This window comes from Halorhodospira halophila (genome assembly GCF_016653405.1).
GTDB lineage: Bacteria > Pseudomonadota > Gammaproteobacteria > Nitrococcales > Halorhodospiraceae > Halorhodospira > Halorhodospira halophila_A.
Genome location: NZ_NHSN01000001.1, coordinates 1 through 114236 on the forward strand (window position 1 = coordinate 1; position 114236 = coordinate 114236).

The 114236-nt window shown below is 66.6% G+C and carries 102 protein-coding genes, 4 tRNA genes, 2 pseudogenes and 1 riboswitch (1 of these 109 running past the window's edge); of the genes and pseudogenes, 60 read left to right on the forward strand and 48 right to left on the reverse strand.

Translation table 11 applies throughout. From position 1 onward, the window contains the following. Nucleotides 1-410 precede the first annotated feature (410 nt). Nucleotides 411-2186, forward strand: a complete 1776-nt coding sequence (locus tag CCR79_RS00005; protein ID WP_201167050.1) for a putative bifunctional diguanylate cyclase/phosphodiesterase — start codon at nucleotides 411-413, stop codon at nucleotides 2184-2186. Nucleotides 2187-2199: 13 nt separating this feature from the next. On the opposite strand, the gene tenA is transcribed toward CCR79_RS00005, so the two are convergent. Continuing rightward, on the reverse strand, nucleotides 2200-2868 hold the full coding sequence (gene tenA / locus CCR79_RS00010; protein ID WP_201167053.1) for a thiaminase II: 669 nt from the start codon (nucleotides 2866-2868) through the stop codon (nucleotides 2200-2202). A 249-nt stretch (nucleotides 2869-3117) separates the two neighbouring features. Here tenA and CCR79_RS00015 point away from each other — a divergent pair, with 249 nt between their 5' ends. Genes CCR79_RS00015 through CCR79_RS00025 form a run of 3 tightly spaced genes read left to right on the forward strand, consistent with a single transcriptional unit; the run spans nucleotide 3118 to nucleotide 4993 of the window. Continuing rightward, nucleotides 3118-3606: an NfeD family protein gene (locus CCR79_RS00015; protein WP_201167056.1), complete on the forward strand. Its 489-nt coding sequence runs from the start codon at nucleotides 3118-3120 to the stop codon at nucleotides 3604-3606. After that, complete coding sequence (locus CCR79_RS00020; RefSeq protein WP_201167388.1) at nucleotides 3599-4576, forward strand: SPFH domain-containing protein; 978 nt, start codon at nucleotides 3599-3601, stop codon at nucleotides 4574-4576. Before CCR79_RS00015 ends, CCR79_RS00020 begins: the two co-directional genes overlap by 8 nt. A gap of 45 nt (nucleotides 4577-4621) precedes the next feature. Next, nucleotides 4622-4993, forward strand: coding sequence for a DUF2237 family protein (locus tag CCR79_RS00025; protein ID WP_201167059.1), 372 nt, complete (start codon nucleotides 4622-4624; stop codon nucleotides 4991-4993). Nucleotides 4994-5144: 151 nt separating this feature from the next. On the opposite strand, the pseudogene CCR79_RS13860 reads toward CCR79_RS00025, so the two are convergent. Together CCR79_RS13860 and CCR79_RS00035 are read right to left on the reverse strand one after the other, a co-directional pair. After that, a pseudogene (locus CCR79_RS13860) lies at nucleotides 5145-7594 on the reverse strand (DNA/RNA helicase domain-containing protein). Nucleotides 7595-7602: 8 nt separating this feature from the next. Continuing rightward, a complete protein-coding gene (locus tag CCR79_RS00035) occupies nucleotides 7603-7965 on the reverse strand; it encodes a nucleotide pyrophosphohydrolase (RefSeq protein WP_201167062.1) in 363 nt (120 codons plus the stop codon). Nucleotides 7966-8895: 930 nt separating this feature from the next. On the opposite strand from CCR79_RS00035, the gene CCR79_RS00040 reads away from it, so the two are divergent. The 4 genes from CCR79_RS00040 to CCR79_RS00055 all read left to right on the forward strand — a co-directional run bounded on the left by CCR79_RS00040 (nucleotide 8896) and on the right by CCR79_RS00055 (nucleotide 12308). Continuing rightward, the gene (locus CCR79_RS00040; RefSeq protein WP_201167065.1) at nucleotides 8896-9867 is read left to right on the forward strand and encodes a DUF2971 domain-containing protein; all 972 of its coding nucleotides are present in this window, start codon (nucleotides 8896-8898) and stop codon (nucleotides 9865-9867) included. A gap of 82 nt (nucleotides 9868-9949) precedes the next feature. After that, entirely contained in the window at nucleotides 9950-11446 is a 1497-nt protein-coding gene (locus tag CCR79_RS00045; protein ID WP_201167069.1) for an RNA-directed DNA polymerase, read from the forward strand. Nucleotides 11447-11596: 150 nt separating this feature from the next. Then, nucleotides 11597-11860, forward strand: coding sequence for a hypothetical protein (locus CCR79_RS00050; RefSeq protein ID WP_201167071.1), 264 nt, complete (start codon nucleotides 11597-11599; stop codon nucleotides 11858-11860). Beyond that, on the forward strand, nucleotides 11847-12308 hold the full coding sequence (locus CCR79_RS00055; protein WP_201167073.1) for a hypothetical protein: 462 nt from the start codon (nucleotides 11847-11849) through the stop codon (nucleotides 12306-12308). The genes CCR79_RS00050 and CCR79_RS00055 overlap by 14 nt, the downstream gene beginning before the upstream one ends. 359 nt (nucleotides 12309-12667) lie before the next feature. Here CCR79_RS00055 and CCR79_RS00060 read toward each other — a convergent pair. Continuing rightward, nucleotides 12668-12742, reverse strand: a tRNA-Val gene (locus CCR79_RS00060). A 121-nt stretch (nucleotides 12743-12863) separates the two neighbouring features. Here CCR79_RS00060 and gltX point away from each other — a divergent pair. Further along, nucleotides 12864-14282 (forward strand): glutamate--tRNA ligase, encoded by a 1419-nt coding sequence (gene gltX, locus CCR79_RS00065; protein WP_201167075.1) that lies wholly within the window; start codon nucleotides 12864-12866, stop codon nucleotides 14280-14282. A gap of 63 nt (nucleotides 14283-14345) precedes the next feature. After that, nucleotides 14346-14421, forward strand: a tRNA-Ala gene (locus CCR79_RS00070). An 85-nt stretch (nucleotides 14422-14506) separates the two neighbouring features. Here CCR79_RS00070 and CCR79_RS00075 read toward each other — a convergent pair. After that, a complete protein-coding gene (locus CCR79_RS00075; protein WP_201167077.1) occupies nucleotides 14507-15049 on the reverse strand; it encodes a CIA30 family protein in 543 nt (180 codons plus the stop codon). 202 nt (nucleotides 15050-15251) lie between these two features. On the opposite strand from CCR79_RS00075, the gene CCR79_RS00080 reads away from it, so the two are divergent. From CCR79_RS00080 to recD, 4 genes are all read left to right on the forward strand, one after another. After that, nucleotides 15252-15629 (forward strand): thiol-disulfide oxidoreductase DCC family protein, encoded by a 378-nt coding sequence (locus tag CCR79_RS00080; RefSeq protein ID WP_201167079.1) that lies wholly within the window; start codon nucleotides 15252-15254, stop codon nucleotides 15627-15629. A gap of 75 nt (nucleotides 15630-15704) precedes the next feature. Next, nucleotides 15705-19199, forward strand: a complete 3495-nt coding sequence (gene recC / locus CCR79_RS00085) for an exodeoxyribonuclease V subunit gamma (RefSeq protein ID WP_201167081.1) — start codon at nucleotides 15705-15707, stop codon at nucleotides 19197-19199. Next, nucleotides 19186-22908 carry an exodeoxyribonuclease V subunit beta gene (gene recB / locus CCR79_RS00090; RefSeq protein WP_201167083.1) on the forward strand — a complete coding sequence of 1241 codons (3723 nt, stop codon included), beginning with the start codon at nucleotides 19186-19188 and terminating at the stop codon, nucleotides 22906-22908. Before recC ends, recB begins: the two co-directional genes overlap by 14 nt. Continuing rightward, nucleotides 22905-24947 (forward strand): exodeoxyribonuclease V subunit alpha, encoded by a 2043-nt coding sequence (gene recD / locus CCR79_RS00095; protein ID WP_201167086.1) that lies wholly within the window; start codon nucleotides 22905-22907, stop codon nucleotides 24945-24947. Before recB ends, recD begins: the two co-directional genes overlap by 4 nt. Nucleotides 24948-25181: 234 nt before the next feature. On the opposite strand, the gene thiC is transcribed toward recD, so the two are convergent. Further along, nucleotides 25182-26792, reverse strand: a complete 1611-nt coding sequence (thiC, locus tag CCR79_RS00100) for a phosphomethylpyrimidine synthase ThiC (protein ID WP_201167089.1) — start codon at nucleotides 26790-26792, stop codon at nucleotides 25182-25184. An 89-nt stretch (nucleotides 26793-26881) separates the two neighbouring features. Next, nucleotides 26882-26986: riboswitch (TPP riboswitch) on the reverse strand. A 74-nt stretch (nucleotides 26987-27060) separates the two neighbouring features. Here thiC and CCR79_RS00105 point away from each other — a divergent pair. Together CCR79_RS00105 and CCR79_RS00110 are read left to right on the forward strand one after the other, a co-directional pair. Then, nucleotides 27061-28329 carry a glycerate kinase type-2 family protein gene (locus CCR79_RS00105; RefSeq protein WP_201167092.1) on the forward strand — a complete coding sequence of 423 codons (1269 nt, stop codon included), beginning with the start codon at nucleotides 27061-27063 and terminating at the stop codon, nucleotides 28327-28329. Between the two features lie 93 nt (nucleotides 28330-28422). Further along, entirely contained in the window at nucleotides 28423-28752 is a 330-nt protein-coding gene (locus CCR79_RS00110) for a 4a-hydroxytetrahydrobiopterin dehydratase (RefSeq protein ID WP_201167095.1), read from the forward strand. On the opposite strand, the gene moaC is transcribed toward CCR79_RS00110, so the two are convergent. Beyond that, entirely contained in the window at nucleotides 28749-29264 is a 516-nt protein-coding gene (gene moaC / locus CCR79_RS00115) for a cyclic pyranopterin monophosphate synthase MoaC (protein WP_201167097.1), read from the reverse strand. The genes CCR79_RS00110 and moaC overlap by 4 nt on opposite strands. A 28-nt stretch (nucleotides 29265-29292) precedes the next feature. Next, entirely contained in the window at nucleotides 29293-29985 is a 693-nt protein-coding gene (gene gpmA, locus CCR79_RS00120) for a 2,3-diphosphoglycerate-dependent phosphoglycerate mutase (protein WP_201167100.1), read from the reverse strand. Nucleotides 29986-30124: 139 nt separating this feature from the next. Here gpmA and CCR79_RS00125 point away from each other — a divergent pair, with 139 nt between their 5' ends. From CCR79_RS00125 to CCR79_RS00145, 5 genes are read left to right on the forward strand one after another with little or no spacing between them, the layout of a single operon-like run. Next, nucleotides 30125-30601: a CYTH domain-containing protein gene (locus CCR79_RS00125; protein ID WP_201167104.1), complete on the forward strand. Its 477-nt coding sequence runs from the start codon at nucleotides 30125-30127 to the stop codon at nucleotides 30599-30601. Further along, entirely contained in the window at nucleotides 30586-31131 is a 546-nt protein-coding gene (locus tag CCR79_RS00130) for a L,D-transpeptidase (protein WP_201167107.1), read from the forward strand. The genes CCR79_RS00125 and CCR79_RS00130 overlap by 16 nt, the downstream gene beginning before the upstream one ends. A 26-nt stretch (nucleotides 31132-31157) precedes the next feature. Then, nucleotides 31158-32198, forward strand: a complete 1041-nt coding sequence (nagZ, locus tag CCR79_RS00135; RefSeq protein ID WP_201167110.1) for a beta-N-acetylhexosaminidase — start codon at nucleotides 31158-31160, stop codon at nucleotides 32196-32198. Nucleotides 32199-32248: 50 nt separating this feature from the next. Next, nucleotides 32249-32842, forward strand: coding sequence for a hypoxanthine-guanine phosphoribosyltransferase (locus CCR79_RS00140; protein ID WP_201167114.1), 594 nt, complete (start codon nucleotides 32249-32251; stop codon nucleotides 32840-32842). Next, nucleotides 32842-33573 carry an S-methyl-5'-thioinosine phosphorylase gene (locus tag CCR79_RS00145; protein ID WP_201167117.1) on the forward strand — a complete coding sequence of 244 codons (732 nt, stop codon included), beginning with the start codon at nucleotides 32842-32844 and terminating at the stop codon, nucleotides 33571-33573. Before CCR79_RS00140 ends, CCR79_RS00145 begins: the two co-directional genes overlap by 1 nt. Nucleotides 33574-33644: 71 nt before the next feature. On the opposite strand, the gene CCR79_RS00150 is transcribed toward CCR79_RS00145, so the two are convergent. The 5 genes from CCR79_RS00150 to CCR79_RS00170 all read right to left on the reverse strand — a co-directional run bounded on the left by CCR79_RS00150 (nucleotide 33645) and on the right by CCR79_RS00170 (nucleotide 40322). After that, the gene (locus CCR79_RS00150; protein WP_201167127.1) at nucleotides 33645-34346 is read right to left on the reverse strand and encodes a CsiV family protein; all 702 of its coding nucleotides are present in this window, start codon (nucleotides 34344-34346) and stop codon (nucleotides 33645-33647) included. Nucleotides 34347-34435: 89 nt separating this feature from the next. Then, entirely contained in the window at nucleotides 34436-37879 is a 3444-nt protein-coding gene (gene mfd, locus CCR79_RS00155; RefSeq protein WP_201167129.1) for a transcription-repair coupling factor, read from the reverse strand. Between the two features lie 4 nt (nucleotides 37880-37883). Further along, a complete protein-coding gene (locus tag CCR79_RS00160) occupies nucleotides 37884-38270 on the reverse strand; it encodes a DUF4870 family protein (RefSeq protein WP_201167132.1) in 387 nt (128 codons plus the stop codon). 64 nt (nucleotides 38271-38334) lie between these two features. Further along, nucleotides 38335-39213, reverse strand: a complete 879-nt coding sequence (locus CCR79_RS00165) for a carbon-nitrogen hydrolase (protein ID WP_201167134.1) — start codon at nucleotides 39211-39213, stop codon at nucleotides 38335-38337. Further along, nucleotides 39210-40322 carry an agmatine deiminase family protein gene (locus CCR79_RS00170; RefSeq protein ID WP_201167136.1) on the reverse strand — a complete coding sequence of 371 codons (1113 nt, stop codon included), beginning with the start codon at nucleotides 40320-40322 and terminating at the stop codon, nucleotides 39210-39212. The genes CCR79_RS00165 and CCR79_RS00170 overlap by 4 nt, the downstream gene beginning before the upstream one ends. Before the next feature lie 124 nt (nucleotides 40323-40446). On the opposite strand from CCR79_RS00170, the gene sfsA reads away from it, so the two are divergent. From sfsA to lolD, 3 genes are read left to right on the forward strand one after another with little or no spacing between them, the layout of a single operon-like run. Continuing rightward, on the forward strand, nucleotides 40447-41172 hold the full coding sequence (sfsA, locus tag CCR79_RS00175; protein ID WP_201167138.1) for a DNA/RNA nuclease SfsA: 726 nt from the start codon (nucleotides 40447-40449) through the stop codon (nucleotides 41170-41172). A gap of 4 nt (nucleotides 41173-41176) precedes the next feature. Beyond that, a complete protein-coding gene (locus tag CCR79_RS00180; RefSeq protein ID WP_201167140.1) occupies nucleotides 41177-42421 on the forward strand; it encodes a lipoprotein-releasing ABC transporter permease subunit in 1245 nt (414 codons plus the stop codon). Further along, nucleotides 42414-43130: a lipoprotein-releasing ABC transporter ATP-binding protein LolD gene (gene lolD / locus CCR79_RS00185; RefSeq protein WP_201167141.1), complete on the forward strand. Its 717-nt coding sequence runs from the start codon at nucleotides 42414-42416 to the stop codon at nucleotides 43128-43130. The genes CCR79_RS00180 and lolD overlap by 8 nt, the downstream gene beginning before the upstream one ends. A gap of 3 nt (nucleotides 43131-43133) precedes the next feature. Here lolD and CCR79_RS00190 read toward each other — a convergent pair whose 3' ends face one another. Beyond that, nucleotides 43134-43694 (reverse strand): DUF2062 domain-containing protein, encoded by a 561-nt coding sequence (locus CCR79_RS00190; protein ID WP_201167143.1) that lies wholly within the window; start codon nucleotides 43692-43694, stop codon nucleotides 43134-43136. Nucleotides 43695-43888: 194 nt separating this feature from the next. On the opposite strand from CCR79_RS00190, the gene CCR79_RS00195 reads away from it, so the two are divergent. The 7 genes from CCR79_RS00195 (at nucleotide 43889) to CCR79_RS00225 (ending at nucleotide 51176) form a co-directional block, all read left to right on the forward strand. Beyond that, nucleotides 43889-45940 (forward strand): ComEC/Rec2 family competence protein, encoded by a 2052-nt coding sequence (locus CCR79_RS00195; RefSeq protein WP_207190251.1) that lies wholly within the window; start codon nucleotides 43889-43891, stop codon nucleotides 45938-45940. Nucleotides 45941-46003: 63 nt separating this feature from the next. After that, on the forward strand, nucleotides 46004-46636 hold the full coding sequence (locus CCR79_RS00200) for a MotA/TolQ/ExbB proton channel family protein (RefSeq protein ID WP_201167161.1): 633 nt from the start codon (nucleotides 46004-46006) through the stop codon (nucleotides 46634-46636). Further along, a complete protein-coding gene (locus tag CCR79_RS00205) occupies nucleotides 46633-47055 on the forward strand; it encodes an ExbD/TolR family protein (RefSeq protein WP_201167163.1) in 423 nt (140 codons plus the stop codon). The genes CCR79_RS00200 and CCR79_RS00205 overlap by 4 nt, the downstream gene beginning before the upstream one ends. 10 nt (nucleotides 47056-47065) lie before the next feature. Continuing rightward, nucleotides 47066-48886 (forward strand): lipid A export permease/ATP-binding protein MsbA, encoded by a 1821-nt coding sequence (gene msbA, locus CCR79_RS00210; protein ID WP_242510333.1) that lies wholly within the window; start codon nucleotides 47066-47068, stop codon nucleotides 48884-48886. A 4-nt stretch (nucleotides 48887-48890) separates the two neighbouring features. Continuing rightward, entirely contained in the window at nucleotides 48891-49874 is a 984-nt protein-coding gene (lpxK, locus tag CCR79_RS00215) for a tetraacyldisaccharide 4'-kinase (protein ID WP_201167165.1), read from the forward strand. Beyond that, nucleotides 49871-50647, forward strand: coding sequence for a 3-deoxy-manno-octulosonate cytidylyltransferase (gene kdsB, locus CCR79_RS00220; RefSeq protein WP_201167166.1), 777 nt, complete (start codon nucleotides 49871-49873; stop codon nucleotides 50645-50647). The genes lpxK and kdsB overlap by 4 nt, the downstream gene beginning before the upstream one ends. 58 nt (nucleotides 50648-50705) lie before the next feature. Next, nucleotides 50706-51176, forward strand: coding sequence for a low molecular weight protein-tyrosine-phosphatase (locus tag CCR79_RS00225; RefSeq protein ID WP_201167169.1), 471 nt, complete (start codon nucleotides 50706-50708; stop codon nucleotides 51174-51176). A gap of 67 nt (nucleotides 51177-51243) precedes the next feature. Here CCR79_RS00225 and rne read toward each other — a convergent pair whose 3' ends face one another. Beyond that, the gene (gene rne, locus CCR79_RS00230; protein WP_201167172.1) at nucleotides 51244-54054 is read right to left on the reverse strand and encodes a ribonuclease E; all 2811 of its coding nucleotides are present in this window, start codon (nucleotides 54052-54054) and stop codon (nucleotides 51244-51246) included. A gap of 409 nt (nucleotides 54055-54463) precedes the next feature. Between rne and CCR79_RS00235 the strand changes: the two genes are divergently transcribed. Further along, on the forward strand, nucleotides 54464-55441 hold the full coding sequence (locus CCR79_RS00235; protein ID WP_201167175.1) for an RluA family pseudouridine synthase: 978 nt from the start codon (nucleotides 54464-54466) through the stop codon (nucleotides 55439-55441). Beyond that, nucleotides 55438-56388 (forward strand): S49 family peptidase, encoded by a 951-nt coding sequence (locus CCR79_RS00240; RefSeq protein WP_201167178.1) that lies wholly within the window; start codon nucleotides 55438-55440, stop codon nucleotides 56386-56388. Before CCR79_RS00235 ends, CCR79_RS00240 begins: the two co-directional genes overlap by 4 nt. A gap of 48 nt (nucleotides 56389-56436) precedes the next feature. Here CCR79_RS00240 and CCR79_RS00245 read toward each other — a convergent pair whose 3' ends face one another. Next, the gene (locus CCR79_RS00245) at nucleotides 56437-57018 is read right to left on the reverse strand and encodes a Maf family protein (protein WP_201167181.1); all 582 of its coding nucleotides are present in this window, start codon (nucleotides 57016-57018) and stop codon (nucleotides 56437-56439) included. A gap of 92 nt (nucleotides 57019-57110) precedes the next feature. Between CCR79_RS00245 and CCR79_RS00250 the strand changes: the two genes are divergently transcribed. The 12 genes from CCR79_RS00250 (at nucleotide 57111) to holB (ending at nucleotide 66990) form a co-directional block, all read left to right on the forward strand. Further along, nucleotides 57111-57626, forward strand: a complete 516-nt coding sequence (locus CCR79_RS00250; protein ID WP_201167185.1) for a YceD family protein — start codon at nucleotides 57111-57113, stop codon at nucleotides 57624-57626. A gap of 50 nt (nucleotides 57627-57676) precedes the next feature. Then, entirely contained in the window at nucleotides 57677-57856 is a 180-nt protein-coding gene (rpmF, locus tag CCR79_RS00255; protein ID WP_201167188.1) for a 50S ribosomal protein L32, read from the forward strand. Between the two features lie 58 nt (nucleotides 57857-57914). Next, nucleotides 57915-58946 (forward strand): phosphate acyltransferase PlsX, encoded by a 1032-nt coding sequence (gene plsX / locus CCR79_RS00260; protein WP_201167190.1) that lies wholly within the window; start codon nucleotides 57915-57917, stop codon nucleotides 58944-58946. Further along, nucleotides 58943-59914 carry a beta-ketoacyl-ACP synthase III gene (locus CCR79_RS00265; protein ID WP_201167192.1) on the forward strand — a complete coding sequence of 324 codons (972 nt, stop codon included), beginning with the start codon at nucleotides 58943-58945 and terminating at the stop codon, nucleotides 59912-59914. The genes plsX and CCR79_RS00265 overlap by 4 nt, the downstream gene beginning before the upstream one ends. A 33-nt stretch (nucleotides 59915-59947) precedes the next feature. After that, complete coding sequence (gene fabD / locus CCR79_RS00270; protein ID WP_201167194.1) at nucleotides 59948-60901, forward strand: ACP S-malonyltransferase; 954 nt, start codon at nucleotides 59948-59950, stop codon at nucleotides 60899-60901. Between the two features lie 35 nt (nucleotides 60902-60936). Next, nucleotides 60937-61692, forward strand: a complete 756-nt coding sequence (gene fabG / locus CCR79_RS00275) for a 3-oxoacyl-ACP reductase FabG (protein WP_201167196.1) — start codon at nucleotides 60937-60939, stop codon at nucleotides 61690-61692. A gap of 134 nt (nucleotides 61693-61826) precedes the next feature. Then, nucleotides 61827-62066, forward strand: a complete 240-nt coding sequence (gene acpP / locus CCR79_RS00280; RefSeq protein WP_011814030.1) for an acyl carrier protein — start codon at nucleotides 61827-61829, stop codon at nucleotides 62064-62066. Nucleotides 62067-62153: 87 nt separating this feature from the next. Next, entirely contained in the window at nucleotides 62154-63398 is a 1245-nt protein-coding gene (fabF, locus tag CCR79_RS00285) for a beta-ketoacyl-ACP synthase II (RefSeq protein ID WP_201167198.1), read from the forward strand. A gap of 13 nt (nucleotides 63399-63411) precedes the next feature. Continuing rightward, a complete protein-coding gene (gene pabC, locus CCR79_RS00290; RefSeq protein WP_238634814.1) occupies nucleotides 63412-64278 on the forward strand; it encodes an aminodeoxychorismate lyase in 867 nt (288 codons plus the stop codon). Then, on the forward strand, nucleotides 64275-65294 hold the full coding sequence (gene mltG / locus CCR79_RS00295; protein WP_345941473.1) for an endolytic transglycosylase MltG: 1020 nt from the start codon (nucleotides 64275-64277) through the stop codon (nucleotides 65292-65294). The genes pabC and mltG overlap by 4 nt, the downstream gene beginning before the upstream one ends. Continuing rightward, the gene (gene tmk / locus CCR79_RS00300) at nucleotides 65291-65938 is read left to right on the forward strand and encodes a dTMP kinase (RefSeq protein WP_201167200.1); all 648 of its coding nucleotides are present in this window, start codon (nucleotides 65291-65293) and stop codon (nucleotides 65936-65938) included. Before mltG ends, tmk begins: the two co-directional genes overlap by 4 nt. Beyond that, entirely contained in the window at nucleotides 65935-66990 is a 1056-nt protein-coding gene (gene holB, locus CCR79_RS00305; RefSeq protein ID WP_201167203.1) for a DNA polymerase III subunit delta', read from the forward strand. The genes tmk and holB overlap by 4 nt, the downstream gene beginning before the upstream one ends. Here holB and CCR79_RS00310 read toward each other — a convergent pair. From CCR79_RS00310 to CCR79_RS00325, 4 genes are all read right to left on the reverse strand, one after another. Beyond that, nucleotides 66966-68117 carry an aminotransferase class V-fold PLP-dependent enzyme gene (locus CCR79_RS00310; RefSeq protein ID WP_238634811.1) on the reverse strand — a complete coding sequence of 384 codons (1152 nt, stop codon included), beginning with the start codon at nucleotides 68115-68117 and terminating at the stop codon, nucleotides 66966-66968. The genes holB and CCR79_RS00310 overlap by 25 nt on opposite strands. Before the next feature lie 193 nt (nucleotides 68118-68310). After that, complete coding sequence (locus tag CCR79_RS00315) at nucleotides 68311-68877, reverse strand: cytochrome b/b6 domain-containing protein (RefSeq protein WP_201167206.1); 567 nt, start codon at nucleotides 68875-68877, stop codon at nucleotides 68311-68313. Between the two features lie 299 nt (nucleotides 68878-69176). Further along, nucleotides 69177-69950, reverse strand: a complete 774-nt coding sequence (locus tag CCR79_RS00320) for an SDR family oxidoreductase (RefSeq protein WP_201167208.1) — start codon at nucleotides 69948-69950, stop codon at nucleotides 69177-69179. 105 nt (nucleotides 69951-70055) lie between these two features. Next, nucleotides 70056-70964 carry an NAD(P)-dependent oxidoreductase gene (locus tag CCR79_RS00325; RefSeq protein WP_345941474.1) on the reverse strand — a complete coding sequence of 303 codons (909 nt, stop codon included), beginning with the start codon at nucleotides 70962-70964 and terminating at the stop codon, nucleotides 70056-70058. Between the two features lie 175 nt (nucleotides 70965-71139). On the opposite strand from CCR79_RS00325, the gene mobB reads away from it, so the two are divergent. Beyond that, entirely contained in the window at nucleotides 71140-71763 is a 624-nt protein-coding gene (mobB, locus tag CCR79_RS00330; RefSeq protein ID WP_201167215.1) for a molybdopterin-guanine dinucleotide biosynthesis protein B, read from the forward strand. 149 nt (nucleotides 71764-71912) lie between these two features. Then, nucleotides 71913-73814, forward strand: coding sequence for a propionyl-CoA synthetase (locus tag CCR79_RS00335; RefSeq protein WP_201167217.1), 1902 nt, complete (start codon nucleotides 71913-71915; stop codon nucleotides 73812-73814). 60 nt (nucleotides 73815-73874) lie between these two features. Here the strand turns inward: CCR79_RS00335 and CCR79_RS00340 are convergent, their stop codons facing one another. Beyond that, nucleotides 73875-74627, reverse strand: coding sequence for a zinc-dependent peptidase (locus CCR79_RS00340; RefSeq protein ID WP_201167220.1), 753 nt, complete (start codon nucleotides 74625-74627; stop codon nucleotides 73875-73877). A gap of 72 nt (nucleotides 74628-74699) precedes the next feature. Between CCR79_RS00340 and CCR79_RS00345 the strand changes: the two genes are divergently transcribed. Next, nucleotides 74700-75899 carry a TraB/GumN family protein gene (locus CCR79_RS00345; protein WP_201167223.1) on the forward strand — a complete coding sequence of 400 codons (1200 nt, stop codon included), beginning with the start codon at nucleotides 74700-74702 and terminating at the stop codon, nucleotides 75897-75899. On the opposite strand, the gene CCR79_RS00350 is transcribed toward CCR79_RS00345, so the two are convergent. Further along, nucleotides 75896-77449, reverse strand: coding sequence for a peptide chain release factor 3 (locus tag CCR79_RS00350; protein ID WP_201167225.1), 1554 nt, complete (start codon nucleotides 77447-77449; stop codon nucleotides 75896-75898). The genes CCR79_RS00345 and CCR79_RS00350 overlap by 4 nt on opposite strands. Before the next feature lie 220 nt (nucleotides 77450-77669). On the opposite strand from CCR79_RS00350, the gene CCR79_RS00355 reads away from it, so the two are divergent. The 7 genes from CCR79_RS00355 to CCR79_RS00385 all read left to right on the forward strand — a co-directional run bounded on the left by CCR79_RS00355 (nucleotide 77670) and on the right by CCR79_RS00385 (nucleotide 83043). Next, nucleotides 77670-78185 carry a DUF4168 domain-containing protein gene (locus CCR79_RS00355; RefSeq protein WP_201167227.1) on the forward strand — a complete coding sequence of 172 codons (516 nt, stop codon included), beginning with the start codon at nucleotides 77670-77672 and terminating at the stop codon, nucleotides 78183-78185. A gap of 175 nt (nucleotides 78186-78360) precedes the next feature. Next, nucleotides 78361-78885 carry a bifunctional 3-hydroxydecanoyl-ACP dehydratase/trans-2-decenoyl-ACP isomerase gene (fabA, locus tag CCR79_RS00360; protein WP_201167229.1) on the forward strand — a complete coding sequence of 175 codons (525 nt, stop codon included), beginning with the start codon at nucleotides 78361-78363 and terminating at the stop codon, nucleotides 78883-78885. 38 nt (nucleotides 78886-78923) lie between these two features. Next, nucleotides 78924-80141 carry a beta-ketoacyl-ACP synthase I gene (fabB, locus tag CCR79_RS00365; RefSeq protein ID WP_201167231.1) on the forward strand — a complete coding sequence of 406 codons (1218 nt, stop codon included), beginning with the start codon at nucleotides 78924-78926 and terminating at the stop codon, nucleotides 80139-80141. 63 nt (nucleotides 80142-80204) lie between these two features. Next, the gene (gene hemN, locus CCR79_RS00370) at nucleotides 80205-81599 is read left to right on the forward strand and encodes an oxygen-independent coproporphyrinogen III oxidase (RefSeq protein WP_201167233.1); all 1395 of its coding nucleotides are present in this window, start codon (nucleotides 80205-80207) and stop codon (nucleotides 81597-81599) included. A 19-nt stretch (nucleotides 81600-81618) separates the two neighbouring features. Further along, nucleotides 81619-82779 (forward strand): LytR C-terminal domain-containing protein, encoded by a 1161-nt coding sequence (locus CCR79_RS00375; protein WP_201167235.1) that lies wholly within the window; start codon nucleotides 81619-81621, stop codon nucleotides 82777-82779. 44 nt (nucleotides 82780-82823) lie between these two features. Then, a tRNA-Cys gene (locus CCR79_RS00380) sits at nucleotides 82824-82897 on the forward strand. 61 nt (nucleotides 82898-82958) lie between these two features. Further along, nucleotides 82959-83043, forward strand: a tRNA-Leu gene (locus CCR79_RS00385). Between the two features lie 183 nt (nucleotides 83044-83226). On the opposite strand, the gene pgsA is transcribed toward CCR79_RS00385, so the two are convergent. From pgsA to CCR79_RS00400, 3 genes are all read right to left on the reverse strand, one after another. Continuing rightward, complete coding sequence (gene pgsA / locus CCR79_RS00390) at nucleotides 83227-83778, reverse strand: CDP-diacylglycerol--glycerol-3-phosphate 3-phosphatidyltransferase (RefSeq protein ID WP_201167237.1); 552 nt, start codon at nucleotides 83776-83778, stop codon at nucleotides 83227-83229. A 9-nt stretch (nucleotides 83779-83787) separates the two neighbouring features. Then, nucleotides 83788-85629, reverse strand: coding sequence for an excinuclease ABC subunit UvrC (uvrC, locus tag CCR79_RS00395; protein WP_201167239.1), 1842 nt, complete (start codon nucleotides 85627-85629; stop codon nucleotides 83788-83790). A gap of 221 nt (nucleotides 85630-85850) precedes the next feature. Next, a complete protein-coding gene (locus CCR79_RS00400; protein WP_201167241.1) occupies nucleotides 85851-86501 on the reverse strand; it encodes a response regulator in 651 nt (216 codons plus the stop codon). A gap of 131 nt (nucleotides 86502-86632) precedes the next feature. On the opposite strand from CCR79_RS00400, the gene CCR79_RS00405 reads away from it, so the two are divergent. Then, nucleotides 86633-87433, forward strand: a complete 801-nt coding sequence (locus CCR79_RS00405; RefSeq protein WP_238634805.1) for a RibD family protein — start codon at nucleotides 86633-86635, stop codon at nucleotides 87431-87433. Nucleotides 87434-87467: 34 nt separating this feature from the next. On the opposite strand, the gene CCR79_RS00410 is transcribed toward CCR79_RS00405, so the two are convergent. Then, complete coding sequence (locus CCR79_RS00410; protein ID WP_201167244.1) at nucleotides 87468-88865, reverse strand: class II fumarate hydratase; 1398 nt, start codon at nucleotides 88863-88865, stop codon at nucleotides 87468-87470. A 107-nt stretch (nucleotides 88866-88972) separates the two neighbouring features. On the opposite strand from CCR79_RS00410, the gene purB reads away from it, so the two are divergent. Beyond that, nucleotides 88973-90340, forward strand: a complete 1368-nt coding sequence (gene purB, locus CCR79_RS00415) for an adenylosuccinate lyase (RefSeq protein ID WP_201167245.1) — start codon at nucleotides 88973-88975, stop codon at nucleotides 90338-90340. 82 nt (nucleotides 90341-90422) lie between these two features. On the opposite strand, the gene CCR79_RS00420 is transcribed toward purB, so the two are convergent. From CCR79_RS00420 to rpoE, 14 genes are all read right to left on the reverse strand, one after another. Then, on the reverse strand, nucleotides 90423-91064 hold the full coding sequence (locus CCR79_RS00420; protein WP_201167246.1) for an NUDIX domain-containing protein: 642 nt from the start codon (nucleotides 91062-91064) through the stop codon (nucleotides 90423-90425). A gap of 17 nt (nucleotides 91065-91081) precedes the next feature. After that, nucleotides 91082-92386 carry a 23S rRNA (uracil(1939)-C(5))-methyltransferase RlmD gene (gene rlmD / locus CCR79_RS00425; RefSeq protein WP_201167250.1) on the reverse strand — a complete coding sequence of 435 codons (1305 nt, stop codon included), beginning with the start codon at nucleotides 92384-92386 and terminating at the stop codon, nucleotides 91082-91084. Between the two features lie 7 nt (nucleotides 92387-92393). Further along, the gene (locus tag CCR79_RS00430) at nucleotides 92394-93167 is read right to left on the reverse strand and encodes a 3'-5' exonuclease (protein ID WP_201167252.1); all 774 of its coding nucleotides are present in this window, start codon (nucleotides 93165-93167) and stop codon (nucleotides 92394-92396) included. 18 nt (nucleotides 93168-93185) lie between these two features. Beyond that, nucleotides 93186-93566: a holo-ACP synthase gene (acpS, locus tag CCR79_RS00435; RefSeq protein ID WP_201167254.1), complete on the reverse strand. Its 381-nt coding sequence runs from the start codon at nucleotides 93564-93566 to the stop codon at nucleotides 93186-93188. After that, nucleotides 93563-94300 carry a pyridoxine 5'-phosphate synthase gene (pdxJ, locus tag CCR79_RS00440; protein ID WP_201167256.1) on the reverse strand — a complete coding sequence of 246 codons (738 nt, stop codon included), beginning with the start codon at nucleotides 94298-94300 and terminating at the stop codon, nucleotides 93563-93565. The genes acpS and pdxJ overlap by 4 nt, the downstream gene beginning before the upstream one ends. Nucleotides 94301-94323: 23 nt before the next feature. Continuing rightward, nucleotides 94324-95028 carry a DNA repair protein RecO gene (gene recO, locus CCR79_RS00445; protein ID WP_201167258.1) on the reverse strand — a complete coding sequence of 235 codons (705 nt, stop codon included), beginning with the start codon at nucleotides 95026-95028 and terminating at the stop codon, nucleotides 94324-94326. Further along, nucleotides 95029-95946: a GTPase Era gene (gene era / locus CCR79_RS00450; RefSeq protein WP_201167260.1), complete on the reverse strand. Its 918-nt coding sequence runs from the start codon at nucleotides 95944-95946 to the stop codon at nucleotides 95029-95031. It abuts the gene before it with no gap. Further along, nucleotides 95939-96643: a ribonuclease III gene (rnc, locus tag CCR79_RS00455; RefSeq protein WP_201167262.1), complete on the reverse strand. Its 705-nt coding sequence runs from the start codon at nucleotides 96641-96643 to the stop codon at nucleotides 95939-95941. Before rnc ends, era begins: the two co-directional genes overlap by 8 nt. A 3-nt stretch (nucleotides 96644-96646) precedes the next feature. Beyond that, complete coding sequence (gene lepB, locus CCR79_RS00460; protein WP_201167263.1) at nucleotides 96647-97408, reverse strand: signal peptidase I; 762 nt, start codon at nucleotides 97406-97408, stop codon at nucleotides 96647-96649. Between the two features lie 9 nt (nucleotides 97409-97417). Further along, entirely contained in the window at nucleotides 97418-99217 is a 1800-nt protein-coding gene (gene lepA / locus CCR79_RS00465) for a translation elongation factor 4 (protein WP_201167266.1), read from the reverse strand. Nucleotides 99218-99311: 94 nt separating this feature from the next. Further along, on the reverse strand, nucleotides 99312-100787 hold the full coding sequence (locus tag CCR79_RS00470) for a DegQ family serine endoprotease (protein WP_242510754.1): 1476 nt from the start codon (nucleotides 100785-100787) through the stop codon (nucleotides 99312-99314). Between the two features lie 63 nt (nucleotides 100788-100850). After that, nucleotides 100851-101840, reverse strand: coding sequence for a MucB/RseB C-terminal domain-containing protein (locus tag CCR79_RS00475; RefSeq protein WP_201167271.1), 990 nt, complete (start codon nucleotides 101838-101840; stop codon nucleotides 100851-100853). Beyond that, complete coding sequence (locus CCR79_RS00480; protein ID WP_201167274.1) at nucleotides 101827-102504, reverse strand: sigma-E factor negative regulatory protein; 678 nt, start codon at nucleotides 102502-102504, stop codon at nucleotides 101827-101829. Before CCR79_RS00480 ends, CCR79_RS00475 begins: the two co-directional genes overlap by 14 nt. Nucleotides 102505-102532: 28 nt before the next feature. Further along, on the reverse strand, nucleotides 102533-103117 hold the full coding sequence (rpoE, locus tag CCR79_RS00485; RefSeq protein ID WP_201167424.1) for an RNA polymerase sigma factor RpoE: 585 nt from the start codon (nucleotides 103115-103117) through the stop codon (nucleotides 102533-102535). Between the two features lie 178 nt (nucleotides 103118-103295). Between rpoE and nadB the strand changes: the two genes are divergently transcribed. Further along, nucleotides 103296-104939 carry an L-aspartate oxidase gene (gene nadB, locus CCR79_RS00490; RefSeq protein ID WP_201167277.1) on the forward strand — a complete coding sequence of 548 codons (1644 nt, stop codon included), beginning with the start codon at nucleotides 103296-103298 and terminating at the stop codon, nucleotides 104937-104939. An 82-nt stretch (nucleotides 104940-105021) separates the two neighbouring features. Here the strand turns inward: nadB and CCR79_RS13935 are convergent. The 6 genes and pseudogenes from CCR79_RS13935 to sdhC form a co-directional block, all read right to left on the reverse strand. After that, nucleotides 105022-105282, reverse strand: a pseudogene (locus CCR79_RS13935) (hypothetical protein); the annotation flags it as partial. 49 nt (nucleotides 105283-105331) lie between these two features. After that, a complete protein-coding gene (locus CCR79_RS00495) occupies nucleotides 105332-105613 on the reverse strand; it encodes a succinate dehydrogenase assembly factor 2 (protein WP_238632575.1) in 282 nt (93 codons plus the stop codon). Continuing rightward, on the reverse strand, nucleotides 105610-106398 hold the full coding sequence (locus tag CCR79_RS00500; RefSeq protein ID WP_201167280.1) for a succinate dehydrogenase iron-sulfur subunit: 789 nt from the start codon (nucleotides 106396-106398) through the stop codon (nucleotides 105610-105612). The genes CCR79_RS00495 and CCR79_RS00500 overlap by 4 nt, the downstream gene beginning before the upstream one ends. Nucleotides 106399-106417: 19 nt before the next feature. Beyond that, nucleotides 106418-108208 (reverse strand): succinate dehydrogenase flavoprotein subunit, encoded by a 1791-nt coding sequence (gene sdhA / locus CCR79_RS00505; RefSeq protein ID WP_201167283.1) that lies wholly within the window; start codon nucleotides 108206-108208, stop codon nucleotides 106418-106420. A gap of 7 nt (nucleotides 108209-108215) precedes the next feature. Next, nucleotides 108216-108599, reverse strand: coding sequence for a succinate dehydrogenase, hydrophobic membrane anchor protein (gene sdhD / locus CCR79_RS00510; protein ID WP_201167285.1), 384 nt, complete (start codon nucleotides 108597-108599; stop codon nucleotides 108216-108218). A gap of 2 nt (nucleotides 108600-108601) precedes the next feature. Next, nucleotides 108602-108991, reverse strand: coding sequence for a succinate dehydrogenase, cytochrome b556 subunit (sdhC, locus tag CCR79_RS00515; protein WP_201167287.1), 390 nt, complete (start codon nucleotides 108989-108991; stop codon nucleotides 108602-108604). A 273-nt stretch (nucleotides 108992-109264) separates the two neighbouring features. Between sdhC and CCR79_RS00520 the strand changes: the two genes are divergently transcribed. Continuing rightward, complete coding sequence (locus CCR79_RS00520; protein ID WP_201167290.1) at nucleotides 109265-110230, forward strand: YgfZ/GcvT domain-containing protein; 966 nt, start codon at nucleotides 109265-109267, stop codon at nucleotides 110228-110230. Between the two features lie 9 nt (nucleotides 110231-110239). On the opposite strand, the gene lysS is transcribed toward CCR79_RS00520, so the two are convergent. Both lysS and prfB read right to left on the reverse strand, forming a co-directional pair. Next, nucleotides 110240-111727 carry a lysine--tRNA ligase gene (lysS, locus tag CCR79_RS00525; protein WP_201167293.1) on the reverse strand — a complete coding sequence of 496 codons (1488 nt, stop codon included), beginning with the start codon at nucleotides 111725-111727 and terminating at the stop codon, nucleotides 110240-110242. 32 nt (nucleotides 111728-111759) lie between these two features. Further along, nucleotides 111760-112858, reverse strand: a protein-coding gene (gene prfB / locus CCR79_RS00530) for a peptide chain release factor 2 (RefSeq protein ID WP_201167296.1) whose coding sequence is annotated in 2 segments (ribosomal slippage) — nucleotides 111760-112785 and nucleotides 112787-112858 — 1098 coding nt in all. Because the reading frame shifts where the segments join, the coding sequence is not laid out codon by codon here. A gap of 157 nt (nucleotides 112859-113015) precedes the next feature. Here prfB and CCR79_RS00535 point away from each other — a divergent pair. Continuing rightward, a protein-coding gene (locus CCR79_RS00535; RefSeq protein ID WP_201167299.1) for an adenosylhomocysteinase crosses the window boundary here: on the forward strand, nucleotides 113016-114236 show its 5' portion. Its footprint extends 45 nt past the window's final position; only the first 1221 of its 1266 coding nucleotides appear in the window; it begins with the start codon at nucleotides 113016-113018; its stop codon lies beyond the right edge, outside the window.

Consider the following 114236-nt stretch of genomic DNA (forward strand, 5'->3'; position numbering starts at 1 on the left):
TGCCGTCCAGAGGACGAGCGCTAGTGTCGGGTAGTGGAGTTCCATGGGTGCTTCTCTTGAGCATCGCCACGGCATAGGAGGGTGACGCTCATCGCTCGCTCCCTGGGCGATTGACAGGATTCCGACGAGCAGCATGCGGGATCCGGTGCGGTCGTGCCAAGCCCATGCAGACCGCCGAGGCGTGATTCCACAAAACCTGTGGGGAACCGTGTGGAGAAAGCCGACTGAGCCCACAGCCGATCCGCTGTGCCGCGCCCTATTTGGTGGACATTAGAGGCGTCGATAACTGCGGAAGAGGGGAGCCAAGGGAGGAGCACAAGGGGCGTGCCCTGACCGCGGTGCTGGTGATCGCGGGATCGGATCATCTACCCTCGGCCGTATCGGGGCGCTGACAGGGAGTCTGACCTGCGATGACCGGGAACCACTCGAACGGCGCCGTGGGGGTGCTCCGGGCGCTCACGGACTCGCTGACGGTACGGGACAGTCAGGGTCTCCTGGAGGCGGCGATCAGCCAGGCAGGCGAGTCGATCGTTATCACCACCGCAGAACTTGAGCCGCCGGGGCCGCAGATCGTCTACGTCAATGAGGCCTTCACGCGCATCACCGGCTATACCCCAGATGAGATCGTGGGGCAGACGCCACGCGTGCTGCAGGGGCCAGACACCGAGCGCGAAGTACTGGACCGGCTCAAGGCGGACCTGAACAGCCACGGCTGGTTCGAGGGCGAGACCTGGAACTACCGCAAAGACGGCTCCCGCTACCGGGTGCGGTGGAACATCGCCCCTGTCGGTACCCCGGACAACGAGACCCGCTACCTGGTCGCGGTGCAGCGGGAGGTCACCGAGCTTCGCCGTCTCGAGGCCGAGCGGCTCCACTACCATGCGAACTTCAACCTCCGCACGGGGCTGCCCAATCGCAAGTACACGCTGCAGCTACTCGAAGATGCGCTGGACCGCGCCGAGCGGTCTGACCTGGATCTCGCCGTGGTAGCCGTCGAGATCCGCGACTTCTCCACCATCACCCAGGGTATGGGCGAGGAGTCCGGCGATGCGCTGCTCGATACTCTGACCTTCGGCCTGCGCAATCAGCTCACTGGCCAGCCCCACTTCCTCGGCGTTGCCGCCCGCGGGCGCATCATCGCCGTCCTTGAGCGGCTCTCGGAGGCGGAGCAGCACTTCACCGGGCTCCTCCACGAGCTGCTCGAGGGGGTCAACCGGGAGCTGGCTATCCACCGCGACCAAGCCCCGGTCGCCTCGGCGTGTGCCGGGGCGGCACTCTTTCCCAAGGACGGCCAGGAGGCTGGCGCGCTCCTCGGCCAGGCCGAAGCAGCCGCGGCCAACGCCCTCGCCACCGGCACCTCCAGCATCAGGCTTGCCGACGCGCAGGCTGGTGTGCGGCTTCGGGAGCAGCTCACGCTCCGCGCCGACCTCCAGCAGGCGGTAGACAACGCGGAACTTTACCTGGCCTATCAGCCGCAGGTCGATCTCGGCTCGGGGCGCATCGTCGGTGCCGAGGCTCTCCTGCGCTGGGACCACCCGGAGCGGGGCCCGATCTCGCCCGGAGTCTTCATCCCGATCCTTGAGGCGTCAGGGCTGATCAACCGGGTTGGTGAGTGGACGCTGGAGACGGCGGCACGCCAGGCCCGGGCCTGGCTGGAGCAGGGGAATCCGATGCAGGTGGCGGTCAACCTCTCGGCGCGGCAGGTGCACGCCGGTGATCTGGTCGGCTCGGTCTCCCGGATCCTCGACGAGACTGGGGTACCCCAGGGCGCCCTGGAACTGGAGATCACCGAGACGCTGCTCCTTGACCTCGACGCGGATACCCAGGCGGTCTTCGAGGAGCTCTCGGCCATGGGCGTCCAGCTGGCACTGGATGATTTCGGCACCGGCTACAGCGCCCTGGCCTATCTCCAGGCCCTGCCGCTGACCACGCTCAAGATCGATCGCGCCTTTGTCGGCGGCATCGGCAGCTCCGCCAAATCCGAGGCCCTAGTTCGCGGGATCGTGAGCCTCTCCCGCGGGTTGGGTATGCCGGTGGTGGCGGAGGGGATCGAGACAGACGCGCAGCGCGCTTTTGTCCAAGGGCTCGGATGCGAGCGCGGCCAAGGCTTCGGACTAGGGCGCCCCATGCGGGCGGATCAGCTTACCGAGATCCTTTTCGGTGGGGGACCATTGGGCGTTTCATAGCGCGGGCCCACGACTAATCGGCGCCATCCAGACCCATCTGCCAGAAATCGATCTCCAGACGGGTCGCATCCCGGAAGACCTCCGTCAACTCGTCGAAGCGGCTGCGGGTCACCTCCGCCAAGCGGGTGTTGAGCCACGCCCGTTCGGCCTGCATGCCCGCCTGGAACTCCTCGCTCTCGTACATGGCAATCCAGGCGTCGTAGGGATTGGCGTCGCCGCGGACGGTGTCCGGCTGCGCATTGAGCCAGTTGGCGATCTCCCCGTAACCCACTAGGCAGGGTGCCAGGGCCACATGCAGATCGAGGAGGTCGCCGCGGTTGCCGGTGTCCAGCACGTACCGGGTGTAGGCCATGGTGGCTCGTGCCTCGGGCAGCTTCGCCAGATCCGCTTCCGAGATGCCCCACTCGCGGCAGAAAGACACGTGCAAACCAAGCTCCACGTCCAGGATCGTCTTCATACCCGCATGGGCCTGGCGGAGATCCTCCAGGTTGCGGCTCTTGTAGGCCGCCAGGGCGTAAGCGCGGGCAAAGTGGGTCAGGAACAGGTAGTCCTGCTTGAGGTAGTGGCGGAAGGCCTCCGCGCTCAGGGTGCCTTGACCGAGCGTGCGTACAAACTCGTGCTCGATGTACGCCCGCCAGTCCTGTTCGCAGGCCGCGACCAGGTCATCGAACGTGAAAGCCATCGTGCTTGCCTCCCTGTGGCGCGGTGCTCCGGGTTCTCAATCCCGCTTTCAGGATACCAGCCCTTGACGCTCTCGCTCGTGAGTGGCCCGAGGCGGTGAGCAGAATCTGTCCATCGCTCGCGAACCCGCGCAGCGCGGGGCTGCACCGGGTGTCTCCACACGGTTTTCCACAATAATTGTGAAAACCCGCCGGTCCATGCTGGTAGGCTCGTAGACCGATAAGCGGCGGAGCGAGCAAAGGGGGGCATGGTGAGCGCATGGAGTCTCTGGTTGGGTGGGGCGATCGTCCTAATCCTGACGGATCTTTTCCTCTTCGGCGGAGCGAGCGGTGTGCTGCTCGCTGCGGCGGGCATGGCGCTTTTCGGGATGGGAGCCGCGCTGTTGGGTCTGTCCTGGGAGCTGCAGATCCTCACCGCCGCGCTCTCCGGGGTGGTGTTGGTGCCGCTGGCGCTGATGTTGCTCCGGCGCTGGACGCCGGGGCAACTGACGCAGGGCGTGGACGACCCGCGGGTGCGGCACCAGACGTTTCGGGTCCACCTCGATGCCCGTGGCGATCCGCGGGTCCACATCCTCGGTGATGAGTTCGGTGCACGCCCCTGGTCGGCGGACATGCAGCTCGAGGAAGGGGCCGCGGTCCGACTGGTTCGCTTTGAGGGCACGACGGCGGTCGTAACCCGTGAGGACGGGGGTGGTTCCGGAACCCCCCAACAAGGACGCAAAGGTGAGCACCATGAATGATGCCGTGGCGATTCCCGAGGTGACCTCGATTCTGGTCGTACTGATGGCGGTGCTGCTCATCGCCATCCTCGTCAAGGGTCTGGTGATCGTCCCGCAACGCCATGCGATGGTGATCGAGCGCCTGGGTCGTTACCACCGGACGCTGGAGGCGGGGCTGAATCTGATCATCCCTATCCTCGATCGGCCCCGTCCGATCACGATTGTCCGCTATCGCGACAACAAGAAGAGTATCGATACGGAGAAGCAGATCGACTTGCGTGAGGTCGTGCTCGACTTCCCCAAGCAGGAGGTCATCACCCGCGACAATGTCGGGGTGCGCATCGACGGGGTGCTGTACTACCAGATCATGGACGCCCAGGCGGCCATTTACGGCGCCGAGAACCTGGTCCTTGCCGTCCAGACCCTGGCGCAGACCTCGCTGCGCTCGGAGATCGGGCGCATGGAGCTCGATCAGATCTTCGAGTCCCGTCAGGAAATCAACGGCCGGCTGCAGGCGACCATGGATGAGGCCGGCAACAAGTGGGGCGTGAAGGTCAATCGCGTCGAGATCCGCGATATCGACATCCCGGATGACATCCGCGAGGCCATGAACAAGCAGATGGCCGCCGAACGTGCCCGGCGCGCCGAGGTGCGCGAGGCAGAGGGCTACAAGCAGGCAGAGATCCTCAAGGCCGAGGGCGACAAGGAAGCCGCCGTGCAGCGGGCCGAAGGCGAGAAGCGGGCCATCAAGCAGATCCTCGAGGCTGCCGACGACGCCGACGGCCTGGAGTCGCGGGATGCGATGCGCTACCTGATCGCCCAGGGCTACATCGAGGTGCTGCCCAAGGTCGCGCAGGACGGGGAGCGGGTGTTCCTGCCGCTGGAGGTCACGAGCCTGATGGGATCGGTGGGCGGTATTCGCGAGCTGCTGGGGCCAGCGACGGGGGCTGCGGCGGCTTCAAGCCAGTCCGGTTCCGGCGCCGGTGGATGAGCGGCCCGGCCGGACGATCCCCCACCTGCGGAGTTGGAGATAGCCATGAGTCAGCCTTTCGAGTCCGTCAACGTCCTCGGCCAGCCCCTCGCGCCCTGTAGCACTCAGCCTTTGACCGGCTTCTACCGGGACGGGTGCTGCAATACCAGCCACGAGGATTTCGGGATCCATACGGTCTGCGCCCAACTGGACGAGGCGTTTCTGGCCTTTACCCGGGAGCAGGGCAATGACCTGACGACCCCCAACCCCGTCATGGGGTTTCCCGGCCTTCAGCCTGAGGACCGGTGGTGTCTGTGCGCGGGCCGCTGGATGGAGGCCTACCGCGCTGGAGTGGCTCCCCGGGTGGATCTGCACGCCACGCATGCCGAGACCCTGGCCGTGATCGACCTCGAGACGCTGAAGGCCTACGCGCTGTGAGTGAGGGGCAAAGCCCACGGGCTCGGCGCTCCGGTTTGCGCTTGGCAACCGGAGCAGGCCATTGTGCCCTGGCGGCGCGCCATCTGGGGCAGGGCGTGCTGCTGGCGGTGGATCACGCCGGTTGCGAGAACCGCGTCGATACCTATAGCCGTCAGGCCACGGTGCCCTTGAACTCTCCCAGTATCCGAAGGTCCTGCGCCTGCTCCTCCTCAAGCACGATATCCTCATAGCCTGGGCTCAGGGTGTCGCAGGCCAGGGTAATCCGTGAGTGCTGCCATTGGCCGTCGGCCGAGGTGATCTTCTCGCTGGAGTACCGTTTTACGGTCAGCGCGGAATGGTTGTCCGGATCCTGGATGTCCCGGTGGTACGCGAGCACGACCCGGCCTTGCCGCGATCCACCAGGGTTGGCCTCGAAGAGGCACAAGGCGCCATTGGGGATGCGCCGATTCATGGACTCTCCTTTGATCCGCGCGACGAACAAGCCGGGGCGGGCGCGGTAGAGTTCCGGCAAAGCAATCCAGGTCTCGGTCCCTTCAAGGCGCTCCGCCTCGGCGAATCCCTCCCGAAACTCTCCGGCAGCGACCTCTAGTTCGATAAACGGCACGGCGTTATCTGCTGGTGTGACCGCTTCGGCGGGAATCGTACGCGGTTTCCCGTCTGTTTCGGTCGATGGCTGTTCATCGAGATGGATGACCGGCGGCGGCTGCCACGCCGAGGCCTCCGTCTCGTCCGAGGATTGTGAGAAAGCGGCTTCGATCTTCTGCCGGAAGTAGGCCTGTGTCTCCGCGTCCGTGCAGTGGATCAGGCACCCCTTGAGGCCGCGGCTCATCAGCGTCCGATAGGTGTTCTTGATAATCGCGTCTGCCCGGGCATCGCACTCTTCCGGAGCCTCCTTGCGAGCGGTCTTGTAGCCGTGAAGGGATCGGTCCGTGCGGGCCCGTTTCGAGGGCTGAGTCACGACGTGGCCGTTGCGCACGATCAGGTCGGGGCCAATGATGACCCCCACGTAGTCCATCTCCAGGCCCTGCACTGTGTGAATACAGCCAACCTGATCGATCGAGTGCGCCTTCTCCAGGTAGCGCCCCTCGTCCTCGTAAAGATTCCACCGCATGAAGAAGTTTTCTTCCGGGAACGTGATATCCCACGCGCTGGGATCCTTCTTGCTGGCCCAGTCCCAACAGTAGCCGGCAACCAAGCGAGCCCTGGAACCGTTGCCTTCCAGTTCCAGAATGCGCTGATAGAGGGTGCTGGGGGAGTCAACGGCCTCAAGGTGGTAACGGATACCTTGCAGGTCGTCCTGGGCCGTATCGCGGAGCTGAAGAACCTGATCGAGCCACGCCAGGTAGCCATCAGAACCGCTGCAGCGGAACTGGGACTGCAGTACGGCGCGGTGGATGGTGGCCCCTCGGCGCGTGCCCAGCGTTCGATTTCCTCGATGGAGCCGGTATCGTTCCACGTTACCTGCTGCGCCTCATCGACGAAAAAGACGCTGGTCCGGGCCGCCCGGATGATGTCCCGGATTTGGTTGGTTCCGGCACGCTGCCACTGCGAACGCTCCTGTAGGCGGTGGGCTTCGTCGACGAGGAGCCCATCCAGTTCGTCACGCTCCGCCTTGTCATAGGCGGCAGACCCTTTGAAGAGGTTGCTGAACCGGGTCTTGGTCAGGGTGCCCGTCAGTCGGCCTTCATAGACCTGCCGCGGTGCCCGGTTTGGGGTGACGTAGTGGACGGTCTGGTGGCGCCTGGTCAGTTCAACCAGCAGGTTGATGGCGACTACGGACTTTCCCGTGCCGGGGCCGCCTTCAACGATCAGCACCTGCTTGTCGGATCCCTGGGCGATGGTCGCGACTTCCAGGGCGGCCTCGTAGGCAACCTTCTGGTCGTCGATCATCAGGAAGTCTCGATTGCCGCGGATCAGGCGGGCGAGGGAGCTGGCCAGGTCTTTGGACGGTCGAACGCGTCCTTGCTCGATGCGATACAGGACGCGGCGATGGTCACCGTGCCGGACGTGCCTTCGAATGAACTCGCGCAGCCGTTGTATATCGTGCCGGAGGAACAGTGGTGCGCACTGCAGATAGCGGTCGTAGAGGGGGTCCTGAAGGCCGCTGCCGTCGGTGCAGTTGTGCAGATATGCGCACGGGGTCAGCCGGATCTCGTCGTTCTGCACCGTTTCGTTGTAATCCTCCAGCAGGGTGCTGTAACTCCACGCCTGGTAGGAGGGGTGAGTGGTCTCCCGGATCCCACCGCCAAGGCGGGTGCGAACGATGGCATCCTTACCGGTCGCCTCGGCGTGCTGCCATTGCTTGAGCTCGATGATGACGCAGGACTCGCGGTGCTCCTCATCGAGGCCGGATATGATCACGTCCACCCGCTTGGATGTCTGCGGGATGCGGTACTCCACTGCGATGCCAGCGTCATCCGGGATGTGCGGGTCCTCGACCACGTTCTTCATGTAGTTCAGGGACTCCTCCCAGGATCTGCGCTCGCTCTTGCTGACCCCGCCCATACTGCGTCGGGTCATGGCTGTGAGGATGCGATCCGAAATCCGGTTATCCGCCACATCCGTGAGGAAGGTGCTCTTGTCGCCGCTATAGACAAGCATCAGGGTCGTTAGAGATCGGTGTACTTGTCAGACCGCCCGAAGGCGCGGTCCGGCGGATACTTGGTTTCGTTTTCGGCAATCTTGTCGCGGACGGCCGCCGCAAGATCCAAGTCCAGCCGGTTGGCAAGGAGCATCGTATAGATCTGGACGTCCGCCAGTTCACGACGCACTTCCGCCAGCTTGTCCGCCGGCAGGCTGTCGGAAGCCTCGTTGCTCAGCCATTGGAAGTGCTCGACGAGTTCCCCGACCTCGCCGGTCAAGGCCATGGCCAGGTTCTTCGGGGTATGGAACTGCGACCAGTCGCGCTCGGCTACAAAACTCTGTAGCTGCTGCTGAAGCTCTCGGAACGACTCTGGATCTTGGTCGGACATGGGGCCTGATTGTTCATCGTCGGGCGAAGAAACGTCCCTGCAACGTGCTCCCTGCTGCCGGAACGACGTGTACGCAGGACCCAGAGGGTATCATCCGGTGAATCGCTTGGAAGCGTCACTGCGGGGAAGCGTCCAGCAGGCCATCACTCATGACCTTACGGCCCCGGCTGGCAGCTCCGCAACAGCGCCGTGCCGGAAGAATCCGACCCGGGCCTCAGTGAACGGTTGACGCCGCATGGATTGCAGCGTTGGGTGCAAGCCGATACGGTGGACACTTAAGGAAATGTTGCGTCGGTAGAGGCAACGGGCCACCCAGCGACGCTATCAGGACACAAGGACGGTCGTTTGATGCATCTCGCCTTCACCCCCGGCACCTTGTTGGGGGTAGCACCCATCCCAGCGGCACCAGAACCACAAAGCGTCTCGCTACCATGCGTGTCGATGGACTCCTGTGCCTGAGGCCGGTACCCGGCGGCTACCTGCCTCTGGGAACGCCGTGACGATGTACCACTTGGACGCGCCCCTTCAAGAACCGTCGCAACGGGCCCTCCAAGTATCTCCGTTGCCCTGGCTTGCCTGGTGCTGCGCAGCTCCCTCTTACGGCACCGGGGACCACCAACGCAATCGCCTCATCTCCGCGTTGCGGGATATACAGAATCAGGCCCAACCGGGATACACGGAATCTGTCGATACAGCTGTTATATCGTGTCCACCGACCTGGGATAACTGGCAATGCTTTACTACCGATACAGACCGCCATCGGAACTAAGCTTCAAGGAGTTGCTCTATAGCGAACTGTACTTCTCTTCCGCCGCAGAATGTAACGACCCATTCGATAGTGCGGCATTCTACAAATTCCCGGTAGATTACGATCGGTGGTACAGGTTTTTCGCGTGGGCGTTCCGGGACCTTTCAGCGCAGGAACCTGCAGTGGCTGACGCGCTTGCAAGGCAGATGTGTTCCAACGGCGAACTGACATTCGATGAAGCCACCGATCTTGACTACCGTGAAATGCTTAGATCGTCCGCTGGCATCGACAATCCTATTGTTCAAATCGCAATGGCGCAGTGCATTTATCGGGCGTACGAGACGTACAAACCAGAAGAGAATTATTTCGTCTCATTCGCGAGAGTTCCGGATGAACCTCTGCTTTGGTCCCACTACGCGGGGCGTCACGAGGGATTCTGCTTAGTATTTCGGAGCGTCAATTCGTCGATTTGGCAGTACAAGGAGGGTTTGAAGCGATCTATCACCAGAAAAACGCCGAGAAGCTTCTCGCCAAACATCAGTCAGGGGCTCCCGGAGTCTTTTACGATCCGTGACATCACTTATGAAGAACAGCCCGACTACTTAAACGCATTTTATCGTTTTCCGGAGTCGGTCGCTAATGTAGACCTTTCAGAGCAAGAGCGTCGAGATCTCGCTTCTAAGCAACAAAAACATTACTTTACGAAGAGTAGGTCTTGGGAGTATGAGTGCGAATCCCGTATAACGCTACGCTCCCCAGCGTCGTGGCTTTTCGGGGAACGCGTCGAATATTCTCGCCAAGAGAGGCTGTTCCGTTTTGAACCGTCCCAGTTAGTGGGCGTAATCCTAGGTGCGCGTGCGTCTTACGAAACAAGGGAGAGAGTTCTGGAGATCGTAGCAGAACGGGGAGATGAAGTGAGTGCGAGTCGAGACTATAAAAGGACAATATTTGATTGCCTCGTCCAGCAGGCAGAACTTTCGACGCGCGGCCGGCAAATAGTCTTGAAACCCACTCATATATTCGGTCTAGGTGATTGCCTCACACCTGAAAACAAGGGGTTTGAAAAACGGTTGAGCGATTGGGAAAAAGGATGCGGATTGCAGTTCGACGGAAAGAGGGGCGCGAGAAAGGTATTTGCAGGAGATCTTGAATAATATAACTCAACGCTCGAGGTGACGCTCGCAAACTCGCGCACCTCAGCTTCCCGTTCGGCGTCATGAGGAACGTTACAAAAAAATGAAACGCTTGATCGACTTGTCAAGTGAAGAAGCAAGGACTCACTTCCTTAAGGGAAGCAGCTATTTTAACGGTGATATGCCGAGCTACATTAGCTTTGAGCCGATTTTGAAGGACGTTGCGGCTGTTCTAAACGGCGGGACGTTTGCCCGGTTGAAAGAGAGCAATCCAGCTGAACTCCCGGATGTCAACTACAACTTCATTGCCAACAAAGATGGTAGGTTCGCTTGGCGTCCATACGAGCTCATGCATCCAGCGATATACGTTTCGCTTGTAAACGTCATCTGTGATGAGGATAACTGGGCCGTAATCAAGGCTCGCATCGCAGAGTTCGAAGACGGGGTCATCGATTGCTGTAGTGCTCCTGTGATGTCGGTTGATCACCAGGGCGATGTTGCCACCCAGATAAAGAGCTGGTGGCAAGCTGTAGAGCAGCGTTCCCTAACGTACTCCTTGGAATATAGCCATCTACTTCATACCGATGTAACCGACTGCTACGGATCGTTGTACACACATAGCATTGCCTGGGCCATTCATGGGTTCGAAGAGGCGAAAAATAAAAAAAGCAAAAACTCCTTGCTTGGAAATAAGATCGACTTTCACATCCGGTCTAGCCGTCACGGCCAGACGAATGGAATTTCCCAGGGCTCTGTTTTAATGGATTTCATCGCCGAAATCGTACTTGGGTATGTTGACGAGCTCATAAATTATGAGCTAGGAAGTCGCACTGATATCAGAATTCTTCGATATCGCGACGACTATCGTATCTTCGCAAATAGCGACGAAAAAGCAGAGTCAGTGCTCAAGGTCGTAAGCGACAAGTTGCGAACCGTAGGGATGAAATTAGGCGTTTCTAAAACCTTTTCCTCCCGAAACGTCGTGGATGGATCAATTAAACCGGATAAGCTCGCAGGACTTGAACTTCAAGATCTCGGGACCGATAACGCCAAAACTATCCAGAAACAATTGATGAGACTCCATGCATTTGGTCAACGGTATCCGAACAGTGGCGCTCTCCGCCGTCTAATGGGCGAATTTCACGCCAGCGTGTCTAGTCAATCGAGCGCGCCGGATGACCTTGAGGTACAGGTTGCCATAGCGACTGATATCGCCCATGTGTCTCCAGCAACGTTCCCAGCAGTTGCTGGCATTCTAAGTCATCTAATTTCACTGGCTCCTGGCGAAGAAAAGGAAACATTGTGGACAAAGGTTCGCGACAAGTTGAAACGCGTTCCGTATAACGGGTATCTTGAAATCTGGCTACAACGTGTCACGCAGCCGAAGGCAGTAGGGATCCAGTTTGAGAGCGATGAACCTATATGCCAAATAGTTAACGGCGGCGAACCTCAATTATGGGAATGCGGATGGGTCGCCAGCGAGGCACTAAGAAATGCGATTGACGTCAAGAAACTGGTTGTGGCTGATGTGGAAGGTGAGAAGGAAGTGATCAGCCCAGAAGAAATTGAGCTTTTCAAACAGAATGCTTGGGCGTATTAGCAGTCAGGCTGGACATGCCGTGCCAAAGACGCCGAACAAATCGTTACAGCGGACGTTTGATCCGGCACGCACTTTTGCTTACGTAGAAGTACGCGTGGCCTTAATCGCCGCTGAGCTCAGGGGTTCGGCAATATCGGGGAGGGGGTTACCATGAGCATTGAATACCTAGAAATACCAAAATGCCCGAAATGCTCCGACGGTCACCGTTACAAGCTCAAGGTTGAGCGCTCGATGGTGATAAAGATGATGACCGAGGCGGACTTTGATGAGCCTCAACGAAAAGTGCGACTTACTCGCATTTTTACATGCCCAACAAATAGTGAAGAATTCCAAGCGCGTTTTGTACTTACAGACACGTCCTCTGATCGCATAAAGAACGTCTCTGTTGTTGGACTAGCAGATGGCAACGAGTAAAGATCGTGGGCCTAGCGTAGAGTTGGAGGAAGTAAGCGACATTACGCCTCACAACAAGGCGCTTTATGAAGCCGGAAAAAAGCTATTAGTTGATTCCGTCGACGTCGGTCGTGAATTCTGCAAATTCATGACGACCACCACCATTGGGGCCATTCCAATATATATCGCACTGTTGAAACTGGTTCTGCCAAAGGATTATTCCTTACAGTCAAGTGAGGCGCTGGTTTTTTTGGCTCCCCCGGTTTTGTTTTTAACGGCGGCGGTTGTATTCGTGATCGGTTACTTTCCAAAAAGGGGAAGCCTTTCTTTAGATCTGCCGTCAGAAATCGAGCGAGAGAGATCAAGAACTATTCGGCGCCGTCATGGGTACTCACTTTTTGCTTTCTCCGTGTTTTGTGTAGGCATCCTTTTAAGTTCGTGGATCCTGATCAACAGGTTGGCGGTCTGAGGGGAATGCTGAACAACGCCATCAACTCGGACAGTGAAAAGCGGCGCGCCTGCGTGGCACTCCTTTTCACTGCCGGTTATGGCGGACGTTATCGCGCCGAGCAAAGCTCAGCGTATCTCGCAGGGTGGAACCCCCTTCGTCAGCGTGGTTGGAACCTCAGCCGTTACAGTCTTAGACTAATGTTCGGGGTCGTGTGAGCTTCTGACCGAGCACTTCGGCCAAGCTTTCAGCTGAATACAGAAGGGGAGGGAGCGTCCTCGGTCACACCGAACGTAGACGGAATCCTTCCCTAACCCCTTGCAGCAGTCTGTGAAGCGAAGGGTTCCGACTCGGAGACGGCTCTAAGCCGTTGATTTGGTTGGTGGGCGGCGCTGGGATCGAACCAGCGACCCCTGCCGTGTGAAGGCAGTGCTCTCCCGCTGAGCTAGCCGCCCAACTCTTGAGCTGCGCAGTGTACCGGCGCCGTCTCCCTGCGTCAAATGGGGCGCGTGGGCGGTGGTGCATTTGGTAGCATACGCGCCTTCAGCACGGGGAGAAGAAGGAAGACAGGCCACCATGACCATGATCCGCACGCGTTTCGCGCCCAGCCCGACAGGCTACCTGCACATCGGCGGTGCCCGGACCGCTCTCTACTCCTGGCTGCACACCCGCCGTCACGGGGGCCGGTTCGTGCTGCGGATCGAGGACACGGATCGCGAGCGCTCCACGCCGGAGGCGGTCAACGCCATCCTCGAGGGCATGGCCTGGCTCGGGCTCGATTACGACGAGGGCCCCTTCTACCAGACCGAGCGCTACGACCGGTACCGCGAGCACCTGCAGACGCTGCTCGACTCCGGGCAGGCGTACTACTGCTACTGCACCAAGGATCGTCTGGAGCGGCTGCGCACCGAGCAGCAGGCGCGCAAGGAGAAGCCGCGCTACGACGGCCGGTGCCGGGATCTGGATGGGCCGCCTTCCGAGGACGTCGCCGATGAGCCGGTGATCCGCTTCCGCACGCCGCTGGAAGGTCACGTGGTGGTCGAGGACGCCATCCGCGGCAAGGTCCAGTTCCTCAATTCGGAGCTCGATGATCTGGTCATCGCCCGCGGCGATGGCTCCCCGACGTACAACTTTACCGTGGTGGTCGATGACCTGGAGATGGGGGTGACGGATGTCATCCGCGGTGATGACCATCTGAACAACACGCCGCGCCAGATTCACCTCTACCAGGCCCTGGGGGTCGAACCGCCGCGCTTCGCCCACGTGCCCATGATCCTCGGTGAGGACGGCAAGCGCCTGTCCAAGCGCCACGGCTCGGTCAGTGTGCTGCAGTATCGCGACGAGGGGTATCTGCCCGAGGCGCTGCTCAACTACCTGGTGCGGTTGGGCTGGTCCCACGGCGATCAGGAGGTCTTCGGTGTCGAGGAGCTGATCCAGCTCTTTGACATCAACGACGTCAACCACTCGGCGTCGACCTTCAACCCCTCCAAGCTGCAGTGGCTCAACCAGCAGCACATCATGCGCGCGGCGCCGAATCACATCGCCCGCCACCTGGGGCCGTTCCTCGCCGAGCGGGGCGTGGACCCTGCCGAGGGGCCGTCGCTGGAGGCGGTGGTGCGCACCCAGCAGGAGCGCGCCAAGACGCTGGTGGAGATGGCCGACAACAGCCTGTTCTTCTACCGCCGCCCGGAGGCCTACGAGGAGAAGGCCGCGCGCAAGAACTTTAAGGAGGGCACCGCCGAGATCCTCGAGCACTGCCAGCACCTCTTTGTCGGGCTGCCGAGCTGGGATGCCGAGTCGATCCACGGGGTGGTCACCGAGGCGGCCGAGGCCTTCGAGGTGAAGATGGGTAAGGTGGCCCAGCCGATTCGGGTGGCGGTCTCCGGCGGTGCCGTCTCGCCGCCGATCGATGCCACGCTGGAGCTGCTCGGGCGCGAGGAGACCGTGGCGCGGCTCAGCGCGGCCGTCGACTGGGTTCGAGAGAATGTGGGGTAAATGGCTCCGAGGGGTGTTGACGACCCCCGGGGCCATCCCTAGAATACGCACACATAACGCAACGGGGCCATAGCTCAGCTGGGAGAGCGCCTGCATGGCATGCAGGAGGTCGGCGGTTCGATCCCGCCTGGCTCCACCAAACAAGCAGGGCGATACAGTCCTCCGCAAAGCCCCGAGCCGGTTTCCGGCTCGGGGCTTTTCTTTTTTCGGGCGCCCGCCGCGGCTCAGGGGTGGGCCGCGCTAAGCTCCAGCCGGGCGACCTCCACCCGCGCCTCGAACGCTGCCCCGTAGGCCACCACGGCCACCGACGTGAGCCGTGCCGGATCGAGGTCCGCCTGCAGTCCCCGTGGTTCGAAGGCCGTGAAGGGGACCACGACGTCCTGCCAGTCTTCCGCGACGGCCAAGGGGGCGCGGTAGTGCTGCCACGGTTGGTGGGTGTCGGCGCTTCGCACGTGCAGGTAGTACGGGCCGGGCGTTCCGCGCACGGTGACGCCGAAACCCGACCATGCGGAGGCGTCGAAGCTTTCACCGGATGGGGCGAGGGGCAGTCGGCTCTGGATGAACCCGCCGTTGTTCTCGAGCCGGACCTGGCCGCTGAGCCGGAGGGCTGGCCCCCGGTCCGTCTCGACGATGCCGGCGTGCATGTCCGAGCGCCCGCCCATGACCCGGTCGGTGAACCCTTGCCAGGCGGTGCCGATCGCCGCCCGGCCGTCCGCGGCGGTGAAGTCGTCCAGGAGGTAGGCGGCGGGTGATTCCGTTCCGGACATGGCGGGCTCCTTCCGGGGCTGGATGGCTGCGGGCCAGTGGTCCGCGATGGTGATCTCAGCTTATCCGCGGGCGTGGCCGATGGCCAGGGTGGCCCGGCGGCCCTCGGCGCGCCGGCAGGGTAGATGCCCCGTGTTTTGTGGGCTGTCTGATGCTAGGCTGAGATCTAGAATTGTTCCAGACAAACACGGCGAGGAGCCCACGATGACCGCATCCACCACACGACCGGTCGTATTCTTTGATGGGCAGTGCCCCGTCTGTAGTCGCGAGATCGGCCTCTATCAGCGCCTGGATACCGCCGGAGCGGTGGAATGGCGCGATCTGCACGCACCGGGGGCGCTCGACGACACCGAGCTGACCTGGGATCAGGCCATGCAGCGCTTCCACTGCCGGGACGCCGATGGCGTGATGCGCAGCGGCGTGGACGCCTTTGCCCTGGTCTGGTCCTATCTTCCCTACTGGCGTTGGGCGTCGCGGGTCGTGCGCGGGCTGGGGCTGGTCAGGCCCATGGAGCCGCTTTACGATTGGTACGCACGCCGTCGCTACAGCCGGAGCTGCTCGGTGCAGGGGGACTGCCGCTAGGCGCAGGGGCCTGGACCGCACCCGGGTGGGGCAGGCGCGGGTGCGTGTTCAGACTCCGGCGGAAAGGAGCCCCGCTTGGCGGCCGAGGAGCCCATCGAACCTGGTTTTCTGACCATCCATGGCAATCGCCTGGAGGACCTGCGGCAGGTGGCCGTGGAGTGGGTGCAGCGCCACCCGCTGGCACCACTCGAGGACGAGGTCTTCCTGGTCCAGAGCAATGGCATGGCGCAGTGGCTGCGCCTGGCCCTGGCGCGACACCCGGAGGCGGAGCAGGGCGGCTGTGGGATCGCCGCGGCGGTCTCCATGCAGTTGCCGGCGCGCTTTCTCTGGTCGGTCTACCGCGCGGTCCTCGGCCCGGAGGGCGCCCCGCGCGAGTCGCCCTTCGGCAAGGATCCGCTCCTTTGGCGGCTGGCCCGCCTGCTCCCCGCACTCGGTGATCAGCCTGGGTTCGAACCGCTGCGCGGCTTCCTGGCCGACGACCCGGATGGGCGCAAGCGCTACCAGCTCGCGGCACGCATCGCGGATCTCTTCGATCAGTACCAGGTCTACCGTGCGGACTGGTTGGCAGACTGGTCGCGGGGCGAGGACGTCTGCCGCGATGCGCGCGGTCAGGCGCGCGATCTGGCCGAGACGCAGCGCTGGCAGGCCTCGCTCTGGCGCGCCGTGTGCGCGGAATTGGCCGAGGTGGCGGGTGAGGCGGGCCAGGCCACGGTCCATCAGCTCTACCGGGAGCGCATCGCAAGCCTGGACACCGCGCCGGCCGGTCTGCCGCGGCGGGTGATCGTCTTCGGCATCTCGTCGCTGCCGCGCCAGACCCTGGAGGCGCTGCAGGAGCTCTCGCGTTTCGCCCAGGTGCTCGTTTTCGTCCACAACCCCTGCGCCTTCTACTGGGCGGATATCATCGCCGATAAGGATCTGCTGCGTGCCGGCCCCGGGCGGCGGCCGCGCAAGGCCGGCATGCCCGAGGTGCTGGAGGCGGAGGAGCTGCACAACCACGCCCACCCCCTGCTCGCCGCCTGGGGCAAGCAGGGCCGCGACTACATCGGTCTGCTGGACGCCCACGAAGACCCCCAGGCCCATCCCCACCGGGCCCTGGCCCAGGCGGGCGAGCGCATCGATCTCTTCAGTAACCCGGAGACCGGATCGCTGCTCGGCCAGCTCCAGGACGATATCCTCCAGCTGCGGCCGCTGGCCGAGACCCGGGAGGTCTGGCCGGCGGTCGGGTGCGAGGATGCGTCGCTGCAGTTCCATCTCGCCCACAGCGCCCAGCGTGAGGTCGAGGTCCTCCATGATCGGCTGCTCGCCGCATTCTCGGAGGATGCGTCGCTGCGCCCACGCGATGTGATCGTGATGGTGCCGGATATCGACGCCTACGCCCCGCACATCGAGGCCGTCTTCGGCCGTTTCGATGCCGGCGATGCGCGCCATATCCCCTACACGGTGGCCGACCAGGGCGAGCGCGGGCTGGATCCGCTGCTCATCGCCGTGGAGCAGCTTCTGAGCCTGCCCGAGTCGCGCTGCGGGCTGAGTGACCTGCTCGATCTGCTGGAGGCGCCGGCGCTGCGCCGGCGCTTCGGGATCACCGAGGCGGATCTGGCCACCCTGCACGGCTGGGCGGAGGAGGCCGGGGTCCGCTGGGGGCTCAACCCCGATCAGCGCGCCGGGCTGCAGTTGCCCGAGGGGTTAGAGCAGAACACCTGGCGCTTTGGCCTGCGCCGTATGCTGCTCGGCTACGCCGTCGGCGCCGGCGAGGCGTGGTCTGGGGTCGAACCGTATGCGCAGGTGGGCGGGCTGGACGCCGCCCTCGTCGGGCGTCTCGAGCGGCTGGTCGGCGCCCTGGAGGCCACCTGGGGCGAGCTGCGCGCGGAGGCCACCCCACAGCAGTGGGGCGAGCGGCTGCAGCGGCTATTGGAGACCTACTTCGAGCCCTCCGGCGAGGCGGAGTCGTTGACCCTGGAGCGGCTGCGCGATGCCCTGGAGAAGTGGCAGCGGGACTGCGAGAGCGGGGCGTTCGCCGAGCCGCTGCCGCTGAACGTGGTGCGCGAGCACTGGCTGCAGGCGCTGGAGGATACGCGACTGAGCCAGCGCTTCCTGGTCGGGGCGGTGAATTTCTGCACCCTGATGCCCATGCGCGCGATCCCCTTCCGCCACGTCTGCCTGCTGGGGATGAACGATGGCGACTACCCGCGCAGCCCCACGCCCCTGGATTTCGATCTGATGGCCGACGATTACCGGCCCGGCGACCGCTCGCGCCGCGAGGACGATCGCTACCTCTTCCTCGAGGCGCTGCTCTCGGCCCGGGATCGGCTCTACATCAGCTGGATCGGGCGCAGCGTGCGCGATAACGAGCCGCGTCCGCCCTCGGTGCTGGTCGGTCAGCTGCGCGATCACCTGGCCGCCGGCTGGCGCCTGGCCGACGATGGGCACGGCGGCGGTCTGCTCGAGGCGTTGACCGTCGAGCACCCGCTGCAGCCGTTCAGCCGCCAGAATTTCCAGACCGACCCCTCGGCGCGCCACTACACCTACGCCCGCGAGTGGTGGGCGGCCCACCAGGGCGATGAGAGCGAGTCCGAACCTCTGGTCACGACGCTGCCCGAGCGGCCGGTGGAGGAGCCGCCGGCGCCGGTCACGCCCGAAACCCTGGGGGCGCTGCTCAAGCAGCCCGTAAAGACCTTCTTCAACCGTCGCCTGGGGGTCCATTTCGACGACGATCCGCTGGCCAGTGAGGACCAGGAGCCCTTCGGCCTCGACGGGCTGACCCGCTGGCAGATGCGCGAGGCGCTCTTTCTGGCCGGGCGAGAGGCCGCCGGCGATCCCGAGATGCGCCGCGAACGCCTGGCCGCCGAGGCGCAGCGGTTGCAGCGCACCGGCGCGCTGCCGCTGGGCCCGGCCGGCACCGTCTGGGCCGAGACGCTCCAGCTCGAGGCCGATGAGCAGCTGGAGCGCTACCACCGGCATCTGGCCACCTTCGCCCAGGAGCTGGAGCCGCTGCAGCGGCTGACGCACCGCCACGGGGATTGGCAGCTGGAGGGCGGGGTGGATGGGATCCGCAGTGACGGGCAGCGGCGTGTGCGCCTGACCCACCACCTCAGTCGCCTGGCGGTCAACCGCCGGGAGGTGCGCTGGCGCTTTGACCTGCTGGCCGCACCCTGGGTCACCCACCTGATGGCCAACGCGGCCGGCGAGCCGCTGACGACCGTGATCGTCGGACACGACCTCGACGTGGCCCTGGCGCCGCTGGAGCCGGGGCAGGCCGGCGAGCACCTGAGCCAGCTGCTTGCTGGCTGGGCGCAGGCGCAGCGCCGGCCGCTGCCGGTGCCCTGCCAGGCAACCTGCGCCTGGCTGACCGCGCAGGACGAGGAGCGCGGTGATCCGGCGGCCGCGGCCGAACGGGTCTACGCCGGGGATACCTACATCCGGGCGGCCGCCGACGCCCACGACCTGCGCGCCTTCCCGCGGGCGGTGGACTGGCTGGAGGATGAGGGCTTCCCGATCTGGCGCGAGGCGCTCTACGCGCCGCTGTGGCGGGCGGTCCAGGCGTACACGGAGGACGGCGATGGGCACGGCTGAGGACGCCAGCGCGCTCGAGCCGCTGCGCTTCCCGCTGCAAGGGTCGCGGCTGATCGAGGCCAGCGCCGGTACGGGCAAGACCTACACCATCGCCGCGCTCTACCTGCGCCTGGTCCTCAACCACGGGGGTGAGGCCGCGTTCGGGCGATCGCTGACCCCGCCGCAGATCCTCGTGGTGACCTTCACCGAGGCGGCCACCCGCGAGCTGCGCGAGCGCATACGCAGCCGCCTGGCGGAGGCGGCCGCGGTCTTCCGGGATCCGGAGCAGGCCGCGGAGGTGGATCCGTTTCTCGATGGGCTGCTGCAGGCGTATCCGCAGCACTCGGAACGGGCCCAGGCCGCCCGGGTGCTGGAGCTGGCCGCCGAGTGGATGGACGAGGCGGCCGTGGCCACGATCCACGCCTGGTGCTATCGGATGCTGCGCGAGCACGCCTTCGACAGCGGCAGTCTTTTCACCCAGGATCTGGAGACCGACCCCGGCGATCTGCTCGCCGAATCGGTCCGCGATTACTGGCGGACCTTCGTCTATCCCCTCGATCCGGCGGCCTTCCAGCTCTTCCGGCACGCGGTGGGGGCGGCGGACCCGGAGGCCCTGCAGCGGGCGCTGTCGCGCCTGATCGGCGCCGATGAGGAGCTCGTCGACGACGCGGACGGCTGCCTGCTCGAGCCCCACGGCCTGGCCGAGCGCCTGAGCGCCTGGCACGAGGCGCTGGAGGCGATCAAGGCGCCCTGGCGCGAGGAGCGCGAGGCGGTGGAGGCCGAGTTCCTCGATCTGCACCGCCGGGTGCTCAACGGCAATAAGTACAAGAACCCGCACCGGTTGCTTGAGCGCATGGCGGCCTGGGCGGACGATCCGGCCCAACCGGTGCCTTTGAATGATCAGGGCAAGCCCGACCCGGGTCTGCTCGAGCGCATGAGCGCCGCCGGCCTGGCGGACCCGTCGCGACACAAGAAGGGCCAGAGCCTGCCGGCGTCGCTCCATCGCGCCTTCCAGGCACTGGACCGCCACGCGGAACTGGATGCACCCGGGGTGGCGATCCTGCGCGCCGCCGCCTTTTGGATCACCCGGCGTTTCCAGGCCGAGCAGCGCTGCCGGGCGCAGCTCGGTTTCCAGGATCTGCTCACGCGGCTGCGCGATGCCCTGCGCGGCCCCGGCGGCGCCCGTCTGGCGCAGACCATCCGCAGCCAGTTCCCGGTGGCGCTCATCGACGAGTTCCAGGACACCGACCCGGTCCAGTACGAGCTCTTCGAGACGGTTTACCGGATCACGGACAACGACCCGGGGCTGGGGCTGTTCCTCATCGGGGATCCCAAGCAGGCGATCTACGGCTTCCGCGGGGCGGACATCCACAGCTACCTGCGCGCCCGGGCGGCCACTGCGGGGCGGCACTACACGCTGCCGCGCAACTTCCGCTCCAGCGAGGCGCTGGTCGGCGCGGTCAACCAGCTCTTCGCCCGGGCCGAGGAGAGCTGGCCGGCGGGCGCCTTCGCCTTCCGGGGCGGCCCCGGGGGCGGGTTGCCCTTCCACCCGGTGCAGGCCCAGGGGCGCGCCGAGTGCTTCGAGGAGGCGGGGGCGGAGCACCCGGCGCTGAACCTCTGGTGCCACGACCCCGGCGTGTCGGTGGCGAAAAACGCCTACCTCCCGGTCTACGCCGAGGCGTGTGCCGCGCGCATGGTGGCGTTGCTCAACGGCGGTGCGGCGCGGCCGGCCGTCACCGGGTTCCGCCACCCGGATGGTCGCCTGGAGCCGGTGCGCCCGCGGGATATGGCGGTGCTGGTGCGTGATCGCCACGAGGCGCGCGCCATCCAGGAGGCGTTGGCCGCCCGCGATGTGCGCAGTGTCTACCTCTCTGATAACGACTCGGTGCTGGCCACCGCCGAGGCCGACGATCTGGTGCGCTGGCTGCGCGCCTGTGCCGAGCCGACGGAGGAGGGCCTCGTACGGGCGGCCCTGGCCACGCCCACCCTGGGGCTGGCGCTGAGCGAGCTCGACCGGCTGGTCACCGATGAGCTGGCCTGGGAGCGGCGCATCGAGCAGTTCGGCGGGTATCGCCGACTCTGGCGCAGCCGGGGGGTGCTGGCGATGCTCCACCGCCTCCTGCACGACTTCGCCGTGCCGCAGCGGCTCTTGGCCACCGGTGGCGGCGAGCGCTCGCTGACCAATCTGCTCCACCTCGCCGAGCTGCTGCAGCAGTGGGCGCGGGAGCACGACGGTGAGCAGGCGCTGATCCGCCATCTGGTGGAGCTGCGCCAGCAGGGGAGCGACCGGGCCGAGGACCAGATCCTGCGCCTGGAAAGCGACGAGGATCTGGTCAAGGTGGTGACCATCCACAAGTCCAAGGGGCTGCAGTATCCGCTGGTCTTCCTGCCTTTTGCCTGCACCTTCCGCGCGGTCAGCGCCGGGGACGCGCCCCGCCGGGTGCCGGATCGGGATGGGCGGCTGCGCTGGCGTTTCGAGCTCGATGCGGAGGACGTCGAGGTGGCCGAGGCCGAGCGCCTGGCCGAGGACCTGCGGCTATTCTACGTCGCCCTGACCCGCGCCCAGCACGCCTGCTGGGTCGGCATGGCGCCGATCACGGTGCGCAACACCAAGCGCAGCCTGCTCGAGCGCAGCGCGGCGGGCTATCTGCTCGCTGGACCGGATGGGGTGGAACCCGGGGGCCTTGAGGCCGTGCTAAAGCAGGCCGCGGCCGTCGATCCGGGAATCACCGTCAGCGAGCCGCTGCTCGATGCCCCGAATCGTTTCGTCGGGGATCCGGCGCTGCCGCCGCTCGGCGAGCCGTGTCGGCCCCGGCGGCGGGCCGCGGATGCCTGGTGGATCGCCAGCTACAGCGCCCTGGTTCGCCACGATACCGGTGGGAGCGCCCACTCGGCGCCGGCGAGCGCGGCCGAGGACGTGCTGCGCGAGGAGTCGGGGCAGGCGCCGGCCCAGGAGGCCGGGGGGACGGCCGGCTCTTGGCACGGCTTCCCGCGCGGTCCGGATGCCGGCACCTTCCTGCACAACCTTCTGGAGTGGGTGGCGACGCAGTTGGGCCTGGCCGTGGCCGGGTCGCAGCCCGAGGGGCTGGATGCCGAGGTGGAGCGGCGCTGCCGCTTTCGCGGTTGGGAGGATCACACGGCCACGGTGCAGGGCTGGCTGCGCGCGCTGCTCGCTGCCGAGCTCTCCTTGCCCGGTGCGCAGACGCCCCTCGCGCTGGGACGGCTGCAGACCTATCAGGCGGAACTGGAGTTCCTGATCGAGACCCAGCCGCTGCGCGCCGAGCGGCTTGATGAAAGGGTGTGCCAGCATCTGCTGCCGGGCCGGGCCCGCCCACCGGTGGCCCCGGCGCGGCTCAACGGCATGCTCAAGGGCTTCATCGACCTGGTCTGCTGCCATGAGGGGCGCTACTACGTGGCTGACTACAAGTCCAACTGGCTTGGCGGTGGCGATGGACACTACGCCCCGGAGCATCTGGAGGCCGAGGTGCTGGAGCGCCGCTACGACCTGCAGCTGGTGATCTACACCCTGGCGCTGCACCGGCTCCTGCGTGCCCGGCTGCCGGATTACGACTACGACCGCCACGTTGGTGGTGGCTTCTATTTCTTTCTGCGCGGTGTACAGGCGCCGGGGCAGGGCGTGTTCCAAGCCCGTCCGCCGCGGGCCCTGATCGAGGAGCTCGATGGGTGGCTGCGCGACGGGCCGGATGGACAGCAGGAGCAGGTGCCGTGAGCGAGCGCTTCGATCAGCAGGCGATCCTCCAGTGGCTGCGCGAGGCCGAGGCGCTGGGCTGGCTGCGCCCGCTGGACGGGGCCCTGGCGGAGTTCCTGCGTGAGCAGGTGCCCGATGCGCCGCCGTTGCTGCTGCTGGCCGCGGCGCTGACCAGTCATCAGGCCGGCCGTGGCCATGTCTGCCTGGATCTCGATCAACTCTGGGAGCGGGCCGAGCCGGTCCTGAGCCTGCCGCCGGAGACCGCCGAAACCCCCGAGCCGGTGAGGCCTCCCGGGGAGCTCCTGGCCGCCGCCGGCGGTCGGGATGCCTTTGAGCGGCAGCTGGCGTGCCCGGAATTGGTGGGCAGCGGCCCCGGGTCCACACCGCTGGTGCGCGACGGACCGAGGCTCTACCTGCGCCGCTACTGGGCCTGCGAGCGCACCATCGCCCAGGCGGTGCGCCAGCGCGTCGATGCAGCGGCGCAGTGGCGCGCGCAGCTCGACCCGGCCGCGGTCCGGCGCTGGCTGGATGGGTTGTTCGGCGCGCCGGCGGACGGTGGCCCGGATTGGCAGCGGGTCGCCTGTGCGGTGGCCGCCGGGGGCGGTTTCAGTGTGATCACCGGCGGACCGGGGACCGGCAAGACCACGACGGTGTTGCGCCTGCTGGCGTTGCTGCAGGGGCTCCACGGCGGGGCCCCGCGCATCCGTCTGACGGCGCCCACCGGCAAGGCGGCGGCGCGGCTGAACGCGAGCATCGCCGGGGCGGTGGATCGGCTGGGATTGGAGGCGCTGGAGGGCGGCGCCGAGCTGCGCGCACGGATCCCCACCGAGGTGGTGACGGTCCACCGGCTGCTGGGCGCAGGCGGCGGGCGGCGCTTCCGCCACCACGCCGGGGAGCCCCTGGCCGCCGATGTGGTGGTCGTGGATGAGGCATCGATGATCGATGTGGAGCTGATGGCGGCGCTGCTGGAGGCCCTGCCGGATGGGGCCCGGCTGGTGCTGCTCGGCGACAAGGATCAGTTGGCCTCGGTGGAGGCCGGCGCCATCCTAGGCGAGCTCTGCGCCCGGGCGGATCGGGGCGGTTATCGGCCCGAGACCGCCGAGTGGCTGGAGGCGGTCAGCGGTCAGCGCATCCCGCCGGCGCTGATCGATCCCGACGGCGGGGGGATCGACCAACACGTCGTCATGCTGCGGCACAGTCACCGTTTCGGTGCCGACAGCGGCATCGGCCGCCTGGCTCGGGCGGTGAATGCCGGTGACCAGGCGGCGGTCGAGGCCTGGGGCTATGGGCACGAGGGCGACCTGGCGCGGGTGAAGCTCAGCGACGCCGAGCACGATCCGGCGCTGATCGACTGGGCGGTGGACGGCGGGCAGACCGGGGTCGGGCATGCGGCCTATCTGCAGGAGATCCAGGCGCTGCGGCCGGACCGGGATGCGTCCGCCGCGGCCTACGCCGACTGGGCCGCGCAGGTGCTGGGGACGCACGGGGCGTTCCAGTTGCTGGCGGCACTGCGGCGCGGACCGTACGGGGTCGAGGCCCTGAATGAGCGCCTGGCGGCAGCGCTGCGCCAGCGCGGTCTGATCCACGGGGAGGGGGTCTGGTACGAGGGGCGGCCGGTGATCGTCACCCGCAACGACTATGGCCTGGGGCTGATCAACGGGGATATCGGCATCGCCCTTCGGGTCCCGCGTTCGCTGGTGCAGGGGCCCCAGGCGCAGGGCGCCGAAGAGGACCGGCAGGCGGTGCTGCGGGTTGCCTTCCGCGCCGCCGATGGCAGCGGGCGGATCCGCTGGATCCCGCCCCATCGGCTGGAGTCGGTGGAGACGGCTTTCGCCCTGACGGTACACAAGGCCCAGGGCTCGGAGTTTCGCCACGCGGCGCTGTTGCTGCCGGATCGGCCCAGCCCGGTGCTCACCCGGGAGCTCCTCTACACCGGCATCACCCGGGCCAGTCAGTGGTTCACGTTGCTGGAGTCGCAGCCGGGCGTCCTGAAGACGGCGGTGCGCCAGCGTACGGTGCGTGGCGGTGGCCTGCGGGCCATGCTCGAGGACTTCGGCTAGGCGGCCGCCGGTGAGGGCGCACAAAAAAAAGCCGCCCCGGAGGGCGGCGAACGTCATCGTCATGTGGAGTCGGAAACGCCGGTGGCGGCTGGGGGCGGCCGCCGATGTTGCGGAGGACTGTTGGCGATAGCTCGAACGTTACGGTTCCTACCTTAAGCATCGCGCCCCGATGCGTACAGTCTTTATTCTGAACCGCTGTGATAGCACAAACCTATTGGGGCGCCGCGGTCCGGCTCACAGCTCCTGGCTGATCGCCATGGCGCAGTGGCGGGGCCCGCACATCGAGCAGAAGGCCGCCTCTTTGTGGGAGGCCTTCGGCAGCGTCTCGTCGTGATAGGCACGGGCCCGCTCCGGGTCCAGAGAGAGGTTGAACTGGTCCTCCCAGCGGAACTCGTAGCGGGCGCGGGAGAGCGCATCGTCCCGATCGCGTGCCCCCGGGTGGCCGCGCGCCACATCCGCCGCGTGGGCGGCCGCCTTGTAGGTGACGATGCCGGTGCGCACGTCATCGGCGTTGGGCAGCCCCAGGTGCTCCTTCGGGGTGACGTAGCAGAGCATCGCCGTGCCGTGCCAGCCGATCTGTGCTGCACCAATGGCCGAGGTGATGTGGTCGTACCCCGGCGCGATGTCGGTGACGATGGGGCCGAGGGTGTAGAACGGGGCCTGAAGGCAGGTCTCGCTCTGCAGGCGCATGTTCTCCTCGATCTGGTTCATCGGGATGTGCCCCGGTCCCTCGATGATGACCTGCACGCCGTGGGCCCAAGCGCGTTCAGTGAGCGCACCCAGGGTCCGCAGCTCGGCCAGCTGTGCCTCGTCCGAGGCATCGGCCACGGAGCCCGGCCGCAGGCCGTCACCGAGGGAGATGGTGATGTCGTAGCGGGCCAGGATTTCGCAGATCTCGTCGAAGCGCTCGTAGAGGAAGCTCTCGGCCTGGTGGTGGCTGCACCACTTGGCCATGACCGATCCTCCGCGGGAGACGATCCCGGTCAGACGGCCGCGGGCCAGGTCGACGTGGTTGTAGCGTACGCCCGCATGGATGGTGAAGTAGTCCACCCCTTGTTCGGCCTGTTCGATGAGGGTGTCGCGGAACACCTCCCAAGTGAGGTCTTCCGGGCGTCCGGCCTTCTCCAGCGCTTGGTAGATCGGCACGGTGCCGATCGGCACCGGCGAGTTGCGCAGCAGCCAGGCGCGGGTCTCGTGGATAGCCTCGCCGGTGGACAGGTCCATGACGGTGTCGGCGCCCCAGCGCACGGCGTGGATGAGCTTCTCGAGCTCTTCCGGGATGCCGGAACTCAGCGGCGAGTTGCCGATGTTGGCGTTGACCTTGACCTTGAAATGGCGGCCGATGGCCATCGGCTCCGCCTCGGGGTGGCGATGATTGGCCGGGATCACGGCCCGGCCGCGGGCGATCTCGTCGCGCACGAACTCCGCCGACAGGCCCTCGCGCAGGGCGACGTACTCCATCTCCGGGGTGATGACGCCGGCACGCGCGTGGTCGAGCTGGGTGGGGGTCCTGGTGCCGCGCTCGGCGATCCAGGGAGCGCGGACGGGGTGGATGCCCCGGGCGGGGTCGAGCTTGGCCTCGGCATCCGTGTAGGGGCCGCCGGTGTCGTAGACGCGCAGGGGCGGGTTCTCGCGCGGCCCGTCGATGGTCTGGGTCGGGCTCTGGACGATCTCGCGCATGGCCACCCGGAGATCCTCCCGGCTTCCCTGCAGGTAGACCCGGTGCGAAGCCGGGAACGGGCCGGCGGCTGCACAGGCACGCTCGCGGACGGCTTGGCTGAGCGGACAGTTGCTGGTGTCGCGGGTCTGATCCGGGGTCGGCGGACGGGTGGTTGCGGAATCCATCTCGTTCAAGGCTCCATCTCCCTTGTCATTGGCCGTTTGGAGACGGAGCGGGGCGGGTGTAGAGCGTGCGGGCTCAGCCCGAGGCTGGCGCGCACCACCCGGAAGCTCCCTACGCCGGTACGAACCGGATCAGGTTCCAAGGGACTCTCTCAGCCCCCCGGCCGGCTGGCCGGGGGGCACCCCCGCTTCCGTCTTGAGCCGCATTAGAGCATTTGCGGATCAGGTGTGCAAAGATGCCCCCTAGGGCCTGCAGGAAGCGGAGGTTGCCATGGGAGCGGAGCGCCAGGACCCTCGGGTGTGGCTTGAGCGTTGGTTCCAGGCGGCTTTGGCGGCGGTGGATCCGGCCCGTTGTCTGCCCCCCATGCTCCCGGAGCCCGGGGCGGGCAGGACGGTGGTTGTGGGCGCTGGCAAGGCGGCTGCCTCGATGGCAGCAGCCGTCGAAACGAACTGGACTGGCCCGCTGAGCGGCACCGTGATCGTGCCGTACGGACACGCCATGGCTACCGGCAGCATTGTGGTGCGCGAGGCCGGCCATCCGGTGCCGGACGAGGCGGGTGTTGAAGCGACGCAGGAGCTGCTCGGCCAGCTCGACGGCCTGGGGTCGGACGACTTGGTCCTGGTGCTGCTCTCCGGGGGTGGGTCGGCGCTGCTGACCGCCCCTGCACCGCCGCTGACCTTGGCTGGGAAGCAGGCGACCACCCGGGCCCTGCTGCGCAGCGGTGCACCGATCGATGCCATCAACACCGTCCGCCGTCACCTGTCGGCAGTGAAGGGCGGGCGCCTGGCTGCGCGCGCCCACCCGGCGCGGGTCGTCACCCTGCTGATCTCCGACGTGCCGGGAGACGATCCGGCGACCATCGCCTCCGGCCCCACCAGCCCGGATACTTCGACACCGGAGGATGCGCGCCGAATCCTGGATCGTTATCAAGTGCCCTGCGACCCCTCGGTCACCGCAGCGCTGGAGCAGGCGCAGCCACCCCCGCGGCCCGATGATGCGCGTCTGCGGCGCGTGTCATGCCATGTGGTCGCCGGGGCTCAGGCAGCCCTGCAGGCCGCGGCGCAGGCGGCCCGGGCGGATGGTGTGACCCCGCTGGTACTGGGCGACACCATCGAGGGCGAGGCCCGCGAGGTGGCGCGCGTACTGATTGGCATGGGTCGCTCCTGCCGGCGTTGGGGCGCGCCGGTGCCGCCGCCCTGTGTGCTGCTCTCCGGTGGCGAGACCTCGGTGACCGTGCGCGGTTCGGGCCGGGGGGGGCGCAACACCGAGCTGGCCCTGGCGGCGGCCCTGGCTGCCGACGGGATCCCGGGCTTCCACCTGCTCTGCGCCGATACCGACGGCATCGACGGCAGTGAAGACAACGCCGGCGCGCTGGTCGATCCGGCCACCCTGGAACGCGCCTGTGCCCAAGGGCTGGACGCCTGGGCGCACCTGGCGAAGAACGACAGCTACGGCTTCTTTGAGGCCGTCGGGGGGCTGCTGCACACCGGGCCGACGCTGACCAACGTCAACGACTTCCGCGCGCTCCTGGTCCCGTAGGCAAATCCCGCGGGCCGTTTAAGGTGTCCCGGTTCCCGGGAGGGGACCTACACTGGACGGGAAGGGCCGTGGTCAACCGTGGAGGTAGTCGAGATGAGTCTGACCGAGAAGACGTGCGTGCCGTGCCAGGGCGGCGTGGCCCCCATGGACCGGGAGCAGGCGGAGGGCATGCTGGCGCAGGTCCCCGAGTGGTCCCTGGATGCCGATGCCCGGATGATCTACCGGCGTTTCAAGTTCCGCAACTTCATTGATGCTCTGGCCTTCGTCAATCGGGTCACGGAAGTGGCCGAGGCGGAGGATCACCACCCGGACATCCTCCTCGGCTACGGCTACGCCGAGGTGCAGATCCAGACGCACAAGATCGAGGGGTTGCACGAGAACGACTTCATCCTCGCCGCCAAGGTCGATGCCCTGGGCGCCTAGTCCGGATCGTCGCCCCAGTGCCCGGAGCGTCCGCCTCGCTTGTGCACGAGACGGACGCCGCCAATTTCCATGCCGCGGTCGAGCCCCTTGCACATGTCGTAGACGGTCAGCAGGGCTGTCTGCACCGCGGTGAGCGCCTCCATCTCCACCCCGGTGGCGCTGGTGGTTTCAACCCGGGTGCGGCAATGGACCCGGTGGCTTTCCGCCTGCAGGGTCAGCGTAACCTCGGCGTGACTCAACGCCACGGGGTGGCACAGGGGGACGAGTTCTGCCGTGCGCTTGGCGGCCATCAGCCCGGCGATGCGGGCCGTGGCCAAGGCGTCGCCCTTTTTCAGGTTGCCGGCCTCCAGGGCCGAGAAGGCCGATTCCGACAGGGCGATCCAGCCCTCGGCGACGGCCACCCGTCGCGTGGCCGCCTTATCGCCGATATCGACGATGTGCGCCTCGCCGCTACCTGTCAGGTGGGGCAGCGGTGAGGCGGCTCGATCCTTGTGGCCAGACCCGTCGCCCATGGGCGTGCCTCCTCGGCGGGGGCTCCGGTCAATCCTGGACGTAGTAGCTGCGCTGCACGCCCAGGTTGTCGTCTAGCTCGTAGACCAGCGGCCGTCCGGTGGGAATCTCGAGCTTCATGATCGCGTCATCAGCCAGCCCGTCGAGGTGCTTGACCAGCGCACGCAGGCTGTTGCCGTGGGCGGCGATGAGCACGCAGTCGTACTGGCGCAGCGCCGGTGCGATCTCGCGCTCCCAGCAGGGGAGCACGCGCTCCAGGGTCAGCTTGAGCGACTCCGTACCCGGCAGCTGCTGCGGATCCAGATCGGCGTAGCGCGGATCGTGGCGCGGGTGGCGTTCGTCGTCCGGCTCCAGGGCCGGGGGCGGGGTGTCGTAGCTGCGCCGCCACATGTGGACCTGCTCGTCGCCGTACTGCTCGGCCGTTTCCGCTTTGTTCAGGCCGGTGAGTGCACCGTAGTGGCGCTCATTCAGCCGCCAGTCCTTGATCTCGGGGATCCACATGCGGTCGAGTTCGGCGAGGCTCAACCAAAGGGTGCGAATGGCCCGTTTAAGCACCGAGGTGTAGGCGACCTGCGGGGTGATCCCCGCCTCGCGTAGGGCGACGCCTGCCTCCCGGGCTTCGTCGATTCCCTGATCGCTCAGGTCGACGTCGTACCAGCCCGTGAACCGGTTCTCGAGATTCCAGATGCTCTGGCCGTGACGCAGTAGGACGAGTTTCGGCATCAGGTTCACACCCTCCGTGACGGAAAGGGCCGATAGTGTAATGCCTCGGGCCGTCCTCGGCGAGGGGGGGCGCCGTTGTGACGGCGCACGCTACGGGTTGTATGGTAACGCCATTCACGTGGTTCAAGTGGAGGATGAAGTGGCGCAAGAAATCGAGCGCAAGTTTCTGCTCAGCGGCGATGATTGGCGTGAGCATGCCGATACCGGACAGCGCATGCGCCAGGGGTATTTGGTGGGGGCGCAGCGCGCCTCGATCCGTGTGCGCGTCGCCGGAGAGCAGGCGTGGCTGAACATCAAGAGCGCCACCCTGGGAGTGGAACGCCGTGAGTACGAGTATCCGATCCCGCTGCGGGATGCCGAGGAGATGCTCGCGGAGCTCTGCGAGCGGCCGCAGATCGAGAAGGTGCGCTACGAGGTGCCGTGGGCGGGGCATACGTGGGAGGTTGATGTCTTCGAGGGCGACAACGCGGGACTGGTGGTTGCCGAAATCGAGCTCGGCGATGCCGATGAGGACTTCGAGTGCCCCCCCTGGGTCGGCGAGGAGGTCTCCGATGACCCGCGCTACTACAACGTCTGCCTCATCCAGAACCCCTACTCGCAATGGGCCGCGCGGTGAGCTGTGCCCTGCCGCAACGCTGGCTGGGTGTTGATCTGCCGGCGCAGCGGTTGACCCTCCACGAGGGGGAGGCCGCGCTGCGCGTGTTCCCGGTGGCCACGGCTGCCCGCGGTCCCGGGGAGCGCCATGGCGGTGGCGGGACCCCGCGCGGCTGGCACTCCGTGCGGGCCCGCATCGGCGCCGATCAGCCCTGCCGGGCGGTGTTCGTGGCCCGGCGCCCGACCGGCGAGGTGTGGACACCGGCCCTGCACCGAGAGCACCCGCAGCGTGACTGGATCCTGAGTCGTATCCTGTGGCTATCCGGCCTGGAGCGCGGGGTGAATCGCCTCGGTGCGGTGGATACCATGAAGCGGTTCATCTACATCCACGGGTGCCCGGACAGCGAGCCTGTCGGTGTGCCGTGCTCCCACGGATGCATCCGCATGCGCAACGCGGACGTGATCGAGCTGTTCGACGCGGTGGATGCGGGCACCCCGGTCTGGATCGGTTCGCGCTGGCCGAGCCGGCCGATGCCGACCCGGGGCGGCTGATTCGGGGCGACAGGGAGGGGCACGCCATGCTGGGCCCGTTGATGATCGGTATCGAGGGGGTGGAACTCCCCGCGCAGTCGCGGGAACTCCTGCGCCACCCGGCCGTCGGTGGCGTCGTCCTCTTTGCCCGCAACTTTCAGAATGTGCAGCAACTGCATGATCTCACGCGGGACATCCACGCCGTGCGCGAGCCGCCGCTGTTGATCGCGGTGGATCAGGAGGGTGGGCGCGTGCAGCGATTCCGCGAGGGGTTCACGCCGCTTCCCCCCGCTTCTTGGCTGGGTCGCCTGAACGATCTCGACCCGCATCAGGCTCGGCTGACCGCACAGAGGACCGCGTGGGTCATGGCTGCGGAGCTCCGCGCCTGCGGAGTGGATCTGAGCTTCGCCCCGGTGCTGGATCTCGATGGCGGGATCAGCCCCGTCATTGGCGCGCGCGCCCTGCACGGGGATCCGGCCACGGTGGCGCGGTTGGGGCATGCCTGGATGCGCGGTATGCGCCAGGCGGGTATGGCGGCGGTAGGCAAGCACTTCCCGGGGCACGGCTCGGTTGAGGCTGACAGTCACGTTGCGCTGCCGTGCGATGGGCGGCCATTGGCAGAGATCGCGCGCCGGGATCTGGTACCCTTTCAGCGCCTGGCCGCCGCCGGGCTGCCGGGGATCATGGCGGCGCACGTGGTCTACCCCGAGGTGGACGACCGGCCCGCCGGGTTCTCCCGGCGCTGGATCGGTGACATCCTGCGTCGTCGCGTGGGCTTCCTCGGGGCCGTTTTCAGTGACGACCTCGGTATGCGCGGGGCGGAGACGGCCGGCACCATGCTGGAACGGGTGGATGCGTGCCTCGGGGCCGGCTGCGATGCAGCGCTGGTCTGCGATCCGCCGCAGGCCGAGGCGCTGCTCGGCGAGGTCGCGGCAGACCGCTGGCTGGAACCTGCATCCGGACTGCGTATGGTGCGTATGCATGGTCGGCCGGCCCCGGCATGGTCCGAACTCCAGGAGGATGCCGCCTATCAGGCAGCGGTCCGCGAGCTGACTGAGGGGATCCCGGGCTTCGAGGCGCCGGGGTGAGTCCATCGAAACCGACAACGGTAAAAGACAACGGTACCAGGAGGGCTGCGATGCCTTGGGACGATGCCCCGGATCTGCGCGGGGCCGAACTGATCCATGACCGGCGGGCCATCGAGCGGGCCCTGGACCGCATGGCCGCGGAGATCACCGAGGATCTCGGCGGGCGCAACCCGCTGATCCTGGGCGTCATGATCGGCGGGCTGATCCCGGCAGGGCGGCTGCTGCCGCGCCTGGAGTTCCCGCTCGAGGTCGACTATGTCCACGCCACCCGGTACCGCAACGAACTCAGCGGCGAGGATCTGGTGTGGCATGCGCTACCCACGACGCCGATGGAGGGGCGAGACCTGCTGATCGTCGATGACATCCTGGATGAGGGCCATACGCTGGCCGGGATCATCGAGGCCTTCCGCAACGGCGGGGCGCGCTCGGTGCGAACCGCCGTGTTGGTCGATAAGCGCCACGATCGCAAGTTCGAGGGGCTGTGCGCCGACTACGTCGGGCTCGAAGTGGAGGACCGCTACGTCTTCGGCGCCGGGATGGACTGCCGGGGGCTGGGGCGCAACGCCGATGGCATCTACGCCATCGATGCCCGCACCGAGCAGGCCGCAAGGTCGCAACAGGAACCGGATACGGAGGAGCGTTGATGAGTGTTGGCATTATCGGCGGGACCGGGCTGACCTCCCTCGAGGGGCTGGAAATCACCCGTCGCGAGGTGGTCCGGACTCCGTTCGGCGAGCCATCGGCGCCATTGATCCACGGCACATTCCGTGGCCACGATGTCACCTTCTTGGCGCGCCACGGCCACAGCCACAATATCCCGCCGCACCAGGTCAACTATCGCGCCAACATCTGGGCCCTGCGTCACGTCGGCGTCGACCGGGTGATCGCCGTCGCGGCGGTCGGTGGCCTGGGGGAGGAGTACGCGCCGCGCCGGGTCGCGATCCCGGATCAGATCATCGACTACACGCACTCGCGTATCGCCACCTTTTACCACCAGGATCTGGATCACGTTACCCACATCGATTTCACCTATCCCTACGACGGCACTGTGCGGGAGTGGCTGCTCGGCGCCGCGCGCGAGGCCGGCGTCGATGCGATCGATGGCGGCACCTACGGCGCCACCCAGGGGCCGCGCCTGGAGACGGCTGCGGAGATCCGCCGCATGCGCCGGGACGGCTGCGATCTGGTGGGGATGACCGGCATGCCGGAGGCGGCGTTGGCGCGCGAGGCCGAGTTGCGCTACGCCCACTGCGCCGTGGTGGCCAATTGGGCCGCCGGCATGGGCGACGGGGCGGAGCTGTCCATGGACGAGATCCGCGATCACCTCCTCCACGGCATGGAGGCGGTGCGCAGGATCATCGCGGCGCTGAGCTAGACGACCGGCCCAGACGGAAGCCGGCGACGCGCAACGCGTCGCCGGTCGGCCCCCGAACGGGGCGCCTTCGGTCAGCCGTCGGGCGGTTGGTCGGCTGGGTGGATGATGATGAGTACGCCCAGAGCTGGATGGTCCAGGTAATGGAGCTCGCCGCTGCGCATGCGGCGGTTTTCTTGCATACGGTGGAGCGGGGCCCGAATCTGCTCGGCCTCATCGATCTCCCGCCCGACCGCTCGCCAGTGCAGACGCAGATCGACTGCGGCGTGGAGGAAGCGCTCCCGATAGATGCGGATCAGCCCGAAGGCCGGGGGCTGATACTGTGGGTCGCGGAGTTCCTGGTTCCGGGCCTCGGCCTCGGTGGGCGGCGTCCAGTGGTAGGGCACAGGGACCGCTACGGCCCGGTCCCGCCCGACGCCCGGCTGCAGCCAGGCGAGGTGGTACAGCGGCTGGTAGGCGTCGGATCGGGTCAGGGCTCCCCAGTGGGCGGTTAACCGCCGCCGCTCGGCGGGCAGGCAGTGTAGGCGGGTCTCTTGGGCGTCCAGATCGTCGGTCTCGATTTCGGCCGAGGCCGGGTCGTCCTCGATGCCGAGTTCCCGCCGGCTCGCCTGGTCGCTTCCACATCCGGCCGGAATCTGCCAGAGCGGGTAATGGGGGAGGTCGGCGCGGGTTGGCCAGCGCTCGGCGTGGCGCCCGCCCTGTTCCCACTGCCGGAAGACGATGACCTCCACCTCGTACCATTCATCCGCCTCGGCCGCCTGTGCCGACACGGACACGCCCGCGCCCCCGGTGAGCAGAAGCGTCGCGCTCAGTACCACGCCCGCAAGCCCGCGACGCGGTCTCCGCGTGCCGGGAGTCACCCCTCTCATCCTGCCACCTCCTCGCTGGCGTGAAGCCTCTCCAGAAGTCGCTCGATCACTTCGAAGCGGGTCTGCTCATCGCTGAGATCGGCACGGACGTGGAGACGCTGCTGCCCGTCCAGGCGGTACTTGTCGGGCTCCTGCTGAACCATCTGAACCAGGCGAGCCGGATCGATTTGGGGCTGTGGGCCGAACTGGATGGTCCCGCCGGAGGGGCCGGCCTCGATCTTGCGAATGCCCAGCGCCTCGGCCCGAAGCTTGAGGGCGGCCGTCCGGAAGAGGTTGCGTGCTGCATCGGGCAGCAGGCCGAAGCGGTCGATCATCTCCACCTGGAGCTCTTCGAGGTCGGCGTCGCTGCGGGCGCTGCTGATCCGCTTGTACTGCACCAGGCGGGTGTGGACATCCGGCAGGTAGTCGGCCGGGAGCAGGGCGGAAAGGCGCAGGTCCACCTCCACACCGCTCTCCAGCTCGGCCTCCGGTGCCGGATCGCGTCCGGCCTTGAGATCCTTGACCGCCCGCTCGAGGAGCTGACTGTACAGCGTGAACCCGACCTCCTGGATCTGTCCGCTCTGCTCATCGCCGAGCAGCTCACCGGCGCCGCGGATCTCCAAGTCGTGGGAGGCAAGCGCGAAACCGACGCCGAGGTCCTCGAGCTGAGAGATAGCCTCCAGACGCTTGAGCGCGTCGGCGGTCATCGCGCTCGGCGGCGGCGCGAGCAGATAGGCGTAGGCCCGGTGGTGGGAGCGCCCGACGCGGCCGCGAAGCTGGTGCAACTGGGCGAGCCCAAAACGATCGGCCCGATGGATAATGATCGTATTGGCGGTGGGGATATCGATCCCCGATTCGATGATCGTGGTACACACCAGGATATCGAAGCGTTGGTGGTAGAAGTCGAGCATCACCTGCTCGAGTTCCCGCTCGCGCATCTGGCCGTGGGCAACACCGATCCGCGCTTCCGGCATCAGCTCACGCAGATGGTTGGCGGTGCGATCGATCGTCTTGACGTCGTTGTAGAGGAAATAGGCCTGCCCGCCCCGCTGGAGTTCCCGCTGGCAGGCCTCGCGGATGAGGCCGTCGTTCCATTCGTGGACAAAGGTCTTCACCGCCAGGCGTCGCTCCGGCGGCGTGGCGATGATCGACAGGTCCCGGATACCCGCCAGGGACATGTTTAGGGTGCGCGGGATGGGCGTGGCGGTCAGGGTCAGGACATCGACCTCGGCGCGGAGGCGCTTGAGCCGTTCCTTCTGCCGGACGCCGAAGCGCTGCTCCTCGTCGATGATCACCAGCCCCAGGTTCTTGAACTGGATCTCGCTGCCGAGCAGCTTGTGGGTGCCGATGACGATGTCGGCTTGTCCGTTGGCGATCCGATCCAGGGCCTGCTCGTTGCCCTTCTTGCCCGTGAAGCGCGACAGCGACTCGATGCGCACGGGCCAGTCGGCGAAGCGGTCGGCGAAGTTCTGGTAGTGCTGCTGCGCCAGCAGGGTCGTCGGCACCAGCATGGCCACCTGGCGCCCGGCCTGCACACCGGCGAAGGCGGCCCGCATGGCCACCTCGGTCTTGCCGAAGCCGACATCGCCGCAGACCACCCGGTCCATGGGCTGATCCGAGCGCAGATCCTGAAGGACCGCCTGGATGGCCGCTTGTTGGTCCGGTGTCTCTTCGAAGGGGAAGGCGGCGGCGAAGGCCTCATAGGCCTCGTCGTCGAACAGACAGGCATCGCCGGCCCGGGCCTGACGCCGCGCGTAGAGGTCGAGCAACTCGGCGGCCACGTCGCGGGCGCGCTTGGCCGCCCGGCGCCGCGCCTTATCCCACTGATCGCTGCCCAGGCGGTGCTGCGGGGCCTCATCGGCGTCGGCCCCGGTGTAGCGCGAGATCCGATCCAGCGCGGAAACCGGGACGTAGAGCTTGTCGCCGCCCGCGTACTCGAGGGTGAGGAATTCGGTGGTAACGTCCCCGACGGTGAGGCTCTGCAGGCCGACATAGCGGCCGACCCCGTGGTCCTCGTGGACCACCGGGGCGCCCTCGTGCAGGTCGGAGAGGTCGCGGATCACCGCCGCGGGGTCGGTGGAGGCACTGGAGCGCCGGCGCCGGCTTTGCCGGGCGCGCTCGCCGTAGAGCGCGCTCTCCGGAATGATAGCCATCCCGTCAATGCGCGCGCCGCTCTCCAGCGGGGCGACGGTGATCGCCGCCGTCGCGTCGCCGTCGAGGAATTCGCGCCAGCCACGCACCGGCTCAGCCTCGATGCCGGCTCGGGTCAGCCGTTCCTGCAGCCCCTGGCGGCGTCCGGCGCTCTCGGCAGTGAACAGGACCCGTCCGTTGTGTCCGGCGTGGAAGTCCTCGAGCCGTTCCAGTGGTCTTTCCGCCTGGGGCCGGGCGGCCAGCTCGGGCAGGGCGCTGACTTCGGCCTCGGCGCCGCGCCCGGGTTCGGTGTGCAGCGCCACCTGGGGGCAGCGGTTGAGGCCGGCGCGTAGCTCGTCCCCGTCGAGGAAGACTCGACGGGGCGGCAGTGGGGGACGGTCCATATCGCCAGTGCGCTGCTCGTAACGGTCCTGAACCTGCCGCCAGAAGCTGTCCGCCGCTTCGTCGACCCCCTCCAGACGCACAGACAGGGTCCCTTCCGGCAGGTAGTCGAACAGCGTGGCCGTCTCCTCGAAGAAGAGCGGCAGGTAGTACTCGATCCCCCCGGGGATGCGGCCCTCGCTGACGGCGCGATAGAGGAAGCTGCGCCCCGGATCGCCCTCGAACTCGGCCCGGAATGCCTGTCTGAAGCGGGTGACCCCGTCCTCGTCGGTGGGGAACTCCCGGCCCGGCAGTAGCTCGATGGCGTCGACCTTCTCGGTGGTGCGCTGGGTCTCGGGATCGAAGCGGCGCAGGCTCTCGACCTCGTCGTCGAACAGGTCGATGCGATAGGGCGTTTCGCCTCCCATCGGGAAGAGATCGAGTAGGGCGCCCCGGACCGCGAATTCACCGTGTTCGCCGACCTCGGGGACGCATCGGTAGCCGGCGGCCTCCAGACGTCGGCGCATGGATTCGATCTCCAGCTGGTCGCCGGGACGCAGCATCAGCGATCGACCCTCGAGCCAGCCGCGCGGCGGCAGGCGATGCATGAGGGTTGCCACCGGAACCACCAGAACGCCGCGGTCCATCCCCGGCAGGCGGTAGAGCCCGAGCAGACGCTCCGAGATGATGTCCTGATGCGGGGAGAAGACGTCGTAGGGCAGGGTTTCCCAGTCCGGAAAGCCGAGCACGGACGCGTCGTCTCCCAGGAAAAAACCGAGCGCCTCTTGCAGGGCGGCGGCCTGCTGCGGCGTTCCGGTAACTGCGATGACTGGTCCGTCATGCTGCCGGGCGGCTTCCGCGATGGCTAGCGGCTGGGCCGCGCCGAGCAGCCCGGACCAGTCCCGCCGCTCGGCGGGGCGTCGGGGTAGGGGCAGATCGCCGAGCAACACGCCGCTAACCGCTCCGGCTCCAGCCGAACAGCCAGGTCTCGGGGTCGGGGATCGGCTCCCGCGCATTGAGCTGACGCATGCCGTAGATACAGCGTACGAGCAGCCAGATGGTCAGGAACACGCCGAGCAGGAAACCGAGGCCGTAAAGGGGCATGGTGATGATGGCCACTGCGAAGATCAGCAGACCGATCCAGAAGGTGTTGATCTGGAATTGGTAGTGGCTCTGGACCCAAGGCGCTGCGTCACGGCGCTGCATATAGGCGATGATCACCCCGATGACCGCCGTCAGGCCGATGAACAGACTACCCAGGTGAAGGATGTAGACCGCCCACGGGGCGACGCCGGGGGGCGTGTCGGCGGGCGGCTGCTGGCCGTTTTCCGTCTCTTGCATCGGTTCGCCTCACACTAGCGGATACCAGAGGCTGAGCATATTACCAGCCCGGCGCGGCGCCGTCCTAAGCGTCTCCCGGGGTGTCGAGGTAGCGCCGGGCTAGGCCTTGGTAGGCTTCAATGCGCCGGTCGCGCAGGAACGGCCACATGCGCCGGACCTCCTCGGTGCGGTGGAGGTCGAGGCGGACAACGAGGACGGTCTCTTCCTCGCCGCCGCGGGCAAGGATCTCGCCCTGTGGGCCGCAGACGAAGCTGCGGCCCCAGAAACGGGCGGCCGGCTCGGTGCCCACCCGGTTGCACGCTGCCACCGGTAGGCCGTTGGCGATGGCGTGACCGCGCTGGATGGTCTCCCAGGCCTCGAGTTGCCGCGCCTGCTCATCGGCGGGCTCCTCCGGGGCGAAGCCGATGGCGGTGGGGTAGAGCAGGATTTCGGCCCCGGCGAGGGCCATGAGCCGGGCTGCCTCCGGGAACCACTGATCCCAGCACACCAGCACGCCCAGCCGCCCGGCGGAGGTGTCCACGGGGGTGAAGCCGCCATCGCCGGGGGTGAAGTAGAACTTCTCGTAATAGTCCGGGTCATCCGGAATGTGCATCTTACGATAGGTGCCGGCCAGCGTGCCGTCGCGCTCGAGCACCACCGCGGTGTTGTGGTAGAGCCCGGCCGCCCGGCGTTCGAAGAGCGAGCCGATGACCACCACGCCGTGTTCAGCAGCCGCCCGGCCCAGCCGCTCGGTCCCCGGGCCCGGGATGGGCTCAGCTGCGTCGAAATGGGCCGGGTGCTCCTCGTAACACGGGTAGTGCCCGCAATGTAGCTCCTGAAGCAGGACCACATCGGCCCCCGCCTCGGCGGCGCGGGCAATCCCCGCCTCCGAGCGTTCCAGGTTCTCTTGCCGGTCCGCACTGCACGGATGCTGGACCAGACCGAGCGTGGTTTGGCGGCTCATGCCTCGTGAACCCTCCCTGCGCCCGCAGTTGGCGCGGCCAGACCATCGACGATGACGCCCTCCGGCAGCTGCATCGTGGCGCAGTGAATGCTGCCGCCCTGGCGAATGAGGTCCCGCGCCGGCACCCGGACGATATCGCGATCCGGGCAGGCCTGGGCGAGCCGCGCGCAGGCCACTGCATCCGCAGGGTCGTCGTAGACCGGCACCAGCACGGCGCCATTGATGAAGACGAAATTGGCGTAGGTCGCGGGGAGGCGGTTGCCATTTTCGTCATGGATCGGGGCCGGGAGGGGCAGCTCGATCAGCCGGTAGGGCTCGCCGTGGAGGGTGCGTGCGGCGCTCAGCTCGGCGCGCAGCGCCTCCAGCGGTGCATGATGCGGGTCATCGCGGTCCTCGCAGACCGCGTGGGCGATGGTGTGGCGGTCGACAAAGCGGGCCAGCATGTCGACATGGCCGTCGGTGTCGTCGCCGCAGAGCCAGCCCGACTCCAGCCAGAGTACACGGCGGACGCCGAGGCGGGCGCGGAGCTGGGCCTCCACTTCCTCGCGCCCGGAATCCTTGTTTCTATTGGGGTTGAGCAGGCAACGCGAGGTGGTCAGCAGGGTGCCGGCGCCGTCGCTGTCGATGCTGCCGCCTTCGAGGATCCACTCGATGCGCCGGTAGGACTCCCCCCCGACGACGCCCTCCTCGGTGAGTCTCCGCGTCAGGCGGTCGTCCTCGGCGGCGGCATAGCGCCCGCCCCACCCGTTGAAGCGGAAATCGAGCAGCTGCGCCCGGCCGCCCGCGCGCAGGACGGTGATCGGGCCGTGGTCCCGTGCCCAGACATCGTCGGAAGGCGCTTCGCTAAAGATCAGGCGCTGCGCCGGAACCCCCGCGGAGCGCAGGCGGTTGCGCACGCGGCCACTGGTTCGGCTGTCGGGACAGACGACAAGTACGGGCTGGTACTGCGCCGCAGCCGCAGCCAGGCGCTCGAGATTAGCCTCGGCGGCGGCGAGGTGTTCGCCCCAGTCGCCGCCGGAGTGGGGCCAAGTGAGCATCAGCGCTGCCTGGCGCTCCCATTCGGCGGGGAGGCGCGGATGTTGGCAATCGGGGTGAACGGGCGCGGACATGGCGTTGGTCGGATCCCGAAAAGGCGACACGGACTATACCCGATCACCGAGTCATGTAAAGGGTATGAGCGATGTGCCGCGGACGCGTAGACTGAGCGCGGATCAAGCCCGGGGGAGCCGTGTCGTGGAATTCGAGCAGGGGTTGACGGAGGCGCGACTGGTCCGCCGTTACAGGCGTTTTCTTGCCGATGTGGAGGACGCTGGCGGCCGACAGTGGACCGTGCACTGCCCGAATACCGGCTCGATGCTCGGTTGCACCGAGCCTGGCTCGCGGGTGTGGCTCAGCCACTCCGCGCGCCCCGGTCGGAAGTATGCGCACACCTGGGAACTGGTCGAGCTGCCGGGGTCGATCGTAGTGGGGGTGCACACTGGGCGCGCCAACGCGCTGGTCGGCGAGGCGCTGGATGCCGGATTGCTGCCCGGGTTGTCGGCTTACGCCACGCGTCGCCGCGAGGTCCGGGTGCCGGACGCCCCCATGCGTGCCGACTGGCTTCTGGAGGACCATCCGGGCGGGGAACCGCCGTGCTTTGTTGAGGTCAAGAACGTGACAGCGGCGGTGGAGCACGGCCGGGCGCTGTTCCCGGATGCGGTCACCGAGCGCGGGCGGCGGCATCTGGAGGTCCTTGCCGACTGGGTCCGCGGTGGTGGCCGTGCCGCCTTGATCTTCTGCGTGCAGCGCAGCGATGCGCTGGAGGTGCGTCCGGCCGAGTCGATCGACCCGCGCTATGCCGAGGCGCTGCGCGAGGCCGCAGCGGCGGGCGTCGACCTGCGGGCGATCCGGCTGCATCCGAGCGCCACCGGGATCCGCCCCGACTGTCCCCTGCCGGTCCATCATCAAGAGGAGCCGTAGTCCGTTGTTCCGACCTGTAGAGCTGTTCATCGGCCTTCGCTACACCCGGGCCCGCCGGCGGGGGCACTTCGTCTCGTTCATCTCCATGACCTCGATGATCGGCATCGCCCTGGGCGTGGCGGCCCTGATTACCGTGCTCTCGGTCATGAACGGGTTCGAGCGTGAGCTGCGCGAGCGGATCCTCGGCATGGTCTCGCACGCCGAGGTGCATGGCGCTCAGCGCCAGGTGGATGATTGGCCTGGGGTGCTGGAACGCGCCGAGCAACATCCCCGTGTGGTGGGGGCCGCGCCGTTCATCGACGGAGAGGTCATGGTGACCCGCGGCGGCCAGGTTAGCGGGACGCTGGTCCGTGGCGTGGATCCGGATCGGGAGCCTCGTGTTTCCGATGTGCTGGATCAGGTCATCGCCGGGGATGCGCAACTGGAAGCCGGGGAGTTCGGGCTGATCATGGGCTCGGCCCTGGCGCGCGAGCTCGGCGCACGGATCGGCGACCGGATTACCGTGATCACCCCGGAGGCCCGTGTCTCTGTCGCCGGCATTACCCCCCGCATGCGGCGTTTCACGCTGACCGGTATCTTCGAGGTGGGGATGCACGAGTACGACCGGACCCTGGCCATCGCCCATATCGGTGATATGGCGCGGGTCCAGGGCATGGGCGACGCGGTCAGCGGCATCCGGCTCAAGCTCGACGACATGATGGCCGCGCCCTGGCTGGCCCGCGAGGTGGCCAACGAATTGCCGGGGCACTACCGGGTGGTGGACTGGACCCGCCAGCACGCTAATTTCTTCCGGGCGGTGCAGACCGAGAAAACGGTGATGTTCGTCATCCTGGCGCTGATCGTGGCGGTGGCGGCCTTCAACATCGTCTCGACGTTGGTGATGGTCGTCCGCGATAAGCAGGCCGATATTGCCATACTGCGCACCGTCGGGCTGAGCCCCGGCAGCGTCATGGCGGTGTTCATCATCCAGGGGGCGGTGATCGGCGTCGTCGGGACCGCGCTCGGGGTCGCCGGAGGTGTATCACTGGCGCTCAACGTGGAGAACATCGTCCCGGCGGTGGAGCAGCTGCTCAATTTCGAGTTCCTGCCCGCCGATGTCTACTACATCAGCGATCTGCCCTCCGAACTGCGTGGCGAGGACGTGGGGCGGATTACGGCACTGGCGCTGGTGCTGTCCCTGGTCGCCACGCTCTACCCGGCGTGGCGGGCGGCACGCACCGAGCCTGCGGAGGCGTTGCGCTATGAGTGATGCCCAGGTGGTCATCGACTGTCGGGGGGTGGCCAAGCGTTTTAGCGAGGGGCCGCAGGAGATCGAGGTCCTCAGCGGTCTGGATCTGCGCGTGCGCGCCGGTGAGCAAGTGGCCGTGGTCGGGCCATCCGGCTCCGGCAAGAGCACCCTGCTGCACATCCTCGGCGGTCTTGACACCCCTTCCGCCGGCGAGGTCCACGTGGCCGGCCAGCGGATCTACGACCTTAAGCAGGCGGCCCGCGGGCGCCTACGCAACGAGGCGCTGGGGTTCGTCTACCAGTTTCACCACCTGCTGCCGGAGTTCACGGCTCTGGAGAACGTTGCCATGCCGCTTCTCATCCGGCGCGAGCCAGCGGCACGGGCGCGTGCCACGGCGGCCGGGCTGCTCGAGCGGATCGGGTTGGAAGCGCGCATGAGCCACCGCCCGTCGGAACTCTCCGGAGGTGAGCGGCAGCGGGTGGCCATTGCGCGCGCCCTGGTGACGCGACCGAAGTGCATCCTCGCCGATGAGCCTACCGGGAATCTGGATCGTCATACGGCCGAGCGCGTGTTCGGGATGCTGCAGAGCCTTAACGAGGAACTCGGTACCGCGCTCGTCTTCGTGACCCACGACCTGGACCTGGCGCACCGCACCGAGCGGGTCTACAAACTCGAGGACGGCCACCTGCTGGCGCAGCAGGGGCGGTCGCAGGAGCCGGCGTCGGGCTAGCGGTCAACGCTTGTCGCCGCCTTGCTCCTGCGCGGTGATACTACGGCGTCGGTGAGCGATGCGGATCCGGCGCTGGTTGCGCTCGCGGTGGACGGCGTAGCGCCAGATCAGCAGGACCGCAATGTAGGTGATGACCCCGGCAAGCGCCCCGAGCACCAATGATCCGGTTAGCACCGGCTGCCAGGCCTGGTTCAGATTGCCCAGGAACCACTGCACGGTGTTGTCGTAGTCGAACTGTTCAAACTCCGCGCCGAGCAGCCACGCGCCAGTGCGGTAGCTGGCGTAGATCATCGGCCCCATGGTCAGGGGATTGCTCACCCAGACCAGAATCACGGCGAGGATCAGATTAACGCGGACCAGGATGGCGATGACCGCGGCCAGCAGCATCTGCAGCGGGATGGGCAGGAAGGCCACGAACACCCCGATCGCGACACCGCCGGCCGTCGAGCGGCGGTTTAGGTGGAACAGGAACGGATCCTCAAGCAGTCGGCCCAGGAAGCCGAAGCGCCCCTGCTGCTTGAGCCGCTGCAGATCCGGTAACGTTCCCTTGAGCCACCGTCGCATGAATGTTCCTCGATACCTGCCTGACCGGGCCGCTGTCCAAGCCGGGGCGCTGGCGCCCCGGCGGGGTTCTCAGCTAGCCTAACCGACCACGCATACGCCAAGGATGGCTGATGCGAGCCGGATCGCTTGCTTTCGCGGCCGGAATCGTACTGGTCGTGAGCTTGTTACGGGAGCCCCCCGGCGTCCTGTCGGTCGTGGCGGCGACTGCCACCGCGCTCGGGTGGGCCCTGATCGCCCCGCGTGGTTGGCGCTGGCCGGCTGCCGGTTTGCTGGGTTGCGCTTGGGCCCTGCTCAGCGCCTGCTGGCTCTTGGCCCACGAACTCGACCCGGGCCTGGATGGTACGGACGCCTGCCTAGAAGGGCGGATCGTCTCCATCCCCGAGGTTGAGAGTCATCGAACGCGTTTCGAGTTCCGTCCGGAGCGGCAGGTCGAGGGCAAGCTGACCGATCCGTTGCCGCGTCGGGTTCGCGTGGACTGGTACGGTGCGGGGGAGGGCCAGCCGGGCCCCGGGGAACGTTGGCACCTCTGCCTGCGCTTGCGCGCCCCGGACGGCTTCCTCAACCCGGCGGGTTTCGACTACCAGCGCTGGCTATTCCAGCACCGCATCGGGGCCACGGGCTACGTGCGGGATGCGGATCGCGCCGAGCGCCTGGCCGGCCGCTGGCAGATGGATCGGCTCCGAGCGCGGATTGCCGAGGTGATGGCCGAGCGGCTCGGCGATTCGCGGTATCTGGGGCTGGTCCAAGGGCTCGGCGTCGCGGTGCGCGCCGGAATCAGCGACAATCAGTGGGACGTGCTCTCGGTTACCGGGACCGCCCATCTGTTGGCCATCTCCGGGCTGCACATCGGTCTGGTCGCCGGATTGGCCGGGATGCTGGCTGGCGTGCTCTGGCGCTGGATCCCGCCACTGGTTCGCCGGGTGCCGGCGGTGGTCGCCGGCACCCTGGCCGGAGCGCTGGCTGCTGCGGGCTACGCGGCCCTGGCCGGTTTCACCCTGCCCACCCAGCGCGCGCTGGTTATGGTGCTGGTCTTCGCGGGGGCGCTCGCCCTGCGCCGCCCCCTGAGCCCTTGGCACAGTCTCACCGTGGCCGCGGCCGCCGTCCTGGCCGTCGACCCCTGGGCGCCCCTCGGGGCCGGATTCTGGCTTTCATTCGGGGCCGTGGCCATCATCCTGGCGGCTACGACGGGTCGGCCGGTGCAGCGCGGTCCGCTGCCCTGGCTGCGCATTCAGACGCTGGTGGGCATCGGCATGTTGCCCGCGACTGCCGTCTGGTTCGGGCACTTGCCGTTGCTCTCGCCGCTGGCCAATCTCTTGGCCGTGCCATGGGTCAGCCTGCTGGTAGTGCCCCCGGTGCTGGCTGGTATCGCCCTGCATCCCCTGGTGCCTGCCTGGGGCGGCTGGTTGTGGCAGGCCGCGGAGGCCTCGCTTGGCCTGCTCATGTCGGTGCTCGGCTGGATGGCCCAGGCCTTCGGGGCCGTCGAGGTGCCTGCCCCCTCGGCGGGCGCCGTGGCTCTGGCGGTTTTCGGGGTGGCGCTGGTGCTCGGTCCGCACGCCTTGCCCGGGCGCTGGTTGGCCGGTCCGTTACTAGCCCTGCTGCTGCTCGGCCCGGGCGACCAAGGGGGTGGGCAGACTGCGCGGGTGGTGGTCTTCGACACCGGCTCCGGGCTGACCGCGCTGCTCTGCGACGGGGAGCGCGCGGTGGTCTATGGCGGCGGCCCCGGCGGAGGGCTCGATGCGGCGAGCGTGGCCGTGGAGCCGTTTCTCGAGGCCCGGGGGCTAACCCTCGAAGCGTGGCTGGTACCGCGCAAGCAGTCCCCCTGGGACGGGGCCGTGGCCGAAGCGCGGCAGCGCTGGGCGGACGCCGAGTGGTTGGGAGCCGGGCGCGAGGCGGAGACCGATGGGTGGTCCATCACCCTGGGCAGTCTGACGCTGCGGGCCACGCCCCTCGACGAAGGGGCATGGGGGCTCGATGTGGAGGGCCGGGCGGATGACCTGTCTTTGCGACCGGAACTCGATGCCGACACTGCCGGATGGGTCGTGGGGGCGGCTGGCTGCGCCGAGGACCGAGGTACGTGCAGCGCGGCCGTCGCGCCAGAGGATGGCCGGATGCTGCGCACCGACGAGCACGGGGCACTAATCCTTAGCGACGATGGGCGCACATGGCAGCTGCGCAGCGAGCTGCAGCGCAGTGGCCGGATCTATCATCGGGGCGGTGCGGCTGCGTCGGCGGGCGGGATGCTTTAGAATCCGCCGCCACGCCCACCCGTTTCCGGACTGCGCGCCCTTGACCGACCCCGGGGAGTGATCATGCTTGAGCTCATCCAGGCCGGCGGCTGGCTGATGGTGCCGATCCTGATCGGCTCCGTGCTCGCCCTGGCCATCATCATCGAGCGTTTCTGGACCCTGCAGCAGCGGCGGATCCTGCCCCAGCCGCTGCGCGGTCGGGCCTGGCGCCTGGCGCAGGAGCATGAGCTCGAGGCCCATCACCTAGAGACGCTCAAGGAGAGTTCACCGCTGGGCCGGATCCTGGCGGCCGGTCTGGCCAACCGGCACCACGGCCGCAGTGTGATGGCCGAGGCTATTGAGGATGCCGGCCGACACGAGGCGCACCGTCTCGAGCGCTACCTGAATACACTGGGCACGATCGCTGCGATCAGCCCGCTGCTGGGCCTGCTGGGTACCGTGATCGGGATGATCAAGGTGTTCGGTGCGATCAGTGCCGAGGGGCTTGGGGACATGCAGGCGCTCTCCGGGGGTATCGCCGAGGCGTTGATCACGACGGCCTCCGGGCTGACGGTGGCCATTCCGGCGCTGATGGCGTACCGCTATCTGCGCGGGCTGGTGGATGACCGCGTGGTCGAGATGGAACAGGAGGCCATGCTGCTGCTAGAGGCCAGCGATCCTGAGCGCTCGGCACAGCGCGATCGGGGGACAGCTTGAACCTGCGACGCCGCCAACGCCGGGACGAGCCAGATCTCAATCTGACGCCGCTGATCGACGTCGTCTTCCTGCTGCTGATCTTCTTCATGGTGACCACCACCTTCGTCGATCAGGTCGGCCTCGACATCACACTGCCCGAGGCCGAACAGGAGACCGAGGAAGCGCAGCCCCGTTTGCTCGAGATCGGCATCAGCGCCGAAGGGGAGTACTTCGTCGACGGCAGCCCCCTGGTCAATCGGGAGATCGACACCCTGGTCCGGGCACTGGAGGAGGCGCGGGAGGCCGGAGACGTTGCCGGCATCGTGGTCCGCGCCGACGCTGATGCTCCGCACCGGGCCGTGGTCCGTGCGCTCGATGGGGCCGGCCGGGTCGGTATCGATCGCGTTTCCATCGCCACCACACGCTCCGACGACCCGTGAGGGAGACGGTTTGAGCACGCAAGCACAAGCCCCTGGGCAGCCACTGCCCGACAGCGCTCGGACGCGCAAGCTGGATCGCCGGACGTGGCCGACGTTCCGTCGGCTGTTCGTCGGGTACGTCCTACCGCACTGGAAGGTGGGAGTGGTGGCGATCCTGGCGATGCTGGCGCTTGCCGGCACGCAGACCGGCGTGGTGGCGTTGATCCGGCCGCTGCTCGATGACGGTTTCGTCGAGCAGGATGCAGCCACGATCCGCTTTTATGCGTTGCTGCTGATCGTGTTCATCGTTTTCCAGGGCGTTGCTCACTTCACCTCCCACTATCTGATGACCTGGATCGGTCGCCAGCTGGTCAAGCGTTTGCGGCTGGACGTTCACGACCGGCTGCTGGTCATGCCGAATTGGGTCTTCGACCAGCAGTCCTCGGGCCGGTTGGTTTCCAAGCTCACTTATGAAGCCGAGCAGGTGGCCGGTGCGGTGACGCGTGCCGTCTTGAGCCTAATCCAGGACGGCGCGCGGGTGGTCTTTCTGCTGGGCTACATGACCTACCTCTCACCGTGGCTGATGCTGATCGTGCTCGGGGTTCTGCCCGTGGTCGGTGGGATCATCGCCTACATCACCAAGCGCTTCCGCAAGATCAGCAAGCGCATCCACCACGCCGTCGGTGGCGTGGGCAGCGTGGCCGAAGAGAGCGTGCACGGTTATCAGGTGGTCAAGGCCTTCGGGCAGGCGGATCGCGAGCGGCAGCGTTTCGAGCGCGTGAACGAGCGCAACCGCAAGCAGTTCATGAAATTCATGGCCACCAAGTACGCCTCGGTTCCGCTGATCCGCCTGGTTGCCGGCATCGCCCTGGCGGTGGTGATCTACCTTGTCACCGTCGATGCGGTGGTTGAGACCATAACTGTGGGTACTTTTGTCTCGTTTGCCGGCGCTATCCTGTTGCTGAATCCGCCGCTCAAGTCCCTGGTCGCTGTCAACGCGACCATCCAGAAGGGGCTGACGGCTGCGCAGAGCATCTTTGATGTGGTGGACGCCCCGCAGGAGCCGGATCATGGTACACGGGGCATTGATCGCGCCGGGGGGCACGTCGAGCTGGAGGGTCTACGGTTCTCCTACGACGGTGAGCGGGAGGTCCTGCGCGGGATCGATGTGGATGTGCAGGCCGGCGAGACCGTGGCGCTGGTGGGGCCGTCGGGCAGCGGCAAGACGACGCTGGTCAATCTGCTGCCGCGCTTCTACGAGCCGACCGGCGGTGAGATCCGCCTCGACGGGCTGCCGCTGCAAGAGTACCGGCTGGCCGATCTGCGCCGACAGTTCTCGATGGTCGGGCAGAATGTGATGCTGTTCAACGCCTCGGTGGCCGACAACATCCGCTTCGGGGCCCAGGGGGCGGTGAGCGATGACCAGGTCCGCGCGGCAGCGGATGCCGCCAACGCAACCGGCTTCATCGAGGCCCTGCCGCAGGGCTTCGAGACCGAGGTGGGTGAGGATGGGGTGCTGCTCTCCGGCGGGCAGCGCCAGCGCATCGCCATAGCCCGGGCGGTGCTCAAGGATGCTCCGATCCTGATCTTGGACGAGGCGACCTCGGCGCTGGACACGGAGTCCGAGCGACACATCCAAGGGGCGCTGGAGCGTCTGATGGAGGGCCGGACGAGCTTTGTCATTGCCCACCGGCTCTCGACGGTCGAGAACGCGGATCAGATCCTCTTCCTTGACGGCGGACGAATCGTCGAGCGCGGTACGCATCGCGAGCTGCTCGAACGCGGCGGGCGATACGCCGGGCTGTACCGGATGCAGTTCGAAGACCGCACCGATCCTCCGGTGGAAGGGTAGGCTGATGTCCGTCCCGCGCTTCTGGCTGGAAGGCGGTCCGGCAGCGCGCGCTCTAGCGCCGCTCGCCGCGTTCTACGGGGGTGTGGTGGCGTTGCGTCGGGGACTCTACCAGCGCGGCTGGCTTGGCCGTCCGGTATCCCCCGTGCCGGTGATCGTGGTCGGCAACCTCTTTGTCGGTGGCACGGGCAAGACCCCGCTGGTGGCGTGGCTGGTCGCCCGGTTGCGGGAGCAGGGTTGGCAGCCGGGGATTGTAGCGCGCGGTTACGGCGGTCGGGCCGGGAAGGGGCCGGTGACCGTGACTGCGGAGTCGGACCCTGGGCAGGTGGGTGACGAGCCGGTGTTGCTTGCGCGGCGTTGCGGGGTGCCGGTACGGGTCGGTGCTGATCGCCCGGCCGCGGTACGCGCGGCCTGGCAGGCGGGCTGCGATGTGGTGGTCAGTGACGACGGGCTACAGCACTACCGGATGCGGCGAGCCGCCGAAATCGTGGTTCTGGATGCGCGGCGCAGGCTGGGCAACCGGCGACTGCTGCCGGCCGGGCCGTTGCGGGAACCGGCCGGTCGGCTGGCCACAGTGGATATCGTTGCGGTGAACGGCGACGCGGTCCCCGAGGGCGATAGCGTGTTTCGTCTGCGTCCGGGCTCCCCCCTTGCCGTGGATGGCAGCGAGCGGCCCTGGCCGGATGGCATGGCCCACGCCGTGGCCGGTATCGGCCATCCCGAGCGGTTCTTTGCTTCCCTGGAGGAGGCGGGGATCCGCGTGGCGGAACGTCACGTATTCCCAGACCACCACGCCTTTTCACCGGGGGACTTTGCCTTTGTCGATGAGCGGCCTGTCGTGATGACCGAGAAGGATGCCGTGAAGTGTCGAAACCTGCCCGGGGTAGACCGCCTCTGGTACCTGCCCGTGGAGCTGGTTCCCGGAGCGAAGCTATCCGCAGCGGTGACCGGGCTGATCGACCGGCTCGGTACCCGGGAGGAGCGGCCATGACCCCCCCAGCGTTCACCGTCGTCATACCGGCTCGCTTCGGTGCTTCCCGGCTGCCCGGTAAGCCGCTGGCCAATCTGCTCGGCGAGCCGGTGATCCGGCATGTACACCGGCGGGCGGTCGAGAGTGGCGCGGAGCGCGTTGTGGTGGCTACCGACGACCGGCGCATTGAATCGGCTTGCCTCGACTTCGGGGCGGAGGTTTTATTAACCGCCCCGGATCACCCGACCGGCACGGACCGCATTGCCGAGGTGGTCGATCGGTTGGCGCTAGTCGATGACGCCATCGTGGTCAATCTGCAAGGCGATGAGCCGCTGATGCCGCCGGGGTTGGTCACTTTGGTGGCCGAACGACTCGGGGCCGATCCCGGAGCCGCCATCGCCACGCTGGCAACCCCGATCTCGGAGGCCGGTGAGCTTTTCGAGCCCTCGGTGGTCAAGGTGGTGCGGGACCGGCGTGGCCACGCCCTGTATTTCAGCCGGGCGCCGATCCCCTGGGACCGGGAGCGCTTCGGCGCGATCGATGACACGACGGTGGCGGCCGGCGGGTGGCTCAGGCACTTGGGGCTGTATGCTTACCGCGTCGCCTTCCTGCGCCGCTTCCCGGGGCTGGAACCGGCGCCGCCGGAGCAGCTTGAGTCGCTGGAACAGCTCCGGGCACTGTGGCACGGTTTTGCGATCCAGGTTGCCGTCACCGAACAGCGTCCGGGTCCCGGCGTCGATACGCCGGCCGACTTGGAGGCAGTGGCTCGACGACTGCAGTCACCTCAACCGTAAAAAGGTGCGGTCTCTGTAGGGTGCAGGTTTCGTGGAACCGACTGATCAGGAAAGCAAAATGAAGATACTTCTAGTTTGTATGGGCAATATCTGCCGTTCGCCGACAGCGGAGGGGGTGCTGCGCCAGCGCCTGCGCGAGGAGGGACTTGACCACCACGTGGACCTCGACTCCGCGGGCACCCATGACTTCCACGTCGGCAAAGGGCCGGACCAGCGCGCCCAAGAGGCCGCGCGGCGGCGCGGGGTCGACATCAGTGACCTGCGTGCCCGCCAGGTGGAGCGCTACGACTTCCAGGAGCACGATCTGATCCTGGCTATGGACGAGGCCAACCTCGGCATCCTCCAAGCCGATTGCCCGCCGAAGCACAAGCACAAGCTCGGACTCTTTCTCGATTACGCCCGCACCCGCAGTGAGCGGGAGGTGCCCGACCCGTACTACGGCGGTGAGCGCGGTTTCGAGCACGTGCTCGACTTGATCCAGGATGCCGCCGATGGGCTGATCGACGAGGTACGCCGGAACCAGGGCTAGTCACGAAAGACTGCGGGCGGCGTGACGCCGCCCGCAGTCAACCGTTATTGGGCGGATAGGGCGGCGGTTACTCGGCCTTTTCCGCCCCTTCACCTTCCGCGTGGGTCGAGGTGCGATCATCGCTGGTTGGTGATGATGCCTCGGTTCCGGATGTAGAAGCCTGCTTCGGTCGGCGCGGACGCCCCGAGCGGACCTGTTTGCGCCCGCCGTTGCCCTGGGCCGCATCGTCGGCGCTTCCCCGGGGCGCGGGGCCAGCAGACGGCTGTGAGGGCTGTACATCCCCGGTCTCCGCGCTCGGGGTAGGGGCGGTCTTCTCCGCTTTCGCCTCCGCGTGGGTGGCGGGCTTCTGTTCCGCGCGCGCCTTTCCGTTGTCCCCCGGTTTCCGGTTCCCCTTGTCTGGCCGCGGGGCATCTTGCTGCCCGCCCGCGCTCGGGGGCTGTGTATCCGCCCGGTCCGGCGCGTTTGCAGGTTTGTCCGGCGTCTTCTCCGCATCCGCGCCCGCCGGCGTGGAAGTGGCGGGCGATGCGGCAGCCGCCGGGTCAGGTGCCGGGGATTCCGGCCCCGTGTCGCCGTTCTCCTCCGCGCCTGAGGCGGTGGTGGATCCGTCGGCGTGCTCGTTGCCGTTGCTGGAGCGACGGCGCCGGCGACCCCCGCGGCGCCCGCGGCGGCTGCGACCGCTGCGGGCGGAGCGGGCTTCGGCGTTGCGGGAGGTGTCGTCCTGACCCGCTGCCGCCGAGGGGGTGTCCTGCCGGGTGCTGCCGCTGTCAGCGTCCGTGGTCTGGGCATCGTCCTCCGGGGGCTCGGCGGTGGCCTCAGCCTTGCCGTTGCCACCGGCATTCTTGCGCTTGCCGCCCGTGGAACGCCCTTTGCCGCCGTTGCCACCGTGCCCCTTGGTCTCATCCGGGGCGCGGGGCGCTTCGCTCGACGCGCCCTTCGACGGGCTCTCCTGCTCGTTTTGCTGCTGACCGTTGCCGCCCTCGCTGGCACCACCGCCGGGGCTGCGTCGACTCCGGCCGCCGCCGCGGGAGCGGCCACCGCGCCGGGTTCCCCGTCTGTTCTGGCCGGTGCTGGAGCCGTTGCCATCACTGGAGCTCCGCTCGCTCCGGGACCGTGGCTTCTTCTCGCGTCCGGAATCCCCCTCTTCGGTGCGCTCGTCGCCGGGCGCGCTCTGGAACAGCAGGCCGCGGAGACGGCGGAAGATCGAACTCAGCGGGGCATCCTCCTCCTGGTGGCCATCCCCGGCTGCAGCGTCCGATGTTTGTTGCGATTCCGGCGCGGGCGCCGGCGCGCTGGGGGTTACACCCTGCACGGCGGGTGCCGGTGGCCGGCTGGCCGGCAGGCCCGCTTCGATGACGGTCGGCTCCGGCGCGGGTGTCGCCAGGTTGTAGCTGGAGCCGCTCTGCTCGAGCCCCTCGTCGGTACGCACGCGCTGGACGTCGTAATGCGGGGTCTCCAGGTTGCGGTTCGGGATCAGCAGGACGTGCACGCCGTAGCGGTGTTCGAGCTCGGCGATCTGGGCCCGCTTTTCGTTGAGCAGGAAGGTGGCGACCTCGATCGGGAGCTGGGCGAGCACGCGCCCGGTCTTCTCCTTCATCGCCTCTTCCTCGATGATGCGCAAAATCGACAACGCCAGGGACTCGACGCTGCGCACCGTGCCCTGGCCGCCGCACCGACCGCAGACCTCTTGGTGGGCCTCACCAAGCGAGGAGCGCAGGCGCTGCCGGGACATCTCCAGAAGGCCGAACCGGGAGATTCGCCCGATCTGCACCCGGGCCCGATCCGCCTTGACCGCCTCACGCAGCCGATTCTCCACCTCCCGCTGGTGGCGCGGCGGACCCATGTCGATGAAGTCGATCACGATCAGGCCACCGAGGTCGCGCAGGCGCAGTTGCCGGGCGATCTCGTCGGCGGCCTCGAGGTTTGTGTTAAGCGCCGTCTCCTCGATGTCAGCACCCTTGGTGGCGCGCGAGGAGTTGATGTCGATGGAGATCAGCGCCTCGGTATGGTCGATGGCGATCGCACCGCCGGAAGGGAGGCGCACGTCCCGCTGGAACGCCGACTCGATCTGGCTCTCGATCTGGTAGCGCGAGAAGAGGGGCACCGGGTCGGTGTATTGCTTGAGCTTCTGCCGGTTGTACGGCATGACCTGCTCGATGAAGTCGCGCGCCTTGGCGAAGACCTCGTCGTCATCAACCAGGATTTCGCCGATGTCCGAGCGGAGATAGTCGCGCAGGGCGCGGATGATGACGTCGCTCTCCTGGTAGACCAGAAACGGAGCGGCGCGCTCGGCGGTGGCGTTCTGGATGGCGTCCCAGAGCTTGAGCAGGTAATCCAGGTCCCACTGGAGCTCTTCGGTGCTGCGCCCCACGCCCGCTGTACGCACGATCAAGCCCATGCCCTCCGGGACATCGAGCTGGCGCAGGCTTTCACGAATCTCGGCGCGATCGGAGCCTTCGATCCGGCGGGACACGCCGCCGGCCCGGGGGTTGTTCGGCATGAGCACCAGGTAGCGCCCGGCCAGGCTGATATAAGTGGTCAGCGCGGCGCCCTTGTTGCCACGCTCCTCCTTATCGACCTGGACGAGGACTTCCTGGTTTTCGCGCAGGCCGTCTTTCGGCGTGTTCCGCTGACCATCCGCCGAGGTGAAGTAGGCGGGCGCGATTTCCTTGAAGGGCAGAAAGCCGTGGCGCTCCGCACCGTACTGGACGAACGCGGCCTCCAGGCTCGGCTCAACCCGGGTGATGATCCCCTTGTAGATGTTCGCCTTTTTCTGCTCGCGGGAGGGCGCCTCGATGTCGAGATCGTAGAGGATCTGGCCGTCCACCAGCGCAACGCGCAACTCTTCCGGCTGAGTTGCGTTGATCAGCATTCTTTTCATGGGTGCGCAATCTCCGCAGCCCTGCCGCCATCGCTTCCAGGCCGCCGGACAGGACGGACCGGTACGTCGGCGTCGTATCTGGCCACGCCACCAAGGGCCGCTCGGGCGACATTGGTGGCGCCGACCAGGCGGCGAGCCAGACCATCCAGTGCGACAGATCCGTCCGTGTCATCCGCGCTCGACTCCTGTTGAAGGGGCGCAGGGCTTGTTGGTCGTGGTCAAGTGGCCCGCGCCGCGTCCGGGCGCGGGCCCGTTGTCTCGTTCTGGTGCTGCAATCAGTGCCGCACGAGGTGCGACACTGCATGAAACCCGTCGTCGCGGATCCCGGCTTAACCGGTCGCCACGTGCGGCTAATTGTATCAGTGACTTGCGTCACCCTTCAAATTTCTTCTTTTGCTAAAATTTCCGAATGAGTGCCTCTGATCCCAAGGTTCGACACCATCAGGTACTGGCCGAAGAGGCCGGGCAACGAATCGACAACTTCCTCCTGCGCCAGCTCAAGGGCGTTCCGCGCAGCCGGATCTATCGCCTGCTGCGCAAGGGGGAGGTCCGGGTCGACGGGGGGCGGGCGCGGCCCACGCGCCGCCTGAGCACCGGGGAGGTGGTGCGCATACCGCCGGTTTCGGGGCAGCGTCAGCCCGCTGAGGTCGCTTCCGGCGGGCTGCCCGACGGCCTAGAGGCGCGACTGCGCGATGGGGTCCTCTACGAGGATGAACGGCTGCTAATCCTGGACAAGCCGTCGGGGCTTGCTGTGCATGGCGGTTCTACCGTGCGTGTCGGGTTGGTCGAGGCGATCCGGGGTATTCGGCCAGACCTTCCCTTCGTTGAGCTGGTTCACCGGTTGGACCAAGAGACCAGCGGTTGCCTGATGTTGGCCAAGCGGCGCTCCACCCTGCGTCGGCTCCACGAGCAGCTTCGCCAGGGCAAGGTGGAAAAGCATTACGCCGCGCTTCTGGCCGGGCGGGTGCGTGGGGCGATGCCGGTGCGGGTGGACGCGCCTCTGGAGCGCCTGCCCGGCGCACCGCGGGATCGCCAGGTGCGCGTCAGCAAGCAGGGGCGGGCGGCGGTGACCGAATTCCGCCCGGTACAGCGGTGGGTGCGGGCGACTCTGGTCACTGCGCGGCTGGAGACCGGACGCACTCACCAGATCCGGGTCCACGCCCGCCATATCGGCCACCCGGTCGCCGGCGATGAGCGCTACGGCGATCGTGCGGCGAATGCCGCGCTGCGTGAGTGCAGCCTGCGCCGGTTGTTTTTGCATGCTTCATCGCTGCGATTCCAGCATCCGGACAGTGGGGAGCCCCTATGTATCGAGGCACCGCTGGGCGATGAGTTGCAGGCGGTGCTTGAGCGCCTGTCGCAATCCCAAGACGAGGAGTCAGCATGAGCGAAGAGACATCCGAGCGCGAAGCGCTACTGGAGCTGCTGAAGGAGAATATCCGCGAGCAGCGGCGGGCACGGCGCTGGCGCCTGATTACCCGCGGTGCCGTTCTGGCGGTGGTTGTCTTGGTGGCGATCTCCCTCGGGCGCCTTGATTTCGCTGCCGAAGAGGAGGTTGGCCCGCACACGGCTGAGGTGCGGATCGATGGTCCGATCATGTCGGATTCTGCGGCCAGCGCCGAGCAGGTGATCCGCGGCTTGGAGCGCGCCTTCGAGGCGGACGATGTCGCCGGGGTGGTGCTGCGCATCAACAGCCCCGGCGGGAGCGCCGTGCACGCCCGGCAGATCTACCAGGAGATCCGGCGTCTGCGCGACGAGCATGAAGACATCCCGGTCCATGCGGTCATCGAGGACGTCGGCACCTCCGGCGCATACTATGTCGCTGCCGCCGCCGACCGGATCCACGTCAACGAGTCGAGTGTCGTGGGCTCGATCGGGGTGATCATGGGCAGCTTCGGTATTGGCGAGGCGCTGGAGAAACTCGGCATCGAGCGGCGAATCTATACGGCCGGAGAGGACAAGGCCTTCCTCGATCCCTTCGCGCCGGAGAACGAGGACCATGTCGAGCACGTCCGCACTATGCTCGACGATATCCATGGCCAGTTCATCGCCGCGGTCCGTGACGGGCGCGGGGAGCAGATCGACGCAGCTGGAGCCGACGAGGAGCGCCTGTTCTCGGGGCTGATCTGGACCGGGCGGCAGAGTCTCGACAAGGGGCTTGCCGACGAGATCGGCAGTGTGCGCAGCGTTGCCCGGGACGTGATCGGCGAGGAGGAGCTCGTCGACTACACAGCCCGTCGGGACTTCCTCTCCCAACTCGCCGAGCGTTTCGGCACCGCCGTGGGGCAGGGGGTCTACCAGTCGTTGCAGAGTCTCGAGTATCAGCCCCGCTGATGTCGCGCTGCGGGCCGGCCACCGGGCCGGTCCGCAGCCGCAGGGGGATCAGGGCAAACGGTAGCCCTTGTCGCGCAGAAGCCGGGCGACGCCGATCAGCGGCAGGCCGATGAGCGCCGAGGGGTCGTTGCTCTCCACGGACTCCAGCAGAGCGGCACCAAGGCCCTCCGAGCGAATTGCCCCGGCACAGTCGAGGGGATGGTCGGCTCGGACGTAACGCTCGATGGTCTCTGCGTCGAGGCTCCGGAACCGGACCTGTACGGTTTCCAGCAGGTGTTCCTCGGCGCTGTCCTGGCATACGCAGACTGCGGTGAGAAAGCGCACGCATTGGCCGGAGTAGCGGCTCAGTTGCTCTCGGGCACGCTCTTCGCTTCCGGGCTTGCCGAGGATCTCGCTGCCGAGTGCCGCCACCTGGTCGCTGCCGATCACCACGGCTCCGGGGCGACGCTCGGCCACCGCCCGGGCCTTCTCCCGCGCTAGGCGCGCCACGGCGCCTTCCGGGGATTCGCCGCTGGCGATGGTCTCGTCAATAGAAGCGGCATCGATCTCAAACGGGATGCCCAGACGTTCGAGTAGCGCCCGACGATAAGGCGATGCGGAGGCCAGAATCAGCGATCCTGCTTCAGACATGGATTAAGACCCATTGGCTTGGAACGCCGTGCACCCTAGCGCCGTAAACGGCGCAGTGCCAGCACTTTACAGTATCCGGTGGCGGGGCTAGTATGCAGACCCTTATGTTGCCGGATGGGCTGGCTCCAGACGATTTTGGCACGCCGCCTCGTGTCCACCAGGGCACTCTGGCGCTGCCGACCATGCCGCGCCTGGCGCCATTGCTGGCGATCCAGGAAGGGCAGGCGTGGGCTCGCCTGGAAGGCAGCCTGGATGACGCGGGCCGGCGGGAACTGGCGGGGCGCATCGAGGCGGACGTGCCGCTGACGTGCCAGCGCTGCCTCGGGGTTTATTATCACCCGGTGGTCGTCGCCTTCCGGGTGGTCATCGTGGCGACCGAGGAGGAGGGCGAGGCCCTGCCCGACGAGCTGGAGCCCTATGTCTGCGGCTCGGCGGTTCGGCCCCTGCAGGTCGTCGAGGAAGAGATCCTGCTGGCGCTGCCGGTGGTGGCGCGGCATACAGGGGCGGATTGCACGCCCCCCGAACACGAGGCCGGTATCGCGCGGGAAGCCCTCAGCCCGTTTGCCAGCCTGCAGGGCAAGGTCCGCCGCCACGAGGCAGATGACTAACCAGGGCCCCGCCAAAAACGAATTTCTGAACCGATCGGAGTGATTAGACAATGGCCGTACAACAGAATCGCAAGACGCCCTCCAAGCGTGGTATGCGTCGCTCCCACGACAGCCTGAGCAAGCCGACGCTCGCCACGGAGCAGAGCACCGGCGAGACTCATCGCCGTCACCACATCAGCGCCGACGGCTACTACCGGGGCCGCAAGGTGACCCGCGGGCAGGACGACTGAGCCGCTCCGCCGTGGTCGTCATCGCGGGGTATTGCCCAGTCGTCGAGCGGGTGAAGGCATGACGGGCCATATAACCCTTTCGCTGGACGCTATGGGCGGGGATCAGGGACCCAGTGTCGTGGTCCCCGCTGCTTTGCGGGCGCTGGAACGCCACCCCCATCTCCACGTGGTGCTCGTGGGGCAGGAAGAGACCCTGCGCGAGCACCTCCGGGCGGAGAGGTACGGCGATGCCGAGCGCGTGAGCGTGCGCCACTGCACGCAGGTCGTGGCCATGGACGAGCCGCCTTCCCAGGCGCTGCGCTCCAAGAAGGATTCGTCCATGCGTGTCACCCTGGAGATGGTCAAGGCCGGGGAGGCCGATGGCTGTGTAAGCGCCGGGAACACCGGTGCGCTCATGGCGACCGCCCGCTACTTGTTGAAGACCCTGCCGGGCATCGACCGGCCGGCGATCATGAGCACCCTCCCCACGCTTGACGGTGCCACACACATGCTGGATCTCGGTGCCAACGTCGACTGCACCGGCGACCACCTCTTTCAGTTTGCTGTCATGGGGGCGGTGGCCGCGGAGGCTGTCCACGGGGTGGAGCGTCCGCGTGTGGGGCTGCTGAACATCGGGGAAGAGGAGATCAAGGGCAACGAGTCGGTCAAGCACGCCGCGGAGCTGCTGCTGGAGTCCCGGGAGATCCACTACACCGGTTACATCGAGGGCGACGGCATCTTCAAGGGCGAGGCCGACGTGGTCGTTTGCGACGGATTCGTCGGCAACGTGGCCCTAAAGTCCAGTGAAGGCGTGGCGTCACTGATCTCCGAGTACATGCGCAGGGAGTTCCGCCGCAACCTTCTCTCGCGGATCGCCGGGTTGATCGCGCTGCCGGTGCTGCGTTCGCTGCGCGGGCGTATCGATCCCCGTCAGTATAACGGCGCGAGCCTGCTCGGCCTGCGGGGGGTTGCCCTCAAGAGTCACGGTTCGGCGGACAGCTTTGCCTTTGGTCGGGCCATCGACACCGCTGTCCGGGAGGCCGAACAGGGGGTCCCGGACCTGATCAATGCGCGCATCGAGCGGCTGCTGGGGGCGAGAGAAGGGGCGTGAGCAACGCAAGGATAATCGGCACCGGGAGCTACCTCCCCGAACGTGTGATCACAAACAAGGATCTCGAGCAGCATGTCGAGACCTCGGATCAGTGGATCCGCGAGCGCACGGGGATCGGCGAGCGGCGGGTGATCGCCGATGAGGAGGTCTGCGGCGATCTCGGTCGGATCGCGGCGCAGCGGGCGCTGGAAGCGGCCGGAGTCAGCGGCGATGAGATCGATCTGGTCATCGTCGCCACCTGCACGCCTGACCGGATCTTTCCAAGTACGGCCTCGTCCCTGCAGCGCGCCCTTGGGGTGCGTCCCGGTGCGGCGGCCTTCGACATCTCGGCGGCCTGCTCAGGGTTTATCTACGCTCTGGGTATCGCCGAGCGTTTCGTGCGTTGCGGTGATGCGCGCCGTGCCCTGGTGATCGGTGCCGAGGCGATGACCCGCATCCTCAACTGGGAGGATCGCGGGACCTGCGTGCTCTTCGGGGATGGCGGTGGAGCTGTGGTGCTTGAGGCCTCGGACGAACCCGGTGTGCTCTCCACCCACCTGCACTGTGACGGTCGCTATGAGCCGCTGCTGTATGTCCCGTGGGGGCCGGGGCGGGGCTACGCCGCCCTCGGGGCCGAAAGCGGCTACATCCACATGCGGGGCAACGAGGTGTTCAAGGTGGCCGTGAACACCCTTACGCGGATTGTCGAAGAGACCCTGGACTCGGCCGGGGTCGACAAGGGCGAGGTCGACTGGCTCGTCCCGCATCAGGCGAATATCCGCATCATCCAGGCCACCGCGAAGAAGCTCGATCTGCCCATGGAGCGCGTGGTGGTGACGGTGGGCGAGCACGGCAACACGTCGGCTGCGTCGATCCCCATCGCCTTGGATACCGCGGTGCGTGACGGTCGCATCCAGCGCGGGGAGACCCTGCTGCTGGAAGCCTTCGGTGGCGGGTTTACCTGGGGGTCGGCGCTGGTCCGGTACTAGCCCTCCCGAGATGGATTCCGTGCAGGAGCTGAGATGAGCAATCACACCCCGGAATTTGCAATGGTCTTTCCCGGCCAGGGCTCCCAGGCGGTCGGGATGATGGCGGCCTGGCAGGAAGACGAAACGGTCCGCGAGACCTTCGGCGAAGCCTCCGAGCCGCTGGGTTACGATCTCTGGGAACTGATCGCGAACGGGCCAGCTGAGGAACTCGATCGGACCGATCGTACGCAGCCCGCCATCCTGGTCGCCAGCGTGGCGCTGTGGCGCGTCTGGCAGGAACGAGGCGGTGCGGAGCCGGCGGTGCTGGCCGGACACAGCCTGGGGGAGTACAGCGCGCTGGTGGCTGCCGAGTCGCTGCAGCTCGCCGATGCGGCCGCGCTGGTGGCCGAGCGCGGTCGCTACATGCAGGAGGCCGTGCCGGCCGGCGAGGGCGCCATGGCGGCGGTCATCGGGCTTGAGGACGACAAGATCCGGGAGATCTGCGCCGGCGCCGCCCAGGGGGCCGTCGTGCAGCCCGTCAACTTCAACGCGCCGGGACAGGTGGTCATCGCCGGCAACCAGGAGGCAGTGGAACGGGCCGGTTCCGCCGCGAAGGAGGCCGGCGCCAAGCGAGTTCTGCCGCTGCCAGTCAGCGCGCCGTCCCACTGCAGCCTCATGCAGCCAGCCGCCGAGCGTCTGGCCCAGCGCCTCGAGGAAGTAGCGATCGAGGAGCCGCGCCGTCCGGTCATCCACAACGTCGATGTCTCGGTCAGCCGGGACGCTGCGTCGATCCGCCGCCGGCTGGTCGAGCAGCTGGCGAACCCGGTGCGGTGGACGGAGACGGTCCAGAAGATGAGCGGCGAAGGCGTTCAGGTCCTGGCGGAGTGCGGCCCGGGCAAGGTTCTGACCGGACTGACTCGCCGGATTGAGCGCAGCCTTCAGGGCGGATCGCTCAGCGAGCCGGACACTCTGGACGACATGCTGCGCCGTTTCCCGGCGACCAGCTAACCCCATCCGGACAGCTTTTGTTTGAAGGAGGCAGCGTGCACGGCAAAGACGACCTGCAGGGGCATATCGCCCTGGTAACCGGGGCGAGCCGGGGCATCGGCCAAGCCGTTCTGGAGTCCCTCGGCCGCGCCGGCGCGACGGTCATCGGGACCGCCACCAGCGAGCAGGGCGCCGAGGGAATTCGGCAGCGCCTGTCGGAGGCCGGGCTTATGGGCACCGGGATGGCACTGGATGTCACCGACTCGGAGCAGATTGCCGAGGTGCTGGGCGCCATTGGCCGTGACTTCGGGGCGCCAACCATCCTGGTGAATAACGCCGGCATCACCCGCGACAACCTGCTCATGCGGATGAAGGATGATGAGTGGGATCAGATCATCGACACGAACCTCAGCTCCGTCTACCGCATGAGCAAGGCGTGCCTGCGCGGCATGATGAAGGCGCGCGGCGGGCGCATCATCAACATCGGTTCGGTCGTCGGGGCCATGGGCAACGCCGGTCAGGCCAATTACTCTGCGGCGAAGGCCGGCATCATGGGCCTGACCAAGTCGATGGCCCGGGAGCTCGGTGCGCGCAACATCACGGTGAACACGGTAGCGCCCGGATTCATTGAGACGGATATGACGGCCGCCATGAGCGAGGAGCAGCGGGCGGCGCTGATTGGCAATGTGCCCCTGGAGCGGCTTGGCAGCCCGGAGGATATCGCCGCGGCGGTGACTTTCCTGGCCTCGCCGTCCGCCGGTTACATCACGGGCGAGACACTGCACGTCAACGGCGGCATGCACATGGCTTAAAACTCGTTGTTAAACAGTATCTTGTAAATGGTTCAGGATTCAGCTGGGGCGTTCTGGTACTCAGCGAACTGTTCCCCTACAATACGCGCCGCAGCCGGAAGACTGCGCCAATTAGAACCTCGGAGGACCTTTTAATGAGCAGCATCGAAGATCGCGTCAAGAAAATCGTCGTCGAGCAACTGGGGGTCAAAGAGGAAGAGGTCACTGGTGAGGCCTCGTTCGTGGACGACCTTGGCGCCGACTCGCTGGACACCGTCGAGCTCGTGATGGCGCTCGAGGAGGAGTTCGAGTGCGAGATCCCCGACGAGGAAGCCGAAAAGATCACGACGGTCCAGCAGGCCGTGGACTACATCAAGAAGCACCTGGAGGGGTAACCCCCACGGGCCACAGTCTGAAGGCGCAGCGGGGCCGGTCCGGTGGACCGGCCCCGATACATTCTGCGCCCCGAAGGGCACAAGGGTATGGATGATCGAGCCGTTGTCGTAACCGGGCTGGGGGTGGTCTCTCCGGTCGGTCACTCCGCTGATGAAGCCTGGTCCGCGGTGACCGAGGGCCGCAGCGGGATCCGGACCATCACCGAGTTTGATACGTCCGCCTACGCGGTCCAGTTCGGCGGGACGATCGAGGGCTTCGATGTGTCCCAGTATCTGCCGCGCAAAGAAGCACGGCGGATGGACCCGTTCATCCACTATGCCTTCGGCGCCTGTGCCGAAGCCCTGGAGTCGAGCGGCCTGGAGATCCGCGAGGACAACGCGGACCGGATCGGGCTGTCCGTTGGCTCCGGCATCGGCGGTATCCTGGGGATCGAGACGGGCCACCAGGCCCTGATGGAGGGTGGGCCACGCAAGGTCTCTCCCTTCCTGGTGCCGAGCAGCGTGATCAATATGGCGGCCGGGAACCTATCGATCCACTACGGACTGCGCGGCCCCAATCTCTCAACCGTCACCGCCTGCGCGGCGGGCACCCACAACCTCGGTGTCTCCGCCCGCATGATTGCCGCCGGAGACGCGGACGTCATGATCGCCGGCGGTGCGGAGAAGTGCATCACCCCGCTGGGACTGGCGGCGTTCTCGTCGGCGCGGGCGCTGTCGAGTCGCAACGATGATCCCTCGACGGCCAGTCGCCCCTGGGATGTCGATCGCGATGGTTTCGTCCTGAGCGAAGGCGCGGCGGTCCTGGTGCTGGAGTCCTATGCCCATGCGCGAGCGCGCGGGGCGACCATACTGGCCGAGCTGGCCGGGTTCGGCACCAGCTCGGATGCCCATCACATCACGCAGCCTGCCGAGAGCGGCGAGGGGGCGCAGCGCTGTATGGCGCGGGCCCTTGAAGACGCCGCCATGGCACCCGCGGATATCGATTACATCAACGCCCACGGTACATCGACCCAGATCGGCGACCTGGCCGAGGCGGCGGCCGTCAAGCGCCTGTTTGGCGATCGGGCCGGCGAGGTGGCCATGAGTTCCACCAAGTCGGTGACCGGGCATCTGCTCGGCGCCGCCGGCGGGCTGGAGGCGGTATTCAGCGTGTTGGCGCTGCGCGACGGGATCATTCCGCCGACCTGCAATCTCCATCACCTGGAGGCCGATTGCGCCGGTCTCGATCTGGTACCCGGCGAGGCGCGGCAACAGCGGCTGCAGGCCGTACTCAGCAACTCCTTCGGATTCGGCGGGACGAACGCTTCCCTGATCTTTCGCAAGGCGAGCTGAGAAGTGGGGGCCCTTGAGCCGTAAGCAACTGGTCAACGGCAGAGCGGATACGGCCCTGGATGCCGAGGACCGTGGCCTGGCCTATGGCGACGGTCTGTTCGAAACCATAGCGGTGAATCGGGGGCGGCTGTGTCTATGGGACTACCATATGGACCGGCTGCTGGACGGGGCGCGGCAGCTGGGGCTCCCGGAGCCACCATTGGCGACCCTGCGAGAAGAGGCCCGCTTTCTTACCGAAAAGGTGGAGAGCGGGGTGCTCAAGGTGGTCTACACCCGGGGCAGCAGTGAAGGGCGCGGCTACCTGCCCCCGTCCCGGCCGATCCCCACCCGCATCCTGACGCTTCACAATCCGCCGGCGATCCCGCCGGAACGCTGGCAGGGGGTCGATGTCCGCCTCTGCCGGACGCGCATCAGTGCGCAGCCCCGGCTGGCCGGTATCAAGCACCTCAATCGCCTGGAGCAGGTGATGGCCCGTTCCGAGTGGCGGGATGCGGCCATCGCCGAGGGCTTGATGCTCGATGCCGACGGGCTCATCGTGGAGGGTACCGCGACCAACGTCTTCGCGGTCCGGAACCGGGTGTTGCTGACGCCGCCGCTGACCCACTCGGGCGTGGCCGGCGTGATGCGCCGCTGGATCGTGGAGCAGGCCGAGGCGTTCGGCCTGCGGGTGGAGAAACGCGGTTTCTATCCGGGTGAATTCGCCGAGATGGACGAGGTTTTCCTGACCAACAGCCTGATCGGCCTCTGGCCGGTCCGCTCGGTGGCCGGGACCTGGGTCCCAGTCGGGAAGGTTAGTCGCGGCTATCTCGAGCAGATCGGCAGTCGCGGGCTCACGCCGCTGGTGGACCCGCCCGAGGTTGGCGGAGAAGGGCGTTGGTGACGCGCGCATCCCGGCGGCGCTGGTGGATCCTCGCCCCGGTGCTTGTGCTTCTGCCGATCGTCGGCGGCGGCTGGCTGTTCTACGAGCTCGACCAGCGCCCTATGGCCGTTAGTGATCCGCCCGAGACCCTAGAGGTTCCGCGGGGCAGTTCGCTGCACGCCCTGGGGCGGGAACTGGAGGCGAGGGGCTGGATCTCCGGGGCGACGCGATTCGGGCTGCGGATCTACGGGCGCCTGACCGGTATCTCCGCTGAGCTCAAAGCGGGCGAGTACGCGGTGGAGCAGGGCATGACCGTCCGTCAGCTCCTGGCGCGGGTGCGCGCCGGCCGGGTCAAGCTCCACCCGCTCACCGTGGTCGAGGGTTGGACGTTTGCACGCCTGCGCGAGGCCCTGGGCCGACACGATGCTGTAGAGCAGACGCTGGAGGGTATCCCCGATCATGAGATCATGGAGGAACTCGGCCTCGGGGAGCGACACCCCGAGGGGATGTTCTTCCCCACTACTTACCATTTCCCGCGCGGTACCACGGATCGTGATCTGCTGCGCGTGGCGTTCGGGCAGATGCGTCAGGAACTGGCCCGCGTGTGGGCCGAGCGACGGCCGGAACTGCCCCTGGAAGATCCCTACGAGGTACTCACCCTCGCTTCGATCATCGAGCGCGAGACCGGCCGTGATGACGAGCGGCGGAAGGTGGCGGGGGTGTTCACGCGGCGGTTGGAGCAGGGCATGCGCCTGCAGACGGATCCAACCGTGATCTACGGCCTGGGCGAAGACTACGACGGGCGGCTGCGCCGATCCGATCTGCGCCGTGATACGCCTTACAACACCTACACGCGCCACGGCCTGCCGCCGACCCCGATCGCCCTTCCCGGGCGGGCCTCTCTGAAAGCGGCTGTCGACCCGAAGCCGGGCAGTGCGCTCTATTTCGTCTCCCGCGGCGACGGCAGCCACCATTTCTCGGACACGCTGGACGAGCACAACGAGGCCGTCCGACGCTACATCCTGGAGGAGGAGTGACGGAGCGAGGCCGTTTCATCACCGTCGAAGGGCTGGAAGGGGCCGGCAAGACCACCTGTCTGCGGGCCATCGAGCAGATGCTGGAAGAGGCCGGCATCGAGCGGCCGCTGTTCACCCGCGAGCCTGGGGGCACGCCTTTCGGCGAGGCCCTGCGCGGCGCGCTCCTCGACCCGCAGTACAGCGGTCTCAGCGCAGAGGCCGAGGCGTTGACCGTCTTCGCCGCGCGGGCCGAGCACCTCGCGCAGGTCATCCATCCAGCCCTGGCCACGGGGCGCTGGGTGGTCAGCGACCGCTTTACCGACGCCACCTACGCCTATCAGGGCGGCGGCCGCGGGCTCGGTGATGAACGGATCGCGGTACTGGAGCAGTGGGTCCACGGGGGCTTCGTGCCTGACCGGACGCTGCTGCTCGATGTGGATCCGTCGGTCGGACGCTCCCGGGTCGCCAGTCGGGGCAGCGGGGAGGATCGTTTCGAGCAGGAGCAGGACCCGTTCTTCCTTGCGGCGCGCGCCGCTTACGCCCGTCGTGCCGCAGCGGAACCAACGCGCTTCCGTTGCATTGACGCGAACCGGCCGGAAGACGACGTGGCCCGCCAGGCACGCGCCGCACTGGCCGACCTGCTCCCGGCGCGGAGTGCGTCATGAGCGAAGCACCCGAGCATCCGGACTGGGTGCCGCCGGGGCAGGGACGGGGCCAGCTCCCGCCCTGGCTGCTCCCGGAACTTGACCGGCTGCTCGCCCTGCACGACCAGGGTCGGTTGCATCACGCCCTGCTGCTGACTGGGCGAACCGGACTCGGAAAGAGGCTGCTGGCCGGCGTCCTGGCCCGGGCGCTGCTCTGTCAGGGGGGGGAGGAGGGCGGACAGCGGCCCTGCGGGGAATGCCGTGGCTGTCGTCTGACCGGTGGCGGGGCCCACCCCGATCTGCGCACCCTCAGCCCCAGCCGCGGTGGCGAGCGCGGCGAAATCGTGGTCGATAGCGTCCGCGGGCTGGTCGATTTCCTGCATCTGAGCGCGCAGCTCAGCGGCAGCCGGGTCGCGGTGATTGTGCCGTGCGACCGGCTCAACCGCGCAGCGGCCAACAGCCTGCTCAAGACACTGGAGGAGCCGCCCGCAGGGGTGTTCCTCATCTTGGCTACCGGGCGACCGGGGCGGCTGCCACCGACCGTACGCAGCCGGTGCACGGTGCGCGGGTTGTCGCCACCGCCTTGGGGCACGGCACGGCAGTGGCTAATCGAGCGTGCCGCGGCCGGGGCTGAGCGGGCAGACAAGGCACTGGCGCTGGCCGGCGGCATGCCGCTGGCGGCCGAGCGCATCCTCCGCGAACAGGGCCTTGAGGGGTACGAGGCATTGCTCCAGCAGCTTCACCGGTTGAGTGCCGGTGGCGATCCGGTCAAAGAGGCAGAGACCTGGGAACGGGCGCCGGAGGCGTTGGCCGACGCGGTTTCGGCGATCCTCGCGGATCTGCTGCGTCAGCGCCACGGCGCACCGGATCGCGGGCTGCTGCCCTCAACCCTGGCGCAACAGCTGATTCGGCAGGCATCGCCGGAGTCGCTGCACCAGACGTTCCTGCGCATCGGCGAGCACCGGCGCAGCCTGGAGCAACCCCTGAATGGACGTCTGGCCGCGGAGGCGATCCTCCTCGACCTGGCCGCAGCCCTGCGGCCCGTGGGTCACTCGGCCGCCAGGCAGGCCTGAAGCCGCCGCCAGGCTTCCTCCAGGTCCTCGGCCGTGTTGTAGAAGTGCGCCGAGAAACGGATGCCGCCACAACGCGAGGCACAGGCAACATCGCGGGCGCGCAGAGCCGCCAGGAGGCGCTCCGGGTCGGCGCCCGGGACGCGGAAGGTGACAATACCGGCGTGGCGATCCGCTTCAGTCGGTGTCACCAGCTCGAAACCGTGGCGCCGGACGCCTTCCATGGCCTCCCGGGCGTTCGTCAGGACGCGCCGCTCGACCTCCTTCAAGCCGACATCCTCGAGCACCGCCAGGCTCGCTTCGAGGGCGTGGCTGCCAAGCAGGTTCGGGCTACCGGGTTCCAAGCACCGGCCGGTGCCGGCGGGATCCCAGTCGGGTCGGTCGAAGGCGCCCAGATCTTCGGCCATATGCCAGCCGATCTGCCAGATCCGCAGCTCATCGCGCACCCGGGGATGGACGTACAGCCCGCCGATCCCCTCCGGGCCGAGCATCCACTTGTGTCCATCCGCGACAATGAAATCGGCGTCCACGGCAAGCTGAAGGGCGCCCAGCGTCTGGATCGCATCGACGCAGAGCAGGACGCCGCGCTCGCGACAGGCGTTACTCAGCCGCTCCAGGTCCATGCGCAGTCCCGTGCCGTACTGGACACTGCTGATCGGAAGCAGCCGGGTGCGTGGCGTCAGGGCGTCGATGAGGGCGTCCTCCGGCGTGGCGCCGTCGCTCAGTCGCACCTGACGGACGTGGACGCCGTAGTGTCGGGCCAGGGATTGCCAGACCCAGCGATTGGAGGGGAATTCCTGGTCGTTGATGATCACCTCGTCGCCGGGCTGCCAGGTCACCCCGTGGGCGACCATGGAGAGGCCCGCCGAGGTGTTCGGCACCAGGGCGATGTCCGACACGGCACCAGCGACACCCATCAGTCGTGCCAGCCGGGCCCGTAGACGGTCTTCCGCCTCCAGCCAGTTGGGATAGTCCGCGGCTCCGCGATGGAGGCATTCGTCGGCAAATCGGTGGACGGCATCCCGAGTCCGCTGCGGCCAGGTGCCGACCCCGGCGTGGTTGAGATAGACCAGGTTCGGGTCGAGCGGGAACTCCGGGTGGGCCATTGCCGTTGCCTTTGTCGTTGCCATCGGATCCGGGGGGCGAGTATACCGGCCCGTCGCCGGGCTGTCGGCAGGCTGGCCGCTCAGTCACCCGTGCGATCGGGGTCACCCGGAGAGCCGCGGAAGGTATATTATGTTAAATTATGTTAGACGCAAGCAGCGCGGCTCTCCCGCCACGCTGCCATGGGCTTGTTTCGGCTTGTTTCCGTCTCTCTTCGCCTCAGCTACTCGGGCGCTTGTAACCATCGACCATACCAGCGGTCAGGTTCTGCTTCTCACGCCGACCGGAGAGCGTTACGCCGAGGATGTGCATGCCGACCAGGGCCAGCAGTGTATAAGAACTCACGATGTGCACATCCGAGATCAACTCCCCAGGCAGTTGCGCCCCGTATAGGAACCCAAGCGGACCCGCGCCGCGATCCAGCGCTGGCAGCATCATGCCTGATACGGACGCGATCACCAGTCCCAAGAGCAGGATCACTGCCATCACACCGCCCTGCGGCGGATGGCCCAAATAGCGACGGTCCTCTCCGGTGCTCATCGCACGCAGATGCGCCATCAACGCACGCGGCCCCGGCACGAAGTGCGAGAAACGCGCCTGTGGCGGCCCGACGAATCCCCAGACGATCCGCGCCAGCACGACCACGGTCAGCAAGTAACTGACCCACAGGTGGGCGGGCATCTCGCCGATCACAGCGGTAAAGAACGAGGCCGCAAACAGGAGCGTGATCAGCCAGTGACTGCCACGTACCACCGGGTCCCAGACATAGATGGTGCGCTGCTCCATGAGTCCTCCCATCGCTCGGATGCGCCGGCCTGCGGGCCTTTAGCCCTGGCCGGCCATTCACAGAGGTCTCCCGACCCAAACGCCGCAGCCGGGAGGCAGGGTGTGGCGAATTGTTTCAGCCACTGCGCCCAAGCATAAAAGTACAACCTGTGTACAACAATGTCCCCGTAGACGGTTTCCCGCGGGGTCAACAAGCTAGGTGCACACCAGGTGGGACAACGATAGCCTATGCTGTGATCCCTGACTCAGCCCTCATTAATGGAAAAAATATTCCATTGCCCTACAGGGTGTCGCTGTGCTCAGACCTGTCGGGTCTCACGCCAGCGCTGGGCGTGGTCCTCGTCGCTGATGTTCCATTCCTGCTCGATGAACTGCTTGTCGCCTGTCTCCAGCAGCGCCCACTGGACGAAGTCGGCGGCGTCCTCCGGAGTATGGAGCTGGCCGTTCTGCTTGAGCTTGATGAATCGGTCTACGGCCGGGAAGCGCTCCGGCGTCTGGGTCCGGATGTGATCCTGCATCGGGGTATCCACGACACCCGGGCGAACGGACCCCACCAGGATACCGTCCCGCCACAATTCGTCCCGGTAGACCTGATAGATCATGAACAGCGCGGCCTTGCTGGTGCAGTAGGCCCCCCACCCCATCGATGGCTTGTGTGCCGCTCCCGAGGAGATATGCAGGATACGGCTGCCCCGCTCCATGCGCGGCAACAGCCCCTGGGTGAGAAAGACCGGAGCCTCGACGTTAACGGCCATGGCCTGTCGCCAGGCCTCGAGGTCTACCTCTCTGAGCGGTCCCACCGGGTCTAGCAGACCGGCGTTGTGGACCACGGCGCGGACTCGCCACCCCTGAGCAGCATCAACAATGCGGGCGCGATCCTCCGGGTTGGCAATATCTGCACTCAACGTGCGGATGCGCTCAGGAGCGACACTGGCGGTCTCACCCAACGGCTCGGCACGCCGCCCTACCGTGAGCACTTGTGCCCCGTCCCGGGCGAGTCCGCGCACCAGGGCCCTGCCTAGGCCACTACCGCCACCGGTTACCAAGACCAGATCGTTGTCCTGCCACTTCATCCTGCACTCCTTCACTCGATCCCAGCGACCCGTCCCCACCCGGGCGGGTGTGGACCGGGCCCCGCTCCGATTCAAGGAAAAAACCCAGTGTAACCAGTCAGCGCCTTACGGGTCGTTGTCCGGGCCGACGACCTGGTTCGGTGGCACTTCTCCGGCTGCAAAGGCCGCCAGGATGTCACGTAGTTGCCCCACAATGCGCTGTCGTGCCTCCAGCGCAGACCATGCGCTATGCGGAGTGACCGCCAGATTCGGTAGATCCGCAGCCAGTAGCGGATGCTCCGGTGGCGGTGGTTCCTTGGTCAAAACATCCAGTGCCGCTGCACCGATCTCCCCGTTACGCAGCGCCGCTGCCAGCGCCGGCTCATCGATCAGGCCCCCACGAGCGGTATTGACCAGTAAAGCATCGCGGCGCATCAGCCGCAGGGCCTGCGCGTCGATGACTCCGGCCGTCGTTTCCGTCAACGGGCAATGTAGACTCAGGACATCCACCTCGGGTAACAGGTCGTAGAACGGCACACGGCCACTGCGACAGGTCGCGGCTGCGGGCCGTTCCGCTACGCGGACCTTCATGCCCAGGGCCTCGGCATAAGCCGCCACCCGCTGACCCAGGGTGCCGTAGCCGAGAATGCCCAGGCACCGGCCGGATATTTCGCGCTGACCGGAGTCGATGAGGCTGAAATGGGCGCTGCTGCACCACTCCCCCGCCCGGACCCGCGCCGTGGCCGCGGGGATCCGCGTGAAGTGGTTGAGGATCATGGCCAGCGTGTGCTGCGCCACCGCAGTGGTCCCGTAGCCCCGGCAGTTCGCGACGGTGACCCCCCGTTCGCGGGCCGCGTCCAGGTCTACATTGTTGGTGCCCGTGGCCGCCACCGCGATCAGTCTCAGGTTAGGAAGACGGGCCAGGGCCTCAGCGTCGATGACGACCTTGTTGACGATCGCCGCCTCGGCGGGTTCGAGCCGGGGGAGCAGCGCCTCGGGACGGGTCCGGGGGTAGCACTCGAGTGGATCAGCCACCCGTTGCAGCGGGCCGAGATCGAGATCTCCAAGATCGAGGGATCCTGCATCGAGGAAGGCGGTGTGCATAGCGTGGCCCTGGGTGTCAGTTAATAGACCACCTGGCGCGCGGTTGCGCGACAGCCTGTTCGTTATTCTATGATCTTTCAGCTCTTGAGACAGGAGGCGACAAAATATGCCGCCAGGCTGTGGACACTGCCCGCCCCCTCCGGAAGACGCCCTGCAGCAAGCGGCACGCTTGCCGGCCCTCCGGCCGGTTATCGCCGTCACCGGGTACTCGGGGGCGGGCAAGACGACCCTGCTCACCGGGCTCGTGGCGCGGATGCGTCGCGGTGGCTGGTCCCCGGCCGTGGTCAAGCATGCCCACCACGGCTTTGACATGGATCGTCCGGGCAAGGACAGCTATCGGGCTCGGGAGGCCGGCGCCGAGCAGGTTCTGGTGGTCTCCGCTCGGCGCTGGGCGCTGTTGACCGAAACCCCGACTGCCGAGCGGGATGAGGATCTGCTCGTCAGGCGGCTTCAGGCCATCGACCCTGAACGGGCTGACGTCATCATCGCCGAGGGATTCCGCCACAGCGGTGCCGGGCAACTGCTGGTCCACAGCCAGCGCACCGGGACCGATCGCCCCGATTTCCGGGCACCCGGGATACTCGGTGTCGCCACCGATGAGCCACAGGCTGTGCCTTCGGGGCTGCCCTGCCTGGATCTCGATGACCAGGCCGCTATCGCAGCATTCGTCGAGCAATGCATCCACGGCATTATTGCGCGTACTGACGGCAATCCGGCACCTCACTATTAACAAGTCGAATCAATAAGTTAAAAGCGTACTTGCCCTTCCCTGCAGCCTGGACCGGGGTTACATTGAGCGGACCGGCGCGGGCGTACGCGCGGGTCGATAACAAGCATAAGCCCGGGGACGGCGACACCCCCAACGGAGGGAGGGGAGCCATGAGCTATCAGGAGACTTATCAGGAGTCGATCAACGATCCGGAGGGGTTCTGGTTACGCGAGGCGCGGCGCCTGGCGTGGATGACCGAGCCCCAAGCAGCCCTCGCGGAGGATGAACAGGGACGACAACGCTGGTTTCGCGGAGGACGCCTGAACGTCGCCCAGCTGGCGCTCGACGTGCATGTCGATGCCGGCCGGGGCGATCAGCCCGCCCTCCTCTACGACTCACCGGTTAGCGGCGGTAAAGAACAGTACACCTACCGACAGCTTCGCGACGAGGTGGCGCGCGCCGCCGGGATGCTGAGCGATCTGGGGGTCGGCCGCGGTGATCGGGTGGTCATCTACATGCCGATGATCCCGGAGGCGGTCATCAGCATGCTCGCTTGTGCACGGCTCGGTGCCATCCACTCGGTGGTGTTCGGTGGGTTCGCCGCCAACGAGCTCGCCGTGCGGATCGACGATGCCAGCCCACGGGTGGTGCTCACCGCGAGCTGCGGAATCGAGGTCGACCGGGTTATCCCGTACCAGCCACTGGTCAACGAGGCCCTGCGCCGTGCGGAGCACAAGCCGGAGCGGGTGATCTACGTCAGTCGCCCGCAGGCCGGGGTGGAATGGGACGAGGAACGGGATCTGGACTGGCACACCGGCTTAGCGGGTGCCGCTCCGGCCGATCCGGTGCCTGTCGATGCCACCGATCCGCTCTACATCCTCTACACCTCGGGTACCACCGGGAAACCCAAGGGCGTCGTCCGGGACAGTGGCGGATACGCCGTGGCGCTGAACTGGAGTCTTGGAGCTGTTTACGACCTGCACCCGGGGGACGTCTTCTGGACTGCCTCCGACGTCGGCTGGGTCGTCGGCCACTCTTACATCGTCTACGGCCCCTTGATTCGGGGCTGCACCACAGTGGTCTATGAGGGCAAGCCGGTGCGCACCCCCGACGCCGGTGCCTTCTGGCGGGTGATCTCGGAGTACCGCGCCAAGGCTTTCTTCACCGCTCCTACCGCCTTCCGCGCCATCAAGAAGGAGGATCCCGAGGCGCGCCATCTGCAGCGCTACGACATCTCCTGCCTGGAGAACGTCTTTGTTGCTGGTGAGCGACTCGACCCCCCTACCTACGAGTGGCTCTCACAGACCCTGCAACGGCCGGTGATCGATCACTGGTGGCAGACAGAGACGGGCTGGCCCATCGTCGCCAACCCAATGGGTATTCAGCCCATGCCCGTCAAGAGCGGTTCCGCCACCGTACCCATGGCCGGTTACGATATCCGCGTACTGGACGACTCCGGCCGCGAATTACCGGCAGGTGAACAGGGCAACCTGGCCATCCGGCTCCCGCTCCCACCGGGCTGCCTGCCGACCCTCTGGAACGACGAGGCCCGCTTTCAGAAGTCGTATCTGGAGCGCTTTCCGGGGTTCTATGACACCTCGGATGGCGGGTTCATCGACGAGGACGGCTACGTCTACGTCATGGGCCGGGTGGATGATGTGATCAACGTAGCCGGCCACCGCCTCTCCACCGGCGAGATGGAAGAGGTCATCGGCGATCACCCGGCAGTGGCCGAGTGCGCTGTGGTTGGTATCCACGACGACACCAAGGGCGAGCTGCCGGTGGCCTTCGTGGTGCTCAAGGATGGCAGTGACATCGACCAAGAGCGCATCGAGTCGGATCTGACCGGCATGATCCGCAACGAGATTGGCGCCATTGCTTCCCTGCGCCGGGTCGCCGTAGTCCAGAAACTGCCCAAGACCCGTTCCGGGAAGATCCTGCGCAAGAGTATCCGGACGCTCGCGAAGGAGGCGCGCGAGCAGGTTCCCACTCCTTCGACCATCGACGACGTCTCGAGCCTGGACGAGATCGCGGACGCGATTCAGGCCTACAATTTGGGACGTCACACCTGACGTCGCCGTGTCGGGCGCGGCCAAAGCGCCGCGCCCCACGGGGCCCCCGCGCCGGGGCGCCTAGCCCAGTGACCAGCCATAGAACCGCTCAAGCTGCTCGTAAACCGCCGGGAAGGATCGGCGCAGCCGCCGCGGGTCGGCGAAGAAGGTCTCCGTGGCTACCGCGAAGAATTCACCGGGATCCTGCCCGGCGTAGGGGTCGAGTGGGGCCGCGTCGCTCCCCTCTTCCGCCGCGTAAGTCTCCATCGTGCTGAACGCCGGCAGGAAGGCCGCCGACCAGTCCTCGACGGCCATCCCGCTCGGCAGCGCCGGCAGCCCGTTGACCGCGCCCTGACCCATATCCAGCTTGTGCGCGCACTCGTGGATGACCACGCTGCTACCCGGCTCCGGTTCCAGGGCGTCCTCAAGGGAGAGGACCAGCGGGCCCCCTTCCCACGCCTCGCCGATTAACGGTCCCTCCTCGATGTGCACGATGCCGTCTTCATCCTCGTACTCATGGGTGGCGATGAAGCCGGCTGGATACAGAAGGACGGTCGCCCAAGGCGCATACCAGTCCAGTCCCAGCTCCAAGACGGGCACAGCAGCTTGCAGTGCCACTGTGTCGATGGCTTGCGCATCGACTGTAACGCCGGCCAGGCCTTCGAAGCGCTTCTCGTGAACCAGCGCAGCCGCAACGGCTGCCAGGCGTTGCCGCTTGGCAGCATCCAGCCGGCGCAGCCCGGGCAGCGCTGCCTCGGCGCGGCTCCAGGCGCCGGGCGAGAGCCTGTAAGCGCGGGCAACACGGCGGCGGCGCCAATTACGCAGCCATCCCACGTCCACGCCTCCCTTGGGATCTTGGGCTCGCCTGGGTCATAATCCACCACCGTTGCCACTGGAAAGCCGATCATGCCAGAAACCACCCCCTGCGGTCCGCGCAAGCACATCAACGTTAACGGCACCGAGTTCGTACTCCTGGGCACGGCGCACATCTCCCGGGCCAGTACCGAAGAGGTCGAGCGTGAAGTGGCCGGCGGCGCCTACGACGCGGTGGCCATCGAGCTCTGCGAGAGCCGCCTGCGCGCCTTCCGCGAGCCCGACCACCTGGAGCGGATGGATCTTTTCCAGACACTCCGTGAGGGGCGTGGTGGGCTGGTCATGGCCAGTCTGGCCCTGGGGGCGTATCAACAGCGCCTGGCCGAGCAGCTCGGCGTGGACCCCGGGGCAGAGATGAAGGCAGCCGCCGCTGGGGCCGAACGCCAGGGCGCCGATCTGGTGCTGGTGGACCGGGAGGTCGGCGTTACCATGCGGCGGCTCTATCGCAACGTGCCCTGGTGGCAACGCTTTGGCCTGATCGGCGGCCTGATCGGCAGCCTCGCCTCCTCCCAGCGAATCAGTAGCGAGGAAGTGGAGCGGCTCAAGCAGGGGGACCTGCTGGAGTCGACATTCCGCGAGTTGGCCCAGAGCAGCCGGGCCCTGTACCAGCCACTGATCGATGAGCGGGATCGCTATATGGCCGCGCGGTTGCTGGAGTCCGCGGCTGGGCGCTACAAGCGTGTCCTCGTCGTGCTCGGCGCCGGACACCTCGAGGGGGTGGCGCGGTACCTGGGGCAGGCCTGGGAGGATCCGGGGGTCGAGCGCGAGGCGCTGGAACGGGTGCCGCCGCCGGCACGCTGGCCACGCTACTTGGCCTACTTGGTGGCCATCGTGATCATCTCCGGCTTCGTCATCGGATTTAGCCGCAGCCCGGAGCTGGGCTGGACTCTGGTTGCGACCTGGGTGCTGATCAATGGCGGCTTCTCGGCACTGGGAGCAGCCCTCGCCTACGGCCACCCGGTGACCGTGGCTGGCGCCTTCCTGGCCGCCCCCCTGACCTCGCTCAATCCGACCATCGGCGCCGGCTTCGTGGCTGCCGCCATCGAGCTGACCGTGCGGCGGCCTCGGGTCGGCGATTTCCGCGCCTTGCGTCAACATGTGGCCCACTGGCGCGGGTGGTGGACCAACCGGGTGGCCCGCACCCTGCTTGTATTCTTCTTTGCCTCACTGGGCTCGGCCATCGGCACCTATCTGGCCGGTGCACGCATCATCGAGCGGCTGATCGCCGCCTAGCGGTCCCGCGTTGCGTGGAAGCCCAGGTCCGGCCAGCGCTCCTGGGTCAGCTCGAGGTTGGCCCGGGTCGGGGCGAGATACGCCAGCGCCCCGGTGCCGTCCCAGGCCAGCGCGGACTCGTTGCGCTCCCGGAAGCGTTCGAGCATCTTGGGATCGTCGCCGGTCACCCAGCGTGCGGTGTAGACCTGGACGCCCTCGAAGGTGCACTCGACGCCATACTCCTTGCGCAGGCGGTACGCAGCCACGTCGAACTGCAGGGTGCCGACAGCACCGACGATCCAGTCACTGCCGAGTAGCGGGCGGAATAGCTGGGTTGCCCCCTCTTCACACAGTTGTTCAAGTCCTTTTTGTAAGGCCTTCATTCGCATCGGATCCCGAAGAACGACGCGACGGAAGAGCTCCGGTGCAAAGTCGGGGATCCCCGTAAAATGCAGCGGCTCGCCCTCGGTGAAGGCATCGCCGATGATGATGGTGCCGTGGTTGTGGATACCGATGATATCCCCGGGAGCCGCCGTCTCGGCATGGGAGCGGTCACTGGCCATGAAGGTGGTGGCGCGGGGGATCTTCATGCTCTTGCCGGTGCGTACCTGGTAGAGCTTCATGCCGGGCTCGAAACGACCTGAACAGACGCGCAGGAATGCAATGCGATCACGGTGCTGCGGGTCCATATTCGCCTGGATCTTGAAGACGAATCCGGTGAAACGCCCCTCGTCGGCGTGGACCTCGCGGCCGGCATCGCGGCTGCGCGGCGCCGGGGCATGCTCAACAAAGTCGTCCAGCAGCTCGCGGATGCCGAAGTCGTTAACCGCCGAACCGAAATAGACCGGCGTCAGGCGCCCGGCGAGGTAAGCCTCAGGATCGAAGGAATCGCTGGCCTCGCGGACCAGCTCGATCTGCTCGCGCCACTCGTCCACCTCTCCCGGGAAGAGCTCGTCAAGGCGCGGGTTGTCCAGCCCCTGGATGACCTCGCCATCGGCGAACAGTCGCACCTGGTCCAGGTTGAGGTGGTAGACACCGCGAAAGCCCCGGCCCATCCCCAGCGGCCAGGTCACCGGCGCGCAGCGGATGCGCAGGACCGACTCCACCTCGTCGAGAACCTCGACCGGGTCACGGCCTTCGCGGTCGAGCTTGTTGATGAACGTCGTAATGGGCGTATCCCGCATCCGGCAGACGTCCATCAGCTGCACGGTGCGCTCCTCGACGCCCTTGGCGATATCGATGACCATCAGGGCCGAGTCGACCGCGGTCAGGGTGCGATAGGTGTCTTCGGAGAAGTCTCCGTGCCCCGGTGTGTCGAGCAGGTTCAGAATGCGCTCGCGATAGGGGAACTGCATGACCGAGGAGGTTACGGATATCCCCCGCTCCTGCTCCATCGCCATCCAGTCGGAGGTCGCGTGAAGCTTGGATTTGCGGCCCTTCACGGAGCCCGCCATCTGGATGGCGCCCCCGTAATAGAGCAATTTCTCGGTCAGTGTGGTCTTGCCGGCGTCGGGGTGCGAGATGATGGCGAAGGTGCGTCGCTTCGCTGCCTCGGTGGCCACGTCTTGCATCGGGTCTCCTGAACGGGGGTGAATCCGCGCATCATGAAACCGTACGATTCTACCCGAAGCCCGGCCGTTGCGTCGTCTCCTGAGGCTGGCACCGATGGCCGGGCGGGAACCTGAGCGGGCCTGGTGATGTCGCACCAGGCAGCGCGCCGGGACCGGACGGCAGACCGGCTGTGTCGCGGCGGCATGTACATTCGGTAATGGTGCAAGAGGAGTCCTCAGCATGAAGAACCAACAGTGGATCAAGCTCCCTGCCACGGCAGCTGCCCTGGCGCTGGTGTTCAGCGTGAGCGCCCAGGCCCAGCAGGATCCGGGCATGGGGCAGCAGGATCCCGGTATGCAGCAGCAGGATCCGGGGATGGGGCAACAGGACCCCGGCATGCAGCAGCAGGAGCCGGGCATGGAGCAACAGGACCCCGGCATGCAGCAGCAGGACCCGGGCATGGCCCAGCCGGAGCCTGACCAGGCCACCTTCAGCAGCGACCAGATCGAGCGCTTTGTTGACGCTTATCTGGACATCATCGACATCCAAGAGCAGTACACCTCCGAGATCGAAGGCACCGATGGCGCCGAGGACGCTCGTGAGCTGCAGGAGCAGGCCAACGATGAGATGGTGGCGGCGATCGAGGACAACGGCCTGAGCGTTCCCGAGTACTCTGAGATCGCCAATGCCATGGACATGGATCCGGAACTGCGCGACGAGGTCTCGTCCAAGATCCATGAGCGCGAAGGCGGCTGAACGCTCGGCCCCTAGCCGCGCGCCGAACCACCCCGGCCCCCACGCAGGGCCGGGTTTTTTTTGCCCGAGTGCGGCAGCGGGTGCGTGGCTAGTTCAGACGGGAGTGTGTACGATAGCGGCCGCACCGGCGCAAAACCGCCCTCTCTTTCGACGCTGAACTCTCCAAGAAGGTCGCATGGTCAAGCAACACAGCTACAACCGAGACGAACTCCTGCTCAGCGGTCATGGCCGGCTCTTCGGCCCGGGGAACCCCCAGCTCCCGAGCCCGAACATGCTCATGTTCGACCGCATCACCCGGATCAATGATGACGGCGGGACGTACGGCAAGGGTGAGGTGGTCGCTGAGCTGGACATCCATCCGGAACTCTGGTTTTTCCGCTGCCACTTCCCGGGCGATCCGGTGATGCCCGGCTGTCTGGGTCTCGATGCACTCTGGCAGATGGTCGGCTTCTACCTCGGCTGGATCGGAGGCAACGGGGCCGGTCGCGCGCTGGGTTGCGGCGAGGTGAAATTTACCGGACAGATACTCCCGGACAATCGGCTGGTTACGTACAATGTGGCGCTGAAGCGCGTGATCAACCGCCGGCTGGTCATGGGGATCGCCGATGGCAGCGTGTCTGTCGACGGCGAGACGATCTACGAAGCTACTGATCTGAAAGTCGGGCTCTTCCAGAACACCGGCGAGCTGAACGGGGCATAGGATCAGGCGCGGACGCCAGGAGTGACAGGAGGAATATCGTGCGTCGAGTGGTAATTACCGGTCTGGGCATCGTGTCGTGCATCGGCAACAGCCGCGATGAAGTCACGGCGTCTTTGCGGGCCGGCAGGTCCGGGATTCGTTACCAGCCCGAATACGAGGAGGTCGGCCTGCGCAGCCTCGTCGCCGGCAGCTGCGACATCGATCTCCAAGATCACATCCCCCGCAAATCCCTGCGTTTCATGGGCGATGCCGCCGCCTACAGCTACATCGCCATGGACCAGGCGATCGCCGATGCGGCCCTGGACTACGATTCCATCTCGAGCCCGCGTGTTGGCCTGATCGCCGGTTCAGGCGGCGCGTCGACAGCGAATATCGTCAGCGCCACCGAGACCTTGCGCAGCCGTGGGGTCCGGAAGATCGGCCCTTACGGCGTCACGCGCACCATGGGGAGCACCGTCTCGGCCTGCCTGGCGACACCGTTCCGGATCAAGGGCCTCAATTACTCCATCACTTCTGCCTGTGCGACCAGTGCTCACTGCATCGGGGCGGCCATGGAGCAGATTCAGTTGGGCAAACAGGACCTGATCTTCGCCGGGGGCGGTGAAGAGGAGCACTGGTCGCTGACCCAGTTATTCGACGGCATGGGCGCGTTGTCGACCAAGTACAACGACACCCCCGAGCAGGCATCCCGCCCTTACGATGCCAGCCGCGACGGCTTCGTGATTGCCGGCGGGGGCGGTATGGTCGTGGTCGAGTCGCTTGAGCATGCCCAGGCGCGTGGCGCTCCGATCCTCGCCGAGTTGGTTGGCTTCGGAGCGACCTCCGATGGTTACGACATGGTCGCCCCGTCCGGAGAGGGGGCGGCGCGCTGCATGCGCCAGGCCCTCGAAGACGTCGAAGGGCCGGTCGACTACATCAATACCCACGGCACCAGCACCCCGGCCGGCGATATCACCGAGCTCGAGGCCACGCGGGAGGTCTTCGGGGACAGCATGCCGCCGATGTCGTCGACTAAGTCGCTGACCGGCCACTCCTTGGGCGCCACCGGGGTCCAGGAAGTCATCTACTCGCTCCTGATGATGGAGCAAGGGTTTATCTCGCCCTCGATCAACATCGAGCAGCTCGACCCCGAGGCAGGTGACGTGCCCATCGTCACCGAGACGCGCGAGGGGGTTAAGCTGACTACCGTGCTCACCAACAGCTTCGGCTTCGGTGGTACGAACGCAACGCTGGCACTACGCCGTTTCGACGGCTGAACGGGGCGGTGCCGGCACCCCGGCGCCGCTGGCCTCCAAGCGATTAGGGCGTAAAGGTCTCTTATGGAACAACGGCTTGACTTCGATCGCGATTTGCTGCGCCGCTACGATGTAAGCGGACCGCGCTATACGTCGTACCCGACGGCGCCCCAATTCCATGAAGGGTTTGACGCCCAGGCTTACGCCGCGGCAGCCCGGGCCACCAACGAGGCGGATCACCCCAACCCCCTGTCGGTCTATGTGCACGTGCCGTTCTGCCGCAATGTTTGCTTCTATTGCGCGTGCAACAAGATCGTGACGGCGAATTACGGCCGTGCCCAGGAGTACCTGGAGCACGTGTTCAGGGAGATCGAGCTCCAGGCACAACTTTTCGGAGACCACCGACGCGTTGAGCAACTGCACCTGGGAGGCGGCACCCCCAACTACCTCACGGTCGACGATCTGGGCCGCCTGGTCGAGAAGCTGCGCGAGCAGTTCACCCTCGACGACACCGATCACCGGGAGTTCTCCATCGAGATCGACCCGCGCGACGTGCAGCTCGAGGATATCGGTCGCCTCGCCGAGCTCGGTTTCAACCGCATGAGCGTAGGCGTTCAGGACTTCAACGAGGACGTGCAGGCAGCGGTCAACCGCGTACAGAGTGCCGAACTCTGCCGTTCGATCATCGAGGAAGGCCGGCGACACGGGTTCCGCTCGACCAACGTCGATCTCATCTACGGCCTCCCCAAGCAAACGGTGGAATCCTTCGAGGAGACCCTGGACGAGGTCATTGAACTGCGCCCTGAGCGCTTGGCGATCTACAACTACGCCCACCTGCCGCACCTGTTCAAGATCCAGCGGCAGATCAACGAGGACGAGCTGCCCGGTCCCGAGGACAAGCTGACCATCTTTGGGCGCACCATCGAGAAACTCACCGAGGCCGGTTACGTCTTTATCGGCATGGATCACTTCGCCCTGCCCGATGACGAACTGGCCGTGGCGCAGAAGAAAGGCACCCTGCACCGTAACTTCCAGGGGTACTCCACACGTGCCGAGTGCGACCTGATCGCCCTGGGGTCCACTTCCATCGGCAAGATCGGCAACACCTACAGCCAGAACCTGCGGGATCCCGAGGAGTACCAGCAGCGCATCGCCAACGGCGACCTGGCGGTCTTCCGCGGCTACGAGCTGAACGAGGATGATCTGCTACGCCGGGAGGTGATCATCGAGGTCATGTGCCACTCCCGTCTCGATTACGCGGACATTGAGGCGCGGCACGGCATCAACTTCAACGAGTACTTCGCCGATGCCCTGGAACGGCTGCAGCCGCTGGTTGAAGACGGGCTGATGGAGATGGACGACCGCCACCTTCAGGTACTTCCAAGAGGGCGGTTAATGCTCCGCCACGTCGCCATGGCCTTCGATGCCTACCTGGAGCGCGAAGCCAATGAGGGCAAGCGCTATAGCCGCGTGCTGTAGGAGGCTCTGGCGAGGGGGCGTGGCCGCATCGGCCCTGGCCACGGCGGCAAGCGCCGTGGCCGGGCCGACCCTCCCCGATACGCAAGTTCTGGACCCCGGGCAAGTCGATGCACGCGGGACCCTGGGATTCAGCTATTTCGGCGCGGGCCAGGGCACGACCATGGATATCCTGCCCACGCTGCGCGCCGGTCTTCCGGGGCCTTTCGACGTCGCGATCACGGTTCCCTACCGGCACGACCTTGAAGAGGACGAGTACGCTCTGCGCAGCTCGTTCCGTACCGACTTCTCCTTCCGGATCCACGACGACGGGCGTCGCCGGGCGGTGCTGCGGGGCTACACCACCTTCGACCCGGCAGACTCCGGGGAGCGAGTTGGGAGCGGATCGCACAACTACGGGGTCAGTGCCGATTTCCGGGGCGAGGACTGGCTGGTCCCCGGAGCCTTCTACCTCCGCGGCGCTCTCGAGCGCCACGACCACCGCCAAGATCCCGGCAGCGGCGACCTCGACTATCGGCTGGCGAATCGGCTAACCGCCGAGGCCGGTGTGGGTCTGGATACCGACATCGATGCCGAGCCCTATCTCGGGATCCGCGGCACCCAGGGGCTGGGATCGACGACTCGGGATCAGCAGAGCCTGTCCTTCCGTCCGGGCATTCGGTTTCGCATCACGGGCAACTCCGAGCTCCAGTTCCTGGCTCAGTTCGATACCGTGCAGCGCAACGCTGAGCCCGAGCGGGCGATCTTCGCTACGTGGACGTACCGGCATCGCCCGCCGGATCGCGATCTGGATAGCCTCCGCGAGCGTATTGCCGCCAACGAGACAGCGATCGAGCGCCTGGATCGGCGGGTGGGGGATATTGAGCGCCGGCTGCTGACGCGTCCCGAGGTTCCCGAACCCGAGGCGACCGGAGGCGTTGTCGTGCTGAACCACTCCGGTATACCGGAACTGACAGCCCTGGTCGTCGATACCCTGGAGACCCTTGAGCTATCGGTTGCGGAAGCCCGTGAGGAGGACGACGTGGCCCGCCGGGACCGCACAAAGATCCTCTATCGGCCGGGGCATGCCGAACGGGCTCGGGAGATCGCCCGCGCCCTCCCGGGCAATCAGCTGATCGAGCAGCGGGAGGATCTGCCTGATCAGGCCGAAATCGCCGTGCTCGTCGGCTTCGACCTGGAGTAGCCCCCTTGCCCTCGGAGCACTGTATCGCTATCATGCGACGCGCTGGCTAGGTGGCAGAGTGGTGATGCAGCGGCCTGCAAAGCCGTGTACGTGGGTTCGATTCCCGCCCTAGCCTCCACCACCTTTCCCCATCGGCTATCGCCCCCTCCAAATGTCATGGCGAAGTCGATCCCCCGCCTGCCCAGGTGGCGGAACTGGTAGACGCAGGCGACTTAAAATCGCCAGGCTTATGCCGTGCCGGTTCGAGTCCGGCCCTGGGCACCATGCCGGGCGCCTTGCCGCGCCTACGCGGCCTACGCGGCCTACGCGGCCTCTACCCCGATCCCGCAACTCGATGGCTGTCGGCACCAAACGATGCCCCCTCGAAGGGCCGGCTCAAACCGGCGGCGGGGTGCCGGCGGCCGAAGGCGGCCTAGTCGCCCGCGCCCTGCCCGTCCCATCCACGTGTCAGTCTAGGACCTCCATCGCCGCTCGCATGTAGACGTAGGCGGAGTAGAGGGTCAGAAGTGCCGCCATCCAGACCAGAATGAATCCGATCTCGGGAATCGGTATCCCAAGGATGGGTTCGCGATAGAGCAGCATGAGGATGGCCGCCATCTGCGCGGCCGTCTTCAGCTTGCCCATCTGGTTCACCGCTACACTAGCCCGCTTGCCGATCTCCGCCATCCACTCGCGCAATGCCGAGACCGCGATTTCGCGACCAATGATCACCGCCGCCGGGATCGCCATCCAGAGTCCGGGGTAGACCGCCACGAGGGCAACCAGCGCTACGGCCACCATAAGCTTGTCCGCCACCGGGTCCAGGAACGCGCCAAAATCCGACGACTGGTTGAGTCGGCGGGCCAGGTACCCATCAAGCCAGTCGGTGATCGCCGCTAAGGCGAACACGGCCACGGTGAGCAGGTTGGTCCACGGCGGAGGCAGGAGGAAGCAGAGCCCGAAGACCGGGATCAGCACGATGCGGAACAGTGTGAGCGCGGTGGGCAGAGTCAGCGTCATGATGGTGTCCTAGCCGTGGAACGTGTCGTAGATCCGTTGAGCGAGCGAGCGGTTGATGCCGGGCACGCAGGCCAGGTCCTCGACGCCCGCCTGGCGGATTCCCTGCATCCCCCCGAAGTGTTTCAGCAGGCTCTGGCGGCGTTTCGGCCCCAGTCCTGGGATCTCTTCCAGGATCGACTCCCGTCGTGCCTTGCCGCGGCGCTGGCGATGACCACTGACCGCAAAGCGGTGGGCTTCGTCACGCACTTGCTGCAACAGGTGAAGCGCCGGCGAATCCGCCGGCAACTCGAGTTCCCGCTCCCCGTCATCGAGCAGCAGGGTCTCCTCACCGGGGCGACGCTCCGGCCCCTTGGCGATCCCCATCAGGGCGACGCCGTCGATACCCAGTTGGTCGAGGACTTCCCGTGCCTGTGCAACTTGCCCCTTTCCTCCATCGATTAGCAAGAGGTCGGGCAGCGGTGCCTCGCCGCTCTGCACGCGCCGGTAGCGCCGCGTCAGCGCCTGGTGCATGGCCGCATAGTCGTCGCCGGCCGTTACATCGCGGATGTTGAAGCGACGATAGTCGCTCTTGACCGGCCCCTCCTGATTGAAGACCACGCAGGAGGCCACGGTTGCCTCGCCGCCGGTGTGGGAGATGTCGAAGCACTCGATCCGCTCCGGCGGCATGTCGCTGTCGATGATCTCGGCAAGCGCGCTGTAGCGCTTGCGTTGGCTGGACGTGGAGGCACTGCGTGCCGACAGGGCGTAGCGGGCATTCTCCTCGGCCATCTCGACCCAGCGGCGACGGTCGCCGCGCACACGATGGCGGATCGCCACCGCGCCGCCAGAGGGGGTGCGCAGGGTCTCTTCGAGCAGGCGTTGCTCGCGGACCGGGCGATTGATCACGACCTCTGGGGGGGCGGCACGGCCGATGTAGTGCTGAGCCAGAAAGCTTGCCAGGATATCGGTCTCGCGACTGCCTCCCGGCACGTTGGGGAAGTACGACTGGTTGCCCAGGCTGTTGCCGCCGCGAATGAAAAAAACCTGAACGCAGGCCGTATCCCCCTCTGCCACGCAGGCAACCACATCCATGTCGTCGTCCCGGTCCTGCGCGACGTACTGCCGCTGCTGGATGTGCCGGAGATTGGCAATGCGGTCACGCAGGCGCGCCGCCTGCTCGAACGCCAGGTTCTCCGCGGCCTCCTCCATGCGCTCGACCAGCTCGGCAATGACCTCGCCGGAGCGCCCTTCCAGGAAGAGCTCCACGTCCCGCACCTCGCGGCGATAGTCTTCCTCGCTGATGTACCCGACACAGGGCGCCGTGCAGCGTCGGATCTGGTATTGCAGGCAGGGGCGCGAGCGGTTCCGGAAGAACGTGTCCCGGCACTGCCGTATGGGGAAGACCTTCTGCAGATGACCGAGCGTCTCGCGCACGGCCGTGGAGTTCGGGTAAGGCCCGAAGAATCGGCCCGCCCCCTTCCGGCCGCCCCGGTGGTAGCCTAGCCGCGGAAACTGTTGATGACTGGAGAGGTAGATATACGGGTACGACTTGTCGTCCCGCAGCAGGACGTTATAGCGCGGCCGGTGCTCTTTGATCAGGTTGTTCTCCAGGATCAGCGCCTCGGCCTCGGTGTGCGTCACCGTGATCTGGATATCGGCAATGAGCTGGACGAGCCGCTCCGTCTTGGGCGTCTTGCGGGACGGCGTAAAGTAGCTGGAGACGCGCCGACGCAGATTGCGGGCCTTACCGACGTAAATGATGGTGCCTTCGGCGCTGAGCATGCGGTAAACGCCCGGCCGCTCCGGCAGGCTGCGGACCCGCTCGCGCAACGCCTCACGCCCGGAGATCTGCTCTGCCGAACCCTTGCTCATCCCGTTCCATGCCCTGCCCTGCTGTTGAGCCGGTCTGACCGCCTGCCGTCGCCCCCCGGAAACCCGGTTCTGGAGAGTCCGGGTGTTGTACCCGCTCCTTCAGCCACTGTCCACCGGAGCGGAACACAGTCGGAGTCATGGCGGCCGCGCCGGCACCAGGCGCGCGGGCAACAGCCGCGGCCCGTGACACCCCCGACCGCCACCCGCAGGCGAGGAAACGCTCAGGACTCGGGGGGCTTGGAGTCAAGCAGACCGTAGTCGAGGGCAACCCGCGTCAACTGGGCATCGTTACGCACGCCCAGCCGTTCGTAGAGACGACCGCGGTAGGTGCTCACGGTCTTGGGGCTCAGGCACAGCTCCTTGGCGATGCTGGTCCCCCGCTGTCCGTTGAGGATGCGCATCAGCACCTCGAACTCGCGGGAAGTCAGACCATCGAACGGGCTCTCGCCGGTGCCGTCCAGGCTGACCAGGGCCACGTGCCGGGCGACCTCCGAACAGATATAACGGCGTCCGAGGTAGACCGAGCGGATAGCCTCGATCAACTCTTCCCGGTCCGCCCCCTTGTGCACATATCCCCTGGCGCCCGCCCGCAGCGCGTGGGCCGGATAGGGCCCCGAGTCATAAATGGTGACCGCGATCACGCCGACCTTCGGGTGGCTACGGGACAAGCGCCGTGTGGCCTCGATCCCCCCCATGCCTGGCATCTGAAGATCCATGAGAACCACATCGGGCTCATGCTCGCGCACTGCAGACAGGGCCTGCTCGCCGTTCTGTACCTGCTCAACGATCTGGAGGTCCGGGATATCCCGGAGCATTCCCTCGATGGCCTGCCGGACCAGGCGGTGATCGTCTGCCAGAACAATGCGAATCATCCACCCACCTCGAAACCGCTCGGGATACTCGGCTATTCTGTAGAGCGTGTTACATTCGGGCAACCCAAACTGATCAGGCCGTCACCTGCATGGACCCTACCCTACATCCCCGGCTTCAGCGATTGTATCCTTTGGAATCAACAGGTTCCGTCGACCTCGAAGGCCTCTACCTCGACACCCCTCTCCCGGAGGGGAGCGGCAATACGCCATGGGTCTACGCCAACTTTGTCACCAGCCTGGACGGGCGCATCAGCCTTGATGTCGGCCCCGGTTGCCGCGTGCCAGATACGGTGGCTAATGCCCGTGACTGGCGACTCTTCCAGGAGCTCGCCGCGCGAGCGGACTGCCTGATCACCAGCGGGCGTTACCTGCGGGAACTCGAGGGGGGCTTTGCCCAGGATATCCTTCCGGTGGGCCCGGCATTCAACGACCTGCAGCAGTGGCGGCGGGATCACGGGATGCAGCTGCAACCGGATGTGGCGGTTGTTTCCGGTTCAGCGGATTTTCGGATCCCGTCCCTGCTGCGCGAGCAGGGGCGACGGATCTGGCTGTTCGTCCCGGAAGATACAGCAGCGGAACGGCTGCAGTGTCATCGTGAGGTGGGAGCCGAGGTGGCGGCCCGGTTCCCCGGCGGGCGAGTGACGGGTCAGCAGGTGCGCGAGACGCTCGGCGCACTTGGGTATGCCCGGGTGTATTCGGTCGCCGGTCCTCAAGTAGCACATACTCTGGTCTCGGACGGGAGCCTCGATACACTCTTCAAAACCGTCCGCCACCGGATCATCGGCGGCAAGCCAGGTGCGTTCGAGACCATCATCGAAGGTGCAGGCCTTGAGCGCCCGGCCGACTTCCTGTTGCGCTGGATCTACCTCGACCCCGGTACCGCCCCGGGCGAGGAACAGCAACTGATGCGCCTGGACCGGGTCCGGGGGTAGACCGATCCAGGCGCCGGGCATCCCGGCCGGGCGGTTACTGTCCCTGGCCCGGGATGCCGCCGCGTGCCAGCTCCCGAGGGTCCAGCAGGCGCTGCAACTCTGCCTCCGAGAGGTCGGTCATCTCGCGGGCCACCTCGATCACCGGCCGCCCCTCCCGATACGCCTGCTTGGCGATCTCGGCGCCCTTCTCGTAACCGATCACGGCGTTCAGGGCCGTCACAAGAATCGGGTTGCGGTCCAGAGCGGCGCGCAGGTTGTCCTCGTTAACGGTAAACCCGGCAATGGCGTCCTGCCCGAGGACCGTCGACGCGTTGGCGAGAAGATCGATGCTCTGCAGCACGTTGTAGCCGATCACGGGCAGCATGACATTAAGCTGGAAGTTCCCGGACTGGCCCGCCACCGAGACGGTGGTGTCGTTACCCATGACCTGTGCCGCGACCATAGCCACCGACTCCGGGATGACCGGATTGACCTTGCCGGGCATGATGCTCGATCCGGGCTGCAGGGCCGGGAGGCTGATTTCGCCCAGCCCCGCCAACGGGCCGCTGTTCATCCAGCGCAGGTCATTGGCGATCTTCATCAAAGAGACCGCCACGGTGCGCAATTGTCCGGATAGCTCCACCGCGGCATCCTGGCTCGACAGGGCCTCGAAGCGGTTCGGCGCCGGGGCGAAGGGTACGCCGCTGGCTTCGGCAAGCCGCCGACAGACCTGCTCACCCAGCTCTGCCGGGGCGTTGATGCCGGTGCCCACGGCGGTGCCCCCCTGGGCCAGGGCGTGCAGCCTCGGCAGGCCAGCCTCGATGCGGCTGACCCCGTTGCGGATCTGCGCGGCCCAGCCCGAGAGCTCCTGCCCCAGGGTCACCGGCATGGCATCCATCAGGTGAGTCCGACCGGTGGTGGTGACATCCTCAAACTCGGTGGCGCGCTGCTCGATGGTGTCCGCCAGTCGGCGCAGTGCCGGCAGCAGCCGATCGTGAACCTCGAGGGCGGCGCTGACGTGGATTGCCGTCGGGATGACGTCGTTGGAACTCTGCCCCATGTTGACGTGATCGTTGGGGTGGACGGGGCAGCCCGCCCGGTCACTGGCCAGCCGGGCGATGACCTCGTTGGCGTTCATGTTGCTCGAGGTGCCCGAGCCGGTCTGGAAGACGTCGATGGGGAAATGGTCGTCGTACTCGCCCCTTGCGACGGCCTCGGCCGCCTCCGCAATGGCTTCGGCGACGGTCGGATCGAGGCCGGAGAGGTCGCGGTTGGCTCGCGCGCAGGCCGCCTTGATCAGCCCCAGCGCCTGGATGAAGGGCCGCGGCATGGGCTGCCCGCTGATCGGGAAGTTCTGCACCGCACGCTGCGTCTGCGCGCCGTACAGGGCGTCCGACGGGACCTGGAGTTCACCCATGCTGTCGCGTTCGATCCGGTAACCGTCTTGAGTCATAGATTGGCTCTCTCTCCTGCTCAATAGCGAGGGGCGATCAGGCCCACAAAAAGGCGAACAGGCATTGTAGAATACGCGGCCGGAATTGGCAGCGGAGACCCTTACCCGTGGAGCTGGATACCCTGACCGCACTCGCGCCGATCGATGGGCGCTACGCCGACAAGACCGACAGCCTGCGGCCGTTGCTCAGCGAGTACGGCTTGATTCGTCACCGAGTGGTGGTCGAGGTCCGCTGGCTGCAGGCCCTGGCTAACGAGCCGGGAATCGCCGAAGTCCCGCCGCTGTCGGCCGATGCCACCACCTTCCTGGAGGAGCTGCTGGCCGGTTTCGACACCGAGCAGGCGCGGCGAATCAAGGCGATCGAGGCGACCACCAACCACGACGTCAAGGCCGTCGAGTACTATCTCAAGGAGCGGCTCACCGCGCACGAAGAGCTCGCGCAGCGCGCCGAGTTTGTGCACTTCGCCTGCACCTCCGAGGACATCAACAACTTGGCCTGGGCGTGCATGCTCCGTGGTGTCCGCGACGAGGTCCTGCTGCCGGCGCTGGACGCCACCATCGAGCAGCTGCGCGAGCTCGCCCATGCCCAGGCTGAGCAGCCCATGCTCTCGCGCACGCACGGTCAGACGGCCTCGCCCACAACGCTGGGCAAGGAGATCGCCAACGTGGTGCATCGGCTGCGCGAGCAGCGGCAGCGCTTGGCGGATGTCCAGCCGCTGGGCAAGATCAACGGCGCCGTGGGCAACTTCAACGCCCACCTGATCGCGTACCCGGAGGTGGACTGGCCTGCCCTGGGGCAGCGCTACGTCGAGGGTCTGGGGCTGGGGTGGAACCCTTATACCACGCAGATCGAGCCCCACGACTGGATCGCCGAGTTGTTCGATGCCATCAGCCGGGTCAATACCGTATTGCTGGATCTCAGCCGCGACGTGTGGGGGTATATCTCGCTCGGCTACTTCGGACAGCGGGTCGTTGCCGGCGAGGTCGGCTCCTCGACCATGCCCCACAAGGTCAATCCGATCGATTTCGAGAATGCCGAAGGGAACCTGGGGGTCTCGTCAGCGCTGCTTGAGCACCTGGCTCGCAAACTGCCCGTATCCCGTTGGCAGCGGGATCTGAGTGACTCCACGGCCCTGCGCACGGTGAGCCTGGGCATCGCCCACACACTCATTGCCCTGAAGTCCCTTGAGAAAGGTATCGGCAAGCTGGAGGCCAACCCCCACCGCCTCGACGACGACCTAGAGGCTGCCTGGGAGGTATTGGCCGAGGCGATCCAGACGGTGATGCGCCGCTACGGGGCCGAGGAACCGTATGAGCAGCTCAAGAAACTCACGCGTGGTCGCCGGATCGATGAGCACGCGGTCCGCACATTCATCGAGGGGCTCGACCTACCGGAGGAAGCCAAGGATCAGCTGCGCGGGCTAACCCCGCGAACCTACCTGGGCAATGCCGCGGCCCAGGCCCGCGCAGTGTAGCCGCTCGCCGCCTCTGCGCCGGGTGCGCCGGGCCCTTGCGGCCCGGCCCCGGGTGGGCCCGGTGACGTTGCTGCTCCGGGCGCTAGTCGGGATCCTCAGCGGACCAGAGATGGTCCGACCAGGCCCCCTCGGTCCACTCCTCGCGCAGACGACGGCGGTTGAGAGCCAGCCACTGTAGCGCAATCACCGGCATGGCGGCCCGATAATGGCCCTCTGCCACCTGTCCGATGGCCTCGTCGGCCGGGAGCACATGGGTCCAGATATCCTCGTGCTCCTCGTCGAGCCCGTGGACACCGCCGGCTTCACTGGTATCGCAGCGGGCACAGTAAAGCACGACCCGCTCCGTGCTGCCGCCGGGGCTGGGCAGGTAGTCCGCAATCGGGCGCAGGTCCTCAATGACCACGTTGGCCTCTTCCCGCGCCTCGCGGATGGCCACTGTGCGCGGATCTTCCCCAGGTTCCGCGATGCCGGCGATGGTCTCGGTGATCCAGGCGCCGCGATTGTCGTCGATGGCCCCGACCCGGAACTGCTCGACCAGGATGACCTCGTCGCGCTCGGGATCATAAGGCAGGACGCCAACGGCCAAGCCACGGACCAGACACTCCCGCGTCAACTCGGGCGTCATGCCGCCCTCAAACCTGGCGTGACGCAGACGGATCCGGTCCAAACGGAGGAACCCCTCATGGCAGGGGTCACGACCGAGGATCTCGAAACGGTGGGCCATTCCTTTACTCCCTCGATTCAGTCACGGTCGAAAACCGCGAAGCTCTCGACATGGGCGGTGTGCGGGAACATGTCCATAATACCCGCCGCCTTCAGCCGGAAGCCGTGCTCGGCGACAAGGATCCCGGCATCGCGGGCCAACGTTGCGGGGCCACAGGAGCAATAGACCACCCGGCTAGCGCCTGTGCCGGCAACCGCGGGAAGAACCTCCTGGGCACCAGAGCGTGGCGGGTCCAGCAGGACGGCGTCATAGTGTCCCGCCGCCTGTCGGGTGCCCTCCTCGCTGGCGAGATCGGCCACGGCGAAGGAGGCGTCCAGGCCGTTGGTGGCCGCATTCTCCTCGGCGCGGCGGACCAGTCCCGCCTCGCCCTCGATGCCGGTCACCGCGGCCCCTTCTCGCGCCAACGGCAGCGTGAAGTTGCCCACCCCGCAGAACAGGTCGAGGATGCGTCTGCCCGGCCGCGGCTGCAGCCATTCCAGAGCCTGCTCGACCATGGCCACGTTGATGGGGGCATTGACCTGCGTGAAGTCCGTGGGTAAGAACGCCACTTCGACATCGTAGGGCGGCAGGGCGTAGCTTAGGTCCAGCGCCGACTGCGGCGCCACCGGCGTCACCGTGGATTCATCCCCCGGCTGACGGAGGATGGCCAGGCCGGTGGCTGCGGCAAACTCACTCAGCCGATCCAGATCGCTGTCTGTGAGCGGCGCCAGGTGGCGCAGCACCAGCGCCGCGCGCGCGTCCCCGCAGGCTACCTCGATCTGGGGAATGCGGTCCGGGATCGACAGGGAGCCGACCAGACTGGCCAGGTCCTGCATGCGCTCACCCACCCGCGGGTCGAGCACCGGACAACTGTCCACCGGCGCCACGAGCGGGCTGTGCTTCTCGCGGAAGCCGACTAGCACCCCACCCTTCTTAGGCACGTGCTTGACGGCTAGCCTCGCCTTGCGCCGGTACCCCCAGACCGGCCCGGTCAGCGGTGCCAGACGCTGCTCCGGTTCGACACCACCGATGCGCTGTAGCTGCTCGAGCAGGACCCGTTCCTTGTGGGCGATCTGCGCCTCCGGGGGAAGATGCTGCAGCGCGCACCCGCCGCAGGTGCCGAAATGGTCACAATGCGGTGCGATCCGCTCGGCCGCCGGCTCGAGAATCTCGATCGCCGTCGCCTCGGCCCGTTGACGGCGCAGCTTGGTATACCGGTAGCGAACCCGCTCGCCCGGCAGGGCGAAATCGACGAAAACCGGCCGCCCCTGGGCATCGTGGGTGATCCCGCGCCCCTCGTGGGCCATGCCCTCGATACGGGCCTCCACCGGCTCGCGGGACATACGCCGTTTACGCCCCACGCCAGGCCTCCAGGAAGCTGCTCAGGTGGGGACGATCGGTGGCTTCCAACGCCGCAGCCACCCGGTCGGTCTCGCGCTGGTAGTCTTCGCGGTCCAGGGCGCCGCGGAAGTACTGGAAGCGCAGGTATAGCAAATAGGTATTGAGCACGTCGGTCTCGCAGTAGTTGCGCACCGCCTCGATCTCGCCCCGGGCGACGGCATCGGCTACCGCGCCGCCGGTCATGCCCATCTTGCCGGGCAGACCGCAGAGCGTGGCCACCTCGTCCAGCGGTGCGGCACCCCGCATCTGGAACGAGGAGAGGACGTCCATCAGATCGAGGTGGCGATCATGATAGCGGTTGAGGTAGTTGTTGAAACGGAAGGCTCGATCGTTGTCGCCCGTCTCCCAGTAACGCGGCGCACTGACCCCATTGATCAGAGCGCGATGGTGCAGCACGGGGATATCGAAGCCATTGCCGTTCCAGGAGACCAGATTGGGCACATAGCGATCGAGTCCCTCGAAGAAGCGTTCGAGGAGTATCTGCTCGCCATCCTCCGGGGTGCCCAGTGACCAGACGCGAAAACGGCCCTCGACCAGACCGGCCAGCGAAATGGCCACCACCCGGTGCAGGTGCAGTCGCGGGAACTCGTTTCCAGTCTCCTGGCGGCGTCGCGCCGCCATGGCCCGGGAGACATCCGTGTCCTCGAGGCCGTCCAGACCGTAGACGACCCGGCCGCCGGCCAGGTCGGGAACGGTCTCGATATCAAAGGCGAGCACGTTCATCGTTTCTCTCCCTGTCGATCAGCCGGTTACGAGGACCACGAAGGCAACGGCGTACTCCCGCTCGTCGCTGAGGCTCAGGGCTGCCTCATTCACCCGCAGGGCTGCGGCCCGCTCGGCGGCGGCGCCGTGGAAGCGCAGCGAGGGCTTGCCCCGGGCATCGTGGACCACCTCAAGATCGCGCAGCGTCACCCCATCGCTCAGCCCGGTGCCCAGGGCCTTGGAGGCAGCCTCCTTGGCAGCGAATCGGCGCGCCAGGAACGCCGCGGTACCGCCGGACTCTTGGAAGCCTTGCAGTTCGCCCGGCGCCAGAACACGCCGGGCGAGTCGCTCACCGTGGCGCTCCAGTGCACGCTCCAGTCGCACCACGGCCACAATGTCCGTACCAATGCCGGCAATCATGCCGCCGCCGACCGCATGAGCCGCTTCATCTCCGCCACGGCCGGCGCCAGCCCCTCGAAGACCGCGCGGGCGACAATGGCATGGCCGATGTTCAGTTCGGCCATGGCCGGGAGTGCCGCTACCGGCTCCACGTTATGGTAGTGCAGACCATGCCCGGCATTGACCTGCAGTCCGGCATCACGGGCCCGTAACGCCGCCGTCCGCAGGCGCTCGAGTTCGCGGCCCTGCGTAGCGGCATCCGGGGCATCGGCGTAAGCACCGGTGTGGAGTTCGATCACCGGGGCCCCGGCGGTCGCCGCGGCATCGATCTGGGCCGGATCGGGGTCGATGAACAGCGACACCCGGATGCCGGCCTCGCCCAGGCTGCGGCAAGCCTGCTCCAGGCGCTGCACATCCCCGGCAACGTCGAGGCCACCCTCGGTGGTCAACTCGGCGCGCCGTTCCGGCACCAGGCAGCAATCCGCCGGACCCAGCCGCGAGGCGATCCCGATCATCTCGTCGGTAACCGCCATTTCCAGGTTGACCCGGGTCTGCGTATGCCGCTGCAGCTCCTCCACGTCACGGTCCTGAATGTGCCGGCGATCCTCGCGCAGGTGGACCGTGATCGCATCCGCCCCTCCGCGCTCGGCCTCCGCCGCGGCGTGAAGGATGTCAGGGTAGCGTGTGCCGCGCGCCTGACGCAGCGTAGCCACATGATCGATATTGACACCGAGTTGAATTTGCCCCGTGGACATAGGTCTCCCAGAAAGCCGTCCCATCAACCGCGCAGCGATCGGAACATCTCGCGACTGCGCAACCGGCGCCCACCCAGATGTCGATGGAGCACCGCCCGCATCAGCCGCCGCGCCTCGCTGCGCACCGGTTCTTGCGACAAACCCTGCCCCTCCGTGGCTGCCAGTGCCAGCAGTGTAGCCCCCCGGACCTCCACGCCGCCCTCGCCCGTGCCCGCAGGCTCAGCGCCCCGCTCCGGGGTGTAGCGGTAGGCGGACTGCGGCACAACCGGCCGGCCGAGGACGTCCGTTTCCAGCTCCATGCCGTAGCCGCTCTCCTCCAGGAGCGCGAGCTCGAAGCGCCGCAGTGCGGGCTCCGCATCATCCCCAGCCAGACAATCGACGGCGATAGCGTAACGCTCCCAGGTCAGCGGGTGCGGGTCCTCCCGCCGGGTCAACGCCAGCAGGAGCTCAGCCATGTAAAACCCACACGCCAGCGCCCCACCACGCAACGCATAGCCGCGTCCGGCTTGCTCGACTTCGGTCAGGGTCTTGAGGTCGCCGCGGCCTTTCCAGACGACCTGAAGCGGGATAAAAGGCTCAAGCTGCCCGCTCCACCCCCGTCGCCGCACCCCGTTGGCAACTGCACCGATACGCCCGTGCTCGCGGCTGAACAGTTCGACCAGGGTGCTGCTCTCGCGGAAGGCTCGCCGATGAAGCACCCAGGCCGGCTGCCCCTGCGCGGTATCCATTCAATCCGTGTAACCGAGCTCGTCGAGCGCCCGCCGATCGTTCGTCCACTGCTCCTTGACCTTGGTCCAGAGCTCCAGGTGGACCCGTTCGCCGAGCATATTCTCCATCTGCAACCGGGCGCTGCGACCGATTTTCTTGAGTCGTTCGCCCCCGCGTCCGATCACGATGGGTTTCTGCCCCTCGGTCTCGACCCAGATGACCGCCGATAGCCGGGTCATACCCTCCTCGCGATGGAGCTGCTCGATCTGCACCGTGGTGGTGTAGGGAAGTTCGTCGCCGAGATTGAGCATGAGCTGTTCGCGGACTAACTCACCGAGGCGAAAGCCGAGGTCCCGGTCGGTGATCTGGTCGGCCGGGAACAGGGGTGGCCCCGCCGGAAGCTGCTGGATGATCTCCTGCTCGAGGGCATCGAGATTCTCTTTCCGGGTAGCCGATACCGGCACCAGCGCCGCGAATTCCCGTTGCGCGGCCAACCACTCCAGATGTGGTAAAAGCAGCCGTTTGTCCTGGACCCGGTCAACCTGATTCACCGCCGCAATGACAGGGGCGTCGACCTCGGTGAGGCGTTCCAGGACCCTCTGGTCGTCATCCTTCCACTCTGTTCCGCGGACGACGAAGACGACCACATCGATATCTTCCAGCGCGCTGTGGGCGGCCCGGTTGAGCTGGCGATTCAGGGCACGCTTGGCGGATTGGTGCATGCCCGGCGTATCGACCAGCACCGTCTGGGATCCGGGGCGATTGAGAACGCCCAGGATACGGTGCCGAGTGGTCTGTGGCTTGCGCGTGACGATGCTCACCTTCTCGCCGAGCAAGGCGTTGAGCAGCGTCGATTTACCGACATTGGGCCGACCGACCAGTGCGCACAGCCCGCTGTGCTCGAGCGTCGCAATCGCCTCGGTTGATCCATTACTCATGGCCGGAGCCTCCTCCTTCCGCCGACTCGGCGCCGATCTCGACGAGCATCGCCTCGGCGGCGCGCTGCTCGGCCTGCCTGCGGCTGCCGGCCTCACCGACCGTTTTCTGCTCGCTGTCGCTGAGTCGGCACTCGACCTGAAAGCGCTGATGGTGGGCTCGTCCGCGGACATCCAGCACCTGGTAGCCGGGCAGGGGACGGCGCGTCGACTGCAGAACCTCCTGCAGGCGAGTCTTGGGGTCCTTGAGCACCGCCTGCTCCGGCAAGCTCTCCAGTCGCGGACGATACAAGCCGATGATGACTTGCGACGCGGTCTCGAAGCCCGCGTCCAGGTAGACCGCGCCGAACACCGCCTCCAGGGCATCGGCCAGGATGGAGTCACGCCGGTGGCCGCCGCTCTTGAGTTCGCCGCCGCCCAGGCGAAGATGGTCACCCAGTTCTATGTCCCGCGCGATGGCCGCTAGGCTGGAGCGATTGACCAGGCTCGCGCGCAACCGCGACAGCGTACCCTCGCTATCGCCCGGGCGCCGGTGGAATACCTCGTGGGCGATGACGAAGTTCAGCACCGAGTCGCCCAGGAATTCCAGGCGTTCATTGTGGCGGCCGCCGGCACTGCGGTGCGTGACCGCCTCCTGGAGGCGGTCAAGTTCCCGGAACCGGTGATCGAGCCGCTGTTGCAGGCGTTCGAGATCGGACATGGGTTATTCGATCCGCTGGCCAATGCGATCCCAGGCGATCCCGCCCTCCTCGCTGTCCCAACTCATCCAGATCAGGAACGCGCGCCCGGCCAGGTAGTCGTCCGACACCGGGCCCCACATCCGGCTGTCGGCACTGCGATCCCGGTTATCCCCGACAGTGAAGTACTTACCCTCGGGGACCGTGTACGTGAAATCCGCCGACTGGGAAGCCGGATGGTGGAGGATGGTGTATTCGCGACCGGAGACCCGCTCCGTGCGCAGGACCGAGGGTTGGTCCGGGTCAGCGCCTGGGCCGGCGTAGCGCTCCTGCCCTTCCTGCTCCAGGCGCTCACCGTTAACGTAGAACGTCCGATCCTGATACCGAATCTCGTCCCCAGGCAGGCCGATGACTCGCTTGATGTAGTCCTGGCCCGGGTCAACGGGATAGCGGAACACGGCCACCTCGCCCCGCTCCGGCTCGCCATCCCCGAACAGGCGGCTGCGCAGGACGGGCAGACGGATGCCGTAGGAGGCCTTATTGACCAGGATGAAATCGCCGGCCTGCAGCGTGGGGAGCATCGAACCGGAGGGGATGCGGAACGGCTCGGCCACGAACGAGCGAACCAGCAACACGATCAGGATGATCGGAAAAAGCGAGCGCGGCAGATCGATATACCACGGGTCGCGGTCACGATCGATATTCTCGCGGTGACGCAGCCACCGATCCCAGCCCCACACCAGGCCGGTGAGCAGGGTCAGCACAACAAGGAGGATTTCAAAGTTCATGGGCGCCCACTAATCCTTTGAGTCATCGACCCGCAGCACGGCAAGGAAGGCATCCTGCGGGATCTCCACCTTGCCGACCTGCTTCATGCGCTTCTTGCCCTCCTTCTGTTTCTCGAGGAGCTTGCGCTTGCGGCTCGCATCCCCGCCGTAGCACTTGGCGGTGACGTTCTTGCGCATCGCCTTGACGGTGCTGCGTGCAATGATCTGCCCGCCAATGGCCGCCTGTATGGCCACCTCGAACATCTGCCTCGGGATGATCTCCTTGAGCCGCTCCACCAGGGCCCGGCCGCGGTGGTAGGAGTGATCCCGGTGGACGATATTCGACAGCGCATCCACGCGGTCGCCGTTGATCAGGACATCGAGCTTGACCAGATCGTCGGCCTGAAAACGCTTGAGTTCGTAATCGAAGGAAGCGAAACCACGCGTCGCCGACTTGAGGCGGTCGAAGAAATCGAGGACCACCTCGCTGAGCGGCATCTCGTAGACTAGCGAGATCTGCTGGCCAACGTACTGCATCTCTTTCTGGACGCCCCGCTTCTCCTCGCAGAGGGCGAGGACGTTGCCGACGTACTCCTGGGGCACCAGGATGCTTGCCTCGATGATCGGCTCCTGGATCTCCTCGATCTCCGCGTTCGGCGGCAGATTCGCCGGGTTGTCGATCTCCAGCTCCTGCCCGTCGCGGGTGATCACGTGGTGGACCACGGTCGGTGCGGTCGTGACCAGGTCCAGATCGTACTCCCGCTCGAGCCTCTCCTGGATGATCTCCATGTGGAGCATGCCAAGGAACCCCACGCGGAAACCGAAGCCCAGTGCCTGGGAGTTTTCGGGCTCGTAGTTCAATGCGGCGTCGTTGAGCCGTAGCTTGCCAAGGGCGGTGCGCAGCGCCTCGAAGTCGTCGGAGCTGGTGGGGAAGAGACCGGCGAATACACGCGGCTGGACCTGCTTGAAACCGGGCACCGGCGTTGCGGCTGGCTCCTGAGCGCGCGTGAGGGTGGCACCAACCGGCGCACCGTCGATGTCCTTGATGCCTGCGACCACATAGCCGACCTGCCCGGTACCGAGCCGGTCCTGCGGGGTGCGTTTAGGGGTGAAGATGCCCAGATCATCCACCTGAAATTCGCGGTCCGTGGCCATCACGCGGATCCGGTCCCCCTTGCGCAGTTCGCCGTCGAAGATCCGGGCCAGGCACACCACGCCGAGGTAGTTATCGAACCAGGAGTCCATGATTAAGGCCTTGAGCGGCGCGTCGGCCTGCCCCTTCGGCGGCGGCACCCGTTGGACCAGGGCCTCGAGCAGATCCTCGACCCCCTCACCGGTCTTGGCGCTGACCATCAGCGCCTCGGCCCCGTCCAGCCCAATGATTTCCTCGATCTGCTCGAGCACCTCCTCAGGCTCCGCCGACGGCAGGTCGATCTTGTTGAGCACCGGGATGATCTCCAGGTCCTGCTCGAGGGCCGTATAGCAGTTGGCGACGCTCTGGGCCTCGACCCCCTGGGAGGCATCGACCACCAGCAGTGCTCCCTCGCACGCGGCCAGCGAACGAGATACCTCGTAGGAGAAGTCCACGTGGCCCGGGGTATCGATGAAGTTCAGCTCGTAGACCTGCCCGTCCCGCGCGTGGTACTTCAGCGACACGCTCTGCGCCTTGATAGTGATGCCTCGTTCGCGCTCAAGGTCCATGGAATCCAGGACCTGGTCGCGGCTCTCGCGCTCGCTCAGCGTCCCGGCGACCTGAATGAATCGATCCGAGAGCGTGCTCTTGCCGTGATCGATGTGGGCGATGATCGAGAAGTTGCGGATATTCTCCATGCGTTGCTCGGTCCTGCCTTGTCGCCGGTTCCAACCAAAAAGAAAAGCGCCACCCGCGTGCGGGCGGCGCCCACATTCTACTCGTTTCGAGGCCTCAGGGCATTTGTAATGCCAGAAAACTCGGGTGTCCGTCACGGATCACCAGCACCGGCACGGTACTGCCGGGCTCCACGGCAGCCACGCCGTCGCTGAGGTCCTCCGCCGTGTGCACAGGCTCCCGATCGAAACTGACCAGCACGTCGCCCACCCGCAGCCCGGCCTCGGCGGCCGGCCCCTCTTCGACGCCGGTGATGAGCACTCCGCCCTCATCCTCCAGTTCCAACTCCTGCCGGGTGGCATCGTCCACGGGCTCCACCCGCAGCCCCAGGTCGGCACCGCCCTTACGGTCCGCAGGGTCCTGCTTCCCGGGCGAGGCGGCGAGTTCGTCCTCGCCCGGCAGGGCAGCCACTTCGACCTCCACGGTCTTGGTCTCGCCATCACGAAGGATCAGCAGTTCGACCCTGCGCCCGATACTGGTCCGCCCGACCATGGGCGGCAAGGCGGCGGAATTCTCCACCACCTCGCCGTCGAACTCCAGAATGACGTCTCCGCTCTGAAGGCCGGCCTCAGCGGCGGGGCTGTCATCGAGCAGCTCCGAGACCAGGGCCCCACGGGGGCGCTCAAGGCCGAACCCCTCGGCCAGATCACGCGTCAGGTCCTGGATCAGGACCCCGAGCCACCCGCGCTGCACCTCCCCGGTCTCACGGAGCTGATCGGCGACGTCCATCGCCAGCTCGATGGGGATCGCGAATGACAGCCCCATGAAGCCGCCGGTACGGCTATAGATCTGCGAATTGATCCCGACAACCTCACCGTCGAGGTTGAACAGCGGCCCCCCGGAGTTCCCGGGGTTGATAGCCACATCAGTCTGGATGTAAGGCACATAGTTCCCGTGCGGCAGCGAACGGCCCTTGGCCGAAACGATCCCGGCGGTTACGGAGTGCTCGAATCCGAACGGCGAGCCGATGGCCAGGACCCACTCCCCGACCTCAAGTGCATCGGCGCTGCCCACCGAGACGGTGGGCAGCTCATCGTCGGTCTCAATCTCGACGACGGCCAAATCGGTGCGCTCGTCGGAGCCGATCACCTCCGCGTCGTGCTCGCGACCATCGGCGAGTCGGACGATGACCTCCTCCGCCCGGGCGACGACGTGGTGATTGGTCAGGATGACTCCGTCCTCGCTGATCAAAAACCCCGAACCGAGTGATTGCCCATCCTCGCCGAAGGGACCCGGGCCAGGCTGCTCACCGGGATCGGGGAGATGCAGCTCGTCACCATGGGGCGTCGAGACCTGGCGCGCCCCGGTGGCCGGCGGCGCCGGACCCTGCTGGGGCTCAATGCCTTCGGGCGGCATTCCCTCCGGGGTCGGCTGTGCTGGCGCCTCCTGCCGGGTACTGATGTTCACCACCGCCGCACTGTTATCGCGGACGAGCTCGGTGAGATCCGGCAGCTCGAGGGCAGCCGCCGGGACACTGATACCCAGCCCCAAACCGACAGCCAGTGCGATCCGCACTGACTCACGTTTCGCCATACCCATCGATCCTCACCCTGTTGCCCGGGGGCGCCTGGCCCGGTCCACTGTTCCCGAGATGTCTTAGCGTCGCTGCGTCCGAGTCGCGAAACGCTCGACGGTCTTGGCTGGTACGTCGCCGATCGCCGTGACTTGATAGCCATCGACGGGGCGTTCGTGGGCATGCAGCGCCCCGGCCCGCGCCCGCCCCTCATCACCTTCCGGCTCCGGGGCGATATAGACGGACACAGTGGCCAGGCCGTCGCTGAACAGCAAGTGCTCGATGGGATCCTGCCCTTGCTCCTCCGACGGTATCCGGCCGTGGGCAATCCGGGAGAACCCCGCGGGCACGTCGATCACTTCCCAATCCGGTTCGGGGCCGTCTGCGGTCTTTGTAGCCGGGCGGCGCTCAACCCGCTGCTGCGCCTCGCCGCTGGGGGCCAACTCCTCGGTGCCGATGTCCTCGCGGAGGCGGAAGCTGGTAAACAGCAGGCGCTCGATGACCCGGCGCCCGTCCAGCAGTTGGGCCTGGAGCGGCAGCCCGCTCTCTTCATCGACCCAGAGACGATGACCGTAGCGCAGCTGATCCAACGGCTCGATGGAGATCACCTGGACCGGGCGTCCGGCGACCCGCCCTTCCCCACCGATGCGGATACGATAGAGTTCATCGGAGATGCTGTCAGCCCTGGGCCACCCTTCGCCCAAGGCGGTCGCCACGCCACTGCCGCGCAGTCGATCCCCCTCGGGGACAGGTCCAGCCAGCAGGGCACCCTCGGGCGTACGCACCAGCTCCCGGTGGGCTCCGGTGAGCATCTCCAGACGCTGGTGGCGACCAGCCTCGTCGGCGCGGTGCACGATGCGCACGGTCTCCACGACGCCGGCCCGGGCGTAGACGAAGATCCCTTCGTAGGAGCGCTGATCGAGGGCCTCGACCATGCGGTTGAGCGCTTCGCGGCCATCATCGGCCGCGCGCTGGCCGCTGTCATCGGCCAGCGCGACCTGGCCGTGCGCGGCCCAGAGCAAACCGGCGCAGAGGAGCGCGCCGCGGAACCAGCCCCGATCAGGGATCCCCATGCTGCGGAACCCGTACCTGATGAAGCATGCTGCCGGGGTAGTCGGACTCGGCCTGCTCGGCGTGATCGATCATGAAGCGATGCAAACGGGACGGCATGGCGTCTGGCACCGGATCAAAGGACTGTTCGCGGGTGGTTCCCGCTGTGCCCCGGTCGCTATCCGGCCAGGGCAGTCCGCCACTGTCGCCCAGGGTGACGGGACGAACCGTGGTGCCGCCTATGGATCGCTCACCGCCTGCCGGCGAGGCCACCTCGGTCGCCGGTTCGCCGCTGCCGGCCGTCGGCCCGGTGCCAGCATCGGGTGGCGCCCCACCCTGCCACCAGAGCACGGTCACCGCCGCCACACTAGCGGCGATCAGACCGCCGAACGCCGGACGGCGCCAATCCCGCGCTGCGGGCTGCCGAGCCGCGCCGCGCTGAACATGGTGGACTGGCTCATCGGCCAGCCCCGCGCGCACCCGCTCGACCAGATCGGTACTGGGCTGCGGCGGCAGGTTGCGCTGCAGCGCATCACGCATCAGATAGTAGCGCGCCACCTGCAGGCGGGCATCGGCGTCATGGTCCAGACGCCGCATCAGGAACGCCCGTTGCTCGCGTGGCAACTCGTCATCCACCAGCGCGGAGAGTTGCTCTGCGAGTCGGTCCCGATGTTCTTCTTCCGACATACCCTTATCCCCCGAAAGCCACCATGCCCTATGTCTCTTCGCCGGTCAGCGGCCGCAGTCGCTTGTCGATCGCCTCTCGGGCCCGGAAGATGCGCGAGCGTACCGTCCCCACCGGGCACTCCATGACCTGAGCGATCTCCTGATAGCTCAGACCCTCGAGTTCCCGCAGCGTGACCGCGGTACGCAACTCCTCCGGCAGCTCGGCGATGGCCTCGACCACCGTGCGCTCGACTTCGTCCCGATAGGCTTCGGCCTCCGGCGTATCCTGCTCGCGGAGCATGGTGTCGATGTCAAAACGCTCCGCGTCCTGCGCATCGACATCGGAGTCCGGTGGCCGGCGCCCCTGCGCAACCAGGTGGTTCTTGGCCGTGTTGACCCCGATCCGGTAGAGCCAGGTATAGAAGCTGCTCTCCCCCCGGAATCCGGGTATCGCCCGGTAGGCCTTGATAAAGGCCTCCTGAGCCACGTCCATCGCCTCCTGCGGATCGCGCACGTAACGCGAGATGAGCTTGACCAGCTTCTGCTGATAGCGCAGCACGAGGAGGTCAAAGGCCTGCTTATCACCGGCCTGGACACGCTCCACGAGCTCACGGTCCGACTCCTCGGAGCTCATCGCCACCGGCGCCCTCCTGTGTCGGTGCGCCGGTACTTGCTGCTGTAGACACTCCGCTGGGGCGTGAGTTCGCGCACGGCTCCGGGAATCTGACAATCGTGGGTGGGTGATTTGCCGCGGGTGGCGCGGCGTGCGAAGCTTTGCAGCCTATCCGATAGGCTGGCAAAAGCGCAACCAAATGGCGGAACCAAGAACGGCTTACGATGTCCTGGTGATCGGTAGCGGACTGGCCGGGCTGACCGTGGCCCTGCAGCTCCCCCGCGAGCTTCGCGTGGCGGTCCTCTCCAAGGGAACCCTGACCGAGGGAGCCACCCCCTACGCGCAGGGCGGAGTCTCGGCAGCGCTGGATGCGGCCGACTCAGTGGATGCCCATGTTGCCGACACCCTGGAAGCCGGAGCGGCCCTCAACGATTCGGATATTACGCGATTCGTGGCCGAGCGCGCACGCACGGCGATTGAATGGCTCGTCGACCAGGAAGTGCCCTTCTCGCGCATCACACCCGGGGCCGGCACCGACGGGTTGCATCTCCACCAGGAGGGCGGGCACAGCCACCGCCGTGTCGTACATGCCGAGGATGCCACCGGGGCGGCGATCTCAAGGAGCCTATCCGGGCTCGTAATCGAGCGGGACAATATCGATCTGCTCGAGGGCCGCTACGCGGTGGACCTGATCACCGGGGCGCGGCTCGGCGAGCCAGAGGACCGCTGCTATGGGGCCTACGTCTTCGACCAGGCCAGCGGTCGCGTAGAGTTGCTCAACGCACCCTATGTGGTGCTCGCCTGCGGCGGGGCCAGCAAGGTCTACCTCTACTCGACCAGCCCCTACGCCGCCACCGGTGACGGGATCGCCATGGCTTGGCGGGCCGGATGCCGGGTGGGTAACCTGGAGTTCAACCAGTTCCACCCGACCTGCCTGTACCACCCGCAGGAGCGCTCCTTCCTGATCAGTGAGGCGGTACGCGGCGAGGGTGGGCACCTGCTCCTACCCAGTGGCGAACGCTTCATGCAACGCTTCGACCCCCGCGGCGAACTCGCCCCCCGGGACGTAGTGGCAAGGGCGATCGACTACGAGATGAAACGTCTCGGCGCAGACTGCCTCTATCTGGACATCAGCCACCAGCCGGACTCGCTCATCGAGGAGCACTTCCCGACCATCCTGAGGCGCTGCCAGGAGCTGGGTATCGACATGCGCCGCGAGCCACTGCCCGTGGTGCCCGCCGCCCACTACACCTGTGGCGGGGTGATCGCCGACAGACGCGGGCACACCGACGTCCCGGGGCTCTACGCCGTCGGCGAGACAGCCTGCAGCGGGCTGCACGGAGCCAACCGCCTCGCGAGCAACTCGCTGCTTGAGTGCCTAGTCTTCGGCGCGGAGGCCGCCCGCGACATTGCGGCCAAGGCGCAGCAGCCGATCCCGGCACCCGAACTCCCGCCTTGGGACGAGAGCCGGGTTACCGACTCCGACGAACAGGTCGTGGTCAGCCACAACTGGGCCGAGCTACGCCGAGCGATGTGGAACTATGTGGGGATCGTCCGCAGCGACCGCCGGCTCGAACGCGCGGCAAGGCGCATCGACCTGCTATCCCGCGAGGTCCACGAGTACTACAGCAACTTCCGCATCAGCGGTGATCTGATCGAGCTGCGCAACCTCATCGAGGTAGCCAATCTCACGGTGCGCTGCGCCGGCCGGCGCCGGGAGAGCCGCGGTCTACACTACACCCTGGACTTTCCGGAGCGCGACGATGAACAGAGCTCCACCACCGTCCTGCGCCCACCAAAACCCCGGCCTTTCGGCCACTTGCGCTCTTTCCGCGAGCGATGACGCCCGCCGGCGGATCAATGGGCCGCGAGCGGGCCCAGACCCGCAGCCGCCGGTGGTGCTCAGTACCGAGCCGACCGCGCGGAATGAACAGATCGTAGCGCCGCCCGTCCACGGTCCGGACGGTGAGCGCGACCAACCATGGGTGGGCGAAACGGCTGACCACCCGGGCGCCGCACCGGCGCCCGTCCCGCGACTGTAGGAAGATCCGCCCGTCGGGATGAAGATGACAGCGGCGCAGCCAGTGGAGACGGCGCTGGCTGCGCCAGGCGGCGATCAGCGCCGCGACCAGTCCGCCGCCCCAGAGCAAGAACAGCGCCACTGGCGGTGACCGCTCGGCAAGCACGAGCAGCCCCCCAACGGCCGCCGCCGCTAGGACAAGCAACCACGCGCTGCTAACGCGCGGGCGGAAACTCAGTGGTTCGGATAAGTTCGACAACCCGGTGCAGCTCCCCGTCCGTGGGTGATTGCCCGGCGATCAGCCAGTCCTGCAGGAAGTGGTCCTCAAGCCCGAGCAGCCGCTCGAAAGCCGCCTGGTCCTGCGCATCGAGATGCAGGAATTGATCGTCCAAGAAGCGCTCCAGGAGCAGGTCCAGCTCCTTGGTGCCGCGACGGCAGCGCCAGCGCAACCGCTTACGCACCGCCACGGCCTCTGCATGGTGCTCGACCGGCGTCACGTCTCACGCTCGGCGATGAGCCGCTTGATGGCACCGATCGCCTTGCCCGGATTCAGCCCCTTCGGGCAGGTCGCCGTGCAGTTCATGATGGTGTGGCACCGGTACAGCTTGAAGGAATCGTCGAGGTCGTCGAGGCGTTCCCCGGTGCCCTCATCACGGCTGTCGGCAATCCAACGATAAGCCTGAAGCAGCGCTGCCGGGCCCAGGTAGCGATCGCCGTTCCACCAGTAGCTCGGGCAGGAGGTCGAGCAGCAGGCGCATAGGATGCACTCGTAGAGCCCATCGAGGGCCTCGCGCTCCTCCTTCGACTGCAGGCGCTCCTTGTCCGGCGGTGTCGGGGTTTCGGTCTTGATCCACGGCTCCAGCGAGGCGTACTGGGCGTAGAAGTGATTCAGGTCGGGGACCAGGTCCTTGATCACGTCCGTGTGTGGCAGGGGGTAGACCTTCACGTCGCCCTTGATCTCATCCATGCCCTTGGTACACGCGAGCGTGTTGGTCCCGTCGATGTTCATCGCACAGGAGCCGCAGATCCCCTCCCGGCAGGAACGCCGGAAGGTGAGTGTCGGATCGACCTCGTCCTTGATCTTGATCAGCGCATCGAGAACCATCGGTCCGGCGCTGTCGGCGTCGATCTCGTAGGTATCCATGCGCGGGGTGGCGCCGCCCTCCGGGTCGTAACGATAGACCCGGATGCGCCGGATGTTCTCGCTCTTTTCCGCGTCGGGGGCACGGTAGGTGTAGCCCTTCCGGATGCGGGAGTTGGCGGGAAGCCTGAACTCTGCCATGTCTGTCTCCCTGGAGTCTTTAGTACACCCGGGCCTTGGGAGGGATCGCCTCCACGTCGTCGCTCAGGGTATGGAGATGGACGGGGCGGTAGTCGATGTCCACCGTACCGTCACTGCGCAGCGTCGCCAGCGTGTGCTTGAGCCAGTTCTCGTCATCACGCTCCGAGTAGTCCTCCCGGGCGTGGGCACCGCGGCTCTCCAAGCGGTTGCGCGCCGAATGGATGGTGGTCACCGCGCTGCCAAGGAGGTTCTCCAGCTCCAGCGTCTCGATCAGATCCGAGTTCCAGATCAGCGAACGGTCGGTTACCCCGACGTCGGCGAAGCCCCGGAAGACATCGTCCATCCGGTTGCAGCCCTGCTCCAACACATCACCCGTGCGGAAGACCGCGGCGTAGTTCTGCATGGTGTTCTGCATCTCGGCCCGCAGTTGCGCCGTCGGCTTGCTGCCATTGGCCCGACGCAGCCGATCCAGCCTTTGCAGCGCCAGATCCGGCGCCCCCTCTGGCAGGGGTGCATGGGGTTTGCCGCGGCCGCCGATGACTTCGGCGGCACGGTGGGCGGCGGCTCGGCCGAAGACCACCAGATCAAGCAGCGAGTTCGACCCGAGCCGGTTGGCGCCGTGCACCGAGACGCAGGCAGCTTCGCCGATGGCCATAAGCCCCGGAACCACCGCATCGGGGTCACCACCCTTGAGATGAACCACCTCACCCATGTGGTTGGTCGGGATCCCGCCCATGTTGTAGTGGACCGTGGGCAGGACCGGGATCGGCTCCTTGGTCACATCGACACCGGCAAAGATCTGGGCCGACTCGGCAATACCTGGCAGCCGTTCATGGATCACCTCCGGCCCGAGATGCTCCAGATGCAGGTGGATATGGTCGCCGTGCTCGCCGACCCCCCGCCCCTCGCGGATCTCGATGGTCATCGAGCGGGAGACCACGTCGCGCGAGGCCAGATCCTTGGCGTTCGGGGCGTAACGTTCCATGAACCGCTCGCCCTGGGCGTTGGTCAAGTAACCGCCCTCGCCCCGGACCCCCTCGGTGATCAGGCAGCCCGCGCCATAGATCCCGGTCGGGTGGAACTGCACGAACTCCATGTCCTGGAGCGGCAGACCGGCACGCAGGACCATGCCGTTGCCATCCCCGGTGCAGGTGTGGGCCGAGGTGCAGGAGAAGTAGCTCCGCCCGTAGCCGCCAGTGGCCAGCACCACCTGATGGGCCCGGAAGATATGCACCGTGCCGGTCTCCATGTCGAGCGTGACCACGCCCCGGCAAACCCCGTTGTCCATCATCAGGTCGATGGCGAAGTGTTCGATGTAGAACTCCGCCTTGTGCTTGAGCGCCTGCTGGTAGAGCGTGTGCAGGATGGCATGCCCGGTTCGGTCCGCGGCCGCGCAGGTCCGCTGGGCCGTTCCCTCACCGAAGTGGGTGGTCATGCCGCCGAACGGGCGCTGATAGATCTTGCCGTCCTCGGTGCGCGAGAAGGGCACGCCGTAGTGCTCCAGCTCCACGATGGCCGGCACCGCCTCGCGGCACATGTATTCGATGGCGTCCTGGTCACCCAGCCAGTCCGACCCCTTGATGGTGTCGTACATATGCCAGCGCCAGTCGTCCTCGCCCATGTTGCCGAGCGCCGCCGAGACGCCGCCCTGGGCCGCCACGGTGTGGCTGCGCGTGGGGAACACCTTGGTGACACAGGCGGTGTTCAGCCCCTGTTCGGCCATGCCGAAGGTCGCCCGGAGCCCGGCCCCACCGGCACCGACAACGACGACATCGTACTGGTGTTCGACCGTCTTGATCGGTTCTGTCATCTGCGCCTCAGCCCCCCAGAACGATTTGGATGACCGCCAGGATCCCGGCGACGGCCACCAGGAAACATGCGAAGTAGACGGCGAGGTTGCCGAACCACTTCAGCCCCTCGAGGTGGACGTAGTCCTCGATGACCACCTGAACGCCGAGCGCCCCGTGATAGAACAACATGATGATCGCGGCGATCAGCAGCGTCGCGTTGAACGGGTTCGCCACCCACGCCCGGGCCGCCTCGAAATCGGCGCCGGCCTGCAGGGCCAGGCCGATCCCCAGCCACATCATCAGCGGAACCAGCACCACCGCGGTCAGGCGCTGATGCCACCAGTGGTGGAAGCCGTTCTTGGCCGAGCCGAGGCCGCGGGCCCGGGAGACGGCGGTCTCGTACTTACGCATGATCAAAACTCCCCTGCGTAGGCGATCACCCAGACCAGGGCGGTCAACAGGACGCTCGCGGCGAGCACCATGTAACCGCCGCGATAGACCGCCTTGAGCTCGAAGGCGCGCACGGTGTCCCAAACCAGGTGCCGAACGCCATTGCAAAGGTGGTAGGCCAGGCTGAACGTGATACCCAGCAGCACCAGCTGCCCGAACCAGTGGCCGAGCACCCGCGTCAGCAGTTCGTAGTATTCGGGTCCGGCGGCCAAGGCCATCACCCAGGCGACCAGCAGGACCGCAGCCATGGTGACGAACACCCCGGTGCCGCGGTGGAGCACCGAGAGCAGCGAGGTCAACTGCGGCCGGTAGATGGTCAGGTGCGGAGAGAGCGGACGATTCGGATTTCTCATGGATTTTTGCTCCGCTGAGCCGAGTCAGAACCTGCGGCGCACGATAAGAGTGAGGAAACGGGACGATAAGCTATATTGCGGACAATCGTAATGCAAGCATTAACAAATGGGAATACTGATGCTGACGGAAGATTAACATTCTGCCCCGGTCTAAGGCTGGCTGCCCCGGCGATGATCACCCACAATGAATACGATGTCAGTATACGGATCCCGCCCCTAGAGTGGCACGAGATGCAGCAAGCCGCCGATGCAGCAAGCCACCGAGGAGAGGTTATGCGAGAAGAGTTCCCGACCGTACCGGTAGATGCGCCCGAAGACGGCGCCGGTGCCTCTCAGCCGGAGTGCCTCGAGACCGGCACCGGCTACAGCGTGGTGGCGGTTACCGGCGAGGAAGCCGGGGATTTCTTGCAACGCATCCTGACCGCGGACATCCCGGCTGCAGACGACGCACGCAGCGTGCTGGCCGGGTTGTGCACGCCCAAGGGGCGGCTGCTTGCCCTGGCGCGAGTCATCCCCTGGGACGACGGCTACCGGCTCGTCCTCCCGGAGGACACCGCGGCCGAGACCGTCGCCCGGCTGCAGATGTATGTACTGCGCTCGAGGGTGACGGTGCACGCCCCCGACATGCAGTGGCGCCTGCTCCGGGCGGCCGGCCCGACCGCCCGGAGCCTGCTGGCCCGATGGAGTGAGCGCCCTATGCCAGAGGCCGAAGGCGTTGTGCGCAGCGGCGAGGTGGCGATCATCCGGCTACCCGGTGCGCCGGAGCGCTACTGGGTGGTCGGACCGGCGGCCCCGGTGGCCGCGGTAGAGGGCGTGCTTGCCGAACACCTGCCGCCGACCGACGAAGAGACCTGGCGGGCGTTGGAAATCCTTGCCGGACAGCCCGAGATCCGCGCCCCGGGCCGGGAACTGTTCATCCCGCAGATGGTGAATCTCGATCGCCTTGGTGGCGTGAGCTTCAGCAAGGGATGCTTCCCGGGGCAGGAGGTGGTGGCGCGGGCGCACTACCGCGGCAAGGTCAAGCAGCGCATGTTCCGCGCCCGGGGCACCGGAGATGCGCCGGCGGACGGCAGCGAGGTCCGTGATGCCGACAACCAGCTGGCCGGCCACGTCGTCTGCGCAGCGGGTGCGCCGCAGGGGTTCACGGCCCTCGTTTCGCTGCGCGAGGCACAGCTGGCCGGCCCCGCATCGCTGAGCGTGAACGGACAGCCGTTGCACCTCCGCGAGGCCGGCACCTGAACCGCCGCCCTACGACTCCGGGCGCATGGCGGGGAATAGAAGGACGTCGCGGATCGAATCGCAGTCAGCGAGCAGCATGACCAGGCGGTCGATCCCGATGCCCTCCCCGGCAGTCGGCGGCAGCCCGTACTCCAGGGCACGGATATAGTCGCCGTCGTAGTGCATCGCCTCCTGATCCCCGGCATCCCGCTCCGCCGCCTGGGCACGGAAGCGATCCGCTTGGTCCTCGGCGTCGTTAAGCTCCGAGAAACCGTTGGCGATCTCGCGACCACCGACGATCAACTCAAAACGCTCAGTGTAGAAGGGTTCGTCGTCCCGCGGGCGAGCCAAGGGGGATACCTCCTTGGGGTAATCGGTTACAAAGACCGGGCCGTGGAGCCGAGGCTCAGCCGTCTCCTCGAACAGGGCCGCCTGGATCCTGCCCAGCCCGTCGCCGGAGCTCACCTCGATCCCGCGCGCCTCGGCCGCCCGGGCCGCCTGCTCGCGATCCGCGAGTTCCTCGGCCGTGAGGTCAGGATTGTACCGAAGGACCGCTTCAGTCAGAGAGATACGCTCGAATGTTGAAGTGAAATCATAAGTCTCGCCCTGCCAGGTTACCTGTCCGCTTCCGAGCGCCTGTTCAGCCAGATGCCGGAGCATTTCCTCGGTAAGGTCCATCAGGTCGTGGTAGTCGGCAAAGGCCTGATAGAACTCCAGCATGGTGAATTCCGGGTTGTGGCGGGTCGAAACCCCCTCGTTCCGGAAGTTTCGGTTGACTTCGTAGACACGCTCGAAGCCCCCCACGACGAGCCGCTTGAGGTAGAGCTCCGGCGCGATGCGCAGATAGAGATCCCGGCCGAGGGCGTTGTGGTGGGTCACGAAAGGTCGCGCCGCGGCTCCGCCGGGGATCGGCTGCATCATCGGTGTCTCCACCTCCATGAAACCGCGGCCATCCAGGAAACGGCGCAGGGCAGCGAGTACGCGGGTGCGCAGGGCAAAGACGCGCCGACTCTCCTGGTTGACGATTAGATCCAGGTAGCGCTGGCGATAGCGGATCTCGTGATCGGTCAGCCCGTGCCACTTCTCCGGCAGCGGCCGCAGCGATTTCGTTAGGAGCCGGACCTGATCGCAATGGATGGAAAGCTCCCCCTTGTTCGTCCGGAACAACGTCCCGGTCGCGCCGACGATATCGCCCACGTCCCAGCTCTTGAACGCGGCGTAGACCCCCTCGGGCAGGTCATCCCGGCGCAGATAGAGCTGGATCCGCCCCGAGCTGTCCTGGAGCTGCGCGAAGCTCGCCTTGCCCATGACCCGTTTGGCCATCATGCGCCCGCCGACCGTGACTCGAGCGCCCTCCTGCTCCAGGGCCTCCTCGTCCAGCGGGCCGTAGCGCTCGTGAAGGTCGGCGGCCAGCGCGTCACGGCGGAAATCGTTGGGGAAGGCTTGGCCCGCATCGCGCAGACCCTGCAGCTTCTCGCGGCGCTGGGCGATGAGCTTGTTCTCGTCGCTTTCGGACATCCGTTGACTCCGGGCAGTGTCAGGGGCGAGCGTCAGAGGCCGGCCTTGAGGCTCGCCTGTATGAACGGGTCGAGGTGGCCGTCGAGCACGGCCTGCGTGTTGCCGATCTCGATTCCCGTCCGCAGATCCTTGATCCGGGACTGATCGAGGACGTAGGAGCGGATCTGGTTCCCCCACCCGATATCGGACTTGGTCTCTTCCTGGGCTTCGGCCTCGGCACGGCGGCGCTGCATCTCCAGCTCGTAGAGTTTGGCGCGCAGCTGACTCATCGCCGTGGCACGGTTCTTGTGCTGCGATCGATCGTTCTGCGACTGCACCACGACGCCGGTGGGTTCGTGGGTGATGCGGACCGCCGACTCGGTGGTATTGACGTGCTGGCCACCTGCGCCGGAAGCGCGGAAGACGTCCACGCGCAGATCCGACGGGTCGATCTCGATATCGACATTCTCGTCGTCGATCTCCGGCGACACGAACACCGAGGAGAACGAGGTGTGGCGGCGACCGCCGGAGTCAAAGGGCGACTTGCGCACCAGACGGTGAACCCCGGTCTCCGTGCGCAGCCAGCCGAAGGCGTACTCGCCGGTAACCTTGATCGTGGCGCTCTTGACCCCCGCCTCCTGGCCGGCCGTCACCTCGATGACCTCGGTGTCGAAGCCGCGGGCCTCGGCCCAGCGCAGATACATCCGCAGCAGCATCTCGGCCCAGTCCTGGGCCTCCGTTCCGCCTGACCCCGCCTGGATATCGAGGAACGCATTGGACGCGTCCATCTCTCCGGAGAACATGCGTCGGAACTCCAGGGTCTCGATGTGCGTGGCGACGCGCTGGACATCCGCCTGGACCGCCTCAAGAGTTTCCTCGTCGCCCTCCTCCCGGGCCATGGCGACCATCTCGCCGGCGTCATCGAGCACCCCGCCGATCTCCTCGAGGGTGCTCAGGACGGACTGCAGCTGAGAGCGCTCGCGGCTCAGCCCCTGGGCCCGCTCCGGGTCGCTCCAGACGTCGGGGTTCTCCAGCTCACGCAGGACTTCCTCAAGCTGTTCGCGTTTGCCGGCTTCGTCAAAGATACCCCCTCAGGGCCTCGAAACGCCCTTGCAGGTCTTCGATTTGTTCAAGCAGCGGGTTGATCTCCATGAGCACCTCCGGATACTAAGGGCGCGAATCGTACTATATTCACCCGTCGTTCAGCAGCCTCGAACTTCAGCGCCGGCGTCCAAGCCGTGCGCATCGACGGGTGTCTGCGCCGCCGCCGCGGCGCGCCATCCACCCGCTGATCAGGATTGAGGTTCCCATGACCACGACGACCAGTGCCGAGCCTGGCCATCAGAAGCTTGCCTGGGCCCGCGCCCATATGCCGGTCCACAAAGCCCTGCGCGAGCGCTACCGCGAGACGCGCCCCTTCGAAGGCCTATGCATCGCGGTCTGTTCCCACATCGAGGCGAAAACCGGCGTCTTTCTGGAGACACTCGCCGCAGCCGGCGCCGAAGTCGTATTCACCGGCAGTGAACCCGGTTCCAGCCAGGACGATGTGGTCGCGGCACTCAATGAGCAACCCGGGATCAGCGGCTACGCCCGGCGCGGTGTCAGCGAGGCGGAGCTGGCCCGGCTCCACGGCCGCGCCCTGGATCACCAGCCCAACCTGATCCTGGATGACGCCGCCGAACTCACCGCACGACTCGTTCACCAGCGCCCCGAGCTGCTGGACGGGCTGCGTGGGGTCTGCGAGCAGACCACCACCGGTGTGCAGCGGATCCAGGCCATGACGGCCGAGGGCGCTCTGCATTTCCCGGCTTACGCCGTCAACCACACACCGATGAAGCACGAGTTTGACAATATCCACGGCACCGGCGAGTCGGCACTAACCAACCTGATGCTGACAACCAACCTGCTGCTCGCCGGAAAGCAGGTCGTGATCTGCGGCTACGGTGACTGCGGCGTGGGGATCGCCCACAAGGCCCGCGCCTGGGGGGCGCAGGTGACGATCACGGAGGTCGAACCACGCCGGGCGCTACGTGCCCACATGAACGGTTTCGCCGTGCGCCCCATGGAGGAGGCCGCCGGCGTCGGTGATTTCTTCATCACCGCCACGGGCAACCGGGATGTCATCCGCGCCGAGCACGTTGCGCGCATGCGCGACGGCGCGATCCTGGCCAACGCCGGGCACTTCAACGTGGAGATCGACGCCGCGGGCTTGGCCCAGCAGGCCGAATCCCGCTATCCGGCGCGACCGGGTATCGAGGCCTTCCGCATGAGCGACGGCCGCGAGATCCACTTGGTCTGCGAAGGTCGCCTGGTGAACCTGGCCGCCCCGACGGCCATGGGTCACCCGGCCGAGGTCATGGACCAGACCTTCGCGATGCAATTCATGGCCGCGGACGACCTGTTGCGCCACCGCGACCAGCTCCGCGCCGGCGTGCATCCGGTTCCCGACGAGGTCGACGCCGAGGTGGCCCGCCTCAAGCTGGAAACGCTGGGGGTCGGCATCGACGCCCTGACCGACAGCCAGCGCCGG

Coding starts and splice junctions, on each gene's coding strand:
- CCR79_RS00005 (WP_201167050.1), top strand. CDS start 411: ATGACCGGGAACCACTCGAACGGCGCCGTGGGGGTGCTCCGGGCGCTC.
- tenA (WP_201167053.1), bottom strand. CDS start 2,868: ATGGCTTTCACGTTCGATGACCTGGTCGCGGCCTGCGAACAGGACTGG.
- CCR79_RS00020 (WP_201167388.1), top strand. CDS start 3,599: ATGAATGATGCCGTGGCGATTCCCGAGGTGACCTCGATTCTGGTCGTA.
- CCR79_RS00025 (WP_201167059.1), top strand. CDS start 4,622: ATGAGTCAGCCTTTCGAGTCCGTCAACGTCCTCGGCCAGCCCCTCGCG.
- CCR79_RS00035 (WP_201167062.1), bottom strand. CDS start 7,965: ATGTCCGACCAAGATCCAGAGTCGTTCCGAGAGCTTCAGCAGCAGCTA.
- CCR79_RS00045 (WP_201167069.1), top strand. CDS start 9,950: ATGAAACGCTTGATCGACTTGTCAAGTGAAGAAGCAAGGACTCACTTC.
- CCR79_RS00050 (WP_201167071.1), top strand. CDS start 11,597: ATGAGCATTGAATACCTAGAAATACCAAAATGCCCGAAATGCTCCGAC.
- CCR79_RS00055 (WP_201167073.1), top strand. CDS start 11,847: ATGGCAACGAGTAAAGATCGTGGGCCTAGCGTAGAGTTGGAGGAAGTA.
- gltX (WP_201167075.1), top strand. CDS start 12,864: ATGACCATGATCCGCACGCGTTTCGCGCCCAGCCCGACAGGCTACCTG.
- CCR79_RS00075 (WP_201167077.1), bottom strand. CDS start 15,049: ATGTCCGGAACGGAATCACCCGCCGCCTACCTCCTGGACGACTTCACC.
- CCR79_RS00080 (WP_201167079.1), top strand. CDS start 15,252: ATGACCGCATCCACCACACGACCGGTCGTATTCTTTGATGGGCAGTGC.
- recB (WP_201167083.1), top strand. CDS start 19,186: ATGGGCACGGCTGAGGACGCCAGCGCGCTCGAGCCGCTGCGCTTCCCG.
- thiC (WP_201167089.1), bottom strand. CDS start 26,792: ATGGATTCCGCAACCACCCGTCCGCCGACCCCGGATCAGACCCGCGAC.
- CCR79_RS00105 (WP_201167092.1), top strand. CDS start 27,061: ATGGGAGCGGAGCGCCAGGACCCTCGGGTGTGGCTTGAGCGTTGGTTC.
- CCR79_RS00110 (WP_201167095.1), top strand. CDS start 28,423: ATGAGTCTGACCGAGAAGACGTGCGTGCCGTGCCAGGGCGGCGTGGCC.
- moaC (WP_201167097.1), bottom strand. CDS start 29,264: ATGGGCGACGGGTCTGGCCACAAGGATCGAGCCGCCTCACCGCTGCCC.
- gpmA (WP_201167100.1), bottom strand. CDS start 29,985: ATGCCGAAACTCGTCCTACTGCGTCACGGCCAGAGCATCTGGAATCTC.
- CCR79_RS00130 (WP_201167107.1), top strand. CDS start 30,586: ATGGGCCGCGCGGTGAGCTGTGCCCTGCCGCAACGCTGGCTGGGTGTT.
- nagZ (WP_201167110.1), top strand. CDS start 31,158: ATGCTGGGCCCGTTGATGATCGGTATCGAGGGGGTGGAACTCCCCGCG.
- CCR79_RS00140 (WP_201167114.1), top strand. CDS start 32,249: ATGCCTTGGGACGATGCCCCGGATCTGCGCGGGGCCGAACTGATCCAT.
- CCR79_RS00145 (WP_201167117.1), top strand. CDS start 32,842: ATGAGTGTTGGCATTATCGGCGGGACCGGGCTGACCTCCCTCGAGGGG.
- CCR79_RS00160 (WP_201167132.1), bottom strand. CDS start 38,270: ATGCAAGAGACGGAAAACGGCCAGCAGCCGCCCGCCGACACGCCCCCC.
- CCR79_RS00165 (WP_201167134.1), bottom strand. CDS start 39,213: ATGAGCCGCCAAACCACGCTCGGTCTGGTCCAGCATCCGTGCAGTGCG.
- CCR79_RS00170 (WP_201167136.1), bottom strand. CDS start 40,322: ATGTCCGCGCCCGTTCACCCCGATTGCCAACATCCGCGCCTCCCCGCC.
- lolD (WP_201167141.1), top strand. CDS start 42,414: ATGAGTGATGCCCAGGTGGTCATCGACTGTCGGGGGGTGGCCAAGCGT.
- CCR79_RS00190 (WP_201167143.1), bottom strand. CDS start 43,694: ATGCGACGGTGGCTCAAGGGAACGTTACCGGATCTGCAGCGGCTCAAG.
- CCR79_RS00200 (WP_201167161.1), top strand. CDS start 46,004: ATGCTTGAGCTCATCCAGGCCGGCGGCTGGCTGATGGTGCCGATCCTG.
- lpxK (WP_201167165.1), top strand. CDS start 48,891: ATGTCCGTCCCGCGCTTCTGGCTGGAAGGCGGTCCGGCAGCGCGCGCT.
- kdsB (WP_201167166.1), top strand. CDS start 49,871: ATGACCCCCCCAGCGTTCACCGTCGTCATACCGGCTCGCTTCGGTGCT.
- CCR79_RS00225 (WP_201167169.1), top strand. CDS start 50,706: ATGAAGATACTTCTAGTTTGTATGGGCAATATCTGCCGTTCGCCGACA.
- rne (WP_201167172.1), bottom strand. CDS start 54,054: ATGAAAAGAATGCTGATCAACGCAACTCAGCCGGAAGAGTTGCGCGTT.
- CCR79_RS00235 (WP_201167175.1), top strand. CDS start 54,464: ATGAGTGCCTCTGATCCCAAGGTTCGACACCATCAGGTACTGGCCGAA.
- CCR79_RS00240 (WP_201167178.1), top strand. CDS start 55,438: ATGAGCGAAGAGACATCCGAGCGCGAAGCGCTACTGGAGCTGCTGAAG.
- CCR79_RS00245 (WP_201167181.1), bottom strand. CDS start 57,018: ATGTCTGAAGCAGGATCGCTGATTCTGGCCTCCGCATCGCCTTATCGT.
- CCR79_RS00250 (WP_201167185.1), top strand. CDS start 57,111: ATGCAGACCCTTATGTTGCCGGATGGGCTGGCTCCAGACGATTTTGGC.
- rpmF (WP_201167188.1), top strand. CDS start 57,677: ATGGCCGTACAACAGAATCGCAAGACGCCCTCCAAGCGTGGTATGCGT.
- plsX (WP_201167190.1), top strand. CDS start 57,915: ATGACGGGCCATATAACCCTTTCGCTGGACGCTATGGGCGGGGATCAG.
- fabD (WP_201167194.1), top strand. CDS start 59,948: ATGAGCAATCACACCCCGGAATTTGCAATGGTCTTTCCCGGCCAGGGC.
- acpP (WP_011814030.1), top strand. CDS start 61,827: ATGAGCAGCATCGAAGATCGCGTCAAGAAAATCGTCGTCGAGCAACTG.
- fabF (WP_201167198.1), top strand. CDS start 62,154: ATGGATGATCGAGCCGTTGTCGTAACCGGGCTGGGGGTGGTCTCTCCG.
- holB (WP_201167203.1), top strand. CDS start 65,935: ATGAGCGAAGCACCCGAGCATCCGGACTGGGTGCCGCCGGGGCAGGGA.
- CCR79_RS00310 (WP_238634811.1), bottom strand. CDS start 68,117: ATGGCAACGACAAAGGCAACGGCAATGGCCCACCCGGAGTTCCCGCTC.
- CCR79_RS00315 (WP_201167206.1), bottom strand. CDS start 68,877: ATGGAGCAGCGCACCATCTATGTCTGGGACCCGGTGGTACGTGGCAGT.
- CCR79_RS00320 (WP_201167208.1), bottom strand. CDS start 69,950: ATGAAGTGGCAGGACAACGATCTGGTCTTGGTAACCGGTGGCGGTAGT.
- mobB (WP_201167215.1), top strand. CDS start 71,140: ATGCCGCCAGGCTGTGGACACTGCCCGCCCCCTCCGGAAGACGCCCTG.
- CCR79_RS00335 (WP_201167217.1), top strand. CDS start 71,913: ATGAGCTATCAGGAGACTTATCAGGAGTCGATCAACGATCCGGAGGGG.
- CCR79_RS00345 (WP_201167223.1), top strand. CDS start 74,700: ATGCCAGAAACCACCCCCTGCGGTCCGCGCAAGCACATCAACGTTAAC.
- CCR79_RS00350 (WP_201167225.1), bottom strand. CDS start 77,449: ATGCAAGACGTGGCCACCGAGGCAGCGAAGCGACGCACCTTCGCCATC.
- CCR79_RS00355 (WP_201167227.1), top strand. CDS start 77,670: ATGAAGAACCAACAGTGGATCAAGCTCCCTGCCACGGCAGCTGCCCTG.
- fabA (WP_201167229.1), top strand. CDS start 78,361: ATGGTCAAGCAACACAGCTACAACCGAGACGAACTCCTGCTCAGCGGT.
- hemN (WP_201167233.1), top strand. CDS start 80,205: ATGGAACAACGGCTTGACTTCGATCGCGATTTGCTGCGCCGCTACGAT.
- pgsA (WP_201167237.1), bottom strand. CDS start 83,778: ATGACGCTGACTCTGCCCACCGCGCTCACACTGTTCCGCATCGTGCTG.
- uvrC (WP_201167239.1), bottom strand. CDS start 85,629: ATGAGCAAGGGTTCGGCAGAGCAGATCTCCGGGCGTGAGGCGTTGCGC.
- CCR79_RS00400 (WP_201167241.1), bottom strand. CDS start 86,501: ATGATTCGCATTGTTCTGGCAGACGATCACCGCCTGGTCCGGCAGGCC.
- CCR79_RS00410 (WP_201167244.1), bottom strand. CDS start 88,865: ATGACTCAAGACGGTTACCGGATCGAACGCGACAGCATGGGTGAACTC.
- CCR79_RS00420 (WP_201167246.1), bottom strand. CDS start 91,064: ATGGCCCACCGTTTCGAGATCCTCGGTCGTGACCCCTGCCATGAGGGG.
- rlmD (WP_201167250.1), bottom strand. CDS start 92,386: ATGTCCCGCGAGCCGGTGGAGGCCCGTATCGAGGGCATGGCCCACGAG.
- CCR79_RS00430 (WP_201167252.1), bottom strand. CDS start 93,167: ATGAACGTGCTCGCCTTTGATATCGAGACCGTTCCCGACCTGGCCGGC.
- acpS (WP_201167254.1), bottom strand. CDS start 93,566: ATGATTGCCGGCATTGGTACGGACATTGTGGCCGTGGTGCGACTGGAG.
- pdxJ (WP_201167256.1), bottom strand. CDS start 94,300: ATGTCCACGGGGCAAATTCAACTCGGTGTCAATATCGATCATGTGGCT.
- recO (WP_201167258.1), bottom strand. CDS start 95,028: ATGGATACCGCGCAGGGGCAGCCGGCCTGGGTGCTTCATCGGCGAGCC.
- era (WP_201167260.1), bottom strand. CDS start 95,946: ATGAGTAATGGATCAACCGAGGCGATTGCGACGCTCGAGCACAGCGGG.
- rnc (WP_201167262.1), bottom strand. CDS start 96,643: ATGTCCGATCTCGAACGCCTGCAACAGCGGCTCGATCACCGGTTCCGG.
- lepB (WP_201167263.1), bottom strand. CDS start 97,408: ATGAACTTTGAAATCCTCCTTGTTGTGCTGACCCTGCTCACCGGCCTG.
- lepA (WP_201167266.1), bottom strand. CDS start 99,217: ATGGAGAATATCCGCAACTTCTCGATCATCGCCCACATCGATCACGGC.
- CCR79_RS00470 (WP_242510754.1), bottom strand. CDS start 100,787: ATGGCGAAACGTGAGTCAGTGCGGATCGCACTGGCTGTCGGTTTGGGG.
- CCR79_RS00475 (WP_201167271.1), bottom strand. CDS start 101,840: ATGGGGATCCCTGATCGGGGCTGGTTCCGCGGCGCGCTCCTCTGCGCC.
- CCR79_RS00480 (WP_201167274.1), bottom strand. CDS start 102,504: ATGTCGGAAGAAGAACATCGGGACCGACTCGCAGAGCAACTCTCCGCG.
- rpoE (WP_201167424.1), bottom strand. CDS start 103,117: ATGAGCTCCGAGGAGTCGGACCGTGAGCTCGTGGAGCGTGTCCAGGCC.
- nadB (WP_201167277.1), top strand. CDS start 103,296: ATGGCGGAACCAAGAACGGCTTACGATGTCCTGGTGATCGGTAGCGGA.
- CCR79_RS00500 (WP_201167280.1), bottom strand. CDS start 106,398: ATGGCAGAGTTCAGGCTTCCCGCCAACTCCCGCATCCGGAAGGGCTAC.
- sdhA (WP_201167283.1), bottom strand. CDS start 108,208: ATGACAGAACCGATCAAGACGGTCGAACACCAGTACGATGTCGTCGTT.
- sdhD (WP_201167285.1), bottom strand. CDS start 108,599: ATGCGTAAGTACGAGACCGCCGTCTCCCGGGCCCGCGGCCTCGGCTCG.
- sdhC (WP_201167287.1), bottom strand. CDS start 108,991: ATGAGAAATCCGAATCGTCCGCTCTCTCCGCACCTGACCATCTACCGG.
- CCR79_RS00520 (WP_201167290.1), top strand. CDS start 109,265: ATGCGAGAAGAGTTCCCGACCGTACCGGTAGATGCGCCCGAAGACGGC.
- lysS (WP_201167293.1), bottom strand. CDS start 111,727: ATGTCCGAAAGCGACGAGAACAAGCTCATCGCCCAGCGCCGCGAGAAG.